This is a genomic window from Wolbachia endosymbiont (group B) of Dolichovespula media (assembly GCF_947179505.1).
GTDB lineage: Bacteria > Pseudomonadota > Alphaproteobacteria > Rickettsiales > Anaplasmataceae > Wolbachia.
Genome location: NZ_CAMXBR010000002.1, coordinates 115,343 through 230,685, shown reverse-complemented (window position 1 = coordinate 230,685; position 115,343 = coordinate 115,343). Strand labels below are relative to the sequence as shown.

84 protein-coding genes, 1 tRNA gene and 6 pseudogenes (2 of these 91 running past the window's edge) are annotated in these 115,343 nt (G+C 33.6%); 48 read left to right on the top strand and 43 right to left on the bottom strand.

Annotated features, from left to right (window positions below; all coding sequences use genetic code 11):
• A protein-coding gene (locus OM967_RS02120; RefSeq protein ID WP_264337513.1) for an ankyrin repeat domain-containing protein crosses the window boundary here: on the top strand, positions 1-7,277 show its 3' portion. Its footprint begins 5,629 nt before the window's first position; 7,277 of the gene's 12,906 nt are visible here — the last part of the coding sequence; its start codon lies off the left edge, out of view; the stop codon is at positions 7,275-7,277.
• A gap of 4 nt (positions 7,278-7,281) precedes the next feature.
• Here the strand turns inward: OM967_RS02120 and OM967_RS02115 are convergent, their stop codons facing one another.
• Complete coding sequence (locus OM967_RS02115; RefSeq protein WP_264337512.1) at positions 7,282-8,166, bottom strand: Rpn family recombination-promoting nuclease/putative transposase; 885 nt, start codon at positions 8,164-8,166, stop codon at positions 7,282-7,284.
• A gap of 381 nt (positions 8,167-8,547) precedes the next feature.
• Between OM967_RS02115 and rnhA (OM967_RS02110) the strand changes: the two are divergent.
• Positions 8,548-8,994: pseudogene (rnhA, locus tag OM967_RS02110) on the top strand (ribonuclease HI); the annotation flags it as partial.
• 80 nt (positions 8,995-9,074) lie between these two features.
• Positions 9,075-10,865, top strand: a complete 1,791-nt coding sequence (gene mutL / locus OM967_RS02105; RefSeq protein ID WP_264337510.1) for a DNA mismatch repair endonuclease MutL — start codon at positions 9,075-9,077, stop codon at positions 10,863-10,865.
• 104 nt (positions 10,866-10,969) lie between these two features.
• Here mutL and OM967_RS08185 read toward each other — a convergent pair.
• From OM967_RS08185 to OM967_RS02080, 4 genes and pseudogenes are all read right to left on the bottom strand, one after another.
• Positions 10,970-11,931: pseudogene (locus OM967_RS08185) on the bottom strand (IS5 family transposase).
• Between the two features lie 905 nt (positions 11,932-12,836).
• Positions 12,837-16,325 carry a C48 family peptidase gene (locus OM967_RS02090; protein ID WP_264337509.1) on the bottom strand — a complete coding sequence of 1,163 codons (3,489 nt, stop codon included), beginning with the start codon at positions 16,323-16,325 and terminating at the stop codon, positions 12,837-12,839.
• 66 nt (positions 16,326-16,391) lie between these two features.
• Positions 16,392-17,825, bottom strand: a complete 1,434-nt coding sequence (locus OM967_RS02085; RefSeq protein WP_319606903.1) for a cytoplasmic incompatibility factor CifA — start codon at positions 17,823-17,825, stop codon at positions 16,392-16,394.
• A 145-nt stretch (positions 17,826-17,970) separates the two neighbouring features.
• Positions 17,971-18,880, bottom strand: a pseudogene (locus OM967_RS02080) (Rpn family recombination-promoting nuclease/putative transposase).
• A 120-nt stretch (positions 18,881-19,000) separates the two neighbouring features.
• Between OM967_RS02080 and wmk (OM967_RS02075) the strand changes: the two are divergent.
• The 6 genes from wmk (OM967_RS02075) (at position 19,001) to OM967_RS02050 (ending at position 24,705) form a co-directional block, all read left to right on the top strand.
• On the top strand, positions 19,001-19,912 hold the full coding sequence (gene wmk / locus OM967_RS02075) for a WO male-killing family protein Wmk (protein ID WP_264337291.1): 912 nt from the start codon (positions 19,001-19,003) through the stop codon (positions 19,910-19,912).
• A gap of 169 nt (positions 19,913-20,081) precedes the next feature.
• A complete protein-coding gene (locus OM967_RS02070) occupies positions 20,082-20,738 on the top strand; it encodes a JAB domain-containing protein (protein ID WP_264337374.1) in 657 nt (218 codons plus the stop codon).
• Between the two features lie 99 nt (positions 20,739-20,837).
• Positions 20,838-22,049, top strand: coding sequence for a hypothetical protein (locus OM967_RS02065; RefSeq protein WP_264337507.1), 1,212 nt, complete (start codon positions 20,838-20,840; stop codon positions 22,047-22,049).
• Positions 22,050-22,127: 78 nt separating this feature from the next.
• Positions 22,128-23,036 carry a WO male-killing family protein Wmk gene (wmk, locus tag OM967_RS02060; RefSeq protein ID WP_264337294.1) on the top strand — a complete coding sequence of 303 codons (909 nt, stop codon included), beginning with the start codon at positions 22,128-22,130 and terminating at the stop codon, positions 23,034-23,036.
• Positions 23,037-23,061: 25 nt separating this feature from the next.
• On the top strand, positions 23,062-23,964 hold the full coding sequence (gene wmk / locus OM967_RS02055) for a WO male-killing family protein Wmk (RefSeq protein WP_264337295.1): 903 nt from the start codon (positions 23,062-23,064) through the stop codon (positions 23,962-23,964).
• Between the two features lie 408 nt (positions 23,965-24,372).
• On the top strand, positions 24,373-24,705 hold the full coding sequence (locus tag OM967_RS02050) for a WD_0736 family protein (RefSeq protein WP_143688908.1): 333 nt from the start codon (positions 24,373-24,375) through the stop codon (positions 24,703-24,705).
• A 78-nt stretch (positions 24,706-24,783) separates the two neighbouring features.
• Here OM967_RS02050 and OM967_RS02045 read toward each other — a convergent pair whose 3' ends face one another.
• Complete coding sequence (locus tag OM967_RS02045; protein ID WP_264337506.1) at positions 24,784-25,287, bottom strand: ABC transporter substrate binding protein; 504 nt, start codon at positions 25,285-25,287, stop codon at positions 24,784-24,786.
• Between the two features lie 974 nt (positions 25,288-26,261).
• Here OM967_RS02045 and OM967_RS02040 point away from each other — a divergent pair.
• Positions 26,262-31,532 (top strand): ankyrin repeat domain-containing protein, encoded by a 5,271-nt coding sequence (locus OM967_RS02040; protein WP_264337505.1) that lies wholly within the window; start codon positions 26,262-26,264, stop codon positions 31,530-31,532.
• Positions 31,529-32,170 (top strand): ankyrin repeat domain-containing protein, encoded by a 642-nt coding sequence (locus tag OM967_RS02035; protein WP_264337504.1) that lies wholly within the window; start codon positions 31,529-31,531, stop codon positions 32,168-32,170. Before OM967_RS02040 ends, OM967_RS02035 begins: the two co-directional genes overlap by 4 nt.
• 116 nt (positions 32,171-32,286) lie before the next feature.
• Here the strand turns inward: OM967_RS02035 and OM967_RS02030 are convergent, their stop codons facing one another.
• Together OM967_RS02030 and OM967_RS02025 are read right to left on the bottom strand one after the other, a co-directional pair.
• Positions 32,287-32,433, bottom strand: coding sequence for a hypothetical protein (locus OM967_RS02030; RefSeq protein ID WP_211908242.1), 147 nt, complete (start codon positions 32,431-32,433; stop codon positions 32,287-32,289).
• A 424-nt stretch (positions 32,434-32,857) separates the two neighbouring features.
• Positions 32,858-34,309, bottom strand: a complete 1,452-nt coding sequence (locus OM967_RS02025) for a hypothetical protein (RefSeq protein WP_264337503.1) — start codon at positions 34,307-34,309, stop codon at positions 32,858-32,860.
• 102 nt (positions 34,310-34,411) lie between these two features.
• Between OM967_RS02025 and OM967_RS08100 the strand changes: the two genes are divergently transcribed.
• From OM967_RS08100 to OM967_RS02015, 3 genes are all read left to right on the top strand, one after another.
• A complete protein-coding gene (locus OM967_RS08100) occupies positions 34,412-34,567 on the top strand; it encodes a GTPase (RefSeq protein ID WP_405197048.1) in 156 nt (51 codons plus the stop codon).
• Complete coding sequence (locus OM967_RS02020) at positions 34,543-35,064, top strand: GTPase (RefSeq protein ID WP_405197047.1); 522 nt, start codon at positions 34,543-34,545, stop codon at positions 35,062-35,064. The genes OM967_RS08100 and OM967_RS02020 overlap by 25 nt, the downstream gene beginning before the upstream one ends.
• 211 nt (positions 35,065-35,275) lie before the next feature.
• On the top strand, positions 35,276-36,289 hold the full coding sequence (locus OM967_RS02015; RefSeq protein WP_264337502.1) for an IS110 family RNA-guided transposase: 1,014 nt from the start codon (positions 35,276-35,278) through the stop codon (positions 36,287-36,289).
• Positions 36,290-36,334: 45 nt separating this feature from the next.
• Here the strand turns inward: OM967_RS02015 and OM967_RS02010 are convergent, their stop codons facing one another.
• A complete protein-coding gene (locus tag OM967_RS02010; protein WP_264337378.1) occupies positions 36,335-37,264 on the bottom strand; it encodes a patatin-like phospholipase family protein in 930 nt (309 codons plus the stop codon).
• Between the two features lie 330 nt (positions 37,265-37,594).
• Between OM967_RS02010 and OM967_RS02005 the strand changes: the two are divergent.
• Positions 37,595-38,050: pseudogene (locus OM967_RS02005) on the top strand (DUF933 domain-containing protein); the annotation flags it as partial.
• A gap of 138 nt (positions 38,051-38,188) precedes the next feature.
• On the opposite strand, the gene OM967_RS02000 reads toward OM967_RS02005, so the two are convergent.
• A complete protein-coding gene (locus tag OM967_RS02000; RefSeq protein WP_264337501.1) occupies positions 38,189-39,514 on the bottom strand; it encodes a hypothetical protein in 1,326 nt (441 codons plus the stop codon).
• Positions 39,515-39,657: 143 nt separating this feature from the next.
• A complete protein-coding gene (glpX, locus tag OM967_RS01995) occupies positions 39,658-40,581 on the bottom strand; it encodes a class II fructose-bisphosphatase (protein ID WP_250120430.1) in 924 nt (307 codons plus the stop codon).
• A gap of 119 nt (positions 40,582-40,700) precedes the next feature.
• Between glpX and OM967_RS01990 the strand changes: the two genes are divergently transcribed.
• The gene (locus OM967_RS01990; RefSeq protein WP_264337499.1) at positions 40,701-42,521 is read left to right on the top strand and encodes an ankyrin repeat domain-containing protein; all 1,821 of its coding nucleotides are present in this window, start codon (positions 40,701-40,703) and stop codon (positions 42,519-42,521) included.
• 77 nt (positions 42,522-42,598) lie between these two features.
• On the opposite strand, the gene OM967_RS01985 is transcribed toward OM967_RS01990, so the two are convergent.
• A tRNA-Arg gene (locus OM967_RS01985) sits at positions 42,599-42,672 on the bottom strand.
• Between the two features lie 151 nt (positions 42,673-42,823).
• On the opposite strand from OM967_RS01985, the gene OM967_RS01980 reads away from it, so the two are divergent.
• The 6 genes and pseudogenes from OM967_RS01980 (at position 42,824) to OM967_RS08060 (ending at position 47,181) form a co-directional block, all read left to right on the top strand.
• Positions 42,824-43,561, top strand: a complete 738-nt coding sequence (locus OM967_RS01980; protein WP_211908236.1) for an ABC transporter ATP-binding protein — start codon at positions 42,824-42,826, stop codon at positions 43,559-43,561.
• A gap of 140 nt (positions 43,562-43,701) precedes the next feature.
• Positions 43,702-43,869 (top strand): twin-arginine translocase TatA, encoded by a 168-nt coding sequence (gene tatA / locus OM967_RS01975; RefSeq protein ID WP_006013840.1) that lies wholly within the window; start codon positions 43,702-43,704, stop codon positions 43,867-43,869.
• Between the two features lie 126 nt (positions 43,870-43,995).
• Positions 43,996-44,648 (top strand): annotated as a pseudogene (locus tag OM967_RS01970) (exopolysaccharide biosynthesis protein).
• A gap of 107 nt (positions 44,649-44,755) precedes the next feature.
• Complete coding sequence (locus OM967_RS01965) at positions 44,756-45,412, top strand: exopolysaccharide biosynthesis protein (protein WP_264337498.1); 657 nt, start codon at positions 44,756-44,758, stop codon at positions 45,410-45,412.
• On the top strand, positions 45,405-46,799 hold the full coding sequence (gene cysS / locus OM967_RS01960) for a cysteine--tRNA ligase (protein ID WP_264337497.1): 1,395 nt from the start codon (positions 45,405-45,407) through the stop codon (positions 46,797-46,799). The genes OM967_RS01965 and cysS overlap by 8 nt, the downstream gene beginning before the upstream one ends.
• Complete coding sequence (locus tag OM967_RS08060) at positions 46,768-47,181, top strand: YqaA family protein (RefSeq protein WP_319606902.1); 414 nt, start codon at positions 46,768-46,770, stop codon at positions 47,179-47,181. Before cysS ends, OM967_RS08060 begins: the two co-directional genes overlap by 32 nt.
• 30 nt (positions 47,182-47,211) lie before the next feature.
• On the opposite strand, the gene OM967_RS01955 is transcribed toward OM967_RS08060, so the two are convergent.
• From OM967_RS01955 to hemJ, 7 genes are all read right to left on the bottom strand, one after another.
• Complete coding sequence (locus OM967_RS01955) at positions 47,212-50,148, bottom strand: DUF3971 domain-containing protein (protein ID WP_264337495.1); 2,937 nt, start codon at positions 50,146-50,148, stop codon at positions 47,212-47,214.
• Complete coding sequence (rnhA, locus tag OM967_RS01950) at positions 50,141-50,578, bottom strand: ribonuclease HI (RefSeq protein ID WP_211908228.1); 438 nt, start codon at positions 50,576-50,578, stop codon at positions 50,141-50,143. The genes OM967_RS01955 and rnhA (OM967_RS01950) overlap by 8 nt, the downstream gene beginning before the upstream one ends.
• Positions 50,579-50,753: 175 nt before the next feature.
• On the bottom strand, positions 50,754-51,641 hold the full coding sequence (locus OM967_RS01945; protein ID WP_211908226.1) for a heme o synthase: 888 nt from the start codon (positions 51,639-51,641) through the stop codon (positions 50,754-50,756).
• Between the two features lies 1 nt (position 51,642).
• The gene (ctaD, locus tag OM967_RS01940; protein WP_211908224.1) at positions 51,643-53,193 is read right to left on the bottom strand and encodes a cytochrome c oxidase subunit I; all 1,551 of its coding nucleotides are present in this window, start codon (positions 53,191-53,193) and stop codon (positions 51,643-51,645) included.
• Positions 53,194-53,208: 15 nt separating this feature from the next.
• The gene (gene coxB / locus OM967_RS01935) at positions 53,209-53,973 is read right to left on the bottom strand and encodes a cytochrome c oxidase subunit II (RefSeq protein ID WP_211908222.1); all 765 of its coding nucleotides are present in this window, start codon (positions 53,971-53,973) and stop codon (positions 53,209-53,211) included.
• A gap of 533 nt (positions 53,974-54,506) precedes the next feature.
• Entirely contained in the window at positions 54,507-56,018 is a 1,512-nt protein-coding gene (locus OM967_RS01930) for an HlyD family type I secretion periplasmic adaptor subunit (protein ID WP_264337493.1), read from the bottom strand.
• 154 nt (positions 56,019-56,172) lie between these two features.
• Positions 56,173-56,601: a protoporphyrinogen oxidase HemJ gene (gene hemJ / locus OM967_RS01925; protein WP_012481732.1), complete on the bottom strand. Its 429-nt coding sequence runs from the start codon at positions 56,599-56,601 to the stop codon at positions 56,173-56,175.
• A 65-nt stretch (positions 56,602-56,666) separates the two neighbouring features.
• Between hemJ and pdhA the strand changes: the two genes are divergently transcribed.
• Entirely contained in the window at positions 56,667-57,647 is a 981-nt protein-coding gene (pdhA, locus tag OM967_RS01920; RefSeq protein ID WP_010401363.1) for a pyruvate dehydrogenase (acetyl-transferring) E1 component subunit alpha, read from the top strand.
• Positions 57,648-57,852: 205 nt separating this feature from the next.
• On the top strand, positions 57,853-59,283 hold the full coding sequence (gatB, locus tag OM967_RS01915) for an Asp-tRNA(Asn)/Glu-tRNA(Gln) amidotransferase subunit GatB (RefSeq protein WP_264337492.1): 1,431 nt from the start codon (positions 57,853-57,855) through the stop codon (positions 59,281-59,283).
• A gap of 213 nt (positions 59,284-59,496) precedes the next feature.
• Here gatB and OM967_RS08055 read toward each other — a convergent pair.
• The 4 genes and pseudogenes from OM967_RS08055 to OM967_RS01890 form a co-directional block, all read right to left on the bottom strand.
• Positions 59,497-60,417 (bottom strand): annotated as a pseudogene (locus OM967_RS08055) (tyrosine-type recombinase/integrase).
• Between the two features lie 2 nt (positions 60,418-60,419).
• On the bottom strand, positions 60,420-61,808 hold the full coding sequence (gene lpdA / locus OM967_RS01900) for a dihydrolipoyl dehydrogenase (protein ID WP_264337491.1): 1,389 nt from the start codon (positions 61,806-61,808) through the stop codon (positions 60,420-60,422).
• On the bottom strand, positions 61,801-62,910 hold the full coding sequence (locus OM967_RS01895) for an outer membrane protein assembly factor BamB family protein (RefSeq protein ID WP_250120418.1): 1,110 nt from the start codon (positions 62,908-62,910) through the stop codon (positions 61,801-61,803). The genes lpdA and OM967_RS01895 overlap by 8 nt, the downstream gene beginning before the upstream one ends.
• Before the next feature lie 84 nt (positions 62,911-62,994).
• A complete protein-coding gene (locus OM967_RS01890) occupies positions 62,995-63,171 on the bottom strand; it encodes a hypothetical protein (protein ID WP_211908210.1) in 177 nt (58 codons plus the stop codon).
• A gap of 62 nt (positions 63,172-63,233) precedes the next feature.
• Here OM967_RS01890 and OM967_RS01880 point away from each other — a divergent pair, with 62 nt between their 5' ends.
• Positions 63,234-64,526 (top strand): cbb3-type cytochrome c oxidase subunit I, encoded by a 1,293-nt coding sequence (locus OM967_RS01880; RefSeq protein ID WP_211908208.1) that lies wholly within the window; start codon positions 63,234-63,236, stop codon positions 64,524-64,526.
• A 117-nt stretch (positions 64,527-64,643) separates the two neighbouring features.
• On the opposite strand, the gene OM967_RS01875 is transcribed toward OM967_RS01880, so the two are convergent.
• Positions 64,644-65,153, bottom strand: a complete 510-nt coding sequence (locus OM967_RS01875) for a hypothetical protein (RefSeq protein ID WP_246433196.1) — start codon at positions 65,151-65,153, stop codon at positions 64,644-64,646.
• Between the two features lie 146 nt (positions 65,154-65,299).
• Between OM967_RS01875 and OM967_RS01870 the strand changes: the two genes are divergently transcribed.
• The 9 genes from OM967_RS01870 to OM967_RS01830 all read left to right on the top strand — a co-directional run bounded on the left by OM967_RS01870 (position 65,300) and on the right by OM967_RS01830 (position 77,527).
• Entirely contained in the window at positions 65,300-67,873 is a 2,574-nt protein-coding gene (locus tag OM967_RS01870) for a valine--tRNA ligase (protein ID WP_211908206.1), read from the top strand.
• A 41-nt stretch (positions 67,874-67,914) separates the two neighbouring features.
• Positions 67,915-70,011: a coiled-coil domain-containing protein gene (locus OM967_RS01865; RefSeq protein ID WP_264337488.1), complete on the top strand. Its 2,097-nt coding sequence runs from the start codon at positions 67,915-67,917 to the stop codon at positions 70,009-70,011.
• Positions 70,012-70,148: 137 nt separating this feature from the next.
• On the top strand, positions 70,149-71,315 hold the full coding sequence (locus OM967_RS01860; RefSeq protein ID WP_211908204.1) for a hypothetical protein: 1,167 nt from the start codon (positions 70,149-70,151) through the stop codon (positions 71,313-71,315).
• A 43-nt stretch (positions 71,316-71,358) separates the two neighbouring features.
• A complete protein-coding gene (gene pyrF / locus OM967_RS01855) occupies positions 71,359-72,039 on the top strand; it encodes an orotidine-5'-phosphate decarboxylase (RefSeq protein WP_211908203.1) in 681 nt (226 codons plus the stop codon).
• An 891-nt stretch (positions 72,040-72,930) separates the two neighbouring features.
• Positions 72,931-74,100 carry a phage major capsid protein gene (locus OM967_RS01850; protein ID WP_264337487.1) on the top strand — a complete coding sequence of 390 codons (1,170 nt, stop codon included), beginning with the start codon at positions 72,931-72,933 and terminating at the stop codon, positions 74,098-74,100.
• A gap of 193 nt (positions 74,101-74,293) precedes the next feature.
• Entirely contained in the window at positions 74,294-74,788 is a 495-nt protein-coding gene (locus OM967_RS01845; RefSeq protein WP_264337486.1) for a hypothetical protein, read from the top strand.
• Positions 74,789-75,015: 227 nt separating this feature from the next.
• Positions 75,016-75,810: a 4-hydroxy-tetrahydrodipicolinate reductase gene (dapB, locus tag OM967_RS01840; RefSeq protein ID WP_264337485.1), complete on the top strand. Its 795-nt coding sequence runs from the start codon at positions 75,016-75,018 to the stop codon at positions 75,808-75,810.
• Positions 75,807-76,565 carry a phosphate ABC transporter ATP-binding protein PstB gene (pstB, locus tag OM967_RS01835; RefSeq protein WP_010401422.1) on the top strand — a complete coding sequence of 253 codons (759 nt, stop codon included), beginning with the start codon at positions 75,807-75,809 and terminating at the stop codon, positions 76,563-76,565. Before dapB ends, pstB begins: the two co-directional genes overlap by 4 nt.
• A 68-nt stretch (positions 76,566-76,633) precedes the next feature.
• Positions 76,634-77,527 (top strand): ankyrin repeat domain-containing protein, encoded by an 894-nt coding sequence (locus OM967_RS01830; protein ID WP_211908200.1) that lies wholly within the window; start codon positions 76,634-76,636, stop codon positions 77,525-77,527.
• Positions 77,528-77,685: 158 nt separating this feature from the next.
• On the opposite strand, the gene dxr is transcribed toward OM967_RS01830, so the two are convergent.
• Positions 77,686-78,861 carry a 1-deoxy-D-xylulose-5-phosphate reductoisomerase gene (gene dxr, locus OM967_RS01825; protein WP_211908198.1) on the bottom strand — a complete coding sequence of 392 codons (1,176 nt, stop codon included), beginning with the start codon at positions 78,859-78,861 and terminating at the stop codon, positions 77,686-77,688.
• A gap of 27 nt (positions 78,862-78,888) precedes the next feature.
• Positions 78,889-79,383, bottom strand: coding sequence for a hypothetical protein (locus OM967_RS01820; RefSeq protein WP_211908196.1), 495 nt, complete (start codon positions 79,381-79,383; stop codon positions 78,889-78,891).
• 328 nt (positions 79,384-79,711) lie between these two features.
• Between OM967_RS01820 and OM967_RS01815 the strand changes: the two genes are divergently transcribed.
• From OM967_RS01815 to OM967_RS01805, 3 genes are read left to right on the top strand one after another with little or no spacing between them, the layout of a single operon-like run.
• Positions 79,712-81,520: a hypothetical protein gene (locus OM967_RS01815; RefSeq protein ID WP_264337484.1), complete on the top strand. Its 1,809-nt coding sequence runs from the start codon at positions 79,712-79,714 to the stop codon at positions 81,518-81,520.
• 55 nt (positions 81,521-81,575) lie between these two features.
• Positions 81,576-82,835 (top strand): proline--tRNA ligase, encoded by a 1,260-nt coding sequence (gene proS, locus OM967_RS01810; protein WP_250119936.1) that lies wholly within the window; start codon positions 81,576-81,578, stop codon positions 82,833-82,835.
• A complete protein-coding gene (locus OM967_RS01805) occupies positions 82,832-83,206 on the top strand; it encodes a holo-[acyl-carrier-protein] synthase (protein WP_007302804.1) in 375 nt (124 codons plus the stop codon). The genes proS and OM967_RS01805 overlap by 4 nt, the downstream gene beginning before the upstream one ends.
• Positions 83,207-83,258: 52 nt before the next feature.
• Here OM967_RS01805 and OM967_RS01800 read toward each other — a convergent pair whose 3' ends face one another.
• From OM967_RS01800 to OM967_RS01780, 5 genes are all read right to left on the bottom strand, one after another.
• Entirely contained in the window at positions 83,259-83,993 is a 735-nt protein-coding gene (locus OM967_RS01800; RefSeq protein WP_264337483.1) for a hypothetical protein, read from the bottom strand.
• 58 nt (positions 83,994-84,051) lie between these two features.
• Positions 84,052-84,441, bottom strand: a complete 390-nt coding sequence (locus OM967_RS01795; protein ID WP_211908190.1) for a phage tail tube protein — start codon at positions 84,439-84,441, stop codon at positions 84,052-84,054.
• Entirely contained in the window at positions 84,416-84,817 is a 402-nt protein-coding gene (locus OM967_RS01790) for a DUF3168 domain-containing protein (RefSeq protein WP_250120432.1), read from the bottom strand. Before OM967_RS01790 ends, OM967_RS01795 begins: the two co-directional genes overlap by 26 nt.
• Positions 84,818-85,124: 307 nt before the next feature.
• Positions 85,125-85,655, bottom strand: a complete 531-nt coding sequence (locus tag OM967_RS01785) for a head-tail connector protein (protein ID WP_250119939.1) — start codon at positions 85,653-85,655, stop codon at positions 85,125-85,127.
• 102 nt (positions 85,656-85,757) lie between these two features.
• Positions 85,758-86,051, bottom strand: a complete 294-nt coding sequence (locus OM967_RS01780; RefSeq protein WP_063631247.1) for a hypothetical protein — start codon at positions 86,049-86,051, stop codon at positions 85,758-85,760.
• A 694-nt stretch (positions 86,052-86,745) separates the two neighbouring features.
• Here OM967_RS01780 and dut point away from each other — a divergent pair.
• On the top strand, positions 86,746-87,207 hold the full coding sequence (gene dut / locus OM967_RS01775) for a dUTP diphosphatase (RefSeq protein ID WP_211908186.1): 462 nt from the start codon (positions 86,746-86,748) through the stop codon (positions 87,205-87,207).
• Between the two features lie 102 nt (positions 87,208-87,309).
• Here the strand turns inward: dut and OM967_RS01770 are convergent, their stop codons facing one another.
• A complete protein-coding gene (locus OM967_RS01770; RefSeq protein WP_264337482.1) occupies positions 87,310-87,546 on the bottom strand; it encodes a hypothetical protein in 237 nt (78 codons plus the stop codon).
• A gap of 10 nt (positions 87,547-87,556) precedes the next feature.
• On the opposite strand from OM967_RS01770, the gene OM967_RS01765 reads away from it, so the two are divergent.
• Positions 87,557-87,949, top strand: a complete 393-nt coding sequence (locus OM967_RS01765; protein ID WP_246433190.1) for a hypothetical protein — start codon at positions 87,557-87,559, stop codon at positions 87,947-87,949.
• A gap of 373 nt (positions 87,950-88,322) precedes the next feature.
• Here the strand turns inward: OM967_RS01765 and nusB are convergent, their stop codons facing one another.
• Genes nusB through yidC form a run of 3 tightly spaced genes read right to left on the bottom strand, consistent with a single transcriptional unit; the run spans position 88,323 to position 90,920 of the window.
• Complete coding sequence (gene nusB, locus OM967_RS01760; RefSeq protein ID WP_264337481.1) at positions 88,323-88,805, bottom strand: transcription antitermination factor NusB; 483 nt, start codon at positions 88,803-88,805, stop codon at positions 88,323-88,325.
• Positions 88,805-89,233, bottom strand: coding sequence for a 6,7-dimethyl-8-ribityllumazine synthase (locus OM967_RS01755; protein WP_211908182.1), 429 nt, complete (start codon positions 89,231-89,233; stop codon positions 88,805-88,807). The genes nusB and OM967_RS01755 overlap by 1 nt, the downstream gene beginning before the upstream one ends.
• Positions 89,211-90,920, bottom strand: coding sequence for a membrane protein insertase YidC (gene yidC, locus OM967_RS01750; protein WP_250119942.1), 1,710 nt, complete (start codon positions 90,918-90,920; stop codon positions 89,211-89,213). The genes OM967_RS01755 and yidC overlap by 23 nt, the downstream gene beginning before the upstream one ends.
• Positions 90,921-91,032: 112 nt before the next feature.
• Here yidC and OM967_RS01745 point away from each other — a divergent pair, with 112 nt between their 5' ends.
• Positions 91,033-91,557, top strand: coding sequence for a TIGR02281 family clan AA aspartic protease (locus OM967_RS01745; protein ID WP_010401102.1), 525 nt, complete (start codon positions 91,033-91,035; stop codon positions 91,555-91,557).
• A 5-nt stretch (positions 91,558-91,562) separates the two neighbouring features.
• On the opposite strand, the gene secF is transcribed toward OM967_RS01745, so the two are convergent.
• Together secF and dnaA are read right to left on the bottom strand one after the other, a co-directional pair.
• Positions 91,563-92,438, bottom strand: coding sequence for a protein translocase subunit SecF (gene secF, locus OM967_RS01740; RefSeq protein ID WP_211908179.1), 876 nt, complete (start codon positions 92,436-92,438; stop codon positions 91,563-91,565).
• A 157-nt stretch (positions 92,439-92,595) separates the two neighbouring features.
• The gene (gene dnaA / locus OM967_RS01735; protein WP_250119943.1) at positions 92,596-93,978 is read right to left on the bottom strand and encodes a chromosomal replication initiator protein DnaA; all 1,383 of its coding nucleotides are present in this window, start codon (positions 93,976-93,978) and stop codon (positions 92,596-92,598) included.
• A 327-nt stretch (positions 93,979-94,305) separates the two neighbouring features.
• Here dnaA and OM967_RS01730 point away from each other — a divergent pair, with 327 nt between their 5' ends.
• Positions 94,306-95,043: a type I glutamate--ammonia ligase gene (locus tag OM967_RS01730; RefSeq protein WP_211908175.1), complete on the top strand. Its 738-nt coding sequence runs from the start codon at positions 94,306-94,308 to the stop codon at positions 95,041-95,043.
• 3 nt (positions 95,044-95,046) lie between these two features.
• Here OM967_RS01730 and OM967_RS01725 read toward each other — a convergent pair whose 3' ends face one another.
• Positions 95,047-95,697, bottom strand: a complete 651-nt coding sequence (locus OM967_RS01725; RefSeq protein ID WP_211908173.1) for a hypothetical protein — start codon at positions 95,695-95,697, stop codon at positions 95,047-95,049.
• Positions 95,698-95,858: 161 nt separating this feature from the next.
• Here OM967_RS01725 and OM967_RS01720 point away from each other — a divergent pair, with 161 nt between their 5' ends.
• From OM967_RS01720 to ubiA, 5 genes are all read left to right on the top strand, one after another.
• A complete protein-coding gene (locus OM967_RS01720) occupies positions 95,859-98,933 on the top strand; it encodes an efflux RND transporter permease subunit (protein WP_264337478.1) in 3,075 nt (1,024 codons plus the stop codon).
• A gap of 87 nt (positions 98,934-99,020) precedes the next feature.
• The gene (gene nusA / locus OM967_RS01715; RefSeq protein WP_264337476.1) at positions 99,021-100,574 is read left to right on the top strand and encodes a transcription termination factor NusA; all 1,554 of its coding nucleotides are present in this window, start codon (positions 99,021-99,023) and stop codon (positions 100,572-100,574) included.
• A 7-nt stretch (positions 100,575-100,581) separates the two neighbouring features.
• The gene (gene infB / locus OM967_RS01710; RefSeq protein WP_264337474.1) at positions 100,582-102,903 is read left to right on the top strand and encodes a translation initiation factor IF-2; all 2,322 of its coding nucleotides are present in this window, start codon (positions 100,582-100,584) and stop codon (positions 102,901-102,903) included.
• A gap of 9 nt (positions 102,904-102,912) precedes the next feature.
• On the top strand, positions 102,913-103,263 hold the full coding sequence (locus tag OM967_RS01705; protein WP_006015187.1) for a ribosome-binding factor A: 351 nt from the start codon (positions 102,913-102,915) through the stop codon (positions 103,261-103,263).
• Positions 103,264-103,266: 3 nt separating this feature from the next.
• Complete coding sequence (ubiA, locus tag OM967_RS01700; protein ID WP_264337473.1) at positions 103,267-104,154, top strand: 4-hydroxybenzoate octaprenyltransferase; 888 nt, start codon at positions 103,267-103,269, stop codon at positions 104,152-104,154.
• A gap of 501 nt (positions 104,155-104,655) precedes the next feature.
• Here the strand turns inward: ubiA and OM967_RS01695 are convergent.
• The gene (locus OM967_RS01695; RefSeq protein WP_264337471.1) at positions 104,656-105,213 is read right to left on the bottom strand and encodes a latrotoxin-related protein; all 558 of its coding nucleotides are present in this window, start codon (positions 105,211-105,213) and stop codon (positions 104,656-104,658) included.
• 33 nt (positions 105,214-105,246) lie between these two features.
• Here OM967_RS01695 and OM967_RS01690 point away from each other — a divergent pair, with 33 nt between their 5' ends.
• Entirely contained in the window at positions 105,247-106,314 is a 1,068-nt protein-coding gene (locus OM967_RS01690; protein WP_264337368.1) for an IS110 family RNA-guided transposase, read from the top strand.
• A 464-nt stretch (positions 106,315-106,778) separates the two neighbouring features.
• Here the strand turns inward: OM967_RS01690 and OM967_RS01685 are convergent, their stop codons facing one another.
• The 3 genes from OM967_RS01685 to mgtE all read right to left on the bottom strand — a co-directional run bounded on the left by OM967_RS01685 (position 106,779) and on the right by mgtE (position 113,500).
• Complete coding sequence (locus OM967_RS01685) at positions 106,779-107,990, bottom strand: ankyrin repeat domain-containing protein (RefSeq protein WP_264337469.1); 1,212 nt, start codon at positions 107,988-107,990, stop codon at positions 106,779-106,781.
• Positions 107,991-108,415: 425 nt separating this feature from the next.
• A complete protein-coding gene (locus tag OM967_RS01680; RefSeq protein ID WP_264337467.1) occupies positions 108,416-111,640 on the bottom strand; it encodes an ankyrin repeat domain-containing protein in 3,225 nt (1,074 codons plus the stop codon).
• A gap of 489 nt (positions 111,641-112,129) precedes the next feature.
• Positions 112,130-113,500: a magnesium transporter gene (mgtE, locus tag OM967_RS01675; RefSeq protein ID WP_211908162.1), complete on the bottom strand. Its 1,371-nt coding sequence runs from the start codon at positions 113,498-113,500 to the stop codon at positions 112,130-112,132.
• A gap of 155 nt (positions 113,501-113,655) precedes the next feature.
• Here mgtE and prfB point away from each other — a divergent pair.
• Positions 113,656-114,757, top strand: a protein-coding gene (gene prfB / locus OM967_RS01670; RefSeq protein ID WP_250119949.1) for a peptide chain release factor 2 whose coding sequence is annotated in 2 segments (ribosomal slippage) — positions 113,656-113,721 and positions 113,723-114,757 — 1,101 coding nt in all. Because the reading frame shifts where the segments join, the coding sequence is not laid out codon by codon here.
• A 174-nt stretch (positions 114,758-114,931) separates the two neighbouring features.
• On the opposite strand, the gene OM967_RS01665 is transcribed toward prfB, so the two are convergent.
• On the bottom strand, positions 114,932-115,343 hold the final stretch of the coding sequence (locus OM967_RS01665; RefSeq protein ID WP_211908158.1) for a Na+/H+ antiporter NhaC family protein. It continues 875 nt past the right edge of the window; 412 of the gene's 1,287 nt are visible here — the last part of the coding sequence; its start codon lies beyond the right edge, outside the window; its stop codon occupies positions 114,932-114,934.

The following is a 115,343-nucleotide window of genomic DNA, read 5'->3' as shown; positions in this document are numbered from 1 at the left end:
ATTATAAAAATAAAAGTAAATATGCTCCTAAAGTAGAAAATGACTTTAAATGTTTAGTATCGATTGATAATTTTATAATGGAAAACAAGAACCCAATATACCAATGTTTAAGTTTTTCTTCACTTCAGGACCATGTAAGCTTTACAGAAAATTCCTGTAGTTTAGAACAAATTGAGGAATTAAAAAATAAAACGCCAAGTAGTAATCAGATTTTAACATTGCTTGAAAAGTTAGAAAACAACCTTTTGCTGAATGGCTATGATTCAAACATAATAGATCAGTGCAATAATTGGATGATCTCTTCAGGGTTGGGAGTATTGAAACCTTTGGTAAGTACAGCAGTTTATGAAGGTAAATGGGATGAAGTTAAAACCCTTCTTGATAAAACTGCTAAAAAAAGTAATGTTGATATTGAATATAAAAATCAGTGTTCACAGAACTGGACGCCTTTGCATTATGCTACTTACAACGGTAATGTAGAATTAAGCAAGAGTGTATTCAAAGCATTTTTAGAGAAGAAAGGTAATATTAATGCTTTAGAGAGTACTAGTTGCAACAGTGATAATTGGGCGCTTTTGCACTATGCTGTTCATTATGGTAATCCTGATATGGTTAGCTTTCTTATAGATAAAGGTGCTAGTATTGAAATTAGAAGTAAGGAGGGTAAGACACCCCTGCATTTGGCTGTTGAAGAAGCAAAGCAAAACGTAATTAATCTTCTTCTTGATAGAGGTGCTGATATCGAGGCTAAAAACAACGATGGTAGAACACCTCTATATTTAGCCGCTTACAATAATGACTCAGGTGTAATTGAACTTCTTTGTAACAGGATCAAGACTAAAAGTAATGACGCATTTAAAATGATAAAACAGGTTGAATTTTTAAAGAAGGAAGTTGTTAACCAAGCAAATATTCCATCTAACGCAAAAAGATTGGTAGAGTTTTGTATAAGTAGTTTAAAAGGTTCGATAAAAAGTACAGCAAAAAAGGTGCTAAAGGATGGTATGCTGCATAATCGTAGTGCTTCGACTATTGAACTTTTGGATGAGATTTATAATTTTGATGAAAAGTTGTTTGATAGAGCAATTAAGGAAGCTGTAAGTGACGTATACTGGCAAGTAGATAAAAAAGAAATATTAAGGTTTATATACAGTCATAATAACCCTGGTCAGAGTATCTCAGGTTATATGGCTGTGTTTGATAAAATGCCGAAGAACGATGGTGCAGTATTTGAGTTAGCTCACCGTATTAAAAGTACAGTGAACTCTAATAAATATTCCGGGGTCAGTTCAGAAAAAAGATCTGATCTTGAAAGGCTAAAAAGTAAATTACCAGAGTCAGTGAGAAATGCGGTATTTTCATCAGAGGTATGTATTAAAAATGTTGAGTATGGAAGGTACTTGTACTCACCTAATAATGATTGTATGTACCACTTAAACAATTGTGATAGGGATAGGCGGTATGTGTTCACTTGGCCTTCAAATGGAAATAGTGATCAATTTAAGTGGAAGGTTGAGCTCAATGGCGATAATGTGTATCTAAAGAATGTTGAGTATGGAAGGTACTTGTACTCACCTAATAATGATTGTATGTACCACTTAAACAATTGTGATAGGGATAGGCGGTATGTGTTCACTTGGCCTTCAAATGGAAATAGTGATCAATTTAAGTGGAAGGTTGAGCTCAATGGCGATAATGTGTATCTAAAGAATGTTGAGTATGGAAGGTACTTGTACTCACCTAATAATGATTGTATGTACCACTTAAACAATTGTGACAAGGATAGGCGGTATGTGTTCACTTGGAAATCAGGGGAAAGTGTTATCAATGGTGTTTGGAAGATTGAAGATTGTGGATCTACTCGCAAGAGACGTAGTATACAAGGGTCAAATGGTTATAATCAAAGTGTAGTAGACTATCAGTCAATATTGACTGAAGAAAATAGTCAGCAAATAGCAAGTAGAACATCTGCTATGGTTGAAGATGTTGAAAGGCACACCTTTTTAAATCAGTCAAAAAATAAGTTAGATTTAGATAGTTGTTTAAATAATAGAGGGAGAAGCAACGCTGCGGATTCTATGAGGAGAGATGTTTGTAGTGAACTCAATGCAAGTGGGAGAAAAAATATTGTTTTAAGCGGAAACGATGTATGTACAATTACTTCAGGTCATGAAACACTTGATATTGAAAACTTCCCTATTCAAGAGGTAATCATTAATGAGGATGTCAATGGAAAGAAAAGTTTAAGAAGTATATTAGATTTACATCAGCTGGTACAGCAAGTAGATAGGGATTTGAGTATAAAACCGACACCAACGATTATTAAAGACAAAAATGATTTATTAATTAAGTTATCTATATCAGCTACCGGCTTGCAGCAAGATGTAATAACAGTTAGGCTGAAGGATGCACTTATAAATAAGTGGTATAAAAAACTACAAATTATTTTTGATAATGCACCGGTGGAAATAGATGGTAATCTAGATTTAAAGTCTTCATTCTTTATTTCTGATGAGAAAATTATTGTAGTAAGACCTCAAGACATAGAAGAAAATAGTAAACTAATTATATCTAAAAAAGCAGGGCGGTATACCTACCTTCATGATAAATATGACTTGATAGTTACCAATGCCTTTAATGCTGGCATAGAAGCAAATGAGTTGTGTATTATATATTTTAGAGATTTCTATAAAGAACCTGAAATGAAAACATTATCTATAAAATTTACTGACAAAGAGATATTATTAAGTAATGAAGTAGATAAAATACATAATTCAGATAGTATTGATAAATTAAATAATGTGAGTTCTATTGTTAATTCACAAGAGAGTTCTATACATTTAGAGGTTCCAAACAGTGGAGACATAAATGCTCAAGGTAAACTTGACAGAACACTGTTGCATCTTGCTTCCGAGGTGGGTGAATTTGATAAGGTTAAACTTCTTCTTGATAGAGGTGCTAATATTGAAGTTCAAGATAAATTTGGGTACACACCAATATTTCTTGCTACTCAATCAGGTAAATGGAGCGTGGTAGAACTTCTTCTTGATAGAGGAGCTAATATTGATGCTCAAGACAAGGAAGGTAAAACACTTTTACACTTTGCTGCATCAGGAAATAATTTGGATATGGTTCAATTCCTTCTTGACAGAGGTGCAAGTATCGAAGTTCAAGACGGGCGTGATTGGACACCGATACTTTATGCTGCTCAGTCAGGTAAATGGGGTGTGGTCAAACTTCTTATTAGTAACGGTGCAAAATTTAATAATGAGATAACGTATCAGGGAACGCCTTTACATTTTGCTGCTCAAGGGGGTAATTTGGATATAGCTCAATTTCTTCTTGATGAAGGTGCTGTCATCGAATCTCAAGACAAAGATGATAAAAAGCCTTTAGATCTTGCTGTTGAAGCAGGAAGGTTGAACGTAGCAAAACTTCTTCTTGATAGAGGTGCTAGTGTCAATGCTAAAGATAAGAATGATAGAACACCTTTAGACTTAGCTACTAAAGGAGATATGATAGAGCTTTTGAAGAGAGCGCAGATGGATCAAGGATTGTCAATCAATGCACGAGAGGGCACTTTTGATAAAGTGGAAGATCTTATTGCTCAAGGTGCTAATTTAGAAGCTAAAGATAATAATGATAATACTCCTCTACATAATGCTTGTAATAATGGTCACTTTAACGTAGCAAAATATCTTATCGAAAAGGGAGCTAGTTTAAAGGCTAAAAATAAAGACAATAAAACACCTTTAGAGTTGGCTGATCACAAGGGTTACATAAATATAGTAGAAATGATAAAGCAGATACAATCAGGATTAGATGAAGAATTGTTGTCTGCGGTGAAAAATGGTGATCCTAATAAAGTTGATGATCTTGTTAGCCATGGTGCTAGCTTGGAGGTGAAAGATAGCAATGGTAACACTCTTTTACATTATGCTTCTCAAAATGGTCATTTAAAAGTAGTAGAATATCTTATCGAAAAGGGAGCTAGCTTAAAGGCTAAAAATAAAGATGGTAACACACCTTTAGACTTGGCTGTTAAAGAAAATATAAAAGAATTTTTGAAAAAAGCACAGTCAGGTTTAAATAAAGAATTGTTGGCTGTAGTAAACGGTGATGATCTTAATAGAGTCAAGGCTCTTGTTAGCCAAGGTGCTAGTTTAGAAGCGAAAGATAATAGTGATAATACTCCTTTACATAACGCTTGTAATAATGGTCATGTGAAAGTAGTAGAATATCTTGTCGAAGAGGGAGCTAGCTTAAAGGTTAAAAATAAAGATGGTGAAACACCTTTGCATGTAGCTGCTCAACATGATAGTACACTTGAAGTAATTGAATTTATTTTGAACAGAGATCTTAGTGGTATTAATGATATAACTAATAACGGTAGAACACCTTTACATTTAGCTATACAAGGAAATAAACCAAGTACAGTCAAACTTCTTCTCAATAAAGGTGCTAATATTAACGCTAAAGACAAGGATGGTAAAACACCTTTGGATTTGGCTATGCAAGAAGGTTATACAAATATAGTGGAGATGATAGAGCAAGTACAATCAGATTTAGATGAAGGATTGTTGACTGCAGTACAAGATGGTAATCTCAATGAAGCTGAAGATCTTGTTAGTCGGAATGCTAATGTTAATACTACAGATATATACAGTTGGACACCACTACATTGGGCTGCATTTGAGGATCGTTTAGAAATTGCAAGGTTTTTGATAAAAAAAGGCGCTGATATTAATGCTGCAGATAAAGGCCCTTATGGTAAAAAGCCTGTGCATGTTGCTATTGAGAACAATAGTAAAGATATCATAGGGTTTCTTCTCAGCAAAGGAGTGAGTATTAATGATACTGACAAGCAAGGTTATACACCACTGCACTATGCTGCATGGAGAGGACGTTTAGAGATTGCTGAGCTTCTCGTTGATAAGGGAGCTAGTATCAATACTGCAGACGCCTCTACTGCTGGTAAAAAACCTATACATGTTGCTGCTGAAAATAATAGTAAAAGTATTATAGAGTTTCTTATCAGCAAGGGGGTAAACGTTGATGAGGCTGATAAAAATGGTTGGGCACCTTTACACTATGCTGCTAAGTTTGATCAATTAGAGGTTGCAAAATTCTTGATAGAAAAAGGAGCTAATATCAATGCTGCAGATACTTCTACTATTGGTGAAAAACCTATACATGTTGCCGCTGAGAATAATAGTAAAAACATTATAGAGTTTCTTATTAGTAAGGGAGTGAGTGTTAATGATACTGACAAAGATGGCAGGACACCGCTGTACTGGGCTTCTTGGAATGGTCGTCTGGATGTAGTAGAGTATCTTATAGGTAAAGGAGCTGATATCAGTGCTAAAGATAAGGATGGTAAAACACCTTTGCATTTTGCTGCTCAAGAAGGTAATCTGGACATGGTCCAGTTTTTTCTTAATAGAGGTGCTAACATTAAGGCTAAAGACATGTATGGTTGGACCCCTTTACACTTTGCTTCTGCTTACGGTAAGTTTGATGTAGTTAAATTTTTTCTTGATAGCAATATTAACATTAGAGCTAAAGATAGATATGGTGATACACCTTTACATTTGGCTGCCCAAAATAATGATAAATCTGAAATAGTTGAGTCTTTTTTAGATAGTGATGCTAATAACATTAACGATAGAACTAATAATGGTTGGACACCTTTACATGTAGCTGTACAAGGAAATAAGCCAAGTACAGTTAAACTTCTTCTTGGTAGAGGTGCTGACATTGAGGTTAAAGATACTTACGGCCAAACACCTTTAGACTTAGCTACTCAAAAAGGTTACACAGATATAGTCAAGATTTTAGAACAAGAACAATTAGGCAAAGAGTTGTTTACTGCTGTAAGAGAATATGATTTTTCTAGAGTTGAAAAGCTTATCAGTCGAGGAGCTAATATTGATACTAAAAACAAGAATGGTAAGACGCCGCTAGATATTGCTATTAATACAAAGAACACTCTTGAAGAGAATCAAGGATCTCTCAATAATGCATTATTGCTTGGCCAACAAGGTCGTATAGTGAGAATTTTAGAACATGAACAATTAAACAGGAAGTTATTTACTGCTGTAAGAGAAGAAAATCTCCCTAAAGTTAGAGAGCTTATCAGTCGAGGGGCTAATATCGATACTGAAAGGGATGGTAAAACACCACTAGATATTGCTAAAGAAAAACTTAGAGAACATAGTAAAAATGAAGAATGTAGTGATGTTGTGCAGTGCTTAGAAAAACTTAATCAAGAAAGAGAAAAGCCTGTACAACGTAAACGCCGTCATCACCATGGAGATCACAATCATCATCATATGTCAAGAAAACCTCTTGCTATAGATTCAAGTGATCAACCTGAGATAACAGCAAGTAGTGGTACAAGACCATCTTCATGGATAAATGATTTGTTTAGTTGGGTGAAAAGTTCTGTAGGTGGGTTTAGAGCTGCTTTATCTGAGGAAGCATCAAATACTGCAAGTTCAATACCACAAGTTGATGAGCAATTTGCCAAAGCTTCGGTAAGTAATAGTAGTTCAACAAGTACCACACTACCATCTGATGGTACAGATAAAAAACAAGAAAATGGAGGTTTCTTTCGAGACAACATTGATTATGTAAATGCAAATATAAAACAAATGCGTGAAAGGCAAACACCTGTTAAATTTAAACCTAGTAGCGGAAATATAATACTAGAAATGGGAGATCACTATCTATCACATGTTGATTTTAATGGTACAATAATGTTACTTGATTTATTAATTAGAAAAGTTACAGGTCAGAAGTATATTTCTACAGTAGATCAGTCTATATCCCCACTAGAAGCACAGGGCTATGCACTCAATATTACAAAGGAATTTGAGAAAGTAGTAGAGCAAGCTGGATTAAAAAGTGGTGTATCAATGCATCGATTAAATATTGATTATATGGAAATGCAGAAAGAAATTACTAGAAAAGTCATGAGTGGTAAATTCAATGAAATTTCAGGGATTTTAAAATCGTATGTAGAGAAAGCATGTCCTGATGAAGAAGCTGGTAAATTAAGTCCGAAGAAATTTGAAAAGTTTATGGCTACATTTAATAACAAGCTAGATGTATCACTAAATCAATCAATACACCAAATGCTACATAATGAAAATAACGTACTAAAAATGGATAATATAAAAGAACCGCAAAGCTTAGGTTTATCTGGACCTAGAACTAGGTTAGATGATGTATTAATTGCGGGCAATGCCAGAGAATTAGTCGCTGGAAGAAGGTAGTAGACTAAAAAGTTTCTTCCTTAAGTTGTGTAATGTCAGCCTGAGGAAGGCCAGTTGTCTGGGAAATAACATCAATAGAAATGCCAGCATTAAGTAGGTTTTTTGCAACTTCGATTTTTTCTTCTTGTCTACCTTTTTCGTGACCTACTTTAAGACCCTCATCAAATTTTTGAGCTAAAGCAGCTACCTCATCCATTATGCGTTTTTTCATTTGTTCATATGCTAGTAACTCTTCTTCTGACCAATTAAACTTATTCATCTCTTCATAAGCTCGTTTTATTATTACGTCACTACCAACTATTTTATCTAGGTCCTCTTCGTTTGTTTCTGCTGCATATCGAAAAAAGTAACACCATTTTTCTACTATATTTTCTAGTTGGTCTTCTTTTGTCTTTGTAAATTTTGGTAGTTCTATGAATACGAAGTAAAAATCCTTTAAGTCATGTTCAAAGCTATTTTGATCTAAAATGACATGATTAGATTTGTACTCAGCCTTATCTGGAAAAATAATACAATCAGCAACAGCTATGAAGATAATTTCCTTGAGATTATGATAATTATCACTTTGATCAGCTTGACTTGAGTAGGCTTTAGCAGCATAATATTGAGCACGCTTTTCGAAGCCTTTGGTCTTAGTGAACTGCATTTCTATAATATATCTGGAACCTTGAGAGTCTTTACAAAGAACATCGACAATACTCTGCTTTTTAGCGGCAATTTCAGGGTCCAAAATGGTAGCCAAGAATTCAACATCGTGAATAGCAGCTAAGCCAGTGAAGCCTAAAATATCGTTCAAGAAATGAATAAGGATATCTTTATTCTTTTCAGTGCCAAATATTCTTTTAAAGGCATAATCATTGCATGCATCAAGAAACTTCGAAAGAGCCATAAGAAAGTAAGATAAAAAGCATTAATAATTATACACAATTGTGAAGAAATATTCAACCCTTTTGTTTTTCTAAGCTTTGAATGTGTTGATGAAAAAAAACATCTGTCAAAGATCACCTGAGAATTACATTTTAGGCTTTAGATGTAGTGTTAGTCATCGTTTTATAACTGCCTTAAAACCCTAGCAAATGAACTGATAAGCTATAAAAAGTTTCAAAAACACTTTGGTGTAGGCTCCAAAAAAATGCGAGTACAAAGACTCAAATATGATTACCTAACATCGAGAGGACGGGCTCCCTACACCTTGTATATGATAAAGATCTTGAAACTTCATGTCAACATTTTCAGTAGCAAATTTACGTTGAATCTATATCCTGTAAGTATGGGCGAAAAAAAGAAGGTTACAATATATACAGATGGAGCATGTTCCGGAAATCCTGGGCCTGTTGGATGGGCAGCCGTGGTGATGTATGAAAATAAAAGTGTCTTTATCAAGAAACGTATCTCTGGAGGTGAAGAAGACACAACGAATAACAAAATGGAGTTAAAGGCTGTGATTAACGGGCTAAAGATGTTGAAAGTTTCTTGCGAAGTTGTTTTACACACTGATAGTCAGTATATTAAACAAGGTATAACAGAGTGGATCAATAAATGGAAGGTAAATGGTTGGAAGACAGCCGATAAAAAGCCAGTGAAGAACAGAGAATTATGGCAGGAACTAGATGAAGTTGCTTTGCAGCATGATATTAATTGGAAGTGGGTTAGAGCTCACAACGGTAATATGTACAATGAGGAGGCAGATAGACTTGCTAGAAAGGAATCTAAAAAGCTAAAATATAGAGATTGTGAGGTCAAGAAATCACCAAAAAATAGAGGGAACTCTAAGTTTCATAGATTGGGTGGAGTATTATGGCAATAATTCTTTTAGACACAAAAACTATAAATCGTATAGCAGCGGGAGAGGTAATAGAGAGGCCAGCAAGTGTAGTAAAGGAATTAGTTGAAAATGCAATAGATGCTGGAAGTTCAGAGATAGAGATCAAAATAGAAAGTGGTGGGCGTAATCTTATAACTGTGACAGATAATGGAAATGGAATAGAAAAGGAAGATTTGGAACTTGCGTTTATGCGCTACGCTACTTCAAAATTAAGCGATAGTGAGTTAATAGAGATCAAGCACCTTGGGTTTAGAGGAGAAGCTTTACCTTCAATTGCAGCAGTAAGCAGAATGAAATTATCGTCTAAGGCAAGTGGAGCAAAGGAAGCATGGTCTATAAGGTATGAGGGAGGAGAAAAAATAAGAGAGATTACACCTTGTTCTTTGCTACAGGGTACATATATTGAAGTTCGTGACTTATTTTTTGCCACTCCAAATAGATTAAAATTTCTAAAAACCGAGAGGGCAGAAACACAAAGCATTGTTGACATTGTAAATAACTTAGCAATGATTAACTATAGTATTGGGTTTACTCTCACTTCCGGTAATAAAAAGCTCTTAAAATATGTTAAGCAAACTTCATTATTTAACAGATTATGTGAAACAGAAGAAGAATTTCAGAGCAATTCGCTGGAAGTTAAAGAGGAAGAAGACGGCATCAAACTTACGGGACACATCTGTAAACCAACTATTAGTCGTGGCAATTCAACTCAGATCTATACGTTTGTTAATGGAAGGCCAATAAAAGATAATCTACTTATTGGTGCAATTAGATATGCGTATCAAGATTTTATTCTAAGTGGGAGGTATCCTTTTGCAGTGCTGCACTTAGAGATACCATACGATCAAGTAGATGTAAATGTGCATCCAAATAAATCGGAAGTAAGATTTCAGAATAAAAGGCTAATATATGAAATAGTGAGAAGAGGGATAATAAAAGCATTATCAACGAGGTTTGCAGCAAGTGGTCAAGGTATTGAAGAGGAGCTAATTTTTAATGATAGTAAAAGCCAAGAGCAGGTTGATAGTAAAGAGAAAAAGAATCAAAAAGAGTTTTATGAAAAGAGACCAAGTCTTTTAGAAAATCGTCTAATGAAAGAATTCAATGCACCAGATGAAAGAAGGCAAAGCTTACCAGAAACGTTTAAGTATGGAGAATCTCCACCCCAAAAGGGAGCGATGGTTCTAGAAAGGGAGCAAATTGATTTAATAGAGGATCATCCTCTAGGGTATGCACGCTGTCAGGTCCACAGTACTTACATTATTGCTGAGGCTGGAGATAGGCTGATTATAGTAGATCAACATGCAGACCACGAGAGATTGATATACGAGTGCTTAACAAGCATAAAAAGACAAAAACTTCTCCTTCCTGAAATAGTTGAGATTAAAAACCAAGCAGGGACGGAGATGGTTGAAACTTATAAAGATAAGCTTTTTGAAATGGGTTTTGGTATTGAAATAGAATCAGAAGATAAAATAATGGTGAAAGAAATACCTTCAATCTTGGGAACAATAGATATAAAAGGGATGCTAGTTGATATAGTAGATAAGTTAACGGAAATGGAAGATACGTTGTCAATAGAGGATAAGGTGAATAAAATATCAGCCACAATCGCTTGCCATGGAGCAGGAAGAAAAATGAAATTGGAAGAGATGAATGAGATACTAAGACAAATTGAGAAAACTCCATATTCTGGTCATGAAAGACCAACGTATATAGAAATGAAAATAAGTGATATAGAAAAATTGTTTGAAAGGAGATGAGTTCAGTTTGTCAAAAAGGTTGCCAATTAAGTATACGTAACAGCTCTTCTGATTATGGATGGCTTTGTTGCATAGCACTGATAGGCATGTAAATCACAGTGAATTTACGCAGCTAATTTAAATTTAGCCATACCTATATCAGTAAATTTGTTCAATAAGTAGCACTTAATTAACAGCTCTTTTTCACGATTTACCTCTGATTTATTTTTCAAGCTAAACCCAAATATTTGCTTCAACCTATAGAAAAAGACTTCAATATAAGACCGTGCTCCATACTTAACTTTTTTCTTCCATTCATTAATACCATCTTCATAATTCTCATATGACCTAATTCTACTAATATACTTGTTTCTTTCTGATAAGTAGTCAGCTAAACAAATTTTAGTATCCTTCCTAGGGCGAATAATAGGCACAATATTGTATTTTCTGCATTCTTTATACACACTTTTTATATCATAAGCCGCATCTGCTCGAATAGAACAAATGTTATATTTATCACTGACTTCTTCTAACATATCGCAGACCGGCAAATAGTCTACAGCAACACCACTAGTGTAGTTCATGCTTATTGCTTTCTTATCATTTATGTTTAAAACAACATGTAATTTTCTTACTTGACCATAACCACTGTATTTTCTTTTTCAAATATTAAGCTTACTATGCCCACCGTTATTATTGTAGATACTAACTCTAGTGCTATCTACGGCAATTTCAACATTTTCCAGATCATCTTTATTGCTTCTATGGTCATCAATCTTCAAATTAAGCTTTTTAAATCTTCTGGAAGCTTGTGTATAGCTGATAATCTTAAGTTTTTTGCCTATTTTTGTACCATATAACCTTTTACAGAACCTACAGCTTGTCTCAAGCCAATTCTAAAAAGATGAACTATTATGTGTATTAAAATTACAACTTTATCACTATAAGTGTTATTGCCACCTGCAACTTTTGGATTATTTTCATACCAATTTTCTATGGCTTGATTAACAAAATGAAAAACATTTCCTCTTTTTTTGAGAAACTCGTTATATTCTCTTTGGTTACTTACTCTCATTTTTTGTGGCATAAGTTGTACTTGTTTGAAAAATGCCTATTTTACAACAAAATGCGTTAGTAGCCATATATTAAAAAGCTTTTCTTCTTACAATAACCTCAACCAACACTAGCTATGCAACAAAGCCATTCAGAATATAAAAAAAGTTCGTATGGTACACTTGGTAGTCCAATCCATACCAAAAAAACTTGTTCTCACCGCACTTGGTTTTGAGCGCTGAAAATGGTTGATTTACTTGAGATATTAATAATATAGTTTACTGAATTAATAGTAATTCATTTGAGAATAAAAAGAAAAATTTATGATAATTTTACATTTCAAATCGATATTGTTCTTTTTATAAAAAATATTCCTATACTGCGCAAGGTCAAGTTTTAACCACATCAATTTTTCTTTCAAATTAAATCTTATCTTTTACAATGGGTCTTACGTTTAAATTATTTGATACCCAAAATTAAGGAAGCCATTTTAAACGGCACACAACCTCAGCATCTAAAACTAGCTGATTTGAAGGAAATATCACTCTCATGAGAGGAGCAAATGAAGGTGCTTTACGGACAAGAGTCTTAATAATAGTCTTCTATATTATTGTTAATAAACACCACCATAAAATATCTTACTATTACCCACAAATAAAAACATAGTATTGTATTTACTCAAATAATTTAATTTTATTAACCTGAAAGCTTATTGGATTAAAATTATTAAACTAAGAGTTATAATTTTAGCAACTAAAAGCTGTAAATTGCACCATATAAACAGTTATTTCAAGCAAAAGTTATGCCATTAAGAGCTACGCAACAAACATTTATATTTGTGGGTAATAGTAAGATAAAATATGCAGAAACAACCTAGAAGACCGATTACAACCAATGCGTAAATATAGAGTAAAGAAAACTTCATCCACCTATTAACTTCTACCTACTACCTCTACTATTGCTATGGTTATAAACTCTACTCACTCCATCAATTTTATCTAATGCAGACTGCGGGTTACCAAAATCAATTGATATCACTCTTTCTCCGCCTAATTGTAATGCTCCTCCACCTCCACGCTGTGGGTATTGGAGTCCTAAAAATTGTAATAGTAATGGATCAAATTCATGTTGAATTCCTGGATGATCTTGAATCAGTCTACCCCTAGGAGAAGATAGAGGATCATTTTGGAATAATTGTGAAATATTTCTTCTCCGATTTTTAAAGTATTGTTCATTTCTTTGAGATTGTCTAGTGTCATTTCCAATGCCTACACTAAGAAGACCACGTATATAACCTATAATACCCTCACCTTTCTCTCCAAAGTTATTATTTCCCTGTAAAGCTTGATCAATAGCTTGGTTAATATCCCTAGCATTTTCGTATACCCATATGCCACAATTATGGCCATCTGTTTGCTGATGAACGGAAACATTATGGACATTATCATCGTTAATATCACATTCTCTTAAAGCTCCTCGAATATTATTGTCAATACCACTATCTGGACCAAGTGAATCAGCATAATACCCATAATAATTTCCATTTTGGTGTACAATAACTAATGTAACCCAATGACGATTACCTACATTAATAATAGCAATTAATCTATCTTTTTCACCCGAATCTACTTTTTGTTTAAAGTTAGCTATGTGACTACTTAATAAGCCCCTACCTGTTGGATCATTTTGATTTCCATCGACTCCTACTGAAGTTATTGTAAAATCATGACGATTATTAGTTGGATTAGATCGATCATCATAGAAAGTATATTGTTGTGCAGCGAAAAACATGTCATGAGTTTGTAGCCAATAACGATAATTTTGATTATCTGTTGCAAAGTCTAGTGCAAGTAGATCATGCACATCTTCTATCTCACGAGCGTTGTTTCTACGAAGGATAGCATTTATTTGTTGTAATATTCCTTGTGCTGTAGGAGTACCACCTCCCCTTATTCTTGACTTTAATGTTTCTATTACCTGTGCTCTAGTACCTTGCAAGTAACTAAACGGAACATGTAGATTGTCGCCTATATCAAGCAAAAAAATCGAATTTTGTCCTGGTGCTTTTTCTTCGTAAAAACGCCTAAAGTTTTCACGAGTCTGATCTGATGATAGACCTTCTGGTGGATTCTCATCAATAACACTTTCAGGTCCCACTAATCCTCCTGGTCTTGAACCGCGAACATGACGATCAAGCTTGTGTACATACTCTTCTCTTCCTATCCCTTCTGGGAAAAGTATAAGATTACCTGCTTCGCGTGCATCTCTATTAAACACAATAGGAAACAAAACCACCTCATTTCCAGAAGTAATAGGTATAAATCCTCTGTGTTGTTTCTTAAGTCTTCCGATTTCTTGTCTCGCATTATTTTGCTGTTGTCCTACTTCTTCTGCATTATTAGCAAGTCTTAACACATATCCAATTGGGTGAGTATCTAAGTCATTCTCTCTAGGTTGTCTTAATAATAAAAGATCTAATCTCTGTTCTGTAATTCTTGTGAGTATTACCCTTTCTCCTTTTTCTTCCTGCCCCCTTTTTAAACTATATGTTTGACCAACTTTATACATAGCAAGCACTTTATAAGGATTATCACTAGCATAAAATGTACCATGTAGTATAGAACGGAACTTATCCTCACTATTAACATTTATTGTATCCACAAGCGGCATCAATGCTCCAGAGATCTCTTGAAATAATCCTCTATGCTGAGCTATATTTTTCCAGCCATCATTCACAACTTGATTTAAAGTATTATGTACATTTTCAGTATTGGGCACTTGTACAAGATCACCAGCAAGAAAATTATTTGCATTATTATTTTGGTAATCGTGATATAAACCAAGGTCATTTGGTAGATCAATATCTAGTTCAAGTTGATTATTAAGTGTGCATGAAACTTCCCACACATGAACATCATTTCCATTAACATTAAGAGTCTGTAAATTGATGGCTCCTTGTTGTTGCGCATCGTGAGCTCTAATATGAAGTATAACTATATCAGAACCTTCAGCATGAAAGACCATAGTTAAACATCTTAAACCCTCATCACCATGTCTAAATATGTACTTTGTTATAGGTGCTTCGTCTTCCTCTTCTAGTTCTAAAGGGTGCCTATCAAAAGCACTACTTCCAAAAGCAAAGCCAGTTATGCAATCAAATATTCTATTATAATTCTCTGCATTTCTTGGTATTTCAGCAGGAAGATGGTGAAGCAAGAAATCTCTAACATTTTCTCTAATGCCTTCATTCTCCAAACACTCAAATAATCTTTGTACTAAAGGAAATCTATCCTGTTGAAGTTTTACTGTATCAACACTAAAAGGATCTAGATCTAAATTAAAATTTAATCCAACACAGACAGTATTTCTTGATTCAGTATGGATAGGTATAAATGAAGAAGTGTGTAACCTTCCAGCGTAGCCTATGGCACAGTTTAATGTAACATCTGACGGTGTGTCAAATATAGCAAGATTAATAACAATAGGAATATTTTCTCTTTCTGCTTGATGACGTACAAGAAATGCAACATGTGTGTTTCTAGGAGATAAATCAAGATCGATGCCTATTGTGTAGCGATGACTAAAATTTGCTAAGAAACCTAATAAAAACCCGTGACCCTCAAATCTTTGATTGCGATTTTCAATATTATTTTCCAGTACTTGTCTGTAATTATTATAGATGTCAGTTATGTATGGCAAAATTTCTCTGCGTATTCTATCTCTTACATCTTGTCTTCTATCACTCGCTAGCATTCCCATAAAATTATCAATTCCTTGTTGACCCTGTGCTACTTGCGCAAAATTGACCAACCTATCAAGTTGTCTACGCTGATTTTGATTGAGTTGTCTTCCTTCTATTTCCTTAATTGTTAGTCTGTGATCTCCTAAGAGCCGTCTAATAAGATTGATTTCAGATGCTGAATATTTGGCAAATTTATTCCTACCTTGATGATCTTTTTCACGAATTACCTCGAATACCGTTGCAATTACCTCTCCCTGACTCTTGCCCTTTCTGTGCATGCATACTTTGTATTGCTCAAAATTTAGGTCTTCTTCCCTTAAATTTGGATTTTGCCGTCTAATCTCTTGTACTAGAGCATTTCTCTCCCTTGTACTGAACCTCAACCCATCACTATTAGGACGATCAGAAATACTGTAGCATCTGACAACTTGCTGTCCGTCAGGATAAACAGCAACTTTTAGGTTTGCCGTATTTCGATTTTTACCATTACGTGGATTAACACCATGGTTATCAAAACGAAAATAGATTCTCTCATTTGCATTTAAGGTATTAGCATCATGTGCAATAGATAACATACTAAAAATGAATACAGGAAGGAAACGACCTGCACTTATATGATACAAGAAAGATGGACATTGATCTAAAAAAGATTCAAATCCTTTAATAAGTCCATCACCATTATTCATACAAAATACCCCTTATTTACTACGACCAGAAACACCAAGAGTTCATAAGTGGATTACTTATTACCACTAAACGTAAAGACGCTTTTTTTTCTTATAAGAAGAAACACCACTTACACTAGGAGTTCCAAGCTCAGACTGCGGACTATCATCAACTGGCAAAGTTGTTTTCTTACTACCATGAGCTTTAGATCGTGATCGCAAATTACTGCAAGGACCATCACCTACAGGACCAGGTGGTAAAATTGTTTTCTCTAACTCAGAGAATAATTCTTCTGCAAACAGACCGTAATCTACATTTACTCTTTTACCTTCCCTACCGCATAATCTAAGGTCTCTTATTATTAGTTTTTTAAAGAGCTCAAACTTTTCAGGAAAGCAATCTTTGGCAAATGACATCATATCTAATATTTCTTTTTTCTCTATTTCTTTTTCTTCATCAGTCTTATAAATGTCTTCTCGTCTCCAATTGACTATTAACTCTGCAAATACACCACTTGTAGGAACTGTATAATTAGAAGTATTAACAGCAGCTTTTCTGTATTGATACAAGCTACCACATTCCCAAAATTCCATAATAAGAGATCTAGCTTGAACATTTGATTCAGGATTTTTCAACATCACATCTGAAAGAGAGGAAAGAAAAAGCTCATAGTCTCGCTGTGAGAATATTTTGTCCGAACAGTCTCCTCTTGCTGAAACTTCTTTATAACACCAGCACTGTACCAAATCATGAACCGTATCAAAAAAAAATGACTCTATTAATTCAGCAAAAAGGGAATATACTCCTTTATCTTTCTGTGATAATTTCTGTAAAAGAGTATCTTTATCGACTATCTTATTTACACAAAAATCTAAAATAGGGGCGTCTTTCTCAACAGATTGAACGCGAGAAAGAGCAAGAATAGCTTCTGTGAGCTTCTTTTCCTTATCTTCTTCTTTTAAATGATTATAAAAATACTCTACCCCTTCACTCCACTTAAGTTTTACAGCACTGTCAAAACCTTCTACTGCATCATACTTCTTTAATTCCCCAGATTCTCTATCGATCCAGAAATCAAATACAGGACCTTTCCTCTTTATGCTATCTAGTAACGAGTTTTGTACGTATTTGCCAAATTCAGTTTCAGTTTTACCATCAAATGCACCAGGAGGAAACTTGTTCCTATAAGATTCAAATCTTTTTTGAAAGAGAGGATGAATTTTATCCACTACACAGTAACTACAAGCCATCTCATATTTGCGAAGTGGATTATCTATTCCACCTATTTTTTCTTCAGTAAACCTTTGACCTAAAGCAGCATTATCCAACCTTACACCTGACCAGCAACCTTCATCTTGAAATACATTGTGCAAAAACTTCAACTTATCACCCTTAAAGTATTTTATGTGCTCCATAAAGTTATCTTGAAGGACTCCCACCCATCTCTTGATAGCTGACTTCCTCCCGGCAACAACTGCTGGATCTGGATGTTTAATAGCTTCCTGTAATTTTTTGGACATCGTAGCCCGAAGCTCTTTCTGTGTTGGCATTATCCCCCCTATTAAGTATTAACAGTGTCATGTAAAAAAGGCATTATACAGAAATTAGAATGGATTGCAATATTAAAATTACCAGAATAGAGGGTTTAATAAAAAAACGTTATGGCTAAAACTTCTTTTCTTGAATTTTCTCAATATAATCAACAGAAAGACCAGTAGTTTGAGTTATAATGTCAATAGAAACTCCTGCTTTAAGTAGATTCTTTGCAACCTCAATTTTCTCTGCTTTTCTGCCTTTTTCATGGCCGATTTGGATGCCTTCTTGTCTACCTTTTTGAGTGGCATCATCGAGTTTTTGAGCGAGGACAGCCTGTTCATCACGAATACGCTTTATCTCTTGTTCATAGGCTATAAATTCTTTTTCTGACCAGTTGAACCTATTTAATTCTTCATACGCTCTTTTAATTATTAGATCACTTCCTATTATTCTCTCTAGCTCTTCTTCACTAGTTTCATCTGCATATCTAAAGAAGTAGACCCATTTTTCAACTATACTTGAAAGCTGATCTTCTTTTGTTTTTGGAAATTTAGGCAACTCAATAAATATAAAGTAAAAATCTTTTAGATCACGTTCATTAGTATCTTCATCGCGAATAGTATGCTTTGATTTGTACTCAGACTTATCAGGAAATAAAATACAATCTGCTATAGCAATTAAAGATAATTTCCTTAAGGTCCTGGTATTGATCACCTTTATCGGCTTGTCTTGAATAGGCTTTAGCAGCATAGTATTGGGCACGTTTCTCGAAGCCTTTGGTTTTAGCGACCTGCATTTCAATAATCCATTGCACCCCCGTGGAATCTCTACATAATACATCAACAATGCTTTGCTTTTTAGAGGCAATATCAGGGTCTTGAATAGTACTTAAAAACTCTATATCCTTTATTTCATTTTTGCCAGTAAAACCCAGAATATCATTGAGAAAGTGAATGAGGATGTCTTTATTCTTTTCAGTGCAAAAGATACGGCGAAATGCGACATCATTCTTGGGATCCAGAAACTTCGAGAGAGCCATAGCAAGAGTACCTAAAAAGCATTAATAATTATACACAATTCTGAAGAAATATTCAACTAAAATGCAAACATAGAAGTTTTTGTATATCTTTGTTTGGTAGTATTAACATGTATAATATTTATGGCAAACATCTCAATAAGGTATCAGATAGCACAAAAAGTAAGGAACTGGAGGTTAAAGCGAGGATATACTCAAAAAGATTTAGCGAAGAAAGTCAGTGTAACGTATCAAGTAGTACTACAATATGAAAAAGGAACACGTAAAATTTCGATTGAAAAGTTGTATGCTATAGCAGAGATATTGTCGATTGGTATTGTAGACCTAATTCCTGTATCAAATGAAAAAATCTGTCTTGAAGATGAGGGAGAAGAAATACTAAATCTAGTAAGAGAATATAAAAAGATTAATGATCAGGAATTACGTAGAATGTTTTGTTTACTAACCAAATTTGTTCAAGTTAGTGAGAAAAATAGTAAAAAAACGGAGAGAATAAAAATTGCAAAAGGTCTTATTAAAGCAGGAGTTTCTGTTGATACTGTTTCAAAAACAATTGGTCTGTCTGCTGATGAATGTGTTGAAGAAAAAACGGGTTCTATCTACTACCAAATAGGAAAAAAGATAAAGGAGTGGAGGGCAGTACGGGAGTATACTCAAAAGGATTTGGCTGAGAAAATGGATACAACACGTGATGAAATAAGCAACTATGAGCAAGGACGTGTGGCCATTCCACTGGAAAAATTATATGCAATAGCAGAAACATTATCAATTAGCATTACAGATCTGCTCATAGAAGAAGATGAGATAGTAGAAAATGAACTACCTGATTTAATAAAAGAATACAAAAAGATTGAAAGTCAAGAACTACGTAATGCATTAATAAGATCTCTATTTGAAGGCATACGGATTTGCGAAGAAAAAGTGAAAAGAGCAGAAAAGATCAAAATTGCAAAAGACTTAGTAAAAAAAGGAATTTCTATCAATATTATTTTAAAAACAATAGGCATCTCTTTAGACGAAATTCAACAAATTTAAGTAAAAAAATCAGTATCTATTAACATCTTTACTTTTTGATGAAAAAATAAGTAAAAAAGATTGAAAAATTGATTTGACTTCACTCGAAAGCTATGGCTCTATGCCAATGCTGATAAAAAACAGCAGTAAATATTTAAAAAAAGTTTGTTGTTAGTGAAGGGTAAATTATATGAATAAAAGTAAAGAAGAAATCGAATTCAGAATATTAGAAAGCAAAGGCAAAGCACTACTTGATCGTGAAATAATGGAAACGTTTTTAAGTGCAGTACATGAAAGACCACAAGCTCAAGAAATTGCTAAAAATCTGGTGAACACTTATACGGGAGTAGGAAGGATTTTAGGCCGAGAAATGGATGACCTGAAAGTTATAGAAGGAGTAACTGATTCTGCAGTAGCAATGATTATGTGTGTTAAGGAAACACTAGAAAGGGTACTGAAAGAAAAGCTTAAGAGTGAGCCAATAATGGACTTACAAGGGCTAGTAGAGTACTTAAACGTAAGTATAGGTCATGCAGAGAGGGAATGTGTAAAAATACTGTACTTGAATAAAAGGCGTCAACTAATTGGAGAAGAATCCTATATTGGTGAAATGGAAAAAGCACCAGTATACATAAAGGAAATTATAAGAAAAGCATTAATAAAGAATGCAACATTAGTAATAATGTCACACAACCATCCTGGGGGACGCTTAGAACCATCAGAAGAAGATCAAGAAGTAACGAAGAGCTTAGCAGCAGCATGTAGTACTGTAAGCGTTAGATTATTTGATCATATTATCATTACAAGTGGGGGCTATTTTAGTTTTAGAGAAAGTGGATTGTTATAGCAGAAAGTATTTGCAAATCTACTCACTATGATTTATTATAAGTAATAAAGTGTATAATAACTGTACACTTAGAAAGTATATTTAATAGCGGAGGCTAATATGGGTAATAAAATAATTGTACCTTTTGGTGACAAAAAAGGAGGTACTTACGAATTAAACGTTGACCTTGATAAGTTATCAAAAGGTGAGATGTTAAATGCTATTATAGGAATTGGTCGTACTGAAGAGCAGTCTACCTTTGTAAGCAAAATTAATAAGGCTAAAAAGCCTGGAGATAAAGAAATAGTACCTTTCCCTTGTAGAGAAGTTCGCGAAAACCAAATCAACTATGGGAAAGGATTTGACTATATTTATGGCACAAAACCTTTGAGTAATCAAGCAGATTATCCAGAAGGGTTAAATCCATTTGCTTCAGCTTTGCAAAAAATAAAGCCAAGTATAAGCGAAAGCGAAAAGTTGAGCTGGTTTAAAAGTGAAGTGGTAGAGGCAAAAAACGTAAATGAATTGCACAAAACTATAGACCAAGTACTAGCCTCTGGAGCAAGAATAAATGCATATAACGATGGGGAATGGAGCATTGCAGAGTATGTAGTATTGGGTACACATTTTCATAAATTTGATAAGACTGATCGAAAAAAGATAATGCGTAAATTAATGCTAAGTGGTGCAGATTTTCATGATACTTTATTGCAGAATAAACTAATAGGTGAAATCTATAATGAGCTACAGCCAGAAGTTCAGCCACAGATAGATGAGAGACTAGAAGAACTAGAGAAAGCTGGCGAAAATGCTATGCAAGAAGGAGAATTAATAGATGTTGAGATAGATAATACAACATCGTATATAGAATTTTCTGGGGATAGCAAGGTAGAGGTAGCCAAAATACTGAGAGAGTTAGGAATTAATATTTTAAAAATTGGCAATGATGCAGTTGAGGTTAAAAGTGAGAAGGGAGGTATAAGAAACTATATCGATATGTCAGATGAAAGCTCTATTATATTAGAGTTTCCTACAAGCATTGGTAAGCTAAATATTATATTGTACCACGATGTAAAAAAATATGATCAAGTACAAGTCAGAGTAGAAAACAAGGAAATGTGGGCTGAGTTACAAAAAAGAGGCGAAGAAATTGGAAAAAATTGCCTCTTTGGGGGAGTGAAGCTTAAGGAAGTGGTAGAAAGAGGTAATTTCACTAGATGTGGCATATGGAATGAAAAGTATGCTATAAAAGAGATTAGCAATGATAAAGTATTGTCTTCATGGGTAAATAGGGTATGTGGAGGTAGTAAAGAAACCTTTAGGGAACTTTAATGCGTCTACAGCAAACTTTAAGGTTCCAGAGGTTTTTTCTACCGTTATATCTGAGCTATAGTAGAAAATATTATACGCATGGTTGTTTTCGTGGAAAAAAGTCTAGACTGTGAAGTAAGGGAAAAAGTAAAAAATTGGAGGTTAGAGAGAGGTTATACTCAGAAGGATTTAGCTGAGAAAATTGGTGTAAAGTATTGGGTGATATTGCAATATGAGAAAGGGAATCGTAGAATTTCAATTGAAAGGTTATATGCTATAGCTGAGGCACTATCAATCAGTATTACGGATCTTATTCCTGTATCAAAAAGCTGTCTTGAAGATGAGGGAGAAGAAATATTAAATCTAGTAAGAGAATATAAAAAGATTAATGATCAGGAGTTACGTAAGATGTTTTGTTTATTAACCCAATTTGTCCAAGTTAGTGAAAAAAGTAGTAGGAAAGCAGAGAAAGTAAAAATTGCAAAGGGTTTGGTTGAAGCAGGAGTTTCTGTTGATGTTATTGCAAAAACAATCAGTCTCTCTGCTGATGAATGTGTTGAAGAAAAAGTTGGTTCTATTTACTGCCAAATAGGAAGGAAGATAAAAGAATGGAGGCTAGTAAAAGAGTATACTCAAAAAGATTTAGGAAAGAAAATGAATACAACCCGTCACGAAATAAGCAACTATGAACAAGGACGTGTAGCTACTCCACTGGGAAAATTATATGTAATAGCAGAAACATTATCGATTAATATTACAGATCTGCTAATAGAGGAAGGTAGTAAAGTAGAAAATGAACTACCGAATTTAATTGAAGAATACAAAAAGATTGAAAGTCAAGAACTACGTAATGCACTAATAAAATCTTTGTTTGAAGGCATACGGATTTGTGAAGAAAAAGTAAGAAAAGCGGAAAGGATCAAAGTTGCAAAGGATTTAGTAAAAGGGGGAATTTCTATTGATATTATTTTGCAAATAGTTGGTTTATCCGCTGATCAAATTGCATGAAAATTTATTTCTAAGTAAGGTATATATGTTTGTTTCTGTAAGAGATGTTAGTTCTATACACTACAAAATAGGGCAAAAAATAGAAGATTGTAGATTAATGCAAAGGTGTACTCAAGCAGAGTTAGCAAGTAAAATCGGATTAGCATATAAAGAAGTAACCAATTATGAAAATGGGTATATTCCTATTCCGATTGAAGTACTATATGTAATAGCAAGAGTACTGTCAGTTAATGTTGTAGATCTATTACCTAAACCAATAACAGTAAGAGAGTATGAAGATGAAGACGAAGAAATACTCTATCTAACAAAAATATATGAGAATCAAAAGTTAGGCAAAATAGTACCTTCATTAATCAGGTTTGTTCATATTAGCGAGAAAATCAATCAAGAGGAGGCAAGATTAGAAGTAGCAAAAAATCTAGTTAAAGAAGGAGTTTCAGTTGACATAATTTCCCAAGCAACCGGCTTATCTATTTACGAGTATGATAATACAGAGAAAGAAGTCTGCACTGATTCTATATACTACAGAATAGGGCAAAGAATAAGAGAATGGAGGTTGATAAGAAGATATACTCAAAAAGATTTGGCGGATAAAGTTGGTTTAACACTCAAGGAAATACACGAATATGAAATAGGATACACTGCCATATCATTTGACAAATTATATCAAATAGCAGAAGGATTATCAGTGAATATTAAAGTTCTGCTACCTAAAACAAGAGAAAGCAAAAAGCTATTGAGTTTAATGGATGAGTACGGAGAACAAGAATCACTAGTCAAATCTCTATCTGAAAGTATGAAAAATGGCAAGAAAAAAGTTAAAAAAATAGAAAAGATCAAAGTTGCGAAAAATCTAGCAAAGGCAGGTGTTGCTATTGATATTATTGTGCGAGCAAGTGGCCTAACTACTGATGAGTGTGAAAATTGAATTGTGTTAAAGATATAAGTAAAAGTAGTTATATACTTAATATAGATAAAGGTTGCAAATAATCTACTTATGCTGGACATTTCTATTGAGGAGCTTGAAAATCATGCTTTCAAAACTTAACCTGGATTAAAGATTTCAGTAGTTTACTTACTCATAAATAATACATTAAAATATCAATAAAAATAATTGTATATTTAATATATCTAAATTACTGAATGAAATTCTTGTGCTTCTGTGTTTAATATATAATGTTCAAATAGATTGAAGTGAATTAACTAAATTAGAATTTGCTTAATGTAATTCATTGGTATCACAAATGATTATCTTGAGTATGCCAATTTTTCTAAAAATATTGACGGTACTAAAAAAATAAGTTATCCTTTTAACAGATTTATTAAGAAGGTGTGTATGGTTAGTCATGAAAAGAAACATACAGTAGCATTTTGCATTTCAGCTATTGCGTTTTGTGTTGGCATCTCATTAATTGCAGCAGTACTTACAACAATAGCACCTTTAATTGCCATAATTGTTTCAACTATAATAGGGGCAATAACTATTTTGTCTGCTTGCCAAGCTATTGAAAGCTACTCAGTCATAAAAAATAGCAATAAGGCAACAAGTAGTTTGCATGAAATAAAAGAAGCTTTTACAGGAAAGGAAAGCGAGCTTTTTATTGAAAAGGTTTTTAACCATTTATGTGGATTTTTTAGTAGTGAAAAAGAAAGTAGTACACAAAGATAATAAGATTTCTCAACAAGGCAAATTTGCTTATTTTACTTTTCTGGCTCAACTAAAGCTTTAGATTTTACTTGATGTAAATTAAGATACAATGTCACAAAATTTATCGATTACTTTTTGATTGCCTTCTACCATTGCCTTTGCCTCTTGCTGAAGAGATTTGATATTTTTTGATGTAATATTATCCATGTCGGGTGATGCTATTTTTAATTGCGATTGTATGCGTATATATTTATCACCTATAACTTGACAAACGATAGGTTTATTTTTTATATGAGAAATAGTCATTAGAGAGGTAGAAGAACCAATAGGCATGAGTATGTCTTGCTGCTGCATTTGCTTAATTATTGTGAGTAAAACATTAGGATCCCCATGAGCATTTTTAACTGTAATTTTAACACTCTGGTCTTGCAACGATTCTTTAATTCCATTAACAATCTGAGTCATTGCTTCATGTTCAAGAGGTACAATAATACCAATATTTTTATGATTAGCATAAACTGCAACAGTAAAAAACAGGACAGATAGAAACGCTAAAAGATACTTCTTATAATAGAAAGCTTTAAAAATGACGGAAAACAACATCGTGATACCCTATAAAAACTACAATTCAAACAAAGCCTAAAATTGATGTAAAATTATTTACGCCAACGCCATCCTTGATTTAAATTATTAATTTCTACAGATATCATATATATAAATTCTATTATTATATAACTAAGTCTAATATGTTTTAAATATAATGTCAATTATATTTGAAGCAGTGAAAATAGCATTAGAAACATACTGCGAATTAGCGTCGTAAAGGATTTAATTATTTACTTTCCCCAAAAACACAAAAATAGTACGTATATTTACGAGAACGCGTTGCGTAAAAATAGGGTTGTAAAAATAAAAGCTTGAAATTGTTACAACAAAATTAGGCAAACCAGTTCGTCGTAGATTTAGCGAAAGTGATCCAATATAGCTGGTTTTAGCTTACAGTGAAATTACCATATAAAAAAGTTCGTATGGTACACATGGTAGTCCAACGCATCCCAAAACAAACTCTTCTCTCACTAGCTAGTTTTGGGTTCTGGAAATGGCTGTGTCGTTTAGGTTTTTAGTGATGTGTGAGATTAAGTGGGTATTAATTTATTTAAAAGTAGAAAGGATCAGTTAGTACATTAAAGTAAAAAAATAGAAGTATTTTTGCAAGCACTGGCTTTAGTTTAAAAAAAATACTAAAACATGCAAAAAGGTTCTTGTTCTGCTAGATTTCTTTAGCTATAGTGGACTTTAACATAATAAATACATGAGGTGTTGAGTCAGATGCATTGTATTATGTACATCATTCAGAAAGCAATCCTGGCTTTTTTAAGAATATATCTAGTTTAGTAAGAAATCAAAAGAAAAGCACACTGTTACTCAGCAATCAAAGTTACTTGGAATTAACTTAAGGTTTCTACAGCAAATTGTTTTGGTACAGCTGTATAAGAATCAAATGTTGAAACCAATCTTTAGAAAAGAGGTTTACGACAAAATCATCAAAATATGAATATTAAAATATAGGGGGCTTTATGTTAGGTAAAGAAAATACAAAGGAACAAGTAATAGATAATCAATCTAGGTTAATAAGAATGCAAAAAGAAGACACACTACTATCTAGCAGTCAGCAAATATTAAAGCTGCCAGAAGGTTTTACAATAGGAAAAGCAATTGGAGGAGGAGATTGTTTCTTTGATGCAGTTGCACAGGGACTTAGACAGCTTAGGCCTGGCATGGAATTTACTGTTAAGTCTTTACGTCAGGTTTGTAAGAAGCTAACTTTAAATGATCAACAATTAAGAAAGCAAGTTATACAGGATGCTAGAAACCGTGAAGATTCTACAGTAATACTTCCGCAGCCTGGTATTAATGATGATGAATTATGGAATGCTTACTTGGATAGCATAGAATATACTGTTGAAGATATAGAAAAAATGAAGAGCACAAATCTACCCTTGCATCAAGCATTAACTGGCTCAAAGTATGGAAGTACATTACAAGCTCCTATATGGGGTAGGGTTGAGATTGAGGGAAGGCTAATTTGTAAAAAGTATAATGTCAAGCTACATGTTATAGAGAGCAATCCATGGTATACTAATGATAATCAACAAGAGCCTTTTTTGCATCAATTAATAGATGATTCAGGTTTAAGAAATATAGGTGGATATGATAAAGTTGATTATAACGATGGTAGTATCTTGCATATAATAAATGGAGGATATTCTCATTTTGAGCCAATACTCAGAAAGGAAGTTCAGCAACCATTACCTTATTCTGACCTAACTCAAGTTCAGAGTATGTTGAAAGAACTGTCCTTGGAGCAAATATATGAAGAACTTATTAATACTATAGAGGACTGTAGTCTTTTAGAAATGGAAAAGCTTGAAAAGCTAAAAGTTTTTTTTAGAGCACATCCAAGGTTGGATGTTAATTGTCAGGTTAATCAACGTGGTGATACACTGTTACATATTGCTGTTTGTAATGACGAGTTAGAAATTATCAGGTTTCTATTGAGAAAAAGAGCTAACGCTAATATTTTAAACATGGAGGGTAAGACTTCCATAGACATCGCTAGAAGTAATAACAGGAAGGGTATTGCTAAGATACTGCAACCACTTGTTTCGTATAAAAGAATTGATGTCCCAGGAGATGGTAGTTGCCTATTTTGGTCTGTTGCTTTAGCTTATTTAACTCCTGTAAAATTTGACAATAATAAATTCTGCAAGAGATTTTACCAATTATTTGGAGACGGCCATGATGTACAAACAATCCAAAGGCTAATCCAAGGTGATGTACATATTTGCCAAAATGATATGCTAAGGTGGTTAGTAGAGAAAATATTTCGTGAAAGAGTTGTTGAAAAAATGCGTTCGTTTCAAGAGGAATTGAAAGACGAGATTAGTATGATAGACTTTTTTGAGAGTAAAAATGAAGGTTATATAACAAATGGTAGCTTTAAAGAAAAATTTCTTTCTGATTTTGGCTCTGAAATTGAAGTTAAGCAGCAGTATGGAATCGAGTCTAGTAAACTCCAGCCTAGCCACTTCAATAGTAATGCAGTAGATGACATTTGTATTGAGCTTGAGAAGATAAATAACCCTAAAAAGGTTCGTAAATTTCAATTTGAAGCATATTTAGAATGTATGAGGAGTCCTAAAGCTTGGGGTGGTACATATGAGATAAAAGCAATGTCCCAGCTATTAGAAACTGCAATAACAGTATGTAAGGAAAATTCATCCGAAACTTATGGTAAACAAAGAGAATGTCATAATAATGAAATACGCTTGTTTTATAAAAATAGGAATCACTGTCAATTTTACCAAACAGAATATTCAGATTTAGTAAAGTTTGTTCAGAGCTTTGTACAATCATTTGAAATGAAGCTTATTATATATTCTACATTTGGAGAGATGATAAGAAGGAAAAAAGAAGTGCTTCCACAAGAAGTAATTAACAAAGATTTCGTACGAAGCATCTTTGGATTTTCAGTATGTAGAGGTGTAAGGACAATAGGTGGTGAGAGAGCATATAGGAGCAGAAGTTTTTCTTGTCTATCAGATTTAATAGGAATGTTTGACAGTTGTAAGCTCATTTTTAGGAAAGTGTTAGTAGATGCTGGGTGTGATATTTTTCAAAGCTTTGAAGCACAACTTGAGAAAATTGGTTTTGATCAAGTTTCAAGTGTAGTAGAGGATATTGTGGATAAGATAATTCAATATTATATTCAAAAAGAATATGATAGGAGTGTAGATGGTGCAAGCATAGTTGAAGCTCTTGTTCTAGATAAATATTCACAGAAAATACATGGTAAAGTGGCACAGTATGGAAAGAGGAGTTATAATATCATAGATCTGTATGAAAATATTGGAATTGTAACGGGGAAAGAAGACTCTCTTATCTATTATGAAAAAAGAGATAAATCTAGTCAGTATGGTTATCGTCGTCTTTTTATATGTGAGAAGTTGAGAAAAGTGTATGATGAAGTAAAAACTACAAGTACGGAATTTGAGGATTACGTATATACTTTGGATCAACAAAGCTTTGTAAACACTGTGGAAGAGGTGTTCTCTATTGTTAATGAAGAGATTCAAATACCAAGTAGAGGAAAATGGAATAATCTTGTCGAACAGGTTAGATCACACATTGAGAAAGAAGCAGAGTCTTTATTTAAGGAAATTAAGTTTCTTCATAGAAAAAGAAAAACAAGCCTACTCTGTCGTCAAGAATCTTTAATCACAGCAGAAAAAAGAAAGCCCATTAGTGCTCGAGATACGGCAGCAAGCATAAAGCGGCTAAAAAAATCTGAAAAAAATCTTGAATATATGTCTTTAGTAAAAGACAGTCTAGTAAAGTTACAAGATTTAGCTTATTATTCTAAGCTAGAAAAAATATTTAAAAGCCATACTGAGGAAATTTTTCAAGAGTATAAGAAATCCTTTGAATTACATTATAATGACACAAAAAAAACTGATGGATTTCAGCTTAGTATAAAGGGAATTAATCAATCTTTCTTTTCTATAAAAAGATTTAAATCTAAATTGAAGAAACAGAAGCTTAAAGATGTGTGTCCCGCAGTAGATGACTTTACAGGAAGGCAAGAGCAAGTAAAAAGGATATGTCAAGAACTGCAAAAGGAAAAAGGAGCAGTGGTAGTAATAACTGGTAAATATGGCATGGGCAAAACTCAACTGGCTAGAAAGTGTGCTGAGGAAAGTAGAGAAAGTTATAGCCATATCTATGAGATAGAAGACAGTAACATGTTACCTATAGAGAGGCGTTTTTCTTCTTTAACCAAAAGGAAGTTAGGTATATATATGGAAGAAAAAAAATCACTAATAGGAAGTAAAAAATGTCTAATTATTTGTCATAATGCTAAAAGAGAAGACATAGAAGAGGTTCTAGAGGTAGAGGATCGAGTAGGTTTTGATTTTTTATTCACTTTTCCTGATCAGCCTTGTAAAGGCGTAGTAGAAGTCGCTTTGGATGCTTTTGAAGAAGATCAAGCTGTACAACTTACTAAAAGAATTTTAGGAATAGTAGATAAATCACAAGACGAACAAATAAAAGTATTTGTAAAAAGGCTTGAAGGTTTTCCATTAGCTATAAAGCTAGCAGCAGCTTATATTAGAAATAGTAAGTTAAGTAATTCAAAAGAAGCATTTGGAATTCATGAATATTTAATAAAATATGAAGATCTTGATCAGGTAATTCCAAAAAATAATAAGCAGGACAAATATGATAGGGTTTTATTAGTAACAACAGGCATTTCCATGGAGGTAATGGAAAAGAAAAATGGTGGAGTACCTTTTAGGTGTTTGAAAGTTATGGCTCATTTGGGTAATAGCTACATTGACCCTGATATGTTTTTAGTTTTGGTTGAACTAGAGTCTACTTTCAAATTGATGGAAAATTATTCTCTGCTTGATATAGAAATGATAGGCAGAAAAAAAATGTATGTTATACATGAATCGATAAAAGAAGCCATACGTTCGCAAATCGCTGAAGATCAAAAGGAGGATATACTGCTAACTGCTGTGGAAATATTTGAAGATGAATTTAGCAATTTGTTGGAAAAAACTGATACTTTGCATCTTATAGCCTTAGTCGATTACCTTGGGAACTATAACACTTTTAAAGAAGAAGAGCCTTTTGTGATTAGATCTATCACACGTTTACATTTAGAGGGCGAGTATAAGGAAGTTGTCAGGCTTTCAACAAGAATATTGCCGATTATTGAATCTTCAACGGAAAATTCTTTAAAAATTAGATATTTACGTGCCCTTGCGTTAGTTGCATTAGAAGATTGTTCAGGGTTAAAAGAGCTTTTTGAACTCAGAAAAAGCAGCTACAGGGGTTATTTTGAGCAAATGCTTCTAGATCATTTTATAGTTATTACTTACACCATAGAGGAGAAGTATGATTGTGCATTAGATTATTTACGAAGTTGTGCTTCTCTACTTTCTGTCAGTGATAACTTATCAAGTAGATTGGCAACTCTATCAATTGATTTGGCTAGAGTATTTGTAATGAAGGAAGAGTATCTATGTGCATTTACAGTATTGTACTACGTTGAACATTTTAAAGTAGAATTTAATTCTACGGGAAAAGATAATTTCTATCAAGATTTTTTTAAAAACCATGACTTATTGTATTTTTCATACCTCAAATACACCCGGATCTTAGGAAAACTTTATAGCATTCAAGATGAAAAATACTTCTATCTTACAACAACATCGCCACATATCAACTTACATAAATTGAATTCATCGATTTTACAAGAATGTTTATTTGATATTCTAAAATACCAAAAGCAAAGTCCTTTCATACTTAGAAGTCCTTTTATTGAAAAAATGATAAGTATGAAAGATAAAAGAAATCTATTAGATGAAGTGTTAACGGAGTTCAACAACTTGATTAGCTCAGGTGAGTTGTATGAAAGCAATCATATAGGTTTTTATAAAAATCTTATACAATTATCTGTTGGGTATGCCTATCTTGAAAAAAAAGGGGCATCACAAGAACTTAAAAACATGCAAGAGTTACAGGAGAGAAGAATAGGGTTAAATCATCTTGGTACTACACAAAAAATGTCTACTGAAAGTGAAAGAAAAAAATGTTTAGAAAAGGAAATAGAGAAAAAATCATTTCTTCCACAATCCAAAGTAGTTGATTTTGCTGTTGGTAATACTTTATATGAAGATAGTGTAAATCTATATTGTAGAAACAGTATAAGCTTTTTACACTATGTTGTCACTGCTGCTCAGATATTATTGAATACCTTACAGATAAATGGGCTAATATGAATCTAAAATTCAGTAGTCTCTTAAATATTATTCCTAGCCTTTTAGAGCGAGGAGCTTGCATAAATCTACAAGATAAGCGTGGTAGGGGGGTTCTGCACTATGCTGTTATTGCTGGTCACCTAAATATTGTTAAATACTTTGTAGAAAAAGGAGCTAATGTAAATCTACAGGATAGAAATGGTGTTAGTCCTCTACAATACGCTGTTATCGCTGGTCGCTTAGATATTATTGAATACCTTTTAGAGCAAGGGGCTACTATGAATCTAGAATACAAAGATCTTTTGCGTTATTATATTGCTATTCATGACCAAAATATTAAAGCGCAATCAATTATGTCCTCAGGCCCTTGTTCTTCAGACTTAAAAGTGCAATCACATAGAAAACAACAGAAGACAACTATACATTTAGGTAAGTCTAAGAAAAGAAGATTAGAAAATACAAGTGCAATATCTAATGAAAATACGCCGAATATACAACTGCTTCAAGATAACGTATCAGACACATCAATGCAATTTGAAGATCTTGATCATAGAATGCAAGGTGACATTTGTAATAAGTTAGAGGAAAAAGTTAATAGTCAATTGGAAAATAGTGACTCACAGCAGTTAGTTGACAATAGGTACTGGTGCATGCAATAAAATGAAGGAGCATAAGTGATAAGGTATCCGTACCTTCATTTAACAGAATGGCGCTAGATCAACACATTCCAAGAAAAACACTTCTCACGTCTCTTGATTTTGAGCGCTGGAAATGGTTATTTTGTTGTCCCAAACTTGGGACAACAAAATAGCCTAAAGATACAATATCTATAAAAGTTACTTGTATTATCGATTTCATTTACCTTTGCAAGTTCTAGCAATCCCAACTTTGGTTTTAGTATTTTTTCTTGTGTTGTATTCATATCTGACACTCCTTTAAAACTTGTTTATATTTTTATCTTACTTTGTTTGCTTGTCAGATCAAATCTAAACTATTATACCCCCCCCAAAGCCAAAAATACATTTTTCTTTATATGCATAAGAGGGACGACTGTGAAAACTAATATTGATGAGCCGTGTGCGGGAAATCTGCAAGCACGGTTCTTTAGGGGGAGTTGTAGTAATAAAACTCAAACGAGAGGAGTAAAGCTACAGCTTCTACCGAACAAGTTGCCTTGCAAGGAAAAAGTCTTTTTCCTCCCGATCTTGGAGTTGCTTTGCAAGCAAGAAATCCTATTGTTCTTATGTTTGTTTTGCTAAGACTTTATTCTTATTAAGCAGTGGTTAATAATGAGCATGGCTTTTATTATAGAATGCCCCCTATAGAAGTATATAGACTATGAAGACTTATCTTACAGGTTGTGGTACTTGTTGTTGATAAAATGTTTTTTCTACACGTGCTTCTTCCACACTGCACCTTCTTGATAAGACTGGCTCCTCAAGGCATTTTATACGTTGCTGTACATCATTAATGCACTGCCCTATAACATCACCAATTTTTCCATCAGCATTTTTTGCCAAGAACTCATCAAACCTCTTCTCAACCTCTGCTCTCTCAGAGATATCCTTTGAAAGGTTACAATACTCCAAAATTTCATCTAATTGAAGTTCTTTTGCTAATTGAAAGTCTTCTTGCTCTTGAATTTCCTTAGTTATAACCCTAGCTCTAGAGTAATGGTTTCCACCCAGGTATATTACTTCCTTCTTCTTATTGCCCCATAATTCATCTTTCCTTACATACTCAGGATTTATCATGTTTGGTTCTGGTTTATATATTGTCATACCTTCCTGACCCTCAAAATATGCTTCGATTTCAGTATTAGATAAAGAAGCTAAAATAGGGGTTTCACCGTGAAAAACAAAATACCCTTGTTTTTGTATTGCTTTGAGATAAGTCTGATAGAAGTCTTTTTGACCAATAACTGAATCTAATATTCTGTCGTTATTAATTATATATTCCTCTTTATATTTTTCTTTAGTAAGCGTGGTGTCAAGTCTATATGCACAAGACTCAAGCTCTTCCTCTACCCTATTATACAATGTTTTCTCATTTTCTTTCTTTAGTAAATCTTCAATACTAAGTAAATCTCTTTGCTGCACATTACGCTCATTATATGCATTGGTAGCTTGCTTTATTACTTCATATATTTCATTACAAAATTTTTCATCTTCAGAAAACTTTTCTATAATGTTATTTTTTAAAGCTTTCGTTCTTTCAACACTTTCATTTATTATATCGTCAACTTTTTTATTTATTTCCTCAATGAGCTCTTTTATCTCTTTTGGTACATTAAGCACTTCCCCAGTGTTACTCAATAGATCTACAAAGAATGTTCTCAAGTGTTGCTTAAGAGCATTTGGCATTTTCGGATCATTCAATGATTTAAACTGATTTAAAAATTCGCGCCACTCTTTACGCATTGCTTGAGCTTTGTCAGTTTTGTATACATTAGAACTATTTTCACCAAACACGGCATGGAAAAAGCAATTGCCATCTCCTGCAGTATCATACTTAGCTACTTGACTGCTAGAAAGTTTTTGTTCCACATCACTAACGGACTGCCCTACAACATCACTAAGTTTACCTTCATAGAAATCGTTAGGGTAAGAATTACTATTTAAAGGAGTTATTTCTTGCCCAAAGCTCTTGAACCTTTTCGGACTTTCAACACCGTGAAGACCACTTGATGATTTCCGTTTCCTAGGTACATTCATTTGCCCTAATATCCTGGGCCTTTCTATTCCAACCTCAACATCATGAAAGTCACTTGGTAGTTTCCGTTTCTTAGCTGTAGTCATAGTTTTTACTTTAATTTAAGTTATATACCAACAAAATTGTAACTAATTAAGTATAGCAGAAATTTTTAAATTATGCAATAATTATTGCTTTAAATAACAAATATGAGCTTTAACTGTGGCATAGTTGGACTGCCAAATATAGGAAAATCAACCTTATTAATGCACTTACAGAGTCAAGTGCAGCCGAAGCTGCAAACTATCCTTTCTGTACAATCGAGCCAAATGTTGGCAAAGTGCCAATACGAGATCAGCGTTTGAAACAAATTGCCGCGATTGCTCACTCAGGGAAAATAATCTACAATCAACTGGAAGTTGTCGATATTGCCGGCTTGGTTAAGGGTGCGAGCAAGGGTGAAGGACTAGGAAATAAATTTTTGAGTCATATCAGAGAAGTTGATGCCATTGTTCATCTGCTCAGGTGCTTTACGGATGACGATATCAGCCATGTAAACAGTAAAATAGATCCAATATCAGATGCTGAAATAGTGGAAATGGAGTTAATTCTAGCTGATATTGATAGCATAGAAAAAAGGCTTCCTCAATTGGAAAAGAAAGCAAAGCAAGGTGATAAAGAGCTAAAGAGACAACTTGAATTAATGCAAGAGGTATTAGCTACTTTAAAATTAGGTAAACCGGCAAGAAGCTTGGAGAATATCGATGAAGATGAGATGAAGTTGCTTCAATTGCTAACAACAAAGCCTGTTATGTATGTATGCAATATTGAAGATACGAATATCATAACTTGTATCTTGTAAAAAGCATCTAGTGTTTTAAGCTTAAGCATTAGGTGGAGAAGGGAAGAACTCTGAGTCATAACTTAGATATAAAATCTGTTGACCAGATAAGAGTCCCCTTCTCAAAAGTATAGGCTGGACGGTATCGTAGAAAGACCTCAATGGTTCTAATTCTGTATTCACAAGGTAAGCCTTACTTTTCATTTTAAAATAGTAACGTATGGAGTTATATATGATCAACAACTTTCTTGGTATAGATGTTTCAAAAGAACGCTTTGACGTTTTTCTTTCGTTTATAAGTAAAAAAGGAAAACGTGAAACTAGAAAAAGGAAATTTAAAAACGATGATTCTCGATTTCAAGGCCTGGCAAACTTTCTACAAAAACATAACATAGAAGAGGTAAAAGCCTGTATGGAAGCTACTGGTTGCTATAGTGAAGCTTTGGCTGAATTTCTCCACAATGCCGGATATTTCGTTAGTGTTGTAAATCCTTATTGCATAAAATCTTATGCAAGGAGTAAGCTGAAACGACAAAAGAATGACCAGTATGATGCAGAGATTATTGCAGATTATTGTCAAAGACAGGAACCTTCTCGTTGGACACCACCTTCTCCTGAAAAGAAAAAATTAAAACATCTTTATCGTTGCTCAGATGCATTAAAAGATGAGTTAACACTAGCAAATAATCATTTAGAAAAAAAAGAGAGACTTCCTGAAGAAGTTGTAAATGCTTGGGAAAGCCTTGCAATGAACATAGAACAATCAACAGAAACAATAAAAAACTCCGTACGTGAACTATTAAATCAACACAAAGAATTGTTGGAAAATTTTCAACTTCTATTGACTATTCCAGGCATAGGAGAAGAATCAGCAATAGCTATTTTAGCTGAAATTCCTGATATAAAAACTTTTATAAATGCCAGGCAATTGGCAGCATATGCTGGAACTATACCACAAAATATAACATCAGGCTCATCTGTACATGCCAAGCCCAGATTAAGTAAAACCGGTTCACGCATATTACGTAAGGCAACGTACTTTCCTGCTATAGTAGCTAAAAATCACAATCCTATCATTATGACTTTTTGTGAGATGTTAAAAGAGAAAGGCAAGCATAATATGGCCATTGTGGGAGCTGCAATGCGTAAATTACTCCATATAGTTTTTGGTGTTTTAAGTTCAAGGAAGGCTTTTAATCCAGATCATATCAAGAACTATAGAGTTAGGAGGTTTACTGAAGCTTAAAAGGAAACGTCCAAAAATGCGAGTTCTAGATTAAAAGGTTAAAGTTTATGATACTACTGTACAGAATTTATCTATTGCTTTTTGATTACATTCAATCATCATTTGTGCTTCTTTTTTTAAACACTTGATATTTTCGTATGTTGTATTGTCCATCTCCGTTGATGCTACTTTTAGCTGCGATTGAATTCTGATATAGCTATTGTTAATAATCTGGTCTAGCTGATAATTTACACAATCTAGTCCAGAGGCAAACATTACGTTTATCAATGGCTTAATCCAGGATATTTTGCCAAGTCTTTTCGATCTGAGGTATTTAATGGAATGAGACGATCTGCCAGTGCCGATGGACAGAAGTACTACATCATCGTTAGGAAATAGCTTTCTGCTGCTTGCATAGCTACATGCTGCTGGATTATTGGCAAAAACTCCTCCATCTATTAATACCATTTCCTTTTGGTTGATTTTTAAATATTTAGGTGCAAAGTAAGTAGGTGCTGCAGTTGCTGCTCTTAATACATCCCTTAATTTAATAAAATTTCTATCCTCTTTCCAGCTTTTGAAGAAAAATGGGCAATTATTGTGAATATCGTAACTCGTAATCAACACATTACTTAAAGTGTTTTTAAGGATATCATCGCCAAAATATTTATGAAGTACATGTTCAATATTTTTACTGGGGTATTGTGCACCGTTAATCCAAGAAAATATTGATCTTCTTAGAAATGAAGACTTAAAAATATAAGGTCCGTACTCCTGATAAAGATTAACCAAGTCATCAGCTGAATATTGTAGCTTTCCTTTGCTATCTTTTTTACATAATCCTGCTACAATAGTACCACCAGTTGAAGTACCCACCAATAAATCAAAAATTTGAGAAATAGGTTTACCCGTTTTTTGCTCTATTCCGGATAATATCATTGCTGGAATAATTCCTCTTATTCCACCACCATCAATTGAGAGAATATATTTTGTCATTTGTACTAAACTTTAGATGTTCTTGAGTATCTTTATTACCTGGTTACAATTGCTGCTTGTTTTATAAGAGACAGATTCGCTGAACGTATAACTGATGCACTGCCTCTCACATTGACTTTAACAGAGTTGCTTAGTAACTTTGTAAAACAATTCTCATAAAACTAAGAAGGCACAGTAAAAAATTAGTGTAACTATTTATAAGTACGCCACACAAACTGAAAGTACTTATAAATAGTTACACTAGTTTATAGAAGGTATCAGCCTAAATTAAAACTTTTTGTTATTTTTTATTCTTTTTAGCTAAATAATTTGTTGACAATAAAGACGGTATCTGGTAATGAACTATCTAAAAGGGTAGAAAAAATGGCGGAAGAAAATAAAAGCAAATTTTATTGTATTTCAGCGAAACTTGAAGCAGATATTGCAAATCTTGATAGTGAAGCGGAAAAACAGAATTTTTTATCAGAATTTGGCTTACAAGAATCAGGACTTGATGGAGTAGCACGTATTATGTATGAAGTGCTAAGTATGATAACTTTTTTTACTGTGGGCCCCAAAGAAGCACGTGCATGGCCAATAAAGATAGGATCAACAGCTGACAAAGCAGCAGGTGTAATTCACACTGATTTTGAAAAGGGCTTTATAAAAGCAGAAACCATAAGCTTTGAAGACTATATAAAATATGGAAGCGAATTAGCTTGCAAAGATGCAGGGAAAATTCGCTTCGAAGGCAGAGATTATATCGTGCAAGATGGCGATATAATGCACTTTAGGTTTAATGTCTAATTAGTCTAGCACCTTCCTGATGTAGCCCGTGAATTTTTATATTCTCTTCTCTCTTCTTCCTCTATCTCCTCTTCAGATAAAGGAGAGAAAGAGAACTGCCCTATCTCCAGATTATCAAGTTTAGTTCCAGGAGTTTCATCACATCTCTTTAATTATCTCTTCCTGTGATTGTACATCTTGCTCCAGATATCCTTCTAAAAATTCATGTAAAGCTTTACCTTCTATAAGCACATCTTCGCTTTGCTCAGCTAATTTCAAAATTTCGTCTAGTTCAACATCTTTACCATTAATAGTTGCCTGACCAATCTCAATTTCACTAGGATTTACATTTAAACTAATAAAGCAGTTAACAGAATTACCTTTCTCATCTTCTGCACTCCACCTAATTTTCATATCGCATGTTGCATCTTTTGCAAAGCGGTAATTTCTTTTTCCATTATCATTCTTCTCAACCGTTGCTATTCTTTTATCGTTACTGTATATTTCTACTATCTTTACCTCATTTTTATTTCTTTCCATCCCTTCAATTTTGTCAGTGAAAAGACGGCTGATTTCTAAGCTACACCCAGGCTTAGAAATATTAATACCAAGATGATCATAATGATTAAGAGAACGTTTTGCATATGCGCATGGCACATAACATCCATCAAAAAAGGCAACTGCACTATCAGTTTTGAGAAATTCCTGTCCGTTACTCATCCCTTCTTCGACTCGAAGAAGATATCTACCCAACCTCTTTTTAAAATTCTTTCGCTTGTCTTCAGGAATAGACTTTTCATTCAATATACTTATTATTTCTTTTTGCTTACTTAATACCACATAATTAAAAAGGAAAATGTTCTTATTCCATCGATAATAATTCGCTATTTTGTCAAATGGATCTGCAGGCCAGCCTTTATTATAATTTACGTTATCCTTATCATCTTTACACAAATTATCCTTAAGGCCAAAATTCAATTTTCTAAAATCTGATAATACTTCTTCTACCCTATCTTCAAAAAATTGAAGTTTATTTTGAAATTCTTTCCCATAATTCATTTTCTCATTTATTTTAAGAAGATATTCACTAAATTTCTTCCTAAAATTTTCTTGATCTTTGTGGGCAAGCCTCTGATCTAATATATCTGTTATGTATTTTCGCTTATTCAATATTACGTAGTTAAAAAGGTCACTTTTTTTCCTCCTTTCATAATCTTCTGCTATTTCGTTAAAACACTCATTACTGTTCTTAAAATCCAATTTTTCGAAGTCTTGGAGCACGTTTTTTACATCATCCTCACTAAATTGAAGATTTGTTTGAGGAGACGCGTCAGTTCTACTTTGATCATCAAGTTGAGGATTTTTTTTAGTAGATTGGACTAATAAACTTTCTGTGCTGTTAGAGAAAGAATGATTATTTTCTTCAGATTGAGAACTTTTCTTTTTAGACGTATTAGTAAAAAAATTAGTTAGTGAACTAAACATTAAGCACCTCTTAGTATTACTATTTAACTATAACTTAATGCCAAATGTTGTAAAGCTAAAATTAATATGTAAATTCATTTTTTTAAGACAATTATAAGTATCTTCCTTCTATAAAAATTTTATAATCAGCATATGACAAATGTTTAAGATATTGATTTTGTTTGTATTTTTATTACTTTACCAGGCAATATTATTAATGAATTAGTCAGACAAATATCTTGGCCAAACTTTACTCCATCCACAAACTCTCCATTTGTTACTCCAGTTGCAATGAATACTGATTCACTTCTTGCCATGTCTTTCACGGTGTAGATTTTTTCTGGGTCAGTGATATTCAAATTTTTTGCTCTTTCTTTTAATTGATCCGTGTCAAATATTAATCTTCCTTCTATCTGCCCACCGATTGAGCTTAGCGCTGCTGCTGCAAGCACTCCTTCTGGAGCTCCTCCTGTGCCGATATACATATCGTGATTGCCATTTATTAGCGAAACTATGGCTGCAACATCACCATCATCTATTAATTTCACTTTTGCTCCTAGCTTCCTAATTTTTGCTATTAATTCATCATGTCTTTCACGTTTAAGTACAGTTACTATAAGATCACTTGCTTTACATCTTTTTGCCTTGGCTAAATTGTCCAGATTCTTCTCAATCCTATTTTTTAGTGAGACTACACCCTCTGGGAGATTTTTTCCCACTGCTATCTTTTCCATATAAACATCAGGTGCATGTAAAAAATTACCTTTTTTTGTTGCAGCAAGAACAGACATTGCCCCTTGTTTATAATGAGCGCAAATCGTAGTGCCTTCAAGTGGATCAACAGCGATGTCAATCTCAGGGCCACTTCCTGTGCCAACTTTTTCTCCGATATATAGCATCGGTGCTTCGTCCCTCTCCCCTTCCCCAATCACAATTGTACCATTTATTTCCATTGAGTTTAGCACCGTACGCATTGCATCAACTGCAACCTGATCGGCCTTTTTTTCATTACCAAGGCCTGCCAATTTATATGCAGCAAGTGCTGCAGCTTCGGTTACTTTCACTAACTTATAGGCTAAATCTTCTATCATTTGCTCGAGAATCATAAATCAATATATATCATGCCATTTGATACTGCAAGATTACTTGACTGAATAATGAAAAAGTTGATATAATAAGCGTATAGCAATAATAGTAAGATTTGAATATGATCGGTAATTTAACTTATGAAGATGTAAAGAAATTTGTAACTGATAATCCTAATATAGCTGCTCAGGAATTTGGTGAGAAGCTAAAACAAAGTGGGCCAACAGATGCAAAGATTTGTGATTTGTTTATGGATATTCTTCGCTCAGGGAAAAGCAGTATTTTAAATGATTATGATACATTTCTAAAAATTGTTGAATTGCTCGCAAAGTCAAATATTAAAATTGATATTAGAGATACTACTTCTAAAACTGTATTAGATTACGCTGTGTCAGGTGAAAAACCTAACGTTATAAAGATATTTTTGGATAGCGATAAATTTGATCAAGAAAGAAAATCGAATGCTTTGTTGACCGCCGTTAATGAAGGTAAAGTTCAAGAGTTTGAGATATTTTTAGATTACATAGATCATACGAAAATACTAGAGGTTCTTAACACAGCTCCTCACAATGAGAGCACTGAAGTTATGAAGATACTCTTGAATAACAAAAGATTTACTGGAGAAGAGAAAGTTCAGGCTTTGAGTAATGCCTCTGTAGATGGCGACCTACCAAAAGTTAAGTTACTTTTAAAGTATATGATAGGTATACCAGAAGATGGTATAAGAAATCTTCTAAAAATAATTGAAGAAGGGAAATTATCACTCAGAGAACAACTTCAAATAGATTCTGAGTTTAAAGTCGACTTCAGCAATTCTGATCACAATAAATATCTCTCAAGCTGTGTAATAATTGCACTGCTTAGATCAGCAATAAACAAAAAAGAGAAGCAAAACACACCTGATGGAGCAGAGTCCAATGTCAGTAATACAAGCACTGGTCTCACGCTAAATAATGATGACATTAGGAATCTGTGTCTTGATATAGATAGGGTTACAAAACAGGATAGCACAGTTACTAGTTTTGAAGATTTGCAAAAAAGGTTAAGAAGGAAGGGAATTAATCTTCAGAGCAAATGTGAAAAAAATGCTGTGCTAGAATATGCAATTAAAGATCAAAATTTGAACGTTATAAAATTTCTCTTACAAAATGGAATGACCATCATCAATGCAATCGGTCAAGAAGGAAGGTATTACGTTAGCAAAATTGAAGGAGACAAACCTATATTATGCTTTGTTATCTCTTACACTGATGATGACAATGCTGAGATTCTGAGCACGTTACTGCAAAGTGTTAATGCAGAGCAATCAAAACTAGATCCTGAAAGTGAATTGTACAGATTATATCAACAGTTAAAGGATGATGCATTCTGCACTGCTTCTTCAAAAAAGAATTCTGTGGCAGCAACAGCACTGATACAAAATGATCGAGAAATAATTGTGCCGCATGGATCAGCAACAAATAAGGAACAAGAAACATTCCACATAGAAACAAATAGTGTATCCAATAGTAATAGAAATGTTATTAGTAGACCTGTAGCAACAGTGCTCCCTGTTAGTACTAATGGTAATAATAACAAAAATGAAGCACCTGTATCAACAAGGACTGGCCCAACTGTCACACCAAATAATGATAAGAAAGCTAACGGCTTTGTAGAGGCTCAATTTTCTCCACCACATGAAAAAGAAACTAAATACAAAAAAAGTAAGGAGAGTTTTTACGCCTCATTAAGGAGTGATGTTGTTGGAGTTGTTATTGCAGGATTGTTTGTTGCTGCTGCTGTGATGGTTCCATCTTTAGCTGGTGCATTAGTTTGCAGTGTCCTAGCTATTTTAGTTGTAATAGTAACTGGATTACATGTAAAAAATTCTACACTGCCAAGTTATAGAGCAATGGAAGAAAATAAGGTTGAGCATATAAACCCAAGCATGCAAACGCTGTAAGTTGAGAAACTGGGACTCTAACTCCTAGAACGGTGTTGTAAACCTGTGTTAGTTTCTTCTACTTTATTAAGATTAAGTGGGACTAGTGCGATTCGAACGCACGGCCTTCGGATTAGGAATCCAACGCTCTATCCTACTGAGCTATAGTCCCATGTCTTCTGCTATTTATGCAAAATTATAGCAAAAAGTCTCGCATTTTTCTAGGTACCCTGTACAATTAATTCACAATAATAAAAAATATTTCTGTATTTCTTGAATGTAATACTGTTATATTTAATAATACGATTCCAATTGAAAGATTAATGCTAGTTAACAATATTAGTTACTTTTATAGTAATCAAGATGGCTTTGCTTTAAGCAACATCAACATTCAAGTGAAGAAAGGAAGTGTTGCCTGTTTACTAGGTCATTCTGGCTGTGGCAAGTCAACAATTCTAAAATTAATCGCAGGAATAGAAAATCCAAAATCTGGAACCATTGTTATAAATGATAAATTAGTTGCAAGTAACAAAGTGTCAATTGCTATAGAGCGTAGAAATATCGGATTGATTTTTCAGCATTCTGCATTATTTCCTCATAAAACAGTAATAGAAAATATAACTTTTGCTATTTGCAGTACTTCTAAGAAAGAAAAATACCTTACTGCATTGGAAATCTTAAAGCTATTTAATATAGAAAAATATGAAAACATGTACCCTCATGCTTTATCAGGAGGACAGCAACAATTAGTTGCAATAGCAAGAGTAATGGCACAAAATCCTGATGTTGTTTTGCTCGATGAACCATTTTCTAATTTAGATATACTGCTCAAATATCGAATAAGGCACCATATATTGTCACTTTTTAGAAGAAAAAATATTCCTGTACTCATGGTAACTCATGATCCGCAAGAAGCGTTGAAAGTTGCAGATTTTATTTACGTGATGAAAAATGGTAAAATTATTCAATCAGGAGTTCCTAGCTACATATACCACAGACCTAAAGATGATACGTTAGCAAAATTTTTTAGTGAGCTTCCTTTTACTCTACAGCTAAACTAAACTTAATGTTAGGCTAAAACTATTATAAGATAATTAAAAACTCTTGATTTATAATTCAATAAAAGTGATATAATTTATGTATCACTTGGCTTCAGTCAAGTTTTAATACCTAAAAATTAATATTTTCAACGGAGGTACAAATGAGTTTAGGTCCATGGCAGCTGTTTCTAGTCTTAATAATAATCTTAGTTCTGTTTGGTGCAGGTAGGTTACCACAAGTTATGGGTGATTTAGGCAAAGGCATTAAAAACCTTAAACAAGAACTTAAGGATTCAGAGAAACTATCATCTAATGAACCAGATCGTTAGCTTCCTTATGTTTCGTGACACGCACTTTAGTGCGTGTCATTTGTTTAAACAAGGCTAAAGAATTGAAGAGGTATGATTGAAGTACAGTAATAATTATGTTAGTTAGAATGTTATTAAAGGTTAATCGTGGAAGAAAGTGAGAAATTGACTGAAGATAAAAAATTGGCCTCTGATATTCTAAAAGAGGTTGCAGATACCAATAACAACGATAGTGATAAAGTAACATTGTTTGATATTAAAACAGCTTTACATGAACGTGGTTTTAGTATTTTAATAATCATCTTCTCTTTACCGCTATCAGTACCTATACCTGTTCCACCTGGCTATACAACCATTCTTTCTATACCTTTAATCTTATTTTCACTGCAGCTTCTATTTGGGTTTGATTCTCCTTGGATGCCTAATTGGCTAGAAAGGAAATCTTTTCAACGTTCAACACTAGCTCTCGTGGTAGAGAAAACTTCACCTACATTAAAAAAATAGAAAAGTTCATGAAACCAAGAATGTCTTTTATTTTTCTTGGTCCGGGTGAAAAGATTCTAGCTTTTATGATGTTGCTTTGTGCAATAATAATAGCTCTTCCATTACCTTTTACTCACTTCCTTCCTGCAATTGGTATAACTCTTATTTCACTCGGCATTATGGGTAAAGATGGATTTTTATCTACGTTAGGAGTATTAGTTTCATTCTGTGCGTTATTGGTTACCCTTATTGTAATAGTTAAAGGACCAAAACTTATAGCCGGAACACTTTCTCTTCTTAAAAGCCTTATAACTTAAAAGCTTTACAACACTTTAATAAAAGAATGAAGTACAGCATGAAATGAATAATCGATATTGAAATATAGCAATAACTATGTTAGTTAGAATGTTATTAAAGGTTAACTGTGGAAAAAAGTGTGAAATTGACTGAAGATAAAAAATTGGCCTCTGATATTCTAAAAGAGGTTGCAGATACTAATAATAACGATAATGATAAAGTAACATTGTTTGATATTAAAACAGCTTTACATGAACGTGGTTTTAGTATTTTAATAATCATCTTCTCTTTACCGCTATCAGTACCTATACCTGTTCCACCTGGCTATACAACCATTCTTTCTATACCTTTAATCTTATTTTCACTGCAGCTTCTATTTGGGTTTGATTCTCCTTGGATGCCTAATTGGCTAGAAAGGAAATCTTTTCAACGTTCAACACTAGCTCTCGTGGTAGAGAAAACTTCACCTACATTAAAAAAAATAGAAAAGTTCATGAAACCAAGAATGTCTTTCATTTTTCGTGGTCCTGGTGAAAATATTTTAGCATTTATAATGCTGCTTTGTGCATTATCGATAGCAATCCCACTTCCTTTAACTAACTTCATTCCTGCAATTGGTACAACTCTCATTTCACTGGGTATCATGAGCAAAGATGGATTTCTTTCTATAATGGGAGTATTAGTATCATTGTGTGGGTTATTACTTACTCTTGTCGTAATAGTTAAAGGACCACAGCTTATATTTGGAGCATTTTCTTTTCTAAAAAGCTTTGTATATGGTTAAGCTTTACAACACTTTAACAAAAAAAAAAGAGCCCTTTACACCGATCGATAAAGATCATATAAAAATGTACGTTTGTGGGCCAACAGTATATGATACAGCACATATAGGTAATGCACGTTCTATTGTTGTTTACGATGTATTATTTCGACTGCTTAAATTTTGTTATGGAAAAGTTACTTATGTGCGTAATATAACCGACATCGATGACAAGATAATCAATGCAGCAAATGAGAAAAATAGTAATATAGAAAGCATTAGCAAATATTACACTAAAACTTTTCATGAAGACATGGAAAGCATAAATTGTGCAGAACCAACATATGAACCAAAAGCAACGGAAAACATAGATAACATTATCAAGTTAATTGAGTCTTTGCTGCAAGCTGGTCATGCTTATGAATCCAATAAACATGTATATTTTAGTGTAGAATCTTACCCTGAATACGGCGTTTTATCAGGAAAAAAAATTGATGAATTAAACTACGGTAGTAGAGTTGAAGTTGGTGAAAATAAAAAACACCCAGGAGACTTCGTACTTTGGAAACCTGCAAACGAAACTGACTATAAACTTTCAAGTCACTGGAATAGTCCATGGGGAGAGGGAAGACCAGGGTGGCATATAGAATGTTCAGCAATGTCATATGCTTACCTTGGCAAAGATTTTGATATTCACGGTGGCGGTATAGACTTGCAATTTCCTCATCATGAGAATGAAATTGCGCAGAGTAAATCTGCATTTGCTGAGTCAACGTTTGCAAAATATTGGATACACAACGGTTTTCTTACGGTAAATGAAGAGAAAATGAGCAAATCATTATTTAATATAGTCAAAGTAAGGGATTTGCTAGATAGTGGAGTCAGAGGTGAAATAATACGTTATGCACTGCTCAAAACTCACTATAGAAAACCACTTGATTGGACAGAAAATGTTATCTCTGAGTCGCAAGAAACTTTAAACAAGTTTTATCGGTTATTACGTAGTACATGTATTAAGGAAAGTGATGCAGAAGTCTCTAAAGATTTTATAGAGGCTTTGAAAAACGATTTAAACATTCCTGAAGCTGTAGCCATATTGCATGAAATGGCCACAGAAATCAATAAGACAAGTAATGAATGTGAGAGGCTCAAATTAACTAAGAAGTTTGTTAAAAGCGCAAGGTTCATTGGTCTTCTTGAGTCAAGTTATCAAGAGTGGTTTGCAAGTGGTGTGAGTCATCAAGAAATAGAAAGGTTGATAGACTTAAGAAAAGTAGCAAAACAAAATAAAGATTATGATACTGCAGACAAAATAAGAGAGCAATTGAAACAAATGGGGGTTACAATTTCTGACAACGAAGATGGTACAACAACTTGGTATGGAAAATTATCTCCTATTGTTTATAGATAGCCTAGTATCATCGCTTATCTTACCCATACATCAAGGTTTTGTACTTTACACTATGTTATGCTTTAGGTCAAACTACGATCAACTACTTATATTACTTTTTGGAGTATTAGGATCCAGTCTTGGTGGAATAGCTAACTGGTATTTAGGTAGAATAACAATTTTTATCAGAAGATCACATCACAAATTAGAGAATGAAGACAAAACACCAAAAATTGTAAGGCACCTACTGATTTGTGCAGTTGCATTGCTTTCGTGGGTACCACCACTTGGAAGTGTGACTCAGATTTTATCCGGTTACTTCAAGTTAAACCTTTATATTCTTGTTCCCTTAATTATTTTATCTAACTTCCTCTGTTTGTTGTATCTAACGTTTACCATCTAACTAAACATCAATAAACAACTTTTCTTCTGGTCATATTGAGCTAAATTTCTTCTTCAAACTACCTTTTAAAATGCTTTTATTAGTTTTTGTCATAATACGATCAAATACTCCTAATAACCTCTTAAGTAAGCTTGGGGTTAGCGAAGAGATAGGATTAACAGATACGTTGTTGTTTTTATCATCACCATTTGCTTTGTAGTCTATTGAAATAATCCCCCTACTCTTCCCACCAGTCAGAAGTTTTCCGATTATAGGGATTTTCAACAAAGATTTGTTAATTGAGTATGCCGGTATTACTTGTCCTTCAACCTGGAATTTATAACCCTTAATATCGAGCGTACCACTAGTGATAATGCCTAGTTCCGCTCCTTCAAGCCAAGATTCTTCAATTTCAACAGTGCCATCTTTATATGAAAAAGGTGCATTACACTTATAAAAATGTACACCTTCGTTCTTTATAGCATTTACAATACCAGGCAGTGAAGACATTGATAATAAAGTGGTAAGCAGTGGAGCATCTTTGATATAGAAATTGCTGATAGATAACATACCATAATGTTCTCCATTTTCTCTCTTAGAAGATAGATAAAGAGATAATTTGCCATTTTTAACTGATTTACCAATACCTAAAGAACGCAAAAGCATACCTGAATTATCCGCGTATATTTCAAGCCCTATTTCACTATGTTCTACTAGTATATTACTGTTATCTTCTAAAAACTGTCCTGTGAATTGACTTCCACTACAATCACCTTTAGCACAAGTTACATTTAGCTTAGCATCTTTTATGATAATTCCTTCTTTCATAATTATATTATCAACATTCATAGTAACTTCTATTTTGTTATTTAATCGATTACTATCTTTGCCAAGTAAACCTAACACATCACTTAAGTTGATTTTCTCACCGTGAATAATTATGACATTTTTCTCCTTACCTGATTCAATTTCTATACTAAAATTATTATCAGGTAATTTAAAGTTGCTAGAATTTAAATATAGATTTCCATTTTCTACTCTTCCGCTAAATTTTATGTCTAGATCATTTCCTACAACATCTAGTTTATCTATTAGTAACTTACCTGCTCCTTTTAGCCTTGTAGAAAATAAAACTTCATTGTGATCTTCAAAATGGTTTTTCCACCCTAAGTAGCTTGAACGCAACTCGAGCTCTGATAAATCTATATTACCATTAACATACCCTGTTTTGTCTTGATACATTACTGACTCTATATTTGCATTGATATAACCATCACCGAAATTAAGTATTTGAGCAGGTAAACCTCCAGTCAAACTCCAGGCAAAATTTTCATTTTTATTGCTACTTTTGAGGTCAAATAGCAGCTGTGTATTATTTACCATACCACTGCCATTTAAATCAATAAAATCTCTGCCGAAATCAAGCTTAATATCATACTTACCAAGACTTTCATTATATACGACCAAATTATCAATTTCAGAATAGAAATTTGCTGAGAAGTCCACTTTTTTACTATCACCATTTAGATTAAAAATACGAAAATTGAATATAGAATTTGCTATTCCACCTACTTTATCTCTTTCAAATTTTACCATATCATCCAGCTTAAATTTTATAGGCTCATATAACCCATAAGCATCACTTACAGCCTGACCATTAATGGTAAGAACAGAATCTTCTTTATTGAGAGAGTTCATTTCAATATGACCACTATTGATAGTAAAATTCTGAAACTTAGCTCTATTTACAATAATTTTGAGATTGTTATCCTTGAGAGTTAACTCACCGTTCAAGTTCTCTACTCGTTCAAAATCCTCATCAAATTGAACGCTGCCATTTTCTATATCAGCAACAATTACAATACCTGACAGATCATCATTTATTAAACTATCGATTTTACCGTTAAAACTTATAATTGTATTTATAATATTCCCATCAATATTATTACAATACCACTTTCTAAATTCATTGTTCACTAGACCATCTGGTACATAAGTACATAAATCTTTTGCAACAAGTTTACTAATATTAACTCTAAGCAAAGCATGATTTGTGCCAAAGTTCATTTTGCCAATCAAAGAAAGGTAAGTATCATTTAACTTAAAATGAAAGTTTTTTACGCTAATGATTTCATCACTATATGTCAAATTTACATTTACATTAGTCAAGGCTAAGTTTTTACCTGAGTGACTCTCTGTATTTAACACGTATATGTTTCCATCCATAACTTCATCCTTTCCATTAATTCTCATTGAGAAGTTCCCTTTGAACCCTATTTCTTTGTCCAAATTGTAACTTTTAACTAGTGTGGAAAACTCGTTAAATAGCCCCAACTTTAGGTTATAAAATGTTCCATACAAATTTAACAAATTATTGCGATTTTTTATCATAATAGATAAATCATCTAGAATCCCCTTTTTATCTTTTGTATGAACACGAATATCCAAAACATTAAAATTTTCCTCCTTTCCTACATATACTTTATCAATGAAGAATTCACCTTCCATATTTCTATTGATAGCAATGTTAGTAATTTCAATCCTTGAGTCTGCATTTAAGTAGAAAAAAATTTTTCTTATTGTCTTCAGCAGATTTTTTGTACTACTCATCTTATCTGTCATTACAGATGTTGTTATTCCTCTGGTCTCTTCCTTTTTGATATATATGTGTACATTACCAGCTAAAACCTGAGAGAACTTTTTGGAACTTAACTTAAAGTGTACGAAAAGCTCAGGAACTTCTATGGTAAAGTCAGGATTTGTTATTTTTAAATCTGTAATGAATAGCTTGCCATCTTTCTGCCAAATAACCGAGGTACTCTCCATGCTGACATCCGAATTGGTAAATATCTTTAATATTTTTTTCTTTATATAAAAATTAATATAACTAATATTGATTTCTAAAGGACCTTCCCCTTTAAAAGGGATAAAGAAGCAGAATATAAATAATAAAATTATAGAAAATGATAGAGCTATTTTTTTAAGCATCGATTATTGCTTTTCTTGCTAAGCTGTCGGCTTCTTCATTGTATTTATCACCATTATGCGCTTTCACCCACTTCCAGTTAATCTCATGTTGCAAAGCAACATCGTCTAATTCTTTCCATAATTCTATATTTTTTACTGACTTCTTATTACTTGTCTTCCAGCCGTTCATTTTCCACTTATTTATCCATTCTGTTATACCGTATTTAATATAGAGGCTATCCGTATACAAACTGATATTACAAGGAAATTTTAATACCTTCAGTCCATTGATCACTGCTGTTAACTCCATTTTATTATTTGTAGTATTTTCTTCTCCACCACAGATGTTCTTTCTATGATTTTGAAATAATATGATTGCTGCCCATCCTCCTGTCCCTGGGTTACCAGAGCATGCTCCATCTGTGTATATTGTCACTTCCTTTTTCTTCATCTTTAACTGTAGTGAATTAATAAAGTATATCGTTGCTTCTATAAAATCACAATTTTTATAGATATAGAGGCAATTTAAGCTGCACCTTTAAATTTTATTATGGAAATAAAAAAAAGTGCTACAACGAGCATTATTAGAAGAGAAAGTAAAAGATAGTTTTTATGTTCTTTCATGGTTAAAACAAATCAATAGAGCAGTAAATAACGCTGGCAAACAGAGAAAATAGATAAGAAATCGAATAAGAAAACATTTTTTTCTGCGAGCTATGACTCTTAAGCCTTATAACGGATGCAGCAAACCAAATAAAAACACACCCTTCAATAATTGCCATACTGAGGTAAAATAGAGCCTTTTTCAAAAATAGTGCTGGAAGTAAGCTAGTTAATACGAGTAACACGCTATAGATTAATATATATTTCCTCGTTTTTTCTGGACCATAAACGATATTGAACATTGGAATCGATGCTTTTGTATAATCTTCAGATCTATTTAAGGATAGAGCCCAAAAATGTGGTGGAGTCCACATAAAAATTATTAAAAATAGAATACAACTTTCCCAGCTTACAGAGTCAGTTACAACCGCCCAGCCAATCATTGGAGGAAAAGCACCTGCTGCACCACCAATAACAATATTCTGCGGAGTACGCCTTTTGAGCCAAATTGTATACACAAAAACATAAAATAATATGCTAATTGCAAGCAAAGCAGCAGAAACATGGTTCACTGCTATTGCCATGATAAATACTGACAATATTCCAAGAGTTATGCCAAATTCAAGCGCGCTTTCTGCAGAAACTCTACCTGAAGGTATAGGGCGGTTTTTTGTTCTCTCCATAAGCAAGTCTATATCTCTGTCATACCACATATTTATTGCACCTGCAGATCCTGAACCAAGAGCAATGCACATAAGAGATATTAGTGCAAGGAAAGGATGAATGCTACCTGGTGCAGCAACCATTCCAGCAATTGCAGTAAACACTACAAGGTACATTATCCTTGGCTTCAGCAAATGCCAAAAGTCCAATATTGTCGATTCAACGTTTAACAAAGCACTTATATACACTTTATTTTACCACTGGTGGCTTTTCGAAAGTATGAAAAGGTGGTGGTGAAGATACCGTCCACTCTAAGGTATCACCCCCCCAAGGATTATCTCCAGTTTTTTTGCCCCACTTAAAGAGATGTATAACTATAAATACAAAGAACATAACTGAAACAAAGGACATATATGAGCCAATTGAGGATATATAATTCCAAGGGATAAACGCGTCGGGATAATCAGGTATACGCCTTGGCATACCTGCTAATCCCAGGAAATGCTGGGGTAAGAAAGTGACATTGGTGCTAATAAAAGTGAGCCAAAAGTGTATCTTTCCTAAACACTCGTTATATTGCTTACCTGACATTTTGCCTATCCAATAATAAAAACCGGCGAAAGCTCCAAATAATGCAGCAAGCGACATGACATAGTGAAAGTGAGCAACGACATAATAGGTATCGTGCAAAAGCTTATCTATTCCACCGTGAGAAAGAATTATCCCTGTTATACCACCTCCAACAAACATGAAAATAAAACCTAATGCAAATAGCATTGGTGTCTTCAATTCAATCGCTCCACCCCACATAGTTGCAATCCAACTAAAGACTTTTACACCAGTTATAACACCAATGAAAATTGTGCTAGTGCTAAAAAATATAGCAGCATCCTCGCTAAGCCCAACAGTAAACATATGGTGAGCCCAAACCATAAAGCCAAACGTTGCTATTCCTATCATAGCATAAACCATTCCCATATAACCAAATACTGGCCTATGAGAAAAAGTTGACACAACCTGACTGATGATACCAAATGCAGGAAAAATAATTATGTAAACTTCTGGATGACCAAAAAACCAAAACAGATGTTGAAATAACACAGGATCACCACCACCAGCAGGATCAAAAAAGGAGGTACCTATATTACGATCAGTGAGCAGCATAGTTATAGCACCAGCAAGTACCGGTAAGGCAACAATTAACATAAATGATGTGAGTAAAATAGACCAAACAAATAGTGGTATCTTAGTGAGTGACATACCTTTTGCACGCATATTGAATATGGTAACTATAAAGTTGATCGCCCCAACAATTGATGACATACCAGCAATATGAAGTGCAAGTATAGCAAGATCAACTCCTGCACTTGGGTGGGACATAATTTGCGACAAAGGTGGGTATAAAGTCCATCCTGTTCCAGGACCTTCGCCAGCAAATACCGAGAGGATAAGCAAAATAAAAGATGAAACTAACAACCAAAAACTTAAATTATTCATACGAGGAAATGCCATATCTGGTGAACCAATCATGAGAGGTACGAACCAATTACCAAATCCTCCCATTAAGGCTGGCATTATCATAAAAAACACCATTATTACCGCATGCCCTGTAATCATTACGTTATATAGCTGGTAATTATTGTTAAGTATATTAATATGCATTAGCTGAGTACGAATAATTACCGATAATAATCCACCAATAATTCCAGCTAATATGGAAAAAATAATGTATAGTGTCCCTATATCTTTGTGATTAGTAGAAAACAGCCAACGTCTTATACCTTTTGGTGCATCACTCATATCTATACTCCAAACTTAACTTACTAATTTTTTATCTTCAATCCACTTATTAAAATCTTCTTTACTCACTGCTTCAACAACAATTGGCATAAATCCATGACCTTGACCACATAGTTCATAACATTGCCCATAATAAATACCGGGCTTCGTGACGTTAAACCATGCTTCATTCAGCCTACCTGGTATTGCATCAATTTTTATACCAAAAGCCGGTATTCCCCAGCTATGTATTACATCTCCTGCTGTCACTTGTAAACGAATATTAGTATTGATAGGTAAAATAACGTTATTATCAACAGAGAATAGTTTTAAATCTCTTTCGGTAAAGTCTTCTTTTCCTTTTATATAGCTGTCAAATGAAATACCTTGATATTCTGGGTACTGGTAACTCCAATACCATTGATGACCAATAACTTTTAGTGTTATGTCAGCTTTTGGCACTTTCTCCTGTAGTTTAATTAATTCAGCATTTTTAAAAGCCAATACCCCAACAATAATCGTTGGTATAACAAACCAGATAATTTCTACAAAGATATTATGAGTTATTTTACTAACATTTTTCACTTTGCCCTTACGAAAGCGAAATACTACATAAGCAAGCAGGGCCCATACAAAAAGCATAATTGCAATCATTACACTCATCACAAACGAATGTGACTTAACTATAACCTCCATTATCTCAGTTGCAGGCGCAGGAAATCCAAATTGCCAAGAAGTAGGAGCAGAAGCAATTGATATGTTTGAGTAAAACATTATCAATAATGCAAATAACTTCACCATATTTTTTGCTGTAAAACTAACTGTATAATAATATATATAAACTTACTATGCAAACAGAGATTATAGAATGTACACAAGTGTTTTGCTAAATATTGAATCAAAAGTAAATGATGATTAATGTTTTTTTAGCATTTAATAAATATAATAATACGATACTAACTTGAGGAAAAAGCATTTACATGAATCTATTTTAAGTTAAGTATTTACTTTAAGGAAATTCTATAATAAGTTTAATAGTGTCTGTTATTGCTAATAACCCTCTAGCCTCACACCTAAAAGCAGTAACAGACACTATTAAACTTTAGGTAAGTTTGTCTATTTATAATTCATTAAGGTAAAAATCTTACTAATTCCTTTAATTCTATTATACAGCTGAGTTTACTAATTAACCTTTAATGTTTACGTTAGCATTTGCATCTTAAATCAAAGATTTACATATTATAGAAAATAATTATAAAATAATACACTACTTGTGTGTAAATTTTTTTGCATATCAAACTCTGTAAACAAATTTTTTAGAAAAGCCAAATAAATTATCTCTCTATGAAAGATCTATCGAATGTTGCAATTATAGGTGTAAACAAGAACGATAAAAGAGTGCGGGATTGAGTAACTATATATACTTCTACTGGCATACCAAGATATAGGTATACGTTTTTAAATTGAGCAAGTTCTGATTTTGGTATCACCACTCGCACTGAATAATAACGCCCCATCCTTGGATCATCAAGAGCATCAGGGGAAATATGGTTTACTATACCGTTAATTAAACTTAAGCGACGTGCACTATAAGCGCTCAGCCTTACTTTAACTTTCAGCCCTTCTAGTCCGTCGATAGAGACTATATTGCTATCTTTCTTTTTTGCTGACAGTATCTCTTCTATGTTTCTGGTTAGAACTTTAGCATCTATTATTAGATCATCATCTGATGGTACTATACTCATGATTGGAACTCCAGATTGTATAACACCACCTTCAGTGTGGTATCTTATATCTGTAACTATACCATCTTGAGGTGATTTAATTATTGTACGTGCTAACGAATCTTCAGCAACCATCAGCCTCTCTTTTAAGTCTGCAATAGATGTATTAACTTCCTTAAGCTCAGCATTTGCTCTTTCTTGAGCATCATTCTTCACATTTATAATCTCTAACTCATTTTCTCCAATCTTTTGCTGTACTTGAGATATTGCAGAACGGTAATGTCCAACTCTACCCTCAATTTCAGCAAACTGTTTTTCTAAAGCTAAAATGTGTGGTTTGCTTATATGGCCACTATCAAGTAATTGTCTTTTTGTTTCTAACTCCTCAGTTATCAAGTCATATTGCTTATGGGCTGCATTTAGTTGAAAATTTAGCCCTGCTAATTCATCATTTAACTGCTTTATACGTTGTTGCAGTATGTCAGTTTTTCCTAATATACTCTTTCTCTGAGAGTTGAACAACTTTACCTGATTCTTTATCGCTTTATTTACAGGTTCATCGTTAGATAATCTTTTAACCTCATCAGAAAATTCTAGCGTATCTAAGTCTCCCCTAATTGCAATAAGTCTTGCTTCAGTTGCCAAAAGTGATAAGAGTTTTGCTTTAATTATACTCAAATTTGCCTTTTCGTTAACATCACTTAATAAAACTAAAGGCTCATCTTTTTTAACTGCTTGACCTTCTTTTACTAAAATTTTGCTTATTATTCCCCCACCCAAGTGTTGCACTATTTTTCTATTTGAAGAGACAATAACTTCTCCACTTGCATGCACTGCTCCGTCAATTGGAGCTATAGCTGACCAAATACCACCTATTCCAAAAAAGATGAATATCACCACTAAACCAAAAAATAGTGGTCCCCATGTGACTTTTAGGACTTCATTTACGTTATTACTCTCACGTTTAAAAATAAAATTTATCATCGCATCAATCCATGCGAACGTCTTATCCAAAAATTGATATTTCTTCTTTCTATTTCCTGCCCTTTGCATATCTATATCATCACTACCAATCAGGCCTGTCAAAGAAAGTCCAGCACTAAGCTTTTTTAACTTACTCATTATAATACTACTGCGAATTCTTGTTAACCAGGATAACACACAAAAACAAAGAATCTATACCTTAAGTACTTTACTTAGACTACGGAACATCAGAATAAACTATTTAGTAACAATTCTTATACTCCATTCAATGGTTCAGCATTAGGCTAGAAAATCAAAAAGGTTTTACAATAACCATAATAACTATAATTATTATTAACACTGTTACTGCTTCGTTTAAAACACGAAAATAAACGTGAGTTTTCTTATTCAAGCCCACTGCAAAATTTTTCCTATGCTTTGCAAGTAGGACATGAATAGCAAACATTAAGAATAATGCTAGCGCTTTTACATGAAACCACCCTTCGCGATATGCTTCCCTAATAATCATTAGCATAATTCCAAAACTAAGGGAGAAAAGCATTGCAGGGTTTATGATATATCTAAGGAGTCTCTTCTCCATTATTTGAAGTAAGCTGTCATTTTCTGACCCTGGTTTTACAGATGCATGGTAAACATAAAGCCTTGGTAAATAGAGCATACCTGCCACCCACATAATTACAGAGATAACGTGAAAAGCTTCAAGCCAGTGATAGTAATCCAGATAGATAGTATTATAAAATGTTAAAAATTTCTGGTATGATCTCAATTTAATAAAAGAAAGTCAATATGAAAGCAGAAAATTTCACTAAAGAACAGGTGATTGGATTCTACAGAAAAATGCTTCTCATACGCAGATTTGAGGAAAAAGCAGGACAATTATACGGAATGGGATTAATAGGCGGATTCTGTCACTTATCAATAGGGCAAGAAGCAGTTGCAGTTGGGACTCAAGCTGCATCAAAATCTGGTGATGCTTTTATCACAAGCTATAGAGACCATGGCTTAATGCTTGCATGTAACTCTGATCCGAATGTTGTGATGGCAGAACTAACCGGCAAAGAAACAGGGTGTTCAAAAGGCAAAGGTGGCTCCATGCACATATTTGATGTTGAAAAAAATTTCTTTGGTGGACATGGAATAGTAGGTGCACAAGTCCCAATTGGCACAGGAATAGCATTTGCTAATAAATACAAGAAAAAAGATAACGTTGTATTCACATATTTTGGTGACGGTGCTGCAAATCAAGGACAAGTATATGAATCATTTAATATGGCATCTTTGTGGAAGTTACCTGTGGTTTATATCATAGAAAATAACGAATACGCAATGGGAACTTCTGTACAAAGATCAACTTTAGTAACTGAACTATATAAAAGAGGAGAGAGTTTTGGTATTCCTGGAAAACAAGTTGATGGAATGGATTTTTTCTCTGTCTATGAGTTAACAAGTGAAATAGCTGAGCATGTACGTGGGGGAAAAGGACCTCTCTTGCTTGAAATGAAGACATATCGATATCGTGGCCATTCAATGTCAGATCCTGCTACTTATCGCTCAAAAGAAGAAGTTGAAGATATGAAGCAAAATCATGATCCTATAAGCACCCTAAAGCAGTATATAACAGACAATAAAATCGCTTCTGATGAAGAATGCAAAGCTATTGATAAGGAAATACGAGATTTAGTAAAAAAGTCAGAAGATTTTGCTAAAAATAGTAAAGAGCCAGGCATTGATGAACTATATACTGATGTTTATAAATTTGTTAGCTAATCAGTTGCCATCAAAATTATGTTTTGGCCTACTATAGATATTTTTTGGCAGCACTTAACTTTATTATATAACAGCCTAGTCAATAGAAACTGTAGTAACTCTTATATTATTGATATACAACGCTCTTGGATCATAGGTTAAATGAGTTTTATTTGACTTTTTGTGCTAGTTTGCAGAATATAAAGTTATTAATTGAATAAAATACATGACAAAAGAAAACTGGGAGACAGTAATTGGACTTGAGGTACACGCTCAGGTTTCTTCTAAGACAAAGCTATTTTCTAGTTCACTAACGGAATTTGGCACTGAGCACAATACTCAAGTTTCTCTAGTTGATGCAGCAATGCCAGGTACATTGCCAATATTAAATTATTTCTGCATAGAGCAAGGAATATGTACCGGTCTTGCACTTTCTGCAGAAATTAATAAATGCTCTTACTTTGATCGTAAAAATTATTTTTATCCCGATTTACCACAAGGTTACCAAATAACCCAGTTCTTTGAGCCAATAGTTAAAAATGGTAAAGTGTTTATCAATAATAATGAAAAAGAAATAAGAATCGCAAGAATTCACTTAGAGCAAGATGCAGGAAAGAGTATTCATGAAGAAAGCAAAACTTACGTAGATTTAAATCGTGCAGGTGTTGCTTTAATGGAAATTGTTTCAGAGCCAGATCTTCGTTCATCTGCAGAAGCTGCAGAATTCATGAAAAAATTGAGGCAGATTTTGCGTTACATCGGTTCATGTGATGGTGATATGGAAAAGGGGTCACTTCGCTGTGATGCAAATGTTTCTGTTCGCCCAAAGGGTAGTAGCACATTTGGCACTCGTTGTGAAATAAAAAACTTAAATTCAATACGTTATATTGTACAAGCTATAGATTATGAAGCACAAAGGCAGATCAAAATTTTGGAAAGCGGAGGAGAAATAAGTCAAGATACCTTATTGTTTGATGTCACTTTAGGAAAAACAAAAGTGATGAGAAGCAAAGAAGATTCAAGTGACTATAGATATTTCCCTGAACCTGATTTGCTACCTGTTAAAATAAGCCAAGACAAAATTGATTCTATTAAATCATCTTTACCCGAGTTGCCAGATCAAAAAAAACTTCGATACATAGAGGAATTAGGTATCAATGAATATGATGCAGACGTTATCACTTCTGATAAAGAAATTGCCGATTATTTTGAAAAATTAGCAAAAAAGCATGATTCAAAGATTGCAGTTACCTGGTTAACCGTCGAGCTTTTCGGTCGTTTAAATAAAACAAATATTGATATTGTTAGCTCTCCAATTAAAGCAGATGCTTTATCCGAACTCCTCGACTTTATCGTCGATGGAACGATCTCTGCTAAACTTGGTAAACAAGTTTTTGATATTATGTTTGAAACTGGAAAGCCTGCATCCCTTATTATAGAAGAGCAGAATCTCAAGCAAATAACTGACACATGTCAAATCTCAGAGATAATAGATAAAATCATCAATGACAACCAAGATAAAGTTCAAGAATATAAGGGTGGTAAAACAAGATTGTATGGGTTCTTTGTTGGTGAAGTCATGAAATCCACCAAAGGAAAAGCCAGCCCTGATGTCGTAAACTTGGTTTTGAGTGAAAAATTAAAATTGAGTGCCTAGGTGTACGGTCCCAGATCTTTTGCTATTTGCTTGACTTGTTTCTTTACATAGCTTCTAATTTAAATTCTGCTATCTATTCTCTTTCATTCATAACCTTTTGCAAAACGTTTTTGCTTTCTTCTCTGCTGGTCACTATTGCTTATATAAAGCAAGTACAGTACTGAATGATGTTGCAAGCACTCAGTTCGGCAATATTATCGATTTAAGACGAAGTTAAGATTTCGATTTTTTATTCAAACTCTTCTGAAAGTTTTTATACATATTGAAGACATCTTGATAATTTAGGTGAGTGTAAACTTGAGTAGTTTCAAGGCTTGAGTGGCCAAGCAGCTGTTGTATTGATCTTATGTCAATATCTTCCTGAAGCAAATGAGTAGCAAAACTATGGCGAAATGCATGTGGAGATAAAATTTCTGGTAAGTTTAAAAATCTTCTTATTTTTTGCAAACGATTAGCAACATAAGTTCTTCCCAATTTTTTTCCTCTTACCCCCACAAAAAGATGTCCCGCTTCGTCAAAGTGGGGACAAGCTTTTATATATTTTTGTATACACTTTTTTACTACTGGAAGAATAAATACCTGCCTTTGTTTATCTCCCTTACCTGTTACTATTAAACTTTCATTGCTAATATCACTAACCTTAAGATTCAGTGCTTCAGTGATTCTTAAGCCCGTACCATATAGCAGAACGACAATTGCAATTTCTCTTTTTACCACCCAAGGCTCGCCTAGATCAGGCAATTTCATTTCTTTCAATAGAGTTTCTATGTTAGATATTGAAAGTGCTTTAGGTAGAGTTCTTCTCTGAATTGGCCTTGATAAAGAAAATACCGCTTCATTATTTATTTCATAATTGTTTTTTATATATTTGAAAAAATTTCTGATTACTGACAATGCGCGAGTGTTAGATCTTGCATTTACACCTCTTGCATAACGAGAGGTAAACCAACTTCTCAGTTCAGGTATGCTTAATTTTTCTAAAGAGCCAACATTTACTTCTTCACCAATGTGAGTATTTAGGAAACTTATAAGATCTTTGAGGTCCCTCATGTATGACTCCAAAGTGTTTGGTGAGTAAGACCTGTTGTACTTTAGCCAATCATATCATTTTTCAATGATTGAACCGAGGTCCACAGTTACTTTTTAAAGAAAGCATCGATGCACGCATCCCTAAAGGCTTCATTTATATCAGGATGAGAGTGACAAATTCTGTATATATCCTCTGCTGCTGCACCATATGCCATTGCAACCGCTGCTTCATTGATTAGCGTATCAGCGTATGCTCCTATGATATGTACACCGAGTATTGTATCTGCTTTGCTACAAGTCAGAACTTTCACGAATCCCTCAGCATCGTCAGTGACTTTTGCTCTACCGTTTGCAGCAAATTGACATTTACCAACTTTATACTTTCGACCAGCACTTTTTAGTTCTTCTTCAGTTTTACCGATTGAAGAAACTGCAGGGTGGGTGTAAATGACTGACGGTATGATTTCATAATCAACGTGAGGCAATTGCCTTGCTAGTATCTCTGCAACTGCCACCCCTTCTTCCTCAGCTTTGTGAGCAAGCATTGCTCCACCAATCACATCACCAATAGCAAATATTCCTTTCACATTAGTTTCATATCTGTTGTTAACTTGAACGAAACCGCGATTATCTTTTTCCATTTTTTCATCAATACCAAGACCATCAGTACATGGTTTGCGTCCTGCTGCCACCAATACCTTATCCGCCTCTATAGTGTTTGTTTGATTATCTTTTACAGAGCAAACTTTCACACTCAAAGAGTTACTACTTTGTTTTATTCCCTCAACTTTAGTGCTAAGTAAAAATTTTATTCCTTGTTTTTGTAGACTAGAAAGTAGAGACTTACTTAATTCTCCATCCATTGCTGCAGCGATTCTGTCAAAAAATTCTACTACAGTGACTTCAGACCCTAGCCTCCTCCATACAGAAGACATTTCAAGCCCTATTGCTCCGGCTCCGATTACGACAAGTTTTTTTGGTACTTCAGTTAAAGACAATGCACCAGTTGATGAAATAATACTTTTCTCATCGATATTAATTCCTGGCAAAGAAATAACGTCAGAACCGGTTGCAATTACTATATTTTTTGTCTTCAGCACCTTACCTTCAACTGAAACTTCAAGATTGCCTTGATCAAAAGAAGTAATTTTTCCAAGTCCATTGATCTTAGTAATTTTGTAAAGGTTAAACAGATATTCTATGCCTTTTCCAAGTTCCTGAACTCTAGCGTCTTTATAGCCTATCATTTCTCTCAAATCGAGACTTACATCCTTAACTTTTATGCCAAGTTTTGATAGATTATTTTTCGCGCTAGCATACTGATAAGAGGAATGGAGTAATGCTTTTGATGGTATACACCCAACTCGCAAACACGTGCCACCAAAAATGCTATTTTTGTCTATACAAGCAACTTTGAGTCCAAGTTTTGCAGCAGCAATAGCGCATTTGTAACCACCTGGACCACCACCTATAATAATCAAATCATAATCAGTCATAAAAAACAAACCTATTTTCTAAAGAATAAACACCATTTCCTTCAGTCGTTATATACATCTTACCATGGGTAAATACTGGAGGATGAAACACATTACCGGGTATTTTAATTACCCTTCCTGTACTTTCAGATCCAGGAAAAGCAAATATTGAACCTTTATTACTTGTTACCCAAAGCGTATGGGCATACATAATTGGAACAAACAATTGCACATTCTCTATAAAATCAGATGTCCAAACTGTTTTTCCACTTTGTATGTCGATGCCAATTACCTTATTATCTTTAGTCACCATGAAAATTCTTCCGCCTTCTTTTTGTTTCTCTGCAGGAATAAGAGGGCTATAATATGACTCAATGTTTGATATACTTTTTACTTGTAGTGGCCTTGACCATAAAATATTTCCTGAGTTTACGTCAATGCTATAAATATAAGAGTTGCTCGTAGCTATTAAGATATTATCGTGTACTCTAGGTGTAGTAGTTACATCTGTAAGCTGTGTGTCTAAAAGATTTGTAGCTAATTTTTGGCTCCATAGTTTTTTACCTTCTTCATTAAAAGCTATTAACTCGCCATTTGAAAATGGTGCCATTATTTTATCATTAGAGACTGCTGGTGAGATGGAATATAAACCTCGAACCTCATTTATACCATTTTGATAAGCCCAAATGGGGCTGCCATCTTTTATATCAAATACATGTAGATAGTTATCAATAGTCAATACTACCAACTTATTGTTTATTACTATTGCTTTCCCTCTTGCCGGAGCTCTTAATTCTTTTTCCCATTGAATCTCCCCTGTTTTCGCATCTATTGTGTGTAGAATGTTATCCACTACAAAGAAAACATTTTCTTTGTAGCTCGATAAACTCATATTACCAATTTTTTTCCTACTTGAGAGGTATAATTTCCAATTTATAACTCTTGGGTTATCGATATCAAAGGAATATAAGGTACCGTGCTTGTCTGGTAAAATAACGCTATTTTCTGTAAGTATTGGAGCTACATATCCTTGAGATAATTTTTTATCTACTAAACTTATTCGTTCGCTTGCCATTGTATAGTTACTATACAATAACATTATCATGACAATTATTATTTTCATTATTTAGTGAAAACAAGATCCATTAATATACATACTAGAAACGTAAATCACAACGAAAATGTTCTTAATTGTGGATTAAAAGCATTAACGTAATGTCATGCCATTATGTAAAGATTCTCTTACTGTAATAATTTTTATCAAGTATTGGTTAAAACACATTTCGATAGCCCAGACTAACGCTGTCAGTAATATTACCATAATATGAAATGGAAATGGATGCAGCATTTTCACGATGAAAGATATTGTTGTAATGTCATTCATTTAAACTATGCATATCAATTTGAAAAATGTACATTGTCTTATGCTATAGTACCTAAAAGTAAATGCTCAACATACAAAATAACGCTTCACTTTGCAGGCAATGGATATTCTTGGCAGTACTTGCTCTTGCTTGTTCTGGACTGCTGTCAATAATTGTTATTTTTCTACGATTGCCTTTTATTTCTTCTCTCATTCCTTCTGCACAATATATCTTTGATAATGCACTGGTGATACACGTAAATTTGTCAATTTTGGTATGGATGTGCTCTATAATATCTCTGCTCTTCATCATAAACTTAAAACACACCAATCATTGGTTTAACTTCTCATGGATTCTTTCAATCCTTTCCATGCTGCTAATGTTTATATCTGCATTTGTTCCAAATACTGAAGTTATCAAAAGTAACTATATACCTGTATTACAAAACAAATTATTTTTACTTGGACTCAGTCTTTTCATTACCAGCATATTGATAAATACAGCTCTAGCCTACATATCAAATAAACAAGACTCATATCTTTCAATCGGACAAATTGGCCTGGTCATTATACTTGTGTCATCATTTCTTTGTGTTGTTTTAGCACATAAAAATATGCCTCCAGGTCTATATCACTCAGACAAGAATTTATTTTATGAATATCTCTTTTGGGGAGGCGGACATTTACTGCAGTTTGCCTTTGCTCAAGCAATGTTTTTAGTTTATTTGATCATACTGAATGCTCGCTATATTAGTCTAAATAAAATTACCATTTTACCACTATTTATAAACACAGTTTTGACCGTAGGTGCGCCGTTTATATACTTTATTTATTCGGCGGATAGTGCTGAATTGATACAGTTTTTTACCTGGCATATGAGAATTGCTGGAGCAGTTCTGCCGTGCTTTTTAACAATATTAGTGTATTGCAACACAAAAACTCTGCTCAATGATAAGGGCAATTATCTTCTCCACTCGTTTGTATTGTTCATTTATGGAGGTGTGCTTGGAGTGCTAACTATTGAAGGAAATGTCACTATCCCTGCGCATTATCACGGTTCTGTGGTTGGTATTACTATAGCTTTTATGAATTTTGTCTACTGGCTGTTACCAAAATTGGGCTGTAAAGAAATAAAAAGCTCCATAGTAAGATTACAGATTTATGCATATAGCTTGGGACATTTTCTCCACATTACTGGACTTGTTTGGCTTGGTGGATATGGTGCCTTAAGAAAAGTTGCAGATCTGCCAAGTATTTCATCAATGTTGGCACGTGCTTGTTTTATTACGGGTGGAGCTATATCAGTTATTGGTGGAATGTTATTCGTAATAATTGTGATTTTACATCTTCTTAAAGGCAAGGCTCGTACCAACTAACCCACAGAAACAAAACTAAAAATTTTAGTGTAAAATTACTATATTTACTTTGTACTATGGCTCAAACAACCTGCTTCAAATTTGGAAAGGCAATGAAATGAAAAAAACTATATCAAGCTAGACTGAATTCTTATTTGCTACTCCTTGTGGTTCTTGTGTTCCATTTACTTGAGAGCTAGGTTTCATTATTAAACCACCAGCTAAGAATGCAGATACTGTTGCTATAACAACGATTAACCACATGTCCAATTTAGTTGTATGTTCAAGTGTAATATACACTACTAACCCAACAGCAAGACCAGTACTAGCAGTAGCGATGTATGTTGCTTTTTCTTTTAGTTGTTTATTTGCTTCATTTTTGGTTTCTAATATTTTCTTTTCTTGCTGTAACTGCTGGATTTGAGTATTTATTTTTTGTTTCAGTTCATTCGATACTTCACTTTTTAGTTCATTTTTTATTTTATTTTTTAATTTAGATATTGCCTTTTCTGGGCTTTTTTTAACTTCTAGTTCCAACACGTCCTCAAGCAATTCTGCTAGTTTTATTTTTTCGTTAGAGGGCAGATAGTATGGATCATATAGAGCATTAACAAGATCTTGTAAATCAGAAAATTTAAAATCAGGCATAATAAACCTCAATACTAAAAATTTATCGTGTAATACATAAAAAACTAAAATCAAGAAATTTTGTATTATAAACTAAAATGTCAGACATTAAAATTGCTGTATTTGCTCAATTGTGCTAACTTAAAGCTTAAAACTGAAAAATATTTATGTTGGAAGAAAAATACAGCTTTAGAGAAGTTGAAGACAAATACAATGTATTATGGGAAGGAAGTAAAGTTTATAAATGGAGTAGTGAAAAGGGTAACACTTTCACTATAGATACGCCCCCACCAACGATATCAGGAAAGTTGCATATTGGCCATATATTCAGCTATTGCCACACAGACTTTATTGCAAGGTTTCAGCGTATGCTGGGAAAAGATGTATTTTATCCAATTGGGTTTGATGATAATGGCCTTCCGACTGAAAGGTTAGTTGAGCAAACCTATAAAACCCGCGCAAAAGAAGTTGGCAGAGAAAAATTTATAGAGATGTGCCATGAGGTTATTGAAAAATCAAAGCAAGAATTCAAGGAATTGTTTAAATCAGTTGGCATTAGCTATGACTGGGATTTGGAATACCACACGATCAGCAAGGAAGCTGTGGCACTTTCTCAAATGTCATTCATTGATCTATATAATAAAGAGTATGCATACAGAAAAATGCAACCTATTCTTTGGGACCCAGTCGATAAAACTGCAATTGCACAAGCAGAAATAGAGGATAAAGTCTTTGAGTCATTTTTGAACACGATAGTTTTTTCCACTGAAGAAAATGAGCAGATTAAGATTGCAACTACACGGCCTGAGTTGCTTCCAGCATGTGTTGCAGTTTTTTGCCATCCAGAAGATGCACGCTACACTCAGCTGATTGGAAAAATAGCCGTGGTGCCAATAACAGGAGCAAAAGTTCCAATAATAGCTGATGATAAAGTTAAAATAGATAAAGGTACTGGGCTTGTTATGTGCTGTACGTTTGGTGATGAGCTCGACATATATTGGCAGCAAAAGCATGGTCTGCCGATGAAAATTATTATCGATCAGGATGGTAGGATAAGTCTAGATTCAGTGTATGGTAATAATAGATCCCAGTGTCAAGGCACTGGGATGACAAAGGGGAGTGACATTCCAGTGCTTGACACTGGAATCCAGCCATTAGAGGAGACACACGCTCCAGCGCGTGACGCTGGAATCTACGATGAAATAAATGGCCTAAGGGTTAAAGAAGCAAGAAAGAGAATTATTGAAATCCTAACTGAAAAGGGCCTTTTGATAGAAAGTACTAACATTTCTCATTTCGTAAAGTGTGCAGAAAGATCTGGTGCATCACTTGAAATATTACCAACTTATCAATGGTTTATCAAGACTTTAGAGCAAAAAGCTCAAGTGTTAGATAAAGTAAAAAAGTGTAGTTGGCATCCAAAGTCTATGCGTAAACGCATGGAGGTATGGATAGAAGGGCTAAATTGGGATTGGTGCATTTCAAGACAGCGTTATTTTGGTGTGCCATTTCCGGTGTGGTATTCAAAACGTAAAGGGGAGGAGGGTAAAATCATTCTAGCTGAAGTAAAGGATTTGCCTATCGATCCACTCAAAGATTTGCCAAAAGGGTATATTAAAGAAGAGGTTACCCCAGACCAAGATGTAATGGATACGTGGGCCACAAGTGCGATCACTACTCAACTAAGTGCACTGGCAGTAAACAGTGAGCTCGGTTTACCAAGCCATCGGTATGATAAGATATTTCCTGCAGATCTGCGCAGCCAAAGCCATGAGATAATAAGAACTTGGGCTTTTTATACGATTTTGAAGGCACATTATCATGCAGATTCACTGCCGTGGAAAAATATCATGATTAGTGGTTGGTGTTTGGCCGATGATAAAAAAAAGATGAGTAAATCAAAAGGTAATATCATCACTCCTCATGTAATGCTTGAAACCTATGGAGCTGACGTAGTACGCTATTGGGCAGCAAACTCAAGACTTGGAGTTGACACAGTCTACTCTGAAAATATCTTCAAAATTGGCAAACGACTTGTTACGAAACTTTGGAATGCTAGCAAATTTGTTTCCATGTTTATGGAAAAACATCAAGCATTGAGCATAAATTCCATCAGTGAGACGATGGATAAGTGGATATTGTCCAAATTATATAAAGTGATAGAAAAAACGACGAACAACCTATTACAGTTTGAATACTGCGAAGCTTTGAGCGCAATAGAAGAATTTTTTTGGAAAGATTTTTGTGATAATTACTTAGAGTTAGTTAAAAAACGTGCATATGGAGATGCATTGGACAGCGAGGCAAACATGAGTGCGAAACAGAGTTTGGCATATGTACTCAATATTATTTTGCGGTTATTTGCACCATTTTTGCCATACATTACAGAGGAAATATATCATCAGTTGTATAGTTATAACTCTGTTCACAATAAAAGTAATTGGCCTAACAAGGAAGAACTTATCTATGATAAGTATTCTGAGGAAATGGGAGATAATTTCGTACAGATATTAAACCTTGTGAGAAAAATAAAAGCAGATAATAACGTATCAGTTAAGCATCTTATACAAAAGTTGATGATAAAAGCGAGTGTAAAAGAGGATGAGTTAAATTATTCTGCTCAGCATGATTTGCAGTCAGTTTGCAATGCTGAAGTGATAGAATGGGTTGAGAGTACAGAAGCAGAGATTATAACTGAGAATGGAAAATTTACTGTAAGTTTATTGATTGATGTAACTTAGCATTCATATTACTATACTAATTATTTAGTTGTAAGATAATAATGATTGGTAATTCATATGATAATAAAATTGAAGAACAAAAAGATGATTATCATGACTTCATTCAAAGGTTTTTGTTTTTGCTCGGTAAGATAAAAGAAAAGAATAAATCAATTCACACTGCTGTAGCTAGTTTTCGCATATTATCTTTTTTAATAAAATACAATGCCAATTTTAATGAAGATGAAGTGTATAAAGCCGTTATCCAAGATTTCAATAATGTAAAGGAGGCGAGACTAGAGCTTCAAGATAAGGCTAAAAAAGTATTGAATGGGTATATTGAAAGTGGCGTTGAAACAGTGTCAATATATGGTAGTTGTGCGGAAGTTAAATTGGGAGCTAATAAAAACAAATTCAAAGTCAGTGAGTTTTTGAATAGTAATTTGTGCCAAGATAATGGAATTTCAGGGTTTTCAACTCTGCATAGCAATGGAAAAAATGGAATGCACGGTTTTGTTTCTGAAGAAGGAATAAGGCACTATGTTGTAACTGATGGTGCATACGAAATGACTCTGAATTGGTGTGATGAGGACGGAAAAAAGTGCACTATTATAATTAATATTGATGCTAATTGTATAGAACTTATCGAGCGTAATCGTGTTACTGATGATCAATTGAAAGCAAATAAAGATGTAAAAATAGGTAACTTATTCTTGTATCAAATAAAATTTAGAAATAAGGAGAAAGGCAATCATAAATCATCTGAGATTGTGATAGAAAATAGTAATAGAAATATTAACATTCAAACAACTCAAGAAATTGAGCGTGGCAGCAAAGAAGCTCAAATAGGCAGTACTAAAATGCAAGACAAAATTGCACAAGTTGTAGATGACAGCTTAAACGAAAGAATTAATAAATTGGAAAAAGAAAATACAAGATTAACTGGAAATAATCAAACTATATTAGAACAATTACAGCAAAAAATGAGAGAGGTGGAGGAATTAAATGGAAAGGTAAGGGAAAAAGATGAAGTTTTGGCTGAAGTAACACAAAAACTCAAGCAGCTAAGTGATTCGGTAGAGAGTGAATTTGAAAGGAGAAAAGTAGAGAAGGAAAAGTTAGAGGAGAAGTTAAGGAAAGCGCAAAAAGAGATACAAAAGTTAAGTAAAGAAAAAGCTGAATTAGTGCAAGAAAAGCAAGGCTTGGAAGAATATGCTAAAATTCTAGTTGTCAAAATACAAAAACTAGTTAATCAAATAGGGCGATCAGATCTTAAACTGGATGAATCAATAAATGAAAATAAAAGGTTAGAACAAGAATTGAATGATACTAAAAAAGATTTAGGTGATAAATATAGTGAAATCCAGAGATTAGAAAGTCAATCACATGAATTAGAATCTAAAAAAGTAACAGAATTGATGACATGTTTAGAAAAGAAAGAGAAAAAAATAGCAGAGTTAGAAGCGCAGTTGCAAAAAGAAAGTTCTGAAACTTATGATTTAATACTTAAATCATCGGATTTAGAAGAAGAAAAAAGACGATTACAAGAAAAGTTAAATGAAAAAACTCAAGAAGTGATTAAACTAACTGTAGATTTAGAAGAACTAAGTAAGCAATCGGAAGAGAAAGAAACTAAATATTTCAGTAGGATTAAAGAGTTAGAAAAAATTCTTAATAAAGAAAGAAAAAACAGTGAAGAGTTGGAAAATTATAGCATCAATCTGGAGGAAGAAAGTCAAATTCAACATGAAAAGTACAAAGAGTTACTATTTGAGAAGCATTCTATAAAAGAAGAAATTTCAGATTTGAATGATCAATCTTCATTAGTTCATCAGAATCGTGTGAGCTTAGCACAAGATTTGGCAAAAAACATGATATATTTGTTCAAAGAGAATGTAAGAGAAGGAGATAAAGTGATTATATCGCAGGAAACTGTATTAGAGATTTTGAATAGATTGGAGGAATTAATCAAGAATGTTGGAGTCAGTGATCAAGAAATAAAAGGAGTAATTGAAGAAATATCTGTACAAACTAATGATAGCCTTGTTCCTTCAGATATAAGTAATGGAGATTTATCAGCACTACCAAATAAAGAGCTGGATGAAGCTTCATATTCAGAAGATTTTGGATATTCTAGTAGATGTTCTACTCCCGTCTGATGCCACCTTGCATTTTGAGTTTAGTTAGAATATCAACTAAAGCTTATCACTGGTACAATTGTGATAAGTGTTCTCCTCTACAGGTAAGACAATTTTAATCAATATATACAAGACTGCTGAAGTTTTGTATATGGGTGATGAGCAATTTACTTAATAAATATAATACATTTTATTTTATAGCTAGTTCTCTGACTACTCTCACGTTACTTACATCTTTAGCGCTTATTAATGTACCTAGTTCTTTAATTCTCGCTTTAGCTGTATTATCTGTTTTGGCTTTTATGATTTTGTATAAAATAATTATTGACACTAGTAAAGTGGAGAAGAAATTTGCTCACAAAGAGCGTGAGTTGACTCAAGAAAAGCACAATTTATACGAGGAAGAAAGAAAATTTGGTCAAAAAATAGAAGCTGAGAGGAAATCTTTTCTTAAAGAAAAAAAATCTTTGGAGGAGAAATTAGAAGCAAAAATGATCCATATAATTGGAATAACAGACGAATTAGAAAAAGTAACGAAGGAGAAAGATGAGCTTGCTGCACAAGAAAAAGAACTACTCCATAAAATCTCATATTTGTGTAAACAGTTACAGGAAAAAGAAGCTAATCTAACTGAGAGGAAAAAACTTATAATCGAATTGAAAAGAAAAATAGACAATGATAAATATGAAGAATTATATAAGGAAGTAGAGAAATTATCTAAAGAAAAAGAGGAGTTATCTAAGGAAATAGACAAATTACGTAAAGAGAAACATATACTATATATGAAAAAAGAAGAATTACATAAAAGAAAAGAAGAACTTTGTGTGAAATTAGATGAATTACAATGTAAATTTAAAGAAATTGATCAGAAAAATAAAAACTTATCTCAAGAGTTAAAAAGGAAATTTGAAGAGCTAGATAAAGCAGACGGTTTAATTAAAAATCAATCTTTTGAGTTAGACAGAATAAGACAAGATTGTAATAACGAAGTGAAAAATTTAAGAAATTCACTTTTAGAGCGAGACAGTCAAATAAAACAACTTCAATATGTGATAGATAAGATAGAAGAATCGATAAGAGAAAATGAAACAATTAAAGATTATAGCAAAAAAATAATATTAGGGGAGACTCAGAAAATAAAATTTATATTAGGGCAGCTTGTGCAATTCAAGCCAATTAAAGGTTCCAAAACATCGGAGGAAACGTCTGATTTTTTACAGGAAGATCTTGGATATGCCAGTCGTTCACCCACTCCGACCAGATTATCGTGTTCAGTGTCTGTACAAAGCATTGCAAGTGGACCAACCCCTAAATATGGATTGTAAAATGCAACAATTACTCTTATTATAAAAAAAATTATACAAGATAATGAACCCAATAATATGCGCACTAGATACACAAGATTTAAATAAAGCTATATCTTTAGCTAATGGTCTGCGTGATAAGGTTGGCATGGTCAAGCTTGGGTTGGAATTTTTTGCTGCACATGGCCCTTCTGGAGTGAGAGAAGTTGCAAAATGCAATATACCAATTTTTTTAGATCTGAAATTGCATGATATTCCAAACACTGTCGCTAGAACGATTGAAGCAATCAAGATTCTAGATGTTGAAATGCTAACATTGCATATCAGTGGTGGAACAAAAATGCTTAAAGAAGCACTAAGTGTAGTGCAAGGAAAGAAAATAAAGCTAATTGGAGTAACAGTACTAACCAGCATGATCAATGAAGATCTGAGTGAACTCGGAGTAGCAAGGGAAGCAAAATCACAGGTAATTTTGCTGGCAAAGCTTGCAAAAAAGATTGGACTACATGGAGTAGTTTGCTCTGCACTAGAAGCTCAAGAAGTGCGCCAAGAATGTGGTAAAGACTGTAAAATTATTACTCCAGGAATCCGTATGAATTCAACTCATAATGATCAAAAAAGGACAGCAACACCAAAAGAAGCAATAAATTCAGGAGCTGATTATATCGTAATTGGCAGACCCATTACAAAAAGTGACAATCCCGCAAGTAGTGCAGAGTTAATATTGAAATCCCTTACTGATTGAAGCAGGGCAGATAAGGTAGCATAGGGTAAAAGCAACAAACGGTATGTATCCGTTCAGCAGGGTGGCAAAACAAGGTAGACGAGAAAAGATAACTAAATGGGTGTCATCCCAGTGCTTGACACTGGGATCCAGATATAAAAAGTATTTGCAAATTATGCAGTAAACAATAGTCCTTAAGGACATATGTCAAAAACAATGTCCAAAAACTAGATCCCAGTGTCAAGCACTGGGATGACATCATAGACACGCAAAGCTACTTGTTTCGAAAACAGTATGTTAAACTAATTTTGCCCGAACACAAAGGCAGTGCTTGACGCTGTTTACTATGCAAATTGCAACAATGTTCGTACAGCTGTGACTGAAATGATAAAAAGAGGATAATTAAAGGATACCATTTATTGTTTTAGCAAATTTGTACAGCTACGTACTTTATTTGCACATTCTTCTGAACAGATACGCAGCGAAAAAAAATGCTTAACACAAAAAAATGGATGCTGTATAGTGCTAACAATTAAGTATAATATTTACCGTGGTGTAATACTACACTACCTTTTTTTACTTCAACAAGTAATCATTATTATTTTTTTCTCACTACCAAGTAGCTTACGTTCATTTGTATCTACCATGAAGCCAATGCTAAAATCCAGAAAAAAGACCAGTGAATGGCAGGCGCGAGCATTATACGTATACAGTTGTATGAACGTTGTTTACCATGAGGGCGCCATCCCAGCACTGGGATCCATATTGTAAACAAGCGTTTGAGTTATAATAAGCTGCCATTCACCGGTCTTTTTTCTGAATGCAGTTTACATGATAACAAAAAGGTACTGAGATTAAAGATTACCTTCAAATTACAATACTATTCTAATTTTATTTTTAAAGGAGGCTATTATGTCACTTACTGATATCGCTCACCGTAATGAACTCGCTTCATCATGGGAGCAATTTAAATTAATAAATGATCGCAAACTAAAAGAAATCGAAAGCAAAGGACCTGCAACGATCGAGCAGCTATGCAAGATAAATAGTAATATTGATAATTGCAAAGAGCGCTTAGATTTTATTGAAACCTCAGCTCAACGCCCAGAGATTAGCACAGATTTTAATACAGGTGATAAATATTTTTCTGATTATATTCGCAAAGGAATGGAAAACAGGTTATCACATAAAACCCTAAGTGGAGATGACAATGATATTGGAGGGTATTTAGTTACTCCTCATATTGTAAAACGCATAAACAAGCGTGTAACTGATTCATCTCCAATGCGGCAGATATGTTCCAATCAAAGAATCTCTACTGAAACGCTGGATTATATTATAGAAGATTGTGACCGTGCTGGTGCAGGTTGGAGTGGTGAAGTAGTAGACGACGAAGATGGTGGCTATAAATCCAAGTATGATTTTGCACAAGACACAAGTACACCTAAAATTCAAAAGATTTCCATCACAACTTATGAGCTCTATGCTCAGCCGCAAATATCACAAAAATTGCTCGATGATGCATTTGTCAATGTTGAAAATTGGCTTGTAGAAAAGGTTACCGAAACTTTCAGTAAGAAGGAGAATGAAGCCTTTATTAAAGGTGATGGCACTTTTCAGCCTAAAGGAATTTTAACTTACGAAAATGGAAATGGTCATAATAAGATAGAGCAAATTAAAGCTGATAAGCTAGACAGCGACGCCATAATGATATTGTACTACTCTCTAAATGAACATTACTCTAAAAATGCATCATTTTTGATGAACAGGAGTACGTTAAAGGACGTGAGGCTACTAAAATCTGAAACAGGTCAGTATCTTTGGCAGCCGAGTTTATCGCTTGAAACACCAGATACTTTAATGGGAATACCAGTATATCAATCTGCTGATATGCCACCTACAATGATTGCAGTAGCGGATTTCAAACAAGCTTATAAGATCGTAGATAACAGAGGAATGAGAATACTTAGAGACCCTTATACAAACAAACCTTATGTTAGATTTTTTGTCACTAAGCGTGTTGGCGGGGAGGTTGTCAACACCAGTGCTATTAAATTGTTGAAAATTGCGAGCAAGTACTAAAATTTTTATGAAATAATTGACATATTATACTTTTTATGTAATAATTAAATTATTATTAATTTAAGGAGTAAAATATGTTAAAAAAATAAAAGAGTTTTTTAAGTGGATTGCAGGAAGAATTGCATCAGTCTGGAACAGCATTAAAAACTTGTGGTCTGGTCAATCGGATCAAAAGATTCTAACGAGAAAAGATGTGATGACGAAACTAATAAATGGTAAAGCCAATTTTTCTTTTGCTATTGTAGAAGATAATAGTAAGCGGTTAGTAATCCATATAAGGGACAAGGACATACTAGAATCTCTGGATTGGAGAAATATTAATTATGAAGATCCATCAAAATATCGTGTATGTGTCAAACGTGACAAAGATATATTCAAAATTACTTACAGCGAACTTGTTGCCGTGAACAATAATTTTGTATCCTTTATAGTGAACTCGGTAGACGATGGTAAAACTTCGTCTTGTGAGTTAGAAGGAATGAAAAAGATGTTGGGTTTAAATAGTAATCGTGAAGTTAGTATTATAGAGAAAATATCTCAGAAACCTGAAGTTGTAAGTTCTACATCTAAAGTGCCTGCAAGTGATAGCAAGGTACTAAGCTCAGAAGCTGGTAAACCTAGTAAGTTGCTAGATAATCTATCTAGAGAACAACTTATGAAGTCAAAACTTATTATACCAACTTTCTAAAGAGTATCTTTTCTTCACAAAAGAGCACCTCCTTTGGTGCTCTTTTTTTCTTTATAAGTTTTCTCCATAGGAGAAAATTGACTAATTACAATTTGTATCTTCCTCGTATCAATTTTCAATAGATTCATCGATGTATAGCTATAGTTTTATCAGTGTAAGGCTAAATATGCTAAGCTTATAAAGATGACAAAGCTTCAAAAAAAGCCTAACATAGTGGAAAAAGCTTTATGAAAATCAAAGTTGGAGTAATAGGCTGCTTAGGCAGAATGGGTAAGAAAATACTCAATGAATTAATTACAAATACCAAAGTGGAAGTAGCAGGTGCTGTTGCTCGCTTGGGCAGTGAGTATATAGGCTTAGATATTGGGCCTATTGTAGGAAATAATTGCAATTTAGGAATCAAAATTACAAGTTCTATTAGTGAGGTATTTGAGTCGTCCGATGTTGTAATAGATTTTACAACAAAAGAATTTATGCTAGACTGCCTTAAGGCGGCCGTGAAATTTAAAAAACCGCTAGTTAGTGGCACAACTGGAATAGAAGGTCTAAATTTAAAAGAATATGCTGCTAAAGTTCCAATATTATGGTCAGCAAATATGAGTATAGGAGTTAATGTGTTGCTGAAATTGGTAAAAGAAGCTGCCAAGCTTTTAGGTAATGAGTATGACGTTGAAATTTGGGAAATGCATCACAATTTAAAAAAGGATTCACCATCTGGAACAGCTATAGAGTTTGGTAAAGCAGTTGCTAACGCTGCAAAAGTGGATTTTGAGCTCAATCAATATTCACATAATAATTCAAATATAAGAGGGAAAGGGGGAATAGGCTTTGCAGTATCTCGTGGAGGTGGAGTAATAGGAGATCACAGTGTCATGTTTGTCAATTCCGATGAACGAATAGAATTAAATCACAAGGCAATTAATCGTACAACGTTTGCTAGAGGGGCGGTTCAGGCAGCAATATGGTTGTGCGAGAATAAACAGGAAATACCAGGACTTTATTCAATGCAGGATTTAGTATGAGCGATAAATATGCTTTCGTTAAAAATTTAAATCTTTGGTATGGCTCTAAACAAGTTTTATTCGATATAAATTTGAATATTTGCAAAAAGAAAGTCACAACTTTTATCGGACCTTCTGGGTGCGGTAAATCGACATTTTTGCGTTGTTTTAATCGTATGAATGATTACGTACCTGGATGTAGAGCGACTGGTGAACTGGTAATCGATGGGCTGGGTAATATATATTCACGTGATATGGATGTTGTATTGCTCAGAGCAAAAGTTGGTATGGTATTTCAAAAACCCAACCCTTTTCCAAAATCAATATATGATAATGTTGCTTATGGGCCTAAATTGCATGGCATGGTAAAAAATAAGCAAAAATTAGATGAAATAGTAGAAAGTAGTTTAACTAAGGTTGGTTTATGGGAAGAGTTGAAAGATAGATTGCAAGATAGTGCACTAAATTTATCTGGTGGCCAGCAACAAAGATTATGCATTGCTCGTGCAATTGCAGTAAAGCCAACTATTTTATTAATGGATGAACCATGCTCTGCTCTTGATCCAATGGCAACCAATGCAATCGAAAATCTTATACAAGAATTGAAATTGAGGTTCACCATAATTATGGTAACTCATTCGATGAAGCAAGCTAAAAAATTATCTGACAGCATAGTTTTCTTTTGCAATGGCAAGATTGTTGAATTCGGAAGTACTCAAGAAATCTTTGAAAATGCTCAGTCTCCTTTAACGAAGGAGTATATTCTGGATCATTAGCTTAATAGTTGATATTTTAATTTTTTCTATGTATAATTTTATCAAGTTTGTTGTGATAGGGGGTTAAAATGTTTAGTACAAGTGAAGCAACAAAAAAGTTGTTTAAAGCTATTGAATTTCAAAATGCTAGTGGTGAAAGAATAAAACCTGAGGAAGCTTGGAATCATTTTCAACAAGCATTGAAAGAAGGAGCGAATGTTAACGCTTTTGAGGATGGGATGACACCTTTGATGTGCATTGCTTCAGCTTTTGTTACTAGTAATAACGAGGAACATCAATATTTAGAGCTTATGGCTAAGTTGCTTGTAGAACATAAAAAAATCGATTTAAATATTAAAAGCAAGCAAGCTGTTATTAAGAAAAAACCAAAGGAACATGATGGTTATCCAGTGTACGAATTTGAGGGGAGAGAAGTAGTAGATAAGGGTATAAGGGGTTGTGTATACCTTGACAATTTACAACCTGTTAATGAAGGATTTATACCTCAAAATTATGCTCGTGCAGAGGAGGAAATTAAGACCGGCAAGAAGGAAAAAAATACAGCTCTACACATTGCTTGCAAGTTGGGAAATGTAAACATGATAGAAATATTACTTACACATCCAAATATCAAACCTAATATTAAAAACTATGAAAACAAAAGTCCAAGAAATTGTATTGCAGAACATGTTAAGGAAATAATAGAACCAGAGTTCATAAAGGTAGAAGAAGTTGCTCAAAAAAGGAAACAAATTAATTATGCTTGTGCTTTTTTGTTATCTGGAGTACTTGCTGCTGGTATATGTTTCGCAGTTGATAACCCAACTCCGCTTGTTGCAACTTCGTTGCTTTTTCTTGCAATAGGATGCGGTTATCTGTATAGAGTAAATACAGTTATTAATGATGTAAGTTTCTCTCAAGTTATTGTGAACGAACGTGCTAGTGATGTATCTGTTCAGGTAAGGTATCATTCCAGCACTTGATGCTGGAATCAAGTTTTTCATTTAATCTCATTGAATTTAGCATAAGCTCAGTTTACTTGTAAATTTTTCTGGATCCCAGTGTCAGCTACTCGGATGACAGGAGTATGAAATGGGGCTACTTGACCATTTAGTTGTCTTTTCTCATCTACCTTATTTTATCACTCTGCTGAACAGATACCTTTACTTTTTATAATTTCATTGGCAATAATACGGCTTTCAAAATCGACACTTATTATGTCAGATAGTGAGTTAATATCAGAGTACTTGTCAAAGTTTTCTATTGTTGATTTTACTACCTCTACTACTTCTAAAAAGCCAATTCGTGATTTCAAGAATTCATTAACAGCTATCTCATTTGCAGCGTTCAAAACAATACTATTTGTATGTGGAGAAGAAGAATTTAACACTTCCATGCTTAGCTTTAGTGAAGAAAAACATTTGTGGTCTGGTTCTTGAAAGGTCAATTTTCCTTGCTTTGTTAAATCTAATTTATGATTTAAAGTTGATCTTTCTGGCCAAGATAAAGCATATGCAATGGGAATTTCCATATCAGTTTCTGCAAGCACAGCAAAGCTGAATCCATCGTGATAAACGACAATTCCATGTACTATCGATTCAGGGTGCACTACTGCTTCAATTCTATTTGGACTAATATTAAACAAATGATGTGCTTCTATTATTTCTAGTGCTTTATTCATCATTGTTGCACTATCAACTGAGATTTTCTTTCCCATTTTCCAAGTAGGGTGACTTAGTGCCTGATTTACTGTGATATTTCTTAATTGTTCAAGGCTATAATTTAAAAATGGTCCACCAGAGGCAGTGAGTATAATCTTTTCTACACATTTATCATCATTTTGCAAAACTTGAAAAATTGCGTTGTGTTCAGAGTCGATGGGAATTATTTGTACGCTCCTTTCTTTAGCTTTTTCAAGCAGTAACTTGCCACCACAAACAATGCTTTCTTTATTTGCTAGGGCAATAACTTTAGTACCGCTTTCTATAACCTTTATAACTGGCTCAAGGCCTGCGATGCCAACTATTGCAATAACTGAGAGATCAACGGGTAGAGAAGCAACATTTGCTAGACCTGGAGCACCAACTTCTACTTTGACGTTTGTACCAAGTAGATCTTCTTTTAAATCTTTGTAGAACCTTTCATCAGAAATGGCAGCATATTTTGCATTAAGTAGATTTGCCTGTTGTGCTAGCAGAGCAAAGTTAGAATTGGCACTTAGTGCTTCCACCTGATATTCTTCCTTTCTCTTTAAGAGCAAATCTACAGTCTTTTTTCCAATGCTTCCTGTTGATCCTAAAACTGAAACTTTTTTCACTAATTACAATAAAATCTTCTTAGTTATTTAGTAACCAAGCTCATGATCATCACCAACAGATGGTGAAGGACCAGGTGAAAAAGATTGGCCATGATGATCACCTGCATCATGCATATCATGCAAACTATCGGCACTTTGAGCTATTTCATTGTTAGAGTGGGGATAATCATCCGGATGATGCCCCTCATCACCGTAGTCCATACCCATTCCTTCTGATGGCATATCTTCTCCACCACCACCTGAAAAATATTCAGCAAGACTTTCAAGAAATTTTATGCCAAACATATTACCTGATTTCCCAAATAACGTTACTAGACTGCTACCACTTACCAAACCTTCGAATACATTATTATAAGCAGCAATTGCTCCTTCATGAAAGTTGAACATCCACTTCATTCCATCCACAATTGTTGCAACAGAGTCACTATGACCAAGACCGAAACCACTTTTCTCACTAGCGGCTTCCTGGTGTTGCTGCTGTGCCTGCCATTCTGCAATATTTGGACCTTGTGCTTCACTCATAAACTTTTATTCTAAGCCTTAAGCTATTATTTTACCAAAAACACTGTAAAATATCAATTGTTTAAGAGAGGTTATCATAAAAATAGCTAACACTAAGCTATTTTTATGATTCTGATTACTCTATACCAAAACATCGATGATGTGCTGTAGTAACAAAGTGATGAAGGAAGGTCCTTGAGGTTTAAAACAGCTTCTATTTCTTCTTAGAAGACTGCTCCTCTCTCTTTCCTTTTTATTTTATTATCTTAATGTTAACTTACTCAAAAATTATTGACAAGTACTAATAATTTAGTTATTATTAGTACTATATTAATAATAAGGAAGAGAAATGCTTACTAATGATTTATCTAATAATAAAATACCTGCACCGCCACCACCACCTTCCCCACCTCCGGGTTGGAAAAACACTTGTAAGCATAACGATAAAGATGGAAAATCTCCTAGTGTTATTGCAGAAAAAAGCAGCAGTGGCAATAAGCCAAGAAGAGATCAATCTAAGAGTCCTGTTCAACAACCAACTGTAAATCCTACAAATAGTAAACTATTCCGGAAAAAACAAAAAGAACATAATGCGAATGGCGAAACTGCAGATAAAGGAAGCAATATTAGACAGAGTGAGAAAAATAGAAGCTCAACTCCCAAGAATGTATTTCCTAGAGTTTTTAGTTCTCAACAAGATAATTGTAATAGTAACAAACCTTCCAGTAATTCAGGAACTAACAATAGTACTCAATCAGAAAAAGGGCTATTTGAGAATTCTATTCAACTTGCAACAGAACAAAAAATCGATACTCCCATTTTGATTAATACTTTAGTTGGAATAAGTAAGACAGCTGCCTTAAAATATTCAATTGCTACTTTGTTGCTATGTATATCTAGTGTTACAGCTGTTATATATACATATCTTTCGATTTCAGTAACACTAAGTGATCCAGTACTTTTCACAGTTATTGCTTTTGTTTCTGCATCGGTTATGTTGAGCTTAGCTGCATATCTTATCAATTCACACCTTTCTGCAATAAACAGCGAGAAAGGAGTTGATCCTGGTAGAAAACAATCACAAGATTTACAGAAAGCAAAGGGACTTGAACACAGCAATACTTATACATCCAGGAGGTGGCAAGCAACAAGAAAGTGGAGGTTTTCATTATCACTTCCAGTAACGCTTGGAACACCCAGTGCACCGACACCACTTACTCTAAAGAATAATACTACTAATAAATCCATACCCTCTGAGTTGTTCAAAGTGTTAAAAGAACGAAGGAAAGCAATTGATGAAGAGGACAACGTACAACAGCAAAACAACGAAGTATGTCAAAATCAATCACAAGATAGTAGTTTACAGAAAGCAAAAGAACTTGAACATAGCAATACTCCTACACCATCATTTCCAGTAATGTCTGGAATACCCATTGTACCACTACTACCTCCGCCACCTCCTCCATTGCCACAAGGTGCTGTTTCACCACCATCTCCTCCTTCAGCTCCAGATGGAATTAATTCATTGAAAAAGACCAATGGTTCTGATAAGCCTGGTGCTGAAGTTAGTAATAACGCTAATCAATCGGATGCTAAAAATGCTATGCTTGCACAGATAAAGCAGGGTGTTAAGTTGACAAAAGTTGTCGATCAGCCTGAAGCTGCTAAAAAGCCAAGTAATAACGGAGGTGGAGATCTTATGAAGAATGCATGGGACACAATGAAGAATTCTCCTCTTCTAGGAGAAGGAACTAAATCCTCAGATAGCAAAAGTGATGACGAAGATGATGATCAAAATCGTACACCCGATAGTGAGTGGGAAGATGAGTCTCCAACCCCGCAATCAGACAGTAACAAAAGAAGCGAGAGTCCTGACAGTGGTCATGAATCTGATGATAATGTAAAACCTAAATCCACAACTCCACCACGTTCTACACTAAAGGCAGAGAAGCCACCGGTATCGCCTAAGCCTGTTAATTCAAAAACGAAATATGAAGCTTCTCCTGCAGCACAAGCAAATAATGTTGACTCAGTGAATAGTGAGGTGCAAAAACCATTTTCTTTGGTTGATCAAAATTATGGTGGAAAAGCAAAACCATTTCAAGTTCAAAGTGTCATAGATCGAGGTAAGAGCAGTAGTGCACCCTTCTTAAAATAAGTTTACCTACAGGTCTGATTGTATTAAGATTACTTAGTACAATCAGATTTATCAAATGCGCTTATCTCAATATTACCTGCCAACTTTAAAAGAAACCCCTGCTGGTGCTGAGATTATTTCTCATCAATATTTATTACGTGCAGGCTTAATCAAGCAGACAGCATCCGGCATTTATTCTTGGCTGCCGCTTGGTCTTTTGGTACTTAAAAATATTGAAAATATTATCAGAGATGAAATTGGTGCGATTGAAGTGTTGATGCCTTGTGTGCAGCCAGCAAGTCTTTGGCGAGAGTCAGGACGTTACGATGATTACGGCAAAGAAATGCTGCGCATTAAGGATAGGCATGGGAGCAATATGCTTTTTGGTCCAACACATGAGGAGGTGGTAACTGATTTGATTAGAAATACGGTAAAAAGTTACAAAGATTTACCACTTTGTTTATATCAAATTCAGTGGAAGTTTCGTGACGAAGTAAGACCTCGTTATGGCGTTATGAGAGGCAGGGAATTTCTGATGAAGGATGCATACAGTTTTGATGTAGATTACGAAGGTGCACTGAATTCATATAATTTGATGTATACAACTTACATAAAAATCTTCAAACGCATGGGACTTACTCCAATTGGAGTTCGAGCTGATACGGGGCCAATTGGAGGAAATTTGAGCCACGAGTTTCATATATTGGCAAACACTGGTGAAAGCACTTTATATTATGACAATAAATTTTCTGAACTACTAGAGAGTGAAGATATTGAAAGTCTGAAGAGCATATATGCAGTTGCAGACGATATGCATGATCCTAAAATTTGTCCTATACCGCAAGAACAGTTAAATGTTAGTAAAGGTATTGAAATAGGGCATATTTTTTATTTTGGCGACAAATATTCAAAGCCTATGAAGGCAAGTGTTACTTCTCAAGATGGAAAAAATGTTAATATGCATATGGGTTCATATGGTATTGGAGTTTCAAGGCTTGTTGGCGCAATAATAGAAGCTTTCCATGATGATAAAGGAATTATCTGGCCAGAGGCAGTAGCTCCTTTTAAAGTTGGTTTGATCAATTTACAAACGAAAGTAACGGAGGCTGCAGATAAAATATACAAAGCTTTGAAAAGCGATGAAGTGCTTTATGATGATACGGACGAAAGTGTAGGAGTGAAATTTGCCAGAATGGATCTGATAGGCTTGCCGTGGCAAATAATTATTGGAAAGAAAGCAGTAACTTCAAATATAGTTGAAGTAAAAAATAGGGCAACTGGCGAGGTAGAGGAAATACAAGTTGAAGAAGCAATAAATCGCTTTAGCACAAAATGATATACGGTATTGGCACTGACATAGTATATATACCCAGAATATTGAGAATATCACAAAAATACGGGGAAAAATTTCTCAATAAAGTCTATACTAAGAAGGAGATAGAGATAAGCAAAAAATATAATAGCCAAGAAGTAAGAGCAAAATATTTTGCTAAACGCTTTGCTGCAAAGGAAGCTTTTGTTAAAGCGCTAGGCACTGGATTCAGCCAGGGAATTATAATGAAAGATATAGAAATATACAGTAATATCAGGGGAAAACCACATCTTGCTATCACAAAGGATTTCATCTCGAAAGACTACAAGATACACCTTTCTCTAAGTGATGATCAAGATTATGCTACTGCGTTTGTTGTAATTTGCGTTGAGTAGATATTGTTTAGTACATACGATTTCAAAAATTTTTTTGAAATTATACTTTGACCTACACAGATCGACCTTTCTGTGAATCCTGGTTTCTGCTTTCTTCAACTTGTTTTGCAAAAGACGTCTCTTGTGTATTCATATGTTGAAGTGGTTTAGCAATTTCGCGTACAACGGCAGTAACTGTAGTTAAAAACGCCTTGAACAGTCCACCTAAAACTCCACCAACTGCTTCTCTACCGTACATACGAGCTTGCTTTTCATTGTCATCAGCAGTTTCCCCTGCCCTCCTTCTTGGATCCATTCTATGAGCAATAACTGAAAACAACACCCCCCTAATTGAAGACTTCACTCGTGCTTTTGCCTTCTGAACATCTTCATCACTTGCTACTTCATGTTTTTCCCTACTATTCATTAGCTCCTTTTGTTGTTGAAAACTTAAGATCTCTTCCATCAGTTGTTTCTTTCTCTTTTCCAGAACTCTTTTCTTGGACTCTGATTTATCGCGAGTGTGTTTTGTGGTTTCAAGTTCTACATCAATATCCTCAGATGCTGCTTGGCTATATAAGGTTTCTATGAGCCTATCTATACTTCGCTTTACTTGCATAGTCCTTTCGTAACTATCTAAATTATCAACTCCTTCATCAATTTGACTTAAAATATCCTCGAAAGGTTTTAAATACTCTTTAAATTGCTCTTCGAGCTGATTTTCATTCTTCAAATTCCTTTCTCTTCTGTCATCGCTATTCTCTTCAACATTATCATCGCCTTCTTCGAAAAGATCCTCATCGTTCATAATTTTTTTTAGTTTATTCCCACTTATTATTATTGTATATGAAAAAATTAAATTAACACTAATGAAAAGTGTTCACAACTTCAGCACTGGCTAAAACTACAGTGAAGCTGTCAAAAGTGGCAGGATCATAATATCTCTCATACAATTCAACCGAACACCTGAGTTTTATCTTCTCCTTAGCATTAAAACTAATCTCATAATCATTATTAGAGTTTAACATTGCAGAATTACGCAATAATTCATCAGCCAATACTGAATTTAAAATGCCATTAATTTTTATTGTAATCTTTCTACTTCCAGCACAATCAAGCACTTTTCTCCAGCCAAAAGAGGAAATCTCTTTCATCTCCTCTTTGTTATTACGCAAAGTAAACCTTAAGTTTCGTATATTATTCAGCACAACAAAATTATTGTCATGACCTTTAATTTTCAGCTGTAATTTGCTCATCGCTACCTCCTTGTATTAAAATATCAAAATTAATTGTTGAATGTAAAACTTCATCATGCTGATTTATAGCACAATTACTTTCCAAAATGGTCTCACTACTAATGCTCTTTACCACCAAGCTAATATGCTTTATAGCAGCAAGCATGCTGCTTATATGATAAGTATATATGTCGCATGAAAATCTTACTTTTGTAGCAAAATTAGATAGCATATGCAGGTTAACATAATTTACTATGCGCAATCTCAGATAAGGAATAGTAACCTGCTTAGGCAGGTAATCATAGATGTTAGTAACATATTTCTTTAAATCAGAGTTTGCTTTTAATTCTGCATAAATACTATTATACAACTCATTTATAATTTGAATTTTTTCCATCTCACAGATACGGCTAAGAACATTGCAATTTGTAGGTACAACAGATGGTGTCATCACATGCCCAGAAACTGGTTCACTTTATAATGATGTCATTCCAGTAGCTCTTTCTTGTCATCCCAGTGTCAAGCACTGGGATCCAGGAATTTTATTAAGTTGGTAAGCATAAAAGTAGCCGTTTTATTTTAAAATACAACGTTTTGATGATCATGAAAAAACTGGATCCCAGTGTCTGAGCACTGGGATGACATCGAAGGGGATACTCGGATGACACCATCTGTTGTATCTGCTATTGAATGACAAACAGGAACTACAAAACAACCTTTGGTTCGCGAAATGGAGAATACACCTTCTTCACTTCAGATAAATGGCTACTTACTTCTGATTCACGATTTTTATAGAGAGCAGAAACATGCTGTATAATACCTAGCTTTATTTGCTCAGGAACACTATCATAACCAGCTTCATATACAACATCAGCTCTTATTATGCTCAAATAATTGAAAAATTCAATATAGCTTCCTATATCACTAAAATAATAACTAAGTTTTCTATTCTTATCAGTAGCCAATATTATTTTATTCACAGGACCATAGCTTAAATAGATTCTACGAGGTATATAACCTTCATATGAAACTTGCCACGTTTGCTTTACTAGAGACTTTTCCATATGCCACTGAGCATAATCAGTTGCCATAAAAATAAAACTTGAAATCAACTTATCATCTTGATCATTTTCAATTCGTAAAAAAGATTTAACCTCTCCTAAAGTTACTGGAAAAGATTTAGGCTTAGACTTACGTTGTATATTTATGATTGGATACTTTAGTCTTGTTGACATAACAACCCTCCTTTTCTATATATAGCTAAAATAAGTAAGACTTATCCATAAAAAATCTTACTTATTTTAGTTATCACTTAATATTAAATTGCAACAGCAACTCTATCGTACAAGTATATTGAGAAGAGAACGTATTAACGCTGTTTCTCCTTTTTTATTGATCAAGTTTACTAAGCCAGATTTTAGTAGATTGACATTCTGAGAATGAATATTATTGAAAGTGGAGTTTATTTCTTTAGCAAGTAGACTGCGAAATTTCTGCACACTTTCATATGCGATATTTTCAAGTTCATGTGCAAACTTATCTTGAGCTACAGCTGATATGTCTTCAACTTTCTCATTGAACTCTTCTAGCTTTCTTTCCTTACCTTTAAAATTTTTCGTAAAAGTTTTCATATTAATTGGCCTCAACTATTCTTATAATTATAATCAATAAAAAGACTACCGAAGTAAAAAATTAGCACTACAATACTGCAAACAACAGCAGCACACCAAACCGGTTCACTTTATAGCGTAAATTCAAGTATGTCATTCAAGTAGCCCCTTTGATGTCATTCCAGCGCGTGACGCTGGAATCGAGTCTTTCAACCGTTGTGTTTTAGCATAAAGCAACTACTTTTGTGCTTACCAACCTAATAAAATTTCTGGATGCCAGTGTCTGGGCACTGACCATTTGCTGTCTTCAAAAATGAATGTTCGTACAATTATGTGTCACGTGCTGGAACATAAGGTGTCATTCAAGTAGCCCCTTTTTTCTCATCCCAGTGCCCAGACACTGAGATCCAGGAACCAGCGTCACGCGCTGGAAAATGACACCCTCTATACAAACGTACTGTTTTAAACGTTTTATAAGCCCGTTTCAGCTTATATTAGGTAGAAATTATTGTGAAGACATAAAGTGCACATAGCGGAAAGATTTATAAGACGCCAACTGTATAATACTTTTGTCGTTTAATCTGAACAGATTGAAGGTAATAAAACACTTTCAATTTTATAGTAAGGAAGCTGAAAGATTTGTCAAGTAGTTTTCTTACCTTTTACAGGTACAATTTACATGCTACAATCAAATTTTCATAACTAGTGAATAAAAATGCAAAGAGATAAAATTAAAGTAGAAATAAAAAAGTTATCACATGGCGAAAGCCTGCCTCTTCCCTGTTATGCAACTATGCAGAGTGCTGGTATGGATCTTTATGCTGCATTGGACGACTCTATTATTTTAAATCCACTTGAAAGGTTACTTATTCCAACTGGCATTGTGATTGCAATACCAAACGGTTTTGAAGGACAAGTTCGCCCACGTTCTGGGCTTGCTGCAAAACATGGAATCACTGTCTTAAATTCTCCGGGCACTATAGACTCCGATTATCGAGGTGAAGTTAAAGTTTGCCTAATCAATCTAAGTAATCAGCCATATGAAATAAAAAGAGGAGAGAGAATCGCACAAATCCTCATCACTCCTGTATCTCAGGTAATTTGGGATGACAGAGAAGAATTCTGCACAGAAGAAACCGTCCGCAATGAAGGGGGCTTTGGCTCAAGCGGTAGGTAGTTCATTATATGTAAGTTGACTGTATTGATTTTTTGATATATAATATTAATATATTATTAACTTATTTTAAGAGGAAATTATGTCAATTTAAAAAAAACACCGTCACAAAACAAACATTGCACTTGCAGCACTTACTTCTCTATGCGTCATAGGTGCAGTAACAACACTTTCAGCTCCATATTGGGTGTCTTCAACTTCGATTTTAGCGCCACTTGCAGTTTTTGTAGCTACACCACTTGGAATGAGTCTACTTGCAACTGTTGCCGTTGCATTGGTTAGTTTAGCAATATATTCCATCATCAAAAACAATAAAATATCTGAGCCTAAAACTCTGAACATTGTTATTATAATGAATAAAAAAGATCTATTTGTGAAAGTAAAAAATGAAGATTTTGAGTATATCAAAAAACACAACCAAAATAAGAATCAAGATGGCAGTGTTATCTCCGATGAGTATCTTATATATTTTAGCTTAGAAAGTAACAGTTACTACATTACTGCTACAAGTAAGGAAATGGATAACAATGATGGATTATTAAAGATAAATTCATTAGGAAGAAAAAATGATCAAGGTGAGTATGAATTAATAGATGAATATAGAAAAAAGTTAGAAACGTTAGGTTTAGGCGTTGAAGAAAATGGTCCTAAAGAACTCATCATTAAACTTGTGCCAAGCTCAATTATTAGATCACCAGAAATTGAGCAACAAGAGAAAGAAAGATCATTATCCAGACAAGTATAAAAGGGGTAGACTAAATAAGCCTGCCCTTCATTTTTTAGTGTTAGTTATTTAAGCTTATTATAGAAGCTGTCTCAAAGTATCCGTTCAGATGTATGACTAATGTGTAAATATCGAAGCAAAAGTGGTATCATCCCAGTGCTTGACACTGGGATCCAGTTTTCTTGATAAATTTACCAAAAGTGTTTCATTCTATAACGCAAAATCCATACTTACCAAACCGAATGCATTACTTGCAATCTCGATCCCAGTGTCAAGCACTGGGATGACAGAAAAAAGAGCACTGCCATCATATTGGATAACACCATTTATTTCTATAGCTGTCTTTTCTATCTTATTTTGCCACCCTACTGAACGAATACCTTACGAGAAGTTACTAAGGATTTTTATTTAGTCTGACTGCATCCTTTACCTTATCTAACAACCCATTAATAAAGCCAATTTTGTTTGGAGCATCAAGTAAATCAGATGCAATGTTAGTATATTCATTAATAACAATTGGTGCTGGTGTATCAAAATCAATTAACTCACATACTGCAATACGCAAAATAGATAAGCTTATAAGATTTAATCGTGAAAGTGACCAGCTTGGGTGTAAATAAGACTCTATTATTTTATCATATTCTTCACTGCTTTTTATAACCTTACATAACAAGTTTTCTAAGAACTGATGTTCAAATTCTTCACATTCAAATATATCTTTCAACGTCCTTATGTAGTCCTTAAGCTCACAATTTTCCAATTTAAAAGTGCTTTTGTTGTAACTTACAAAAATATTTGAATAAGCAATTTGTACAGCAAGAAATCTTGCCGTACTTCTTTTTATGCGCCACTTTTTATCTACTGGTTTTCCCTCCATTATTTTAATTTATTGTGTAGATCTATCATATGCAAAACAGTTGAGGCTGCATGGCCACCAACGTTCTTTTTATTTTTGTCAGCTCTAATTAGTGCTTTATCTTTGCTGCCAGCGGTAATTACGCCCATACCAAGGGGTATTGCATAATGCATAATAACTTCATTTAAGCCTTCGATTACTCCTTTACAAACGTATTTATAATGATCAGTTTCACCGCGAATCACGCACCCAAGAGCTAAATAACCGTCATAATTAGCATTCTTGCTTTTTACTGCAAAGAGAATTGTAGCTGGTATCTCAAATGCACCAGGAACTTCAATTATGTCATAGCTTGCATGACTTTCTTTTAATCTATCAACTGCACCTTCAAGCAAAAGGTTCGCTATTTCAGTGTGGTAAATTGAATTAACTATTAGTATTTTCGACATTCATCCCCACTTTTCTTGTTAAAAGCAACTTTATTAATGATTGTTGAACCAGAGTTATAATATTACTAAATATCCAATATATTACCAGGCCGGCAGGAAAAGAAGAAAAAATAAAGACAGAAATGTAAGGTAAAAACTTCATAACATTTACTTGAATATCATCTTTACTGGTTTGATCTTTCTCACTTAGCTTCTGCTGAATTATCATGGTAGCGCCGAAAATTATAGGTAAAATGCCTATAGAAATAGGAAAGTTATAATTAAACAACCCAAATAATGTAAAAATGTTTGTTGGATCAGAAGCTGAAAGATCCTTAATCCATAAATAAAAAGGGGCGTGTCTCATCTCTATAGTAACAAATAATACTTTATACAGAGCAAAAAATACTGGTATTTGTATGAGCATAGGGAAAATGCTCGACATTGGATTTACATTGTTTCTCTTGAACAACGCAATTGTCTCTTTGTGCTGCTTTAAGCTGTCATTTTTGTACAACTCTTTTATACGAGTTAATTCAGGCTGCAGGCTTTTCACCTTGAACATCGAAATATATGATCTATTAGATAAGGGAAGCATCAAAAGTTTGATTACTAAAGTTAGCAATAATATTGCTAAGCCAAAATTTTTCAAAACAAAGTTAAAATATTCAAGCAGTAAAAACACCGGCTTGGTTATAAAATAAAGAACACCAAAATCTACAGCCTTATCAAACAAAGGTATATTGAGAGTGTCTTTATAAGAATCAAGTAAATTCAATTTCTTTGCCCCAGCAAAAAAGTAGTTCAGAGTAGAAGCACTTGTACCAGGGAGTATGTGTGTGTAAGGTCTAACAAAATCTGCTTGAAACTTATCAATGTTATTAACATTCGTGTGTTTAATGCTCACATTTATTTTATCTGATTTCTCAGGTATGATGGCTGTAAGCCAGTATTTATCAGCAAAACCAAACCAATTTTTTCCACTCGTGCTTGCCTTTATTAAACGCTTCTTAGAAATATCCTTATATGTCCACTCCTCTAGCTTATTGTTAAATGCACCTAGTACTCCTTCATGTGATATCCAATAGGATTCGTTAATATTATCACGTTTACGATTGATTTTACCATAGGGAACCAAAACTACATTATCTTTTGTATTGTTTTCAATAATTTGCTCAACTTTAAACATGTAGTTATCGTCAAGGCTAATTTTCATTCTAAATAAAATGCCATTTTCATTATCCCAAAATAAATTGACCTCTTTTTGATTGAGTTTATCTGCTTGCCATACTGTTTTAGAATCTGGAACTTTAATCTTTTCATTCGGATCGAGCCACCCAAATTCTGCGAAATATACATCTTTTGATTCTGCAGGTGACAGTAACACCACTTGTGGAGAAGAAGAACTCGGTTCTAAGTGGTAGTTAGTTAGGATTAAGTCATCAAACCTTGCACCTTTCAGAGAAATTGATCCTTCAAGCATGTTATTGGTTAAATTAACTCTCTGTTCTCTAGTAGAATTAATAATTTCAGAACGATTTTGGTATATCATAGGAGCAAGGTCGTTAGAAGATTCGATATGTTCAATATTTTCAATCGATGGTTGGCTTTGGCTCGTGTTAAGAAAATTATCATAAATAATATGCCATAATACTATAATTAATATAGAAAGAATTGTTGCTAAAATTAAATTTTTTGCTTCTGACATGAAATTAAATCGAACATACCTCCTTAAAGTATATATTAAATATTGTACTAAAACAATAAATTTACTTATTTTTAATAATAGCTTTTAACGCTAATCTTAAAAATTTACTCTTATGGCTTCAAATTTTAATAATATGAATGCAGCAAAAAATCTAGTTATTTGGCTACTGATAATAGTCATTACTGCAATGTTTATTGATTCACAAGGGGATAAACTAAGCAATAGGTTTCTGAGCACTTTTCTACCGTACAAAGGAAGGGTTCAAAATGGCGGAAGTATTGAATTTACAAAGTCATACGATGGACACTTTTATATTCAAGCTCAAGTCAATGATCGTAATATAACGTTTTTGCTTGATACCGGAGCAACTGATATTGTTCTATCGCAAAAAGATGCGTTACATGCTGGTATTAACTTACAAAACATTCAAGACTTTAAAATATATGAAACTGCAAAAGGTCAAATAAAAGCTGGAGTGGTTCAAATACCTCAAGTTAAAATAGGAAATTTTTTAATTAATGATGTGCACGCTAGTGTTAATACTCACTCTATGTCCCATTCATTACTTGGTATGAGCTTTTTGAGATATTTTCATTTCACTATTAGGGATAACAAGCTAATATTATATCGTAGTTAAACGTTCTATACTCTACTTATCAACGCTCTGCAGGTCAATATAGGAGCAGAGATAAATATTGCGGAACAGGTGCCGATTGCAATGCCAAAAGAAATGATTAAGCAGAAGTCTCTGACCACACCTGTACAAATCAGCACTAAAGGAAGAGCGGCAAGAAGAGTAGTACCTGAAGTTAACATAGTGCGAAATAGCGTCGAATTAATGCTGGCATCAACTACTTCACCTATTTTTGCATTTTTTCCACTTTTTTGATACTCTCGAATCCGATCATATATAACCACTGAGTTATTGATTGAGTAGCCAATTACGGTAAGGAGAGCTGCAACTGATGAAATATTAAACTCAATACTCGTTAAACTGATAAAGCCAAGAGTTAAAATCACATCATGGATCAGTGCCATTATTCCACCAAGTCCACACTGCCAGTTAAATCTAAGCCAAACATAAAAAAATATTCCAATAATTGCAATTAACATGGCTGATATCCCTTCAAATATCTGCGTTGAGCCTATTTGTGGACCAACATAATCTATTTTGCGATAAGTTACTAAATTACCTAATTTGCTCTCTAATATACTTTTAACCTTTTTAATTTTATCTTCATCTCCCTCATCTTTAAACCGCACAACTAAGTTATCACCAGCTTTTGAACTCTGTATCGTAAATCCACTCTCTTTTAATATACCGAGAATAGCATCATCCTTGCTTGAAGATTTTATCTCTATCAAAATTCCACCTGTAAAGTCTATACCCAAATTCATTCCACGCAGCATAAAAGTAAGCATTGAAAAAATGATAAGAATAACGCTAACAAGTGCTGTCAAATTTCTATATTTACTAAATCTTATATCAAGATTATCTGGAATAAGTCTAATTGCCATAGTTCCTACTTAAATTGTGATTTTATATACTTTTTAAGCAATCGACTAGCTATTTTCTCTTAGCTTATACTAATAATGATCTTTGATTTACTTAATCTACTTGAAAAAGATATTTGATCAAAAAAATGAAAACAGCCTGGTTGTCATTAATAAAGTGCTACTTAAACATCTTTTTTAATCGATTGATTTCATCAGCAAATTTTGGGTCAGTTCTTATGAAATTTTCCACTTGTTTGACTGCGTGTATAACAGTAGCATGATCTCTACCACCAAAATTTCTTCCAATATCTGGTAAACTTTTTTGCGTAAACTTCTTTGCGAAATACATAGCTATTTGTCTCGGCCTCGCAAGACTGCGAAGCCTTCTATTAGATTGCATATCTGCAACCTTTATATTGAAAAATTCAGCTATTTTTCTCTGTATTTCTTCTATTGTAATTGACCTATGATTTGACCTAAGAAGATCAATTAGGGTCTCACTAGCTGATTCTACTGTCATGCTTCTTCCAATTAAAGAGGTATGAGCAACCTTATTTAATGCTCCTTCTAGTTCTCTTATATTGGATTTTATATTCCTTGCCAAAAATTCTAGGACATCCTTTGGAACATACATATTCATTCGTTCCACTTTCGCCTGCAATATACCAAGTCTTAATTCAAAAGTTGTTTCATTAATATCTGCAACTAATCCCCAACCAAGTCGCGATTTTATTCTTTCTTCTACTCCATCAAGATCACTAGGAGACCTATCAGCTGATATAACCAATTGTTTATTTTGGTCTATCAATGCATTGAAAGTGTGAAAAAATTCTTCTTGTGTACTATCTTTACCACTGATAAATTGCACATCATCTACCATCAATACATCTACTGATCTAAATTGCTCTTTAAATAACATAATATCTTTGCTCCGCAGCGCCGTAATATATTGATACATAAATTTCTCTGCTGATAAATATACCACTTTTCTTTTTGCTGACGGAGAATTGACTATGTACCAAGCTATAGCATGCATTAAATGTGTTTTACCAAGTCCCACTCCACCATATAGAAATAAAGGGTTGCTTCCTGATATTGGATCTATAGATTCCGCTACACGCTTTGCCGCTGTAAATGCTAACTCATTTGACTTTCCTACCACAAAATTATCAAAAGTGAATCTGGTATCTAGTGGTGAACCAAGATTATGATTATTTTCCTCTCTATTTTTTAGTATCGTATTAGAATTTGAATTTCTTTCTTCAATTAATTGAATATCAATAGAACATACACTTTGATCTTCGCTTTGCCATAATGATAATATTTTTTCCATGTAGTGAACTGTAATCCACTCCTTTATAAATCTTGTTGGCACAGACAACAAAACTTCTCCATTTCTGTTGCTGATAAATCTTAGTGAACTCAGCCAGCTGTTATATGTTGCTTCTCCATAGAGATTATGGAGATAATTTTGGATTTTTTCCCAAGTAACATTGTGGTCCGTTACTGTAATAATCTGATCAAAAAACATAGTAGAAACCTTAGGGTTAGTTAAGTTCATATACCACACCAAGAAAGAACAATAATCAGAAAGATGCAAGATAATCAATAGCTTACTGTAAGATAAAAAGCTAACACTACTTAATACATACCTAAAATTATGAGGATTTTTTGACGAGTTGTAAAGAGTATAAAAGCACTAAAATTGATCATTTTTTTGAAATAAAAACAATCAATTTGTAAATGTCGCTTGTACCGAGGATTAGAAGTATGTTATTAAAAAAATAGTAATATATTATGTATAAATAAGATATTAAATTTACTGATAAATAAGTAAAGTACTTGTATAAATATAGCTGATTTAGTATAAATTTATTGAAGTAAATTTGTGATTATATTAAGTAATTTGAGTCATAATACTGTATTCGGTATTGAACTGGAGTTTTACACTGAGGGAATAAAAAAAGAATATTTATTTCTGAATAGCATCAAAAATAAAATAGCTTCTCTTGGATTTTTTTGTGAGAAAGAGAGTTCTTTAAACCAATATGAGATAAAAAGTGACTGTTATACGAGCTCTGATAATTTAATTATGCATTTTGAGTTGGCAAAACAATTACTTACTGAAGTAGGACAAAAACTTGGGGGTAATGTTTCTTTTAAAGCAAAACCTTATTTGGATAGAGCAGGCAGCGCACTAAATGTACATGTTAGCCTCATGGATTCAAATAATCATAACTTATTTTATGGCAATAAGCAAAAATATAGTGACCACCTGATTCACAGCATAGGTGGATTATGTGCAATGATGAAAAAACATATGCTATTTTTTGCTCCAAATGATGATTCATATTTAAGATTTCAGTACCCAGATATTCATACTCCAACTACGATTAGTTGGGGAGTGAATAACAGAACTGCTGCGATAAGAATTCCCTATTTTGGCAACGATTCCAAAAGATGCCGCCTAGAGCACCGTGTTCCTGGAGCAGATTGTAACCTTGAAAAAGTACTCACAGCAATAATTGAAGGTATAGTTTTTGGTATAGAGAACAAAATTGCTCCGCCAAATAGAGTGTATGGCATTGCATCTGATCCTCAATATAAGATGGAGAGTTTGATATAGCAACTACCTGTTAAACCCTAACCCATTAAACTCCTTTGAGGTAATTGGCCATTCTAGCACTTTCCTCACATCATTATTTACATTCCCATACTGTAATAGCAAGTCTGCAGCAGATAGTTTCTGCGTACTTTTAGATGATCCAAGCCCTATATTGGTAAGGTTGCTCGGTGGCTGCTCAGGAAGTGGATTACCAAGTGCATCCATGTGTTTAGGTAAAGGTTCCATAACAATATTTGTAGCACTAGAAACGAAATGACTATCTGTAGTATCAGCACTTTTAGAAAGTGAATTACCTTTGAAATCCATATGTTTAGGTAGTCCATTTTTCATTTCTTCTTCTGCTCTTTTATTTTTTAATTCTTCTTCTAGCTCAGTTTCAGTTCTTTTTGGTTCTTTTACGGTATCTTTTTCTTCACCTTCATCAACACTGCTATACCCTTCATCTTCTGACATATCATCAGTTTTAACAGACTTAGGTCTTGCTTTATTAAGCAATGAAAGTAATGCGTAAGTAACTGCAGCAGCAGTAACTATAATGGCTATCTTTGCAGCAATGTGAATCACTGTCAAAAATACTAAAGTTGATGAAACACCAACCAACCCAGATACGATCATTTTATTCTTGCCTTCTGTCACACTTAAAACTGCTACCATAATAATCTCTCAAATACCATACTAAAGTCATATTATATAGAAATTTTTTTACGCTTGCAAAACTGTAAAAATTTTAATCATTTACATAAAGACATATAAGGATTAATTAATATATAATTTATCTTAGCTATAATATGATATAAATACGTATAATGTTTGGCATGAAAAGCTTACTTGTAGAGAGGAATAGAACAGTAATATTATTGCTTATCGTGATTTTTACCTTCGGCTCATACACTTATATAAAGATGCCAAGAGAAAGCAATCCTGATATACAGATTCCTATAATTAGCGTATTTGTTGGGTTTCCTGGTATTTCTGTCGAGGATAGTGAAAAGTTATTAGCTATTCCAATAGAAAATGAACTAAGGTTCATTGAGGGCGTGAGAGAGCTAAAGGCACTTGCAACTAATGACGGTGCTCACATGATAATTAAGTTTGGTACAGAATATGATAACAAAGAAGTACTTGATAACGTCCGTTCAAAGCTTTTAAACATAAAATCAAAATTACCTATTGAAGCAGAATCTCCGATAATCAATGAAATAAACTTGAGCTTATTTCCGATACTAAACGTTGGCTTGATTGGTAATTTGCCGGAAAGAGCTTTAACTGAAATAGCACTCAAACTAAAGAAAGAAATAGAATCTCTGCCAAATGTTCTTAAAGTTGAAGTGGCAGGTATGCGTAAAGAAACAGTGGAAGTTATAATTGAGCCCACAGTTCTAACAAAATATAACATTCAATCAAATGAGATATTTCAAGCTATATCAAACAACAACAGATTGGTAGGAGCTGGATCACTAGAAAACGATACCGGTAAATATTCGATTAAAATATCAGGGTTATTAAAAGACATAGAAGATATTATGAATATTCCTATTAGATCTCAAAGTGATGCAGTTTTGAGAATCAAAGATATAGCAAAAGTATACTTTGGGTTTGAAGATCACCAAGGATTTGCTCGTATTAATGGACTACCTAGCATTGTACTAGAAATTTCAAAACGTAATGGAAAAAACATAATAGACACGGTAAATCAAGTAAAATACTTAATGGACAAAGCAAAAGATCAATTACCTGAAAATTTAAAAGTAGTTTATTTGAATGACCAGTCAAAAAATGTACGTGATGTGCTTGAAGACTTGGAAAATGGTATAATATTTGCCGTATTACTAATACTAACCATAATAATGCTCTTTATGGGAAAAAGGGCTGCTATTCTTGTTGCACTATCAATACCTGGCTCCTTTCTCATAGGAATAATGGCTCTTTACCTAATGGGTATTACTCTAAATATAGTTGTGCTCTTCAGTCTAATTATGGCAGTTGGGATGCTGGTTGATGATGCAATTGTAATCAGCGAATATGCTGATAGAAAGATGATTTGTGGGATGGATAAAGTAGAAGCCTTTTGCACCTCAGTTCATGATATGTTCTATCCAGTTTTATCATCAACATTAACTAAATTAGCAGTGTTTTTCCCTCTGTTACTCTGGCCCGATACAGTCGGTAAATTTATGCAGTACATACCAATTACAATAATTCTAACTTTAACTGGATCGCTAATTATGGCTTTGGTTTTTATACCAACACTTGGTGCAATATTTGGTGAACCTTCAATAACTTCAAAAAAAGAAATAATAAGAATGAGTGCTATAGAAAGTGGTGAGGTAAAAAATACTGGGCTTATAATAAGAACTTATGTACGTATGTTAGAGAAAGTCTTAGATCACCCCAAAAAATTTGTATGTGTTGTTGTATTTGTTTTATTTTTGTCTAGTATATTATATTTTACTTTTGGTCCTGGATTAAAGTTCTTTCCGAATGTAGATTCAGATAACATTTTAATCAGCGTTAAAGTAAAAGAAAGCTTATCAGCCAAAGAACGAGATTTGATACTTAAGAAAGTAGAAGAACGTATTTTGGGTGTTAAAAAAGAAATTTATGTTTTTTATGCTCGATCAGGAAAATTTTCAGACAACGTTATTGCCAAAATTCAATTGGAACTTGTAGATTGGCGCTGCAGGCGCAAAGCTAAGCAAATACTAAATGATATAAGGAGTAGTGTACAAAACATAAAAGGAGTAATAATTGATGTACAGGAACAAAAGTCAGGACCATCAGCTGACAAGCCAATACAAATTAACTTAAGCGGAAGTGCATCCAACTTGAATTCAGTAGCAGAGAAAATCCTAAAAATTATGGACCAACCTTCATCTGGATTTATAAATATTCAAGATAGTAGATCAGCACCTGAAATAGAGTGGAATATGAGTATTGATAAGAGTAAGGCTACAAGCTCTGGAGTAAGTGTTGCAACCATCGGTGATTTTATAAAGATGGTTACAAATGGAGTATTAATTGGAAAATATAAACCAAATAACGCAGATGAAGAAATTGATATTGTACTACGCTTTCCCAGAAAGAATCGCAACATGAAAACTATAGATAACCTTTTTATCAATACAGCAAATGGACCATATTCTATGAGTAGCATAGTGAAATACGTTCCCGAAAAAAAGGCAAACAAACTAAGTAGGATTGATGGATCACGCACAGTAACAATCTCTGCTGACGTTGATACTGGCTATCTTGTTGATGAAAGAGTTAAGTTCATTCAAAATTCGATTACTCAAGACTGTAGTAAAGGAGTAAAGATTGATTTCAAAGGTGACAAGGAAGATCAACAAAAATCAGGAGCATTTTTATTAAAGGCTTTTATATTAGCAATTACATTGATGATATTGGTGCTAGTGGCACAGTTTAACAACATATACTATACATTTATCGTAATGACAGCAGTGTTTTTATCAACAACATGTGTATTTTTCATTTTCTTTCTTATTCAGAAAGTTTTTGTAGTTGTCATGTGTGGAGTGGGGATAATTGCTTTAGCAGGAATTATAGTGAATAATAATATACTATTGCTTGATGCCTTTCATCAGCAAATTAAGGTGCGCAAAAATAACATTAAGCAATGTATAATAAACGCTTCAATTTCTCGCATCAGGCCAATACTACTTACCGTTGCAACTACAGTTCTTGGTTTAATACCGATGATTACTAGGTTAAATATCAGTTTTTTTACGCTACAAATCACATATGATGCTCCATCAAGCCAGTGGTGGGTTGATATTTCAGCAACCATAGCAAGTGGAATATTGGCTGCAACGGTCTTAACTTTATTCTTTACTCCGGCATTGCTTATCATACAAAGACATGAAAAAACTTGACTTAAATTAGCAATCATTTAACATTTAAGATAGCGTTCTTTACCTGTTGAAGCTATAATTATAACTAATTAAATTGGATTTATTTATATGATTGCTAATCGTAAAAGCAGTGTTAAGCAGAAAAGCAACAAGAATAACATAGTTGGAAGCCTTGATGTAATAAAAACAGCGGGGGAGCTCTCACTTCAAAAAGGTTTGGATTTTAATATTATAATAAATGCACTTAAAAGTGCTATCGAAGCAGTAGCTCAACAAAAGTATGGTAGCAAAAGTAAAATTGTAGTTAATATAGATAGAAACACAGGCAAAGTTACCTCATATAGACAACTAAAAGTCATTAATGATGAATCAAATGAAAATGAGTGTGACTTAATTAAGTTGACACAAGCTAAGTTAATAAAAGAAGATGCAAAAGTTGGAGATACTATTAGTGAGTTGATTTCTCTTAACACTGATCTTGTTTCAGCAAGAATTGCCCAGCAAAAGATTTCTGAAATAATCAAAAATGAAGAGTTAAAAAAGCAATATGAGGAATTTAAAGATAAGGTAGGAGAAATGAGGTATGGCATCGTTAAACAAGTAGAATATTCAGATCTTATTATAGACATAAACGGAATTGGAGCATACCTCCCTTTACGAAACTTAATTGGTGGTGAGTCATTTCGTGAAGGCGATAAGGTTAAAGCTTACATACAAGCTGTTAAGCGCTCTGACGATGGACGTCAAATCATTCTTTCTAGGACTCATGAAGGCTTTTTAGAGGCATTGTTGAATCAAGAAGTACCAGAAGTTGCTGACGGATTGATAACAATTAAAGGTATAGCTAGAGACGCTGGTTCAAGATCTAAAGTTGCTGTTTTTTCATCTGATAAGAATATCGATCCAGTAGGTGCTTGCGTTGGAGTTAAAGGAGATAGAATAAAAACTATTATACACGAATTAAACGGTGAAAAAATCGACGTCATACATTACTCATCAGATTTGGGTCAATTTGTTATTAAAGCCATTACTCCTGCAGAAGTATCAAAGGTCATTATTGACGAAAATGAAAATTGTATAGAGTTAATAGTTGCTGAAGATCAATTGAGTTTAGCTATAGGAAAAAAGGGTCAGAATGTAAGATTAGCTTCAGAGCTTGTTGGATGGAAAATTGAGATATTAAGCACTCAGCAAGAATCAGAAAGAAGAAATAAAGAATTTAGTCAATGTTCAGTTTTATTTGCTGAAGCTTTAAACTTAGAAGAGATTATGGGCCAATTATTGGTAACAGAAGGTTTTTCCAGTGTAGAAGATATATCTAACACTTCAATTAAGGAACTTGCTTCAATAGAGGGCTTCAATGAAGATATTGCAAATGAACTTCATAATAGAGCAAATAATTACCTGAAAGCAGAGAATGATAGAAAAATAGAAGAGCTAAAAAATTTAGGTATGGAAGACGATGTAATCAACTTAGCCTTATCAATAGATAATAAAATTGCTCTTAGTAAACATAATATTAAAACTTTAGAGGACATAGCAGATTTATCAAATTATGAGTTTCGTAGCATAATCTCTTCCTCAACTAATAATAAAGAAAATCTAAAAGATACAGCAGATTTAATAATCATAGAAGCACGTAAAAAGCTTGGATTAATATAAAAACAATATGAATAATGAAGATATCAGTAATAAAAAATTAACCCTACAAGGCTTAAGCAAGCTTAAATTAGACATTAATTTAAACTCTTTAGATAGTCAAAGTACTGGTACTACAATAGTAAAAAAAAGAAGAAAAATTCATTCTGCAGAAGAATATAGTTTATTTGACGAGAGTAAATTAGGCTCTTTAACTGAAAAAGAACAAATTTCCCGCATTAATGCTGTACAGAATGCTACTTTGCTGAAAGAAAGGAATCAGAGAGAACAAGAAGAGAAAATAAAAAAAGAAGAAAGCAATCAAGAAGCTGAAGATAAAAATGAATCACACTCTGTACCTAAAGAAATAAATAAGGAAGTTTTAAGTAATACTAACTCAGTTGAACAAAAAGAAGATAGTATTGAATATGAGAACAATGATAAAAAGTCTTTTAAAGCTAGCAAAGATATATACTCTAAGCATTCTAAGCTAGTAATTACACAGGCAATAGATGAAAGAAATGAACACCTCCCTGTATTTAAGCAAAAATTTGGTATAAGAAGTAAACAATCAAAGTTTACTAAGGGTAAAAATATATCAAGAGAAGTTATTATACCAGACAAAATAACTATCAGAGAGTTATCTATTCGTATGGCAGAAGAGAGCAAGAGTGTGCTAAAAATGCTCAAAGAAGAAGTTGGGGAGAGCTATAGAGTAGATGATCTAGTAGATCCAGATATAGCATGCGAAATAGCAAAAAAATTTAGTCATACTGCTAAACGAGTAAGTGATGCTGATAAAGAAAAGAATTTACTCTTCATAAGCAACAGAGAAAACTTACCTAAAAGACCAAAACCACCTATCGTTACTTTTATGGGACATGTGGATCATGGTAAAACATCATTGCTCGATGCATTTCGTGAATCTAATGTTGCAGAAAGAGAGTCAGGTGGAATCACTCAACATATAGGTGCTTATCAATTAACGACAAAAAATAAGCAAAAAATTACTTTCATTGATACACCAGGGCATGAGGCGTTTACTGCAATGCGTGCACGTGGTGCCAATATTACTAATATAGTTGTGATAGTAGTTGCAGCTGATGATGGAATCATGAAACAAACAGTTGAAGCAATAAATCATGCAAAAGCAGCAAATGTCTCTATTATAGTTGCCATTAATAAAATTGATAAATCACAACCTGGCGATGTAGAAAGAATAATTAATAGTTTGCCTCAGTATGACCTCATCCCCGAAGAACTTGGTGGTGATGTTATAATTGTGCCAGTATCAGCAAAAAACAAAATCAACTTAGATAAACTAGAAGAGGCAATTTTATTAATTGCTGAATTAATGACGCTAGAAGGAATAGAGGATTGTCGAGCACTTGGATGGGTGATAGAGTCGAAAATAGATAAAGCTAAAGGAATATCAGCTACATTAATAGTTGAAGAAGGAACATTAAAGATTGGTGACATATTGATAGTTGGTACAACATACAGCAAAGTACGCAGTATGATTAATCACCTTGGTCAAAGAGAAAAAGCGGCACTACCTTCTACTCCAGTTGAAGTTACTGGTTTAAATGGTGTACCAAATGCTGGAGATAAATTTGTTGTTGTAAACTCTGAAAGGCAGGCTCGTGAAATTGTTGAATACAGGTTAGAATTAATCAAGAAAAAGAAAGAAGATTTAGACGACAATAATTTAGATATATTCAGTCGTAATGATAGTGAAACAGAAGAACTATCTGTAGTTTTAAAGTGCGATGTCACTGGTTCTATTGAAGCAATATCAAGCTCAATTGATAAGCTTGGTAAAGACCAAGTGAAATTAAATATTCTACACAAAGCAGTAGGAGGAGTAACAGATTCAGATGTGCTGCTTGCAGAAGCATCAAGCGCAGTAATTTTAGCTTTTAATGTAAAAGTGGATTCAAAAATAAGAGAATTAGCAAAACAAAAAGGTATAGAAATACATACTTACAATATAATATATGAGCTTATTGAAGACATGAGGATGTATCTAACTAAAATGTTAAAGCCTGTTACACGAGAGGTTCGTGTTGGTTCTGCATCTGTAAGGCAAATATTTAATGCATCCAAAGCCGGTAATATAATCGGATGTTATGTCACTGATGGAGTTATAAAAAAAGATTCTTTAATTAAGGTAGTACGTGGCAGCAAATTGGTGCATGAAGGAAAGTTAAAAGCACTACGTAGATTTAAAGATGACGTTAAAGAAGTAGGTGTAAACTTTGAATGCGGAATATCGCTAGAGGGTAATATCGATATTAAAGTTGGAGATATTTTGGAAGCTTATCAATTAGTGCAAGAAGAAAGGACGTTATAGTAGTTGAATATGAAAAAGGAAATTAGAAACCTAAAAGTAGCATCGGTATTACATAGGGCAATATCAAAAGTCTTAATGGAAGGTAATGTTCTTAATGAAAAAGTAGTAGTATCTGATGTAAAGCTAAGCAAAGATTTGAAGAAAGCAGATGTATATATTGTGTTATCTTCATTAAACATCCAAAATGATAATGATGATATCAGCACTGTTGTTAATGAAATGAACCAATCTGCATGGTCAATACGTAAATCTATATTATGTTATGTTGATTTGCGATTTATACCTGAGTTAGTTTTTAAGCCTGATTTAGCATTCGATAATTTTGTCAATGTAAGCAAAATATTACATAATCACACTTAATTAATGTATTTCAACCATTATTTCTCATTAATGAGAATACACAGTTTAACAGGTTTATGGCTTGTGCTATTTTCTAGCTTAAGCGGCATTCTTTTAGCCTCAACTTCTCTATCGTATCAAGCTCTTTTTCTCCTTGTTTTGTTTACTATAGGTGCATTTTTAATGAGACCCGCAGGATGCATAATCAATGATATCTTCGATAGAGAAATAGATGCACACGTTGAACGAACAAAATACAGACCACTTGCAAGTGGTGCATTAAACATAAAGCAGGCTTTGGCTTTACTTTCACTGTTACTGTCTATTGCCCTGGTAATCTTATTATTAACCAATAAAACTACTCTTATACTTGGAATAATTTCAATGTGCATGATAGTTATCTATCCCTTGCTAAAGCGTTACGTTTGGTGGCCACAATTATTTTTAGGGTTTACTTTCAACATGGGATCACTCATGGGTTCAGCAGCAATAACAGACCAGATTAGCATAGAATCCTTGCTATTTTATATAGGATGCGTCTTTTGGACGCTTAGTTATGATACTATATACGCTCATCAAGATAAAAAAGATGATGAGAAATTAGGAATGAAATCTACTGCATTATATTTTGGCAATACAACAAAATCTTGGTTGAAAAGATTTTATTTAATATCCTTAATGGCATGGTTGTACGCTGGTATACTATCATCATTAAATAACATCTTTTATATTGCTTTACTTGCCATAGGATTCATATTTCACCACCAACACAAAAATTTCAATCCAGACGATTCTAATCAATGCATGTCCATATTTAAAAATAATTCCCAGATAGGACTCCTGCTCTTTTTCGGTATCCTTTTAGATAGAATTGTAAATTCTACTTTTGTATCCGTTCAGATGCATGGCTAATGTGTAAATATCAAAGCAAAAATGGTGTCATTCCAGTGTCAAGTACTGGGATGACAGAGAAAGCATCATATTGGGATGACACCATTTATTTCTATGGCTGTCTTTTCTATCTTATTTTGTCACCCTGCTGAACGGATTCTACTTTTTAGAACATATCTTGAAAGAAAATCAGGAAGATAATATGATAGGATCAGTAAAAAATATATCCAGGTGATGTAAGTGACAAAGAATGGAAATTTCTTGAGCCAAGAGTTGCACAAGGTGTGGCCAAGAAAGCACAAAATAGGAACAATTATTAATGTTATACAATACATAATGAAAGGTATTTGCCAGTAGAGCAAAAGATTTTCCTCCATGGAAGACAGTGTATGATTATTTTTTTAGGTTGCATAAGTAGTCACACATTGCTTGAATGCATACAAAATAAAGGCTGGTGTGCCCATTGATGTTATAAGATCAAATTACCAACCTTTTACTAGATGAAATCAAAAAGCTAAGGAATTAAGCCTTACCTTGATTGATTAAACCTCTATCCTGAATTAAATGACCTTGAACAGAAGTATTACTTAAATAACTTTGAGGCTCTAAGTTTATTTGCTGTTCTTCAACTTCTAATGTACTATCTCTATTGTGTAATATCTGTTGCATTGATTGATTTACTATTAAATCTAGTTCCTTATTAAATACAATCATAAATTTGTTAAACTTCTTTGGACTTAACTTACCTGTTTCTCTATCGTGGCATGCTTGCTCTACATATGAGTTTAAAAATCCTGAAATCTCATTAAACTTACCACCCGTGATTTTTGCAGTAACCTCTTTCTGCATTTCTACACAATCAATATTTAACCGATGTATTGATATCCCACTTTTTAATGCAGCTTGCTCTACTACTTTCTCAAATTCCTCTATAATATTTAATGCATAGCCCTGTGCTTCTAATTGTGATATAGACTGAACTACTGTGGAAATATACTTCTGACCTGTGATTTTCCTTATAAATACATCTAATAAAAGAAGTATACATACTGTAATTGCTATTGAATGGTGGAGAGACATACTCCATTATTTTAGCACGAAGTAACAAATTCAATGAATTGGTTCTTCAAAGATAATTTAAACTTTTACAGTAGGAGCAGTCTCATGAAGTATTATAGCGGATTAGATGTCTCACTCAAAGAAACTTTTATTAGTATCGTTGATGAGAAAGGAAAAATTGTTAAAGAAGAAGTTGTTGCAAGCAAAAGTGACGCAATAGCTAAGTACCTGCTTGACCAAAGCAAAGGATACGAATCCATAGGAATAGAAAGTGGACAACTATCAATATCAATGTGCAAAGAGCTGAGAAATTTTGGATTACCAGTAACTTGTGTGGATGCAAGGCATATGGCAGCAGCATTATCTGCAAGAATCAATAAGAATGATAAAAATGATGCAAGAGGTATAGCACAGATGATGAGAGCTGGGCTATTTAAAGAGGTATTAGTAAAATCAGACGAAGCTTGCCAGATTAAAGTGGTGCTTGGGAGCAGAAGACAATTAATATGTAGCAGAAAGAAAATTGAGGGAACAATAAGAGGGTTATTGAAAATACACGGGATAAAAGTTGATCAGCGTTCCAGATCTGCAAGTTTCGCTTTAAAAGTGCAGGAAATAATTAATGAGCTAGATGAAATTAGCAAGAATTCAATTGAAGCATTAGTACATAGCTTAGAAACAATAGAAGAATCAATAGGAAAGCTTGATAAAATACTTTCAGAGCAAGGCAAAAAAGACGAGGATTGTAAATTATTAACTACTGTACCAGGAGTTGGTATTATAGTAGCAATGACATATAAAGCTGCAATAGATGATCCGTATAGGTTTGAAACATCTTATACAGTTGGAGCCTATATGGGGTTGAGCCCAAGACAATACGCTTCTGGAGAGATTGATAGGCATGGAAGTATATCAAAAATGGGACCAGTAGAATGTAGGAATATGCTGTACGAAGCTGCACAAGTCTTACTAGTAAAATGTAAAAGGACATTTAAATTGAGGAGTTGGGGATTAAGGATTGCAAAAAAGAAGGGTATGAAAAAAGCAATTGTTGCTGTAGCACGTAAGTTGTCTGTAATCATGCATAAAATGTTGGTTAACAAAACAGAATTTTGTTACTAATAAATGCAAAAAAGTAGATAATTTTATGTAAAGTAAAGATAGCAATGCCGATGGAAGGGATAAGCAAGAGCTCCGGTTGAAGCATAGACTTCGTAGTTTACATGTTGCCGTCCACTTCCGCCTAACAAGTATAGTGCGGCTTGGCTAAAATATAAACTAGCCATATCAGACCGCGGAGAGAACCATGGAAGCGTGCTATTTTAACTTATATAAAATCATTAAGGCTATGGGGGAAAAAATGATACCTTAGTTTTTATAAGCTTAATGAATATGTGGATAAATACTTTAAATGTGTGTAGGCGTATTTATCCACATATTCATTGGCTACACTAATTTAAAAGGGGTTAATTAGAAATTTAGTACTAGTTTTTAGTTGCCGATAAGGCACTCTTTGATTGAACAAAACAACATGATAGTAAATAAAAGGTTGTATTAGAGCTGAATTTTACATCAGAAAATATTTTTCATGATACAAAAAAAATTATTATTGACTTGTATGCAATTAGAGAACCGTTGTTATCAATACCTTGAACTGTAATAGCTTTAGAAGGTTCCATACTTATAGCTGCCTTAAAAGGAGAAGAAACAAACTGAAAAATACCTTTCATAGTATCTACCGTAGTGTAAGCAAAAATATTGATAAATGAAGATGGCTTACTTGTTCCGCTTGTAACTCCTATTTTATTAGGACCTATCTTATCATTTTGCAATGAATTTTCATCTTCTTTTACAATACTACGGCGATTATGGACACGTGTTGATAGGAAGCTGCTTTCTTCTTGTAAGTTAAGATGTTGGGTGATTTCTTCATTTCTTCTTATTCTTCCTTCTAGAAGGTTTCGTATTTCTAAGCTGTCTTCTTCATTAAGCGTATTTGCCACGGCTAAAGCTCCTCTAGCATCAACATAATCACTTTTATCAAGAATGAGCTTAACTATATTTAAATTGCCATAAGCAGCTGCAAAGTGCAAAGATGTCCAACCATCTTTATTTTTAGCGTTAACGTCAGCATGATTACTTATAAGAAATTTAGCTACTTCTAAATGACTGCTTTTAACAGCCCAATGCAAAGGAGTATTGCCATTATTGTTCTTAGCATTAACATCAGCCCCTCCCTCTATAAGCTCTTCTACTATACTTAACCTACCATAACTTGCAGCCCAGTGTAAAGGGATATTACCATATTTGTTTCTTTCATTAACATTAGCTCCTTCCTTTATGAGCTTTTCTAATACATCTAAATGACTATTTTTAGTAGCCAAGTGCAAAAGAGTATCGCCATTATTGTTCTTAGCATTAACATCAGCCCCTCCCTCTATAAGCTTTTCTATTACACTTAAGCTACCATAACCTGCAGCATAGTGCAGAGGGACATTGTCATATTTATTCTTCTCATTAACATTAGCCCCTTTCTCTATAAGCTTTTCTAATATATTGACATTCTGATTAAGAGCAGCCCAGTGCAGAGGAGTAGCGCCATGATTATTCTTAGCATTAACATCAGCCCCTCCCTCTATAAGCTTTTCTACTACCTGTAATTTATCTGCAAGAACAGCTAAATGTAGAGGAGTATTGCCTCTATTGTCCCTGGCATTAACATCATCCCCTTTATTGATAAGATCCGCAACTTGATTAGCATCTCCACTACGTACAGCAGCAAATAATTCATTAATCATTTAACCTTCCATAAAAACCACTAAATTTCAAAGTAAGAAAAAAATCTTTTTCTGAATAAAACAGCTACCTCATAATATAAAGAAAAATATTTTCACGATCATATTTATTATACATAAAAAATTAATAGCTCAATATACTTTTCATAGAATACTCCATCTCTAAAACTTGTCAATCCCTATTTAGAAGTTTTTTTGATAATCTTTAATGAAAGTTCTTAACGAATTAATACTGACTTAATAGTATATATTACTAATAACTTAGACAACACAATCACTTCCGCAACCAAAACCAGCTATTGTAAGAAGATTTTATTTTGAGATCGTATGGTCTACCACTTGTTCTACGCGAATTTATATCAATTTATTACTTTATTTCTCTGTTTTTTTGAAATTCCCCTCATAAAATTAAATAGCTTACTGTAAAATTATAGTCTTAAGTCCCTGTTTGCAGGTTGTACAGAGACGCTATTAAATGAAGATATAGGTGACCTATGAGTTAAGTTAACCGTGCTTTTATCTTCAAATTGCAATGCTTCACTTATATTTTTTAATTTTCTTTTTTTAGTTAGTGTATGTTCATCAAATGTCTCTAGGTTTCTTTTATGTGATTGTGTTTTTAAGTCTGGAGCTAAGTGCATATCTTCAAGATAATAAATAATTTCTTCTGAGTTAGAATATACAATAACATAGTCCAAAGGACTCATATTTTTTTCATCTTGTCTATCTATACTAGCTCCTTTCTCTATAAGGTATTCAACAATATCTAACTGACCATGCATCACAGCAAAGTGCAAAGGACTCTCACCTTCTTTGCTACGTAGATTTATATTAGCTCTTTTCTCTACAAGATATTTCACAATATCCAATCTACCATATATAACAGCAAAGTGCAAAGGACGCATGTTATTTTTATCCTTTATATTTATACTAGCTCCTTCCTCTACAAGGTATTTAATAATATCTAAGTGACCATATATAGCAGCAAAGTGCAAAGGACACATACTATCTTTGTTTAATGATTTTATTATAGCCCCTTGCGCTACAAGGTATTTAGCAATATCTAAGTGACCATATACGGCAGCAAAGTGCAAAGGATTCATACCTTTTGTGTTATTTAGATTTACATCACCCCCTTTCCTTACAAGATGCTGAACAGTACCTAAGTGACCATGTATGATAGCATAATCTAAAGAAGTAAAATTCCTTTCATCAATAGCATTAATAATTTTGCTTAATTTATTAGGTTCTATTTTCTCTAATATCAGCTTAATAACTTCTTCATTACCATCTTTGGCTAGTAAATGTAAGATAGTACTTCTATCATAAATAGAATCAATAAATTCATTAACTAATCTGTCATATTTACTTGCATGACTCCAAACAGATATAATGTTATTCGGATTTATAATGCAAAATGATGTCATCATTTCTCTTAAAGTTTCTTCTTCTATTCCTGTTCGTTCTTTCTCTACTCTTACTGTTTTTTGTATCCCTTTATGAACTCTTGCTATTGACTCCTCCAGCTCAATCACTAAAAACTTATTGAGTAGATTAAGAGCATCCAAAACTTGTTGCTTACCTTTTTCTGATTTCTTCTGGAGGAAAATTTCTTCTATATCAATTTGATTGGGATCCAAGTAAGCCATATATGATACAATATCATGCGATTGCTGCCCAACATTTTTTTCTCTTCTTATTTTATTAAGGTTAAGCGTCAAAGTTATAAATAATTCTTTGGTGAGACCTAGCGCCTCGAGACAATCAGGATTCGGTTTTTTCATTTCTTCATTATAGAGTTTTAGATATTCACTAACATTAATCTTTTCTTGTTTAATATATGCTGTTGCTTGTGTCAAAGCTAATGGAAGATAGCCCAATGTTTGTGCTAACTCTACTAGATAGTAATCCTGTAACCTATCTTTTACTTCTAAGGTTCTTTCAATAAATGTTATAGCTTCTCCTAGAGAAAATCCATCATTCAACTGTGTCTTTTCTATTTCTTTTTCCCAATTCTTGCTACGAGAAGTAATTAAAACGTAAGGCTTTTCTCCATGAAAAAACAAATTAGGAAAATAGGATGGTAAAAATTTTTCGATCTCCTTATACTTACTGGTGTTATCAAAGATGAAAAGACTTTTTACGTCTCGAAAATACTGGTACACATCCTGGACAATAGATTCTATTTCTCTATCTCGAACAACATTAAAATCCATATCATTATCATTTTCTGTAGGAATTTCTAATTCTTTAGCTAAATTACGAAATGAATTGAAAAGAGTGTCATATGTTTTAGCATTTATCCATATAACTTTTGTCCAAATATTACTCTCCTTACTATATGCGTAGCTTCTAGCTAATTCACTTTTTCCTGTTCCATATTCTCCATTAATCAAGACCATTCGTGACAGTTCTACTTCTTGATTTTTACTATCTAACTTCTTTTTTAATTCGTCTAACATCACTTCTCTTTTTATAAAGAATTTTGGTAAATAGCCCAAATTAAAGGAAAATGTATTTTTACCTTCTTTTTCATGAAGTATTCGTAAATTTCTGATTTCTTCACGCAGTTCTTGTATATCCTTTTTTTTTGCTGAATCGTTTTCATTGATCTCTTTTAATATACTACTAGCCAATCCTTTCTTTTTTTCCTCATCTAAAATACGCACATACTCTCTTTTTTTAGATGTTTCACTAAGTACATATTTTTGTTCTAACTCTTCCCAACTTTCTAATTCCCACTTAAAGGGAAGCCGATAGCCGTATTTTTCAGCAAAGTCATGCTCCTTCAATTGATAATACTTAATAATCTCACCCTCTGCTTTCTCTATTCCCACCTTTTCATATAACTCTGAAGTCATCAACATTTCACCACTTTGTTTATCTTTTACTTGATGTCCAGTACGTGTAGTAAACGGGTACTTTCTTTTTGATTTACCTAAAATAACACCTTTAGTTATGTGAAGATTGGGAAATTCTCCTTTCTCGTTGCAAGATGTAGTGTAATTTATTACTCTGGATACAGTATCCATTGCTAACTTCTCAATCCCCCTATTACAAGACAACTGATTAGTATCCACAATTTTAGTGAATTGTTTCTCAAAACTTTGAAAAATTTCCAAGCCAGCTTCTATTAAAATCTTTCTTAAGTTACCTTCTGAAGGCGCAACTATTGTAGAAAATATTTTTGCTTTTTTCCTATGTTGGTTTGTAGAAATAAAACTCACACACTCCATAACTTGAGAAGTACCTACTTTCTCCATACTTGGTGGAATATAATTACCCACAGTTGATACAACCTTAGCTACTACTTTACCTGTTTTACGTACTTTTGAACCTGGTTTTGCTTCTTTAGAACATTCAGATAGTTTTTCCTCGAATTCTTTAACAAAAGTCTTAACAAAAAAAGTTGCTTTTTTCACTATTTCATCACTTGTAATGCTTATACAGCTAAACATTTCTTCATCATCAGTCGATGTACTACTGCTGCCTATAGATGAAGATCTTGTTATTCTAGGGCTCTCTTGACTTCGTCCACACTGAAGTTCTTCACTAGATAATATATTTTCATAATCAACTATTGCTGATCCAGCATCTACATAATCCATTTGATTATCTGCTACTTGTTCTCCTATATTTTCTTTACCTAACATAAAGCCGCCTATATTTTAATATTCATATTTTGATTGTTTTGTCGTAAACCTCTTTTCTGAAGATTGATTTCAACATTTGATTCTTATGCAGCTGTACCAAACCAAACTGCTGTAGAAACCTTACGGTAATCCTAAGTAACTTTAATTGCTGAGTAACAGTGTGCTTTTCTTTTGACTTCTGACTAAAATAGATATATTCTTAAAAAATTCAGAATTGCTTTCTGAGTGATATACATAATACAATGCATCTAACTCACACCCCATTTGTTCATTACGTTAGACTGGATTGTAGCTAAAGAGACCTAGCAAAGCAAGAATTTTTTTGCATACTTTAGCATTTTATTTTAGTTTTTATTTTAAAACTAAAGCAGCTCAGTTTCATGTACTTTTATTTCTTTATCGACTGTTATTTTTTTTCTTCAATGCATCTATGAGTAATGATAACGTGGACGGTAAAGCTTGTAAAGCAATTTTTTTATATAGCAAGATTCAGCTATTTAATAAAAAGATCGTGGCTAGACCAAAAAATATAAGAGCTGAGAGAATATCAGTTGTTGCTGATGTTAAGATTGAAGACGAAACAGCAGGATCGGATCTTAAACGATGAAGCATTATAGGAATGAAAGTTCCGATGAACGTTGCAATAATTGACATCATAATCATGGAGACCACAAAAATCATCTCCACTTTGACATTGTGAAACCTTATTGCTAACACTACTAATGAAATAGTAGATAAGATCACCCCGTTTATAAGACCTATTAAAAATTCTTTCATCAGTATTCTTTTTGCATTTTGCTCAGTTAGATATTTTGTTGCGATTGCCCGGATAGTTAGTGTTACTGTTTGGGATCCTGCATTTCCGCTCATCGATGCAATGATTGGCATAATTATTGGCAGTACTATAAAATTTTGTATTACGTTATCGAAAAAGCCAACTACTATAGAACATATTGTTGCAGCTAAGAGGTTAAACAGTAACCAAGGTAGTCTTTTAATTATAGTTTTATGTATAGGGGCATTTATATCAGATTTAGAAGATACACCGCTTATTTTAAGCACATCCTCTTCTGCTTCTTGTTGAACAATTTTGATTACATCTTCAATAAGGATTACACCTATAATTTTACCATTCTTATTTACTACTGGAGCTGATAATAGAGCGTAATCTTTAAATATTCTTGCTACTTCTTCTTGGTCCATTCCAGTTTTAATTATTTTTATATCTTGACTCATTATCTCTTTTATTATTGTTTCTCCTGAGTGAGATATTACCTTATTTAAGTTGAAAATGCCTATGGGTTCTAATTTTGAGTTAATGATGAAAATTTGATAAAATGTTTCTGGTATTTTTTTATAGTTGCGCAAGAATTCCATTAGCTGATTTATCGTCCAATAATATGGAGCTATAACCATATTTTTATGTATCAACCTTCCTGCACTTTCTTCTGGGTATGATAACAATTCCTCTACTAATTTTTGAGTTGCATTGGGTAAGTAGTTAAGTATATTTTCTATAGACTTTCTATCTAAATCTTTCACTATAGCTACTATGTCTTCTATATCAAGAAGCATTAGTAACTTTGCTGTATTTTCTATTCCCAATATTTCTATGATCTCTACTTGTAAATCTGGTACTACATGTACTAAGGCATCACTTAACAAATGTTGATCGAGGATATTAACTAATTTCTCCCTGTGATCACTGATCGAAGTAGATAAAAAATAAGCTAACTGAACGCTATCTATCGTTTTTACAATATTACGAACATTCTCTAATTCTTGATTATCGAGAGACTCTATTAAATCATCAATAGCCTTTTTGTCTAAACCATAATGAGAACTTGTTTTAATATTCATTACTTTACCTTATTTTTTTAATAAATATACACACTTGATTTTATTGAACATTCAAGTATAATAAAATTATTTTGAATTAACTATTATATGGTTAAATTTCTATTTTGTTTGCTGTTATTGTTAGTGATAATAAATATATTAAAGTCTAAAGTATAATGAAAACCCATCCAGAAATCCTTGAATACTTTCAAGGCTTAAATAAAAGTATTTCTCTTATCAGGAGGTGTCTTTGACATAGAAAAATTGAAGTTGCGTCTTGAAGAGCTGGATTCTCAAGCGTTGAATGATAATCTGTGGCAAGACAATCAAAAAGCACAAGAAATTTTAAAAGAACGCTCTAAAATTAAGCATGACATAGAATCGTTTTCAAAGCTAGAAAGCGATTACAACGATGCTATCAGCTTGATGAAATCTGCTATTGATGAGAATGATGAAGAATTTTTTTCTGAAGTTAAAGGTGAGTTAGTAAAGCTAGAGAAATTAATCAAACTTAAAGAGACAGAATCCTTATTTACTGGTGAAGCAGATAACAATAACTGCTTTTTAGAAATCCACTCAGGAGCTGGTGGAACAGAGAGCAATGATTGGACTGAGATGCTCATGCGCATGTATACAAGATGGGCAGAAATTTATCACAATTTTAAAGTTGAAGTTGTAGAAAAATTAGATGGTGATGCAGTTGGTATAAAATCTACAACAATAAAGATCATCGGAGAAAAAGCTTACGGGTGGGCAAAAAGCGAAAGTGGAGTTCATAGATTGGTTAGAATATCACCATTTGATGCAAATGGTAAACGTCATACCAGTTTTGCAAGTGTAGGAGTAACTCCAGTGATTGAAGATTCAATAGATATTGTTGTGGATGAAAAGGATTTAAAGATCGACACTTACCGTGCTTCTGGAGCAGGTGGTCAGCATGTAAATAAGACTGAAAGCGCGGTACGTATTACGCATATTCCAACAGGCGTTGTAGCTCAATGCCAAAATGGTCGTTCTCAACATAAAAATAAAGATGAAGCACTTAAACTACTTAAAGGACGTTTATATCAAATTGAATTGGAAAAAAAAGAACAGAAAATGGCCGAAGAATATGGCAAGAAATGCGATATAGGTTGGGGCAGTCAGATCAGATCGTATGTTATGCATCCATATCAAATGGTAAAGGATTTAAGGACTGGACATGAAGTTGGCAATATAAATTCCGTTTTTGATGGCAATATAGATTGTTTCATAGTTAGTGTATTGGAGTTAAAATGAGATTTATTAAAAAGCTAAGTTTTATGCTCTGCTAATAAGGGGAAAAGAAAACCAAAATCTATTGAGAAAAATGGAACAATTTTGTGAATATATCTATTATCCAAGTAGCTGATGAAAATGGCAACTCGTTTCTTATGGGCACAAAAATGTAATATGAAGAGAAATCTTCGTACATTAAGTTGTAGCCGCGCAACGTCTGCCATTGATGATTATTTCACCTACTGTAACTGCTGCTAAAATAAAGCAGTAATAAACTTGTGTTAACAAAGAAATAGGTGAGACAGAAGCAATGCTACCTGCTAGCAGCAGCTGGGAACCATAAGGCAAAATGCCTTTTGTAACGCAAGCAAAAATGTCTAACAAGTATGCACTACGGTATGACGGAATATTATGCTTTTGCGCGAGCCTTTTTGCAATATCGCCACTTAATAAAATAGCAATGGTATTATTAGCAACTAAAACAGTAAACATAGATGCTATGCCCGCTATTACAAATTCAGCTTTAGTTTTTGTGATATTGCTTTCATCGATAAGTTTGTGTAATGCCTTTTGACCCTGCTTGTACATTATATGACTCAATCCGCCA

What these genes read in the sequence shown, in the direction of transcription:
- coxB (WP_211908222.1), bottom strand. Translation starts at nt 53,973, where the DNA reads ATGGTGAAGTTATTTGCATTATTGATAATGTTTTACTCAAACATATCA.
- OM967_RS01680 (WP_264337467.1), bottom strand. Translation starts at nt 111,640, where the DNA reads ATGTTAGGTAAAGAAAATATAGGAGAACAAGTAGCAGATAATCAAATG.
- OM967_RS01745 (WP_010401102.1), top strand. Translation starts at nt 91,033, where the DNA reads ATGGCTTCAAATTTTAATAATATGAATGCAGCAAAAAATCTAGTTATT.
- OM967_RS01815 (WP_264337484.1), top strand. Translation starts at nt 79,712, where the DNA reads ATGCTTACTAATGATTTATCTAATAATAAAATACCTGCACCGCCACCA.
- OM967_RS01765 (WP_246433190.1), top strand. Translation starts at nt 87,557, where the DNA reads ATGAATAAAAAAGATCTATTTGTGAAAGTAAAAAATGAAGATTTTGAG.
- OM967_RS01880 (WP_211908208.1), top strand. Translation starts at nt 63,234, where the DNA reads ATGCTCAACATACAAAATAACGCTTCACTTTGCAGGCAATGGATATTC.
- OM967_RS01865 (WP_264337488.1), top strand. Translation starts at nt 67,915, where the DNA reads ATGATTGGTAATTCATATGATAATAAAATTGAAGAACAAAAAGATGAT.
- OM967_RS01785 (WP_250119939.1), bottom strand. Translation starts at nt 85,655, where the DNA reads ATGTCAACAAGACTAAAGTATCCAATCATAAATATACAACGTAAGTCT.
- wmk (WP_264337291.1), top strand. Translation starts at nt 19,001, where the DNA reads ATGGCAAACATCTCAATAAGGTATCAGATAGCACAAAAAGTAAGGAAC.
- OM967_RS01725 (WP_211908173.1), bottom strand. Translation starts at nt 95,697, where the DNA reads ATGGTAGCAGTTTTAAGTGTGACAGAAGGCAAGAATAAAATGATCGTA.
- wmk (WP_264337294.1), top strand. Translation starts at nt 22,128, where the DNA reads ATGGTTGTTTTCGTGGAAAAAAGTCTAGACTGTGAAGTAAGGGAAAAA.
- ubiA (WP_264337473.1), top strand. Translation starts at nt 103,267, where the DNA reads ATGTATTTCAACCATTATTTCTCATTAATGAGAATACACAGTTTAACA.
- OM967_RS02030 (WP_211908242.1), bottom strand. Translation starts at nt 32,433, where the DNA reads ATGAATACAACACAAGAAAAAATACTAAAACCAAAGTTGGGATTGCTA.
- OM967_RS01990 (WP_264337499.1), top strand. Translation starts at nt 40,701, where the DNA reads ATGATCGGTAATTTAACTTATGAAGATGTAAAGAAATTTGTAACTGAT.
- OM967_RS01890 (WP_211908210.1), bottom strand. Translation starts at nt 63,171, where the DNA reads ATGAATGACATTACAACAATATCTTTCATCGTGAAAATGCTGCATCCA.
- OM967_RS02115 (WP_264337512.1), bottom strand. Translation starts at nt 8,166, where the DNA reads ATGGCTCTTTCGAAGTTTCTTGATGCATGCAATGATTATGCCTTTAAA.
- OM967_RS01795 (WP_211908190.1), bottom strand. Translation starts at nt 84,441, where the DNA reads ATGAGCAAATTACAGCTGAAAATTAAAGGTCATGACAATAATTTTGTT.
- yidC (WP_250119942.1), bottom strand. Translation starts at nt 90,920, where the DNA reads ATGTCAGAAGCAAAAAATTTAATTTTAGCAACAATTCTTTCTATATTA.
- OM967_RS01860 (WP_211908204.1), top strand. Translation starts at nt 70,149, where the DNA reads ATGAGCAATTTACTTAATAAATATAATACATTTTATTTTATAGCTAGT.
- OM967_RS01690 (WP_264337368.1), top strand. Translation starts at nt 105,247, where the DNA reads ATGAATTGGTTCTTCAAAGATAATTTAAACTTTTACAGTAGGAGCAGT.
- secF (WP_211908179.1), bottom strand. Translation starts at nt 92,438, where the DNA reads ATGGCAATTAGACTTATTCCAGATAATCTTGATATAAGATTTAGTAAA.
- nusA (WP_264337476.1), top strand. Translation starts at nt 99,021, where the DNA reads ATGATTGCTAATCGTAAAAGCAGTGTTAAGCAGAAAAGCAACAAGAAT.
- OM967_RS01895 (WP_250120418.1), bottom strand. Translation starts at nt 62,910, where the DNA reads ATGAAAATAATAATTGTCATGATAATGTTATTGTATAGTAACTATACA.
- OM967_RS08060 (WP_319606902.1), top strand. Translation starts at nt 46,768, where the DNA reads ATGGAAAATTATCTCCTATTGTTTATAGATAGCCTAGTATCATCGCTT.
- OM967_RS02090 (WP_264337509.1), bottom strand. Translation starts at nt 16,325, where the DNA reads ATGAATAATGGTGATGGACTTATTAAAGGATTTGAATCTTTTTTAGAT.
- OM967_RS01755 (WP_211908182.1), bottom strand. Translation starts at nt 89,233, where the DNA reads ATGTCGAAAATACTAATAGTTAATTCAATTTACCACACTGAAATAGCG.
- pstB (WP_010401422.1), top strand. Translation starts at nt 75,807, where the DNA reads ATGAGCGATAAATATGCTTTCGTTAAAAATTTAAATCTTTGGTATGGC.
- OM967_RS01770 (WP_264337482.1), bottom strand. Translation starts at nt 87,546, where the DNA reads ATGTTCAGAGTTTTAGGCTCAGATATTTTATTGTTTTTGATGATGGAA.
- OM967_RS01930 (WP_264337493.1), bottom strand. Translation starts at nt 56,018, where the DNA reads ATGAGTAAGTTAAAAAAGCTTAGTGCTGGACTTTCTTTGACAGGCCTG.
- wmk (WP_264337295.1), top strand. Translation starts at nt 23,062, where the DNA reads ATGTTTGTTTCTGTAAGAGATGTTAGTTCTATACACTACAAAATAGGG.
- tatA (WP_006013840.1), top strand. Translation starts at nt 43,702, where the DNA reads ATGAGTTTAGGTCCATGGCAGCTGTTTCTAGTCTTAATAATAATCTTA.
- mgtE (WP_211908162.1), bottom strand. Translation starts at nt 113,500, where the DNA reads ATGAATATTAAAACAAGTTCTCATTATGGTTTAGACAAAAAGGCTATT.
- OM967_RS02070 (WP_264337374.1), top strand. Translation starts at nt 20,082, where the DNA reads ATGAATAAAAGTAAAGAAGAAATCGAATTCAGAATATTAGAAAGCAAA.
- OM967_RS02045 (WP_264337506.1), bottom strand. Translation starts at nt 25,287, where the DNA reads ATGTTGTTTTCCGTCATTTTTAAAGCTTTCTATTATAAGAAGTATCTT.
- OM967_RS02065 (WP_264337507.1), top strand. Translation starts at nt 20,838, where the DNA reads ATGGGTAATAAAATAATTGTACCTTTTGGTGACAAAAAAGGAGGTACT.
- proS (WP_250119936.1), top strand. Translation starts at nt 81,576, where the DNA reads ATGCGCTTATCTCAATATTACCTGCCAACTTTAAAAGAAACCCCTGCT.
- rnhA (WP_211908228.1), bottom strand. Translation starts at nt 50,578, where the DNA reads ATGAAGAAAAAGGAAGTGACAATATACACAGATGGAGCATGCTCTGGT.
- OM967_RS02050 (WP_143688908.1), top strand. Translation starts at nt 24,373, where the DNA reads ATGGTTAGTCATGAAAAGAAACATACAGTAGCATTTTGCATTTCAGCT.
- lpdA (WP_264337491.1), bottom strand. Translation starts at nt 61,808, where the DNA reads ATGACTGATTATGATTTGATTATTATAGGTGGTGGTCCAGGTGGTTAC.
- ctaD (WP_211908224.1), bottom strand. Translation starts at nt 53,193, where the DNA reads ATGAGTGATGCACCAAAAGGTATAAGACGTTGGCTGTTTTCTACTAAT.
- OM967_RS01830 (WP_211908200.1), top strand. Translation starts at nt 76,634, where the DNA reads ATGTTTAGTACAAGTGAAGCAACAAAAAAGTTGTTTAAAGCTATTGAA.
- OM967_RS01705 (WP_006015187.1), top strand. Translation starts at nt 102,913, where the DNA reads ATGAAAAAGGAAATTAGAAACCTAAAAGTAGCATCGGTATTACATAGG.
- OM967_RS01955 (WP_264337495.1), bottom strand. Translation starts at nt 50,148, where the DNA reads ATGCTTAAAAAAATAGCTCTATCATTTTCTATAATTTTATTATTTATA.
- OM967_RS02010 (WP_264337378.1), bottom strand. Translation starts at nt 37,264, where the DNA reads ATGACAAAATATATTCTCTCAATTGATGGTGGTGGAATAAGAGGAATT.
- OM967_RS02025 (WP_264337503.1), bottom strand. Translation starts at nt 34,309, where the DNA reads ATGACTACAGCTAAGAAACGGAAACTACCAAGTGACTTTCATGATGTT.
- dut (WP_211908186.1), top strand. Translation starts at nt 86,746, where the DNA reads ATGCAAAGAGATAAAATTAAAGTAGAAATAAAAAAGTTATCACATGGC.
- OM967_RS01820 (WP_211908196.1), bottom strand. Translation starts at nt 79,383, where the DNA reads ATGAGTGAAGCACAAGGTCCAAATATTGCAGAATGGCAGGCACAGCAG.
- OM967_RS01695 (WP_264337471.1), bottom strand. Translation starts at nt 105,213, where the DNA reads ATGTCTCTCCACCATTCAATAGCAATTACAGTATGTATACTTCTTTTA.
- OM967_RS01685 (WP_264337469.1), bottom strand. Translation starts at nt 107,990, where the DNA reads ATGATTAATGAATTATTTGCTGCTGTACGTAGTGGAGATGCTAATCAA.
- OM967_RS08100 (WP_405197048.1), top strand. Translation starts at nt 34,412, where the DNA reads ATGAGCTTTAACTGTGGCATAGTTGGACTGCCAAATATAGGAAAATCA.
- OM967_RS01780 (WP_063631247.1), bottom strand. Translation starts at nt 86,051, where the DNA reads ATGAAAACTTTTACGAAAAATTTTAAAGGTAAGGAAAGAAAGCTAGAA.
- OM967_RS02040 (WP_264337505.1), top strand. Translation starts at nt 26,262, where the DNA reads ATGTTAGGTAAAGAAAATACAAAGGAACAAGTAATAGATAATCAATCT.
- OM967_RS02035 (WP_264337504.1), top strand. Translation starts at nt 31,529, where the DNA reads ATGAATCTAAAATTCAGTAGTCTCTTAAATATTATTCCTAGCCTTTTA.
- pdhA (WP_010401363.1), top strand. Translation starts at nt 56,667, where the DNA reads ATGAAAGCAGAAAATTTCACTAAAGAACAGGTGATTGGATTCTACAGA.
- OM967_RS02015 (WP_264337502.1), top strand. Translation starts at nt 35,276, where the DNA reads ATGATCAACAACTTTCTTGGTATAGATGTTTCAAAAGAACGCTTTGAC.
- OM967_RS01870 (WP_211908206.1), top strand. Translation starts at nt 65,300, where the DNA reads ATGTTGGAAGAAAAATACAGCTTTAGAGAAGTTGAAGACAAATACAAT.
- cysS (WP_264337497.1), top strand. Translation starts at nt 45,405, where the DNA reads ATGGTTAAGCTTTACAACACTTTAACAAAAAAAAAAGAGCCCTTTACA.
- pyrF (WP_211908203.1), top strand. Translation starts at nt 71,359, where the DNA reads ATGAACCCAATAATATGCGCACTAGATACACAAGATTTAAATAAAGCT.
- OM967_RS02000 (WP_264337501.1), bottom strand. Translation starts at nt 39,514, where the DNA reads ATGTTTAGTTCACTAACTAATTTTTTTACTAATACGTCTAAAAAGAAA.
- gatB (WP_264337492.1), top strand. Translation starts at nt 57,853, where the DNA reads ATGACAAAAGAAAACTGGGAGACAGTAATTGGACTTGAGGTACACGCT.
- OM967_RS01790 (WP_250120432.1), bottom strand. Translation starts at nt 84,817, where the DNA reads ATGGAAAAAATTCAAATTATAAATGAGTTGTATAATAGTATTTATGCA.
- OM967_RS01800 (WP_264337483.1), bottom strand. Translation starts at nt 83,993, where the DNA reads ATGAACGATGAGGATCTTTTCGAAGAAGGCGATGATAATGTTGAAGAG.
- nusB (WP_264337481.1), bottom strand. Translation starts at nt 88,805, where the DNA reads ATGGAGGGAAAACCAGTAGATAAAAAGTGGCGCATAAAAAGAAGTACG.
- OM967_RS02085 (WP_319606903.1), bottom strand. Translation starts at nt 17,825, where the DNA reads ATGTCCAAAAAATTACAGGAAGCTATTAAACATCCAGATCCAGCAGTT.
- OM967_RS01805 (WP_007302804.1), top strand. Translation starts at nt 82,832, where the DNA reads ATGATATACGGTATTGGCACTGACATAGTATATATACCCAGAATATTG.
- dnaA (WP_250119943.1), bottom strand. Translation starts at nt 93,978, where the DNA reads ATGAACTTAACTAACCCTAAGGTTTCTACTATGTTTTTTGATCAGATT.
- OM967_RS01875 (WP_246433196.1), bottom strand. Translation starts at nt 65,153, where the DNA reads ATGCCTGATTTTAAATTTTCTGATTTACAAGATCTTGTTAATGCTCTA.
- OM967_RS01720 (WP_264337478.1), top strand. Translation starts at nt 95,859, where the DNA reads ATGAAAAGCTTACTTGTAGAGAGGAATAGAACAGTAATATTATTGCTT.
- OM967_RS01980 (WP_211908236.1), top strand. Translation starts at nt 42,824, where the DNA reads ATGCTAGTTAACAATATTAGTTACTTTTATAGTAATCAAGATGGCTTT.
- OM967_RS01850 (WP_264337487.1), top strand. Translation starts at nt 72,931, where the DNA reads ATGTCACTTACTGATATCGCTCACCGTAATGAACTCGCTTCATCATGG.
- mutL (WP_264337510.1), top strand. Translation starts at nt 9,075, where the DNA reads ATGGCAATAATTCTTTTAGACACAAAAACTATAAATCGTATAGCAGCG.
- dapB (WP_264337485.1), top strand. Translation starts at nt 75,016, where the DNA reads ATGAAAATCAAAGTTGGAGTAATAGGCTGCTTAGGCAGAATGGGTAAG.
- infB (WP_264337474.1), top strand. Translation starts at nt 100,582, where the DNA reads ATGAATAATGAAGATATCAGTAATAAAAAATTAACCCTACAAGGCTTA.